The organism is Pseudomonas sp. LBUM920 (assembly GCF_003852315.1).
In the GTDB taxonomy this organism is placed as follows: domain Bacteria; phylum Pseudomonadota; class Gammaproteobacteria; order Pseudomonadales; family Pseudomonadaceae; genus Aquipseudomonas.
In genome coordinates this window covers 4,668,567-4,781,753 of sequence record NZ_CP027762.1, presented here as the reverse complement: position 1 = coordinate 4,781,753, position 113,187 = coordinate 4,668,567, and the positions used below count along the sequence as shown (strand labels likewise).

Genomic DNA, 113,187 nt, shown 5'->3' with positions numbered 1-113,187 from the left:
GTCGCTCATTTCCTTGACCTGCTGGTCATCCAGCCCTTGCAGCAATTGGATGGCTGACGGCGTGATTTCCCGCGCGACCTCGGCTATCGCCTGTTTGGCCTCGACAGTACGGGCCTGCAGTGCGGCGTCGGTGACCTGATTGTTGTCGACCATCTGTTGCAGGCGATCGAGCCAGTCCAGATAGCCCGGCAATTGGGTGGTGCAATGCCAGGCCAGGTGTTCCTTGAGTGTGTCGTTGAACCAGCTCTTCTGCCCGGCGTTCATGTCCAGGTAGTCGTTGAGGGTCCAGGGAATAATGACATCCAGATTGCGGTAGGCCAGGCCTACGCGATTGCAGCCGGCGAGCACCAGGCTGAGGGTCAGCAATACCACCAGAAATTTGAGCCGACGCAGCATGGGCGAGTCCTTGCGCAGAGGGGGTTAATGCATGTGAACCTGAGCGAGGTGCGACAGTTCAGCTCGTCAATAAAACGACCGCGCCGCCTTCAAGGTCAACAGGCCGTCGCATTGCGAATTGTGTCCGGAGTAGGCCGAGCAGTCGCCACCGCTGAGGCTGGAATCGCTGTAGATCAGGTCCAGGTCGATGCCTTTCCACGCACGCGAGAACTGCACCGACCAATCGCTGAAGCTGCTGATCGAGCCGCCTTCCACCGAAGCAGGAGTGCCCAGTTGATGGGTGGTGTACTTCATGCTGACGCCGATGCCGAAAGGCTGCGTGCCGCCGAGGTCGGCAAACAACGTGCTGTCCTGGCGATCAGGGTCGTTGCTGAAGGAGACGCCGAAGCGGTTTCCCAGCAGGTTCAGGCCGCCGTAGAACTCCTGGCTGTCCAGAGGGCTGAGCTTGGGATAGCTGTAGTGAATCAAGCCGACTTCATAGCCCAGCGTTTTGTCAAAGGGGCGTTTGAAACCCAGGTAAGAATCGACTTCAAGGTTATCGGCCGACGACAGCCCCATATTGGGTGAGAACTGGCCAACATATAGGCCGCTGTCATGGCTCAGGTCCAACCCGCCGTGAAATGAGCCGCTGCCTGGGGCGGTCGGCTTTACCAGGCCTTGGGCCATGCTACGGCTGGGCGTCGTGCCCAGTTTCAGGTCGAAATCGCCCAGTTCACGCTGGAAAACCTGCGCTTGCGCTAAAGGGGTTGCCGCAAGGGCAGCTATCAGAAAAAAGCAGGGCTTGAGCATGCTTCACTCCATGAAAAGCGAGGAGCAGTGACAGAGGAAATCGGGCAGATGCCCGTTCTAGACGTGTGCAAGCATACCGGCGAACGCCTGAAGGTGAGGCCCGTTCGTCGATTAACGCACTATAGAGTGATGCACAGAGGGTGTTTCGAGCTCTAGTCCTGGCGCCTTGAGGGCAAGACGCTTAGGGACTAGGTGCAACGCAGGCGGATGTTGCGCAAGTTTTACTTTTTGCCCAGGCTGATTTGCTTGGACGGGCCGAAAGTCTGGCCGCTGACGCCCTTGGCAATTTGCTGGATTTCGCCGCCGGACTTGAGGAACGCAGCAATCTGGCTGTTGATCGATTCGCTGGTTTCAACGGCTGGAGCTGGCTTTGCTTTGCTGTTGGATGCTTTTACGCGCATGGCGGCCACTAACCTGTAGAAAATTAACTTGGCCAGGCATCGTACAGGAAATACTTGACAATTGCTTGGCAAATATCCTCCGGGAATTGTTGGGTCAGGCGGTAATTGTCGAAGTTTGCCTGTGAAATAGGCGCCTAACTTACTGTTTTAATTCGAAACCACTTGAGGAGTCAGTACCTGACGGGCGGCAAAATTCAAGGATCTGATCTGACGAGTGGGGCAGTGCCACTGGAGCGCCACGCCAGCCCGCGATTTTTCAGGTGCGCGCGCGTGCCGGGCGCAACTCGGGTAGAATGCCGCCCACGTAACGAGGGTATTTGGAAATGGCTTTAGTCGGGCGCTACAACAGCTTGCAAGTGGTTAAACACACTAACTTTGGTTTGTACCTGGACGGTGCGCAAGATGGCGAAATCCTCTTGCCTAATCGGTATATCCCCAAAGATATTCCCAGTGAAGATGAAGACTGGCTTAACGTTTTCATTTACTTGGACAGTGACGACAAACTTATCGCAACGACTGAAAAGCCGAAAGTTCAAGTCGGCGAATTCGCCAGTTTGAAAGTCGTTGAAGTCAACAGCATCGGTGTATTCCTCGATTGGGGTTTGCCCAAGGATCTGTTGCTGCCGTATTCGGAAGAAAAACGTCAGCTGACCGCGGGCGAATACTGCGTGGTGCACGTCTACCTCGACAAGCACACCAAGCGCATCACCGCCACCGCGCGGCTGGATCGCTACTTGGACAAGACACCGGCCAACTACCAGGTGGGCCAGGAAGTCGACTTGCTGGTGGCCGAAGCCACGGACATGGGCTTCAAGGCAATCATCAACAACAAGCATTGGGGCCTGATCCACAAAAACGAAGTGTTCAAGTTCCTGCGCCCGGGCAAGGAAGAGAAAGGCTTTATCAAAGAGATTCGCGCCGATGGCAACATCAGCCTGAGCCTGCAGCCGGTTGGGCAAGAAGCGGCCTCCAGCCTGAACTCGAAGATTCTCGCCAAGTTGCGTGAAAACAACGGCACTCTGCCGGTCAGCGACAAAAGCGACCCGGCGGTGATCAGCAACTTGTTCGGTGTCAGCAAAGGCAACTTCAAAAAGGCCATTGGTGCGCTCTACAAGCAAGGTCAGATTGTGATTCACGCGGATCGCATTGAACTAAGCTGAGTGCGCTTTGTTCTTCTGTAGGAGCCGGCTCGCCGGCGACGAGGCCAGTGGTTTTCGTGGTGTCCTGTTGGATGCCATCGCTGGCAAGCCAGCTCCTGCAGAGGTCGCTTCAATGTCCAAGAAAACCCTGTTCGCTTACCTCGGCACCTTGCTTGCGTTTCTGGTGCTCGACGGCCTCTGGCTCGGCGTCCTCATGGGCCCGACCTACAAATCCCTGCTCGGCTCGCTGATGCTTGATCAGCCGCGGCTGTTCCCTGCCGTGGTGTTCTACCTGCTGTATGCCATCGGTTGTGTGGTGTTTGTGGTCCTGCCGAGCGGCAGTTGGCAGCGCGCAGCGCGGCTGGGAGCCCTGCTTGGCCTGGTGGCCTACGGCACGTATGACCTGAGCAATTGGGCGACGCTGCAGGGCTGGTCTGCTGGGTTGGCGCTCATGGACATGGCCTGGGGTACCGTCCTCACTGGCATTTGTTGCACGGTCGGGTACTTGTGTGCACATCGGGTGCAACGCTGATTGTGTACACGATTCATGTGCACCGTTGCTGAGCGGAGCCCCGTCCGCTAGCGCTTCCTAAATTCCTTTGGAGCACCGTTCCAGAGGGATTGTGTGCCATTGGCACGCATTCTGCTGAACACCTCGTATACAAACCCCGCCGCCTCCCGTATGCACACTGCTACGGCAGCGCAGGCCGGTATTTCGAGGAGCCAAGCGATGGCCGAACAATTGCCCAAAGGCTACAGCCCGCGCCTGTACAACCAGGACCTGGGCCCATTGCCGCAAAAGTGGACCTGGTACAACATCTTCGCCTTTTGGATGAGTGACGTGCACAGCGTCGGCGGCTACGTGTTCGCCGCCAGCCTGTTCGCGCTTGGGCTGGCCAGTTGGCAGGTGCTGATCGCCTTGCTCGCGGGTATTTGTATCGTGCAGTTGATTGCCAATCTTGTCGCCAGGCCGAGCCAGCAAGCGGCGGTGCCGTATCCGGTCATCTGCCGGCTGGCCTTTGGCGTGTTCGGAGCAAATATTCCGGCGGTGATTCGCGGCCTGATTGCCGTGGCCTGGTACGGGATTCAAACGTACCTGGCGTCGAGTGCCTTGATCATCGTGGTGCTGCGTTTTTTCCCACAGATGGCGGTATATGCAGAGCCGCATTTTGCAGGCCTGTCCTACTTGGGCTGGTTCGGTTTCCTTAGCTTATGGGTATTGCAAGCGGCCGTATTCTGGGCGGGCATGGAATCCATCCGGCGCTTTATCGACTGGGCGGGGCCGGTGGTCTACGCGGTGATGTTTGCCCTGGCCGGCTGGATTGTGTGGAAGGCCGGCTGGGTAAATATCAGCTTTACCCTGGCGGAAAAATCCCTCTCGGGCTGGCAGGCTTTTGGGCAGGTGATCGTGGCGACGGCGCTGGTGGTGTCCTACTTCTCGGGGCCAACGCTGAATTTCGGCGATTTCAGCCGCTACTGCCGCAGCATGCACGACGTGCGTCGCGGTAATTTCTGGGGGCTGCCGGTGAATTTCCTGGCGTTCTCGCTGGTCACCGTCGTTATTGTGTCGGGCACCTTGCCAGTGTTTGGTGAAATGCTGCATGACCCGATTGCCACCGTTTCGCGTATCGACAACAGCATGGCCGTGCTGCTCGGCGCCTTTGCCTTCGTGACCGCCACCATCGGCATCAATATCGTCGCCAACTTCGTGTCGCCTGCGTTTGATTTCGCCAACGTCGCGCCGAGCAAAATCAGCTGGCGCGCCGGTGGGATGATTGCAGCGGTGGCGTCGATCTTCATCACCCCGTGGAACCTGTTCAACAACCCACTGATGATTCACTACACGCTGGATATTCTCGCGGCGTTTATCGGGCCGTTGTTCGGCATCCTGTTGGTGGACTTCTACCTGATCAAAAAACAGAAGATCGATGTGGACGCCTTGTTCGATGACAGCCCAAACGGGCGCTATTACTTCGACGGCGGCGTGAACTGGACCGCGGTCAAAGCCTTGGTGCCTGCGACGCTGGCGGGCGTCGCGATCACCTTCACCCCGGCGTTGCAGGGCATGGCCAACTTCGCCTGGTTTACCGGGTGCTTGCTGGGTGGGCTGTTCTTCCTGGTGCTGGCGCGGCGAGAACAGGTTCGCGTACCGGCGCCGCTGGTGGCTGGCTGACCGCGGCAGTAGGGCGCAGCAGCAGCGCGCCGGCTACCAGCAGGCCCGCGCCGGCAATCACCAGGGCCGGTTGCAGGCCGCCACTCAGGTGGCTGCTCACCGAGGCCAGCAGCGGGCCGCTCAATTGACCGATGGCGAAGCTGGCGGTCAGCAGCCCGGTGCTGCGCTGATAGCCGTGGGGCGCGACCTCACGCAGGCGCTGCATCACCAGCATCATGCACGCCAGGAACGGTGTACCGCAGAGCAAAACACCCAGCGCCAGGCCCCAGCCGTTGCCCAGCAAGCAGGCAAACACGCCGGTCGCTTGCAGCCACAAGGTGGTCATCAGCCAGCGGCGGGTGGTGTGCGTGTTGTTGCGGCGCAAGCTCACGGCTACCACGCCAATGGCAGCCGCCAGACCAAAGCATGGCCAGAACAGATCCGCCTGCCAGGCGCCGTTGAATTGCGCGCTGGCCATCTGCGACAGAAAGGTGGCCGGAATGATGTAGCCCAGACCGTACAGAAAGTAGATCCAGCACAGGTGCGTGATGCTTTGATTGCTGCCTGCACGGGCAGTGTGTGGGGCGGCGGGCATCGGCTGAGGCAAGAATGGCAGGATTGCCAGCAGCATGACCAACGCCACCAGGCCATACACCAGCCACAGCGTGGCCGAGCTTTGTCCCAGCAGGTTAGAGCCCAAAGCCAGCAGACCGGTGAGCAAAATCCCCAGCCCCGGCCCTGCGAAAACCAAGGCTCCCAAGCGTGGACGGCCGGCGGCAATTGCCAGCGGTTGGCTCAAACTGGTGATCATCACCAACGCCCAGGCACTTGCGACACCCGTGCCGAAGCGCAGCAGCAGGTGCGGCCAAAACCCTTGCGCCCAGTACGAGGCCAGCGTCAGCAGTACGCACAACCACAACCCGCCGTACATCCGCCCCCGCACGTGGTGATGGCTGCGGGCGAAGATCGAATCCACCGCGCCAACGAAGTAACCCAAATAATTGGCGGCAGCGATCAGGCCTGCGCCGGTCAGGTCGATCTGCCCTTCGCTGAGCAGATGCGGCATCTGTGGCGTGAGGGCGAAGCGTCCAATGCCCATGGCCATCATCAGGGCGACAAAGCTGGCGAGTAAGCGAATCAGCGGTGACATGTTCTGGTTTCCTGCTAGCAAGCGAAGACCTTCAGGCTAAAGCGAATTGACTTTCTGTAAAAATGAATAATAGTGAGTAACTTGTTCAGTTTTGGAGAAAGGTATGGAGTTCAGTCAATTGCGGATTTTCCAGGCCGTGGCAGAAGAGGGCTCCATCACCCGCGCAGCCGAGCGCCTGCACCGTGTGCCGTCGAACCTGTCGACACGGCTCAAGCAGATGGAAGAGCAACTGGGGGTGGAATTGTTTGTGCGCGAGCGTCAACGCTTGCAGCTTTCTCCCGCCGGCAAGGTGCTGCTGGACTACAGCACTCGTCTGATTGCGTTGCACGATGAGGCCCACGGCGCCGTCCAGGGCGGGCAACCGGCCGGCGATTTTGTGTTGGGCAGCATGTACAGCACCGCCGCGATTCATTTGCCGAGGTTGTTGGCGCGCTATCACAAGGCTTATCCGATGGTGAACCTGCAGGTGCAGTCGGCGCCCAGCGGTGAACTGTTGGAAGGCTTGATCACTGGGCGACTGGATGCGGCATTGGTGGATGGCCCGCTGACCATCGCGACCTTGGACGGTGTGCCACTGTGCGAAGAGCGCCTGGTGTTGATCTGCGAGGCTGATCACCCGCCCGTGCGCGGGCCGCAGGATGTAGCGGGGCGCTCGGTGTTCACCTTTCGCCGCAGTTGCGCGTACCGCACGCGGCTGGAGACCTGGTTCTCCCACGAGCGCGTGGCCATGGGCCGGGCCATCGAGATTGAGTCCTATCAGGGCATGCTCGCCTGCGTGATCGCCGGTTCCGGTGTGGCATTAATGTCTGAATCCATGCTGGAGAGCCTGCCAGGCAAGGACAGCGTGTCCGTTCATCCCCTGACGGGGCCTTTTGCGACCGCAACGACCTGGCTGATGTGGCGAAAGGGTATGCTCGGCGCTAACCTCAATGCATGGATTGACCTGCAGCAGGAAGGCAAAGCCGAGTTATTGCAGGACACGCGCGCGATTGCTTGAACGATCCGTCAGGATTTGAATCAATTCAGTAATAGTTCGTTGTGGTTTCGTTCAAGCATTACGTAGGACTTAGGACTACTATCACTGTAGGAAAAGGCGACAAAACTCGCGCCGACCCGCATTACCCGCAAAGGGGGCAACCATGAAAGAGAAAATCCAAAACTGGCTCCATGACGTTGGCGTCGCGCTCGGACTGATCGAGCCTCCGTTGCAACCGGTGCCGATTCGCACGGATGACGAGCAGCGCCGGCCCCGTCGCAGATAAGCTCGGGTTCCAGCAGAATTCAACAGATGGGAGCGGGCTTGCTCGCGAAGGGGGTCTGTTAGTCAACGCACATGTTGGCTGACACACCGCCTTCGTCAGCAAGCCCGCTCCCATCGTTGTTTGTGGCAGGTAAAAAAAACGGGTGCGACATCCGACGTCGCACCCGCTGAAGAAACCGCTCTGATGCCGGTGCTGCCTTAAATTGCCCTAGCCGCCGCAGCCTGCGGGCGTCGCGACAACAAACTCACCCCAACAAAACTCACCAGCCCAACCGCCAGGCTGTAATAGATCGGCGTGTTCGCGTCCAAGCCATCCTTGAACATGAAGACCAATGCCGTCACAAAGCCCAGGGCCATGGATGCGATCGCCCCCGAGGTGGTTGCCCGCTTCCAGAAAATCGCTCCCATCAGTGGGATCAGCATGCCACCCACCAACAAGTTGTAGGCGAGGGTCAAGGCGCTGATCACATCGTTGACCACCAGGGCGATACCCAGCACGGCAATGCCCGTCAGCATCGTGAACAAGCGGTTGATGTTCAGGCTCGATTGTTTGCCACCGCGCAAACGCGGCAGCAGGTCTTCGGTCAATACGGTGGAGGCGGCGAGTAAGCCGGCGCTGGCGGTGGACATCATCGCGGCCAGTGCGGCGGCGATCACCAGCCCGCGAATGCCGTCCGGCAATGAAGCTTTGACGATAGCGGCGAAGGCATTGTTGACGTTGTCCAGATTCGGCAACAGCACATGAGCAGCCATGCCGATCAGCGCGCAGGCCAGGCCGTAAAGAATGCAGTAGAAGCCGGCGAAGGTGCCTGCGTACTGCGCGACCTTTTCGTCACGGGCAGTGAACACCCGTTGCCAGATGTCCTGACCGATCAGGATGCCGAAAAAGTAGATCATGAAGTAGGTGATGATCGTGTCCCAGCCGATTTCGGTGAAGCTGAAATTCGACGCCGGCAACTTGGCCACCAGTTGATCCCAGCCGCCGACGCGGTACAGGCAGATCGGCAGCAGGATAAACATCAGCCCGACGGTCTTGATCACGAACTGCACAATGTCGGTAAGCGTCAGCGACCACATGCCGCCGATGGTCGAATACACCACCACCACGCCACCGCCCAACAGCACCGAGACCCAGAACGGCAGGCCGAACAGCACTTGCAGCACGGTGCCGATGGCCAGGATCGAGGTCACGCCAATCATCAGCGCGTAGGCCAGCATGATCACCGCACTCGCTTGGCGGGCCATCGGGTTGTAGCGTTTTTCCAGGACCTGGGTGACGGTGAAGATCTTCAACTTCAGCAGTGGTTTGGCCAGGAACAGGTTCAACGCGATGATCCCGGCGCCCAGCGCAGCACACAGCCAGAAGCCGGAGATGCCGTGCACATAACCCAGGCGCACGGTGCCGACGGTGGATGCACCGCCCAATACCGTGGCGGCCATGGTGCCCATGTACAGCGACGGGCCCAGGTTGCGGCCGGCCACCAGGTAATCTTCGTGGGTCTTGGCGCGGCGCATGCCGTAATAGCCGAGCACGAGCATGCCGGCGGCGTAGATGAGTACGACGAATAAATCCAAAGCCATGACGGCGGGTCTCCGATTATTTTTTTAGGCTATTGAGGCGCTTTTTGTGGCGAGGGAATTTGCTCTCGTTGGGCTGCGAAGCGGCCCCTGGGGGCCATAAACAGCCGCCGGTTCCGGGAACAGGCGAAGCAAGCTCAGGTACACCACCGAGGCCAACCCCAGCGTCACCGGCAGGCTGATATCGATGCCGTCGGCCAGGTTGCCCAGCGGCCCGACAAACTGCCCCGGCAAATTGACGAAGCACAAACCCACCAGCGCACTCGGGATCCAGGCCCCGAGTCCGCGCCAGTTCCAGCCATGGCTGAACCAGTAGCGCCCGCCGGTTTCACCGCGAGTGAATACCTGCAAGTCGTCCGGGCAGTAGAAGCCGCGGCGCACAATCAGGCCGATGATCATCATCACCATCCAGGGCGTGGTGCAGGTGATGATCAGCACGGCGAAAGTCGACACGCTTTGCACCAGGTTGGCGGCGAAGCGTCCGATAAAGATGAAGGCAATCGACATCACGCCGATCAGCAGCGTGGCCTTGACCCGTGACAGCAGGCGCGGAAACACGCTGGACATGTCCAGGCCGGTGCCATACAGCGAGGTGGTGCCAGTGGACATGCCGCCGATTACCGCGATCAGGCACACCGGCAGGAAGAACCAGGTAGGCGCCACCGCCAGCAAACCGCCGACATAGTTATTGGTGGCGATGTAGTCCGGGGCCTTGATCGCCACGATAGTCGCCGTGGCCAGGCCAAACAGAAACGGAATCAACGTAGCGATCTGAGCCAGGACGACTGCCAGCATGATGCGCATTTTCGGCGTCTCACGCGGGATGTAGCGCGACCAGTCACCGAGGAATGCACCAAAGGAAATCGGATTGCTCATCGCCACCAGCGCAGCGCCGATGAAGGCCGCCCAAAAGCCGCTCTGGCCGAGGCCGACGGTGCCGGCGAAGTGGCTGTCGAAGGCGGGCGCAAACGCGAAGATGCCCAGCAGGAACAGCAGACTCGCCGCCCACACCGCAATGCGGTTGACCCACAGCATGAAGCGAAAGCCATAGATGCACACGGTGAGTACAAGCAAGGCGAACAGGCCGTAGGCCAGGCCCAGCGTCAGGTCGGTTTCCGGCAGGCCGATCAGCCGTTTCGCACCGCCGACCAACGCATCGCCTGAACTCCACACCGACAGTGAGAAGAAGGCAATCGCCGTCAGCAGCGACAGAAACGAGCCGACAATGCGCCCGTGCACACCAAAGTGCGCACCGGACGACACGGCATTGTTAGTGCCATTGATCGGCCCGAACAGGCCCATGGGCGCCAGGATCAGCGCCCCCACCAGCACGCCCAGCACAATCGCCCAGACGCCGGCCTGGAACGACAAGCCGAACAGCACCGGAAACGAACCCAGCACGGCGGTGGCAAAGGTATTGGCACCGCCGAAGATCAGTCGGAACAGATCCTTGGGCCCGGCAGTACGTTCGTGGTCCGGGATCTGTTCGACCCCGTTGGTTTCTATCGTTCGAATACTTTTATCGTTGTTTTTATTATTCATGATCAGCTCCGATCACATTGGCTAAGGGGGCGGCAGCCCTTCCGGCATAGCGGACAAATGTTCGTGACAGGCCAGCCACAGGCCTTGTTTTTGTTGTGTGCCAGACCCTTGCCGTTTGAAGACAATGGTCTCGCGCTCCTGGCTAAAAAATTGCTCCCCGTTCATGCGCAGCTCGGTGGCCACGTCATGAATAAAAATCGCCACGTCACCTTGCAGGCTGACAAACGCGTTGCTTGACGTGCAGGACAGCACCTCAAACCCCTCGTCCCGGCGCCAGCTGTCCCACAATGCCTGGTAGGCATCGCGGCTGAGCAGCGGCTGGGGGAGGGTGTAAAACACTAAGCTGGCATCGGCCGTGAACGCGCCGAAGTAGGCGGCGCGGTCATTGCGGGCGAAGGCCGAGACCAGTTCGGCCGCGGCGTGCAGCACCTCGCGCGTGCTCATCAGCGATGCGCCACGCCGGGCAGTACGCAGAGCATTTCGTACAGCAGGTTGGCGCCGAGCAGCGAGGTGTTGCCGGTGGTGTCGTAAGGCGGCGAAACTTCTACCAGATCGCAACCAATCAGGTCGAGGCCCTGGCAGCCACGGATGATCTCGATCGCCTGGATAGTGGTCAGCCCGCCGATTTCCGGCGTGCCGGTGCCTGGTGCCCAGGCCGGATCGATACCGTCGATGTCGAAGCTCAGGTACACCGGGCCGCCGCCGACTTTTTCACGCACTTCGGCCATCAGCGGCGCGAGGGAGTGGTGCCAGCATTCTTCAGCCTGAACCACGCGAAAGCCCTGTTTACGGCTCCAGTTGAAGTCTTCGGCGGTGTAGCCCTGGGCGCGCAGGCCGATCTGCACCACGCGGTCGCAATCGAGCAAGCCTTCTTCGACTGCGCGGCGGAAGGTGGTGCCGTGGGCGATTTTCTCGCCGAACATATGATCGTTGACGTCAGCGTGGGCATCGATGTGCACCAGCCCGACCTTGCCGTGTTTCTTGTGGATCGCCCGCAGGATCGGCAGGGTGATGGTGTGGTCGCCGCCCAGCGTCATCGGGATCACGTTGTGCTCGAGGATCTCATCGTAGGCTTGCTCGATGATGCGCACGGCGTCGAGCAGGTTGAAGGTGTTGATCGCCACGTCGCCGATGTCGGCAACCGACAGGGAGTCGAACGGTGCGGCGCCGGTGGCCATGTTGTAGGGGCGGATCATCACCGATTCGGCGCGGATTTCCCGCGGCCCGAAACGGGTGCCGGCGCGCAGCGAGGTGCCGATGTCCAGGGGCACGCCGACGAAGGCGGCATCCAGGCCTTTGGCCGTTTGCAGGTGGGGAAGTCGCATCATGGTGGCGATGCCGGCGAAGCGCGGCATTTCGTTGCCGCCCAGTGGTTGGTGAAAAATCTTGTCCACAGGAGTGCCTCATCGTTGTTGTGGTTATTAGGGGCCGATTCTGCGAAAAGCCCAGGGCGGGAAGAATCGGCAGGGGCAAATACTTAGTTCAGATTTTTCTAAACTAACGCCTGGGGTAAACTCGGCTCAAATGTGGGAGCGGGCTTGCTCGCCAATTCGGTGTGTCAGTCACGGCGGGTTCGATTGATCCACCGCCTTCGCGAGCAAGCCCGCTCCCACAGGTTTTATGTTCGCTTCTGGAGAATCCATGGCCCACGCCTTGCCCGACCTGAAACTCCTGCGCATCTTCGTCAGCGTCGTGCGCCACCAGGGGTTCGCCAACGCCCAGCACGAACTCAACCTGTCGACGTCGGCCATCAGCACTTATATGAGTCAGCTGGAGTCGGCGTTGGGTCTGGTGCTGTGCCATCGCGGGCGCGGCGGGTTCAGCCTGACCAGCAAGGGCGAGCTGTTCCATCAGGAAACCCTGCGCCTCTTGGGCGAATTGGAAGGCTTCGAGCAATACGCCGCAGCGCTCAAGGGCGAGTTGCGCGGCACATTGAAGCTGGGCGTGCTCGACTCCACCGTCAGCGACAAGGCGCTGCCGTTCGCTGAAGTGATTGGCGCCTACAGCCAGGAACACCCGGCCGTGCATTTGCACCTCTCGGTGATGAGCCCTTACGAATTGCAACTGGGTGTGCAGGACAATCGCCTGGATCTGGCCATTGGCGCCTTTTCCAACCGCATGAGCGGGCTGATCTGCATGCCGCTGTACCGCGAGCAACACTGGTTGTATTGCAGCACCCGCCATCCGTTGTTCAACGAACGGCGCATCCCCGAACAAGTGATCACCCAACAGCGCATGGTCGGGCGCGGCTACTGGAGCCAGGCCGAACTGGCGCGCCACGGCTTCAAACACAGCGCGGCAACGGTGGAAAGTATGGAAGCCCAGTTGATTCTGGTGCTGTCCGGCGCCTACATCGGCTACCTGCCCGAGCATTACGCCCAGGCCTGGGCCGACAAGGGCGACCTGCGCGTATTGCTGCCGGCGACCTTCGGCTATCAGGCACCATTTTCGATGATCATGCGCCGGGGCCGCAGCCGCGAGCCGTTGATCCAGACCTTCCGCGATTTACTCAAAGCCCAGCTCAACCAGGCCTGAAACCATGTCCCGACCCCAATGCTCCCGCTGCCTGCGGCCCATCACCCATTGCCTGTGCGCGCTGATCCCCAGCCTCGACAGCCGCACCCGCGTGTTGCTGCTGCAGCACCCGAGCGAGGTCAGCCACGCGCTCAATACTGCGCGGCTGGCGGCGTTGGGGTTGAACAATGCGCAATTGGTGGTGGGTGAGGTGTTTGAGGATTTGCCGACCTTATTGAACCCGCCCGGCTACCAGGCGCGGTTGTTGTTTCCCGCTGAGGATGCGCAGCCTTTGCAGGCCTACACATCGACTGACGAACCTATGTTGCTGGTGGTGCCTGACGGTACTTGGCGCAAGGCGCGCAAATTGTTGCACCTCAATCCATTACTGGCGGCGTTGCCTCGAGTCACCCTGGCCGAGGGTGCGGTGTCCCGCTACCGGCTGCGCAAGGCGCCAGGGCCGGGGGCGTTGTCGACGGTGGAGGCGATTGTGCAGGCCTTGCAGGTGCTGGAGGCGCCGGCGTCTTTTGATGCATTGCTCACACCGTTTGAGGCGCTTATTGAGGGACAGATCTCTGCGATGGGCGAAGAGGTGTTTCGTAAAAATCATGGCAACGGGCAGTTGGGGTAACAGCGTCACCGAGGCGTGGCCTTCGCAGGCAAGCCAGCTCCCACATTGATCTGCATTCGCCGCAGATTCTGCGCCGACCTCCGGCTACCTGCGGGCGCGGGCTTGCCCGCGATAGCGCCGTTGCAGGACACATCCTATTTACTTATTCCTATAAGCCATAAGCACCACACTTTGCGTGATATGGCCCGCCAGCCTTTCCCGGTATGATGTCCGCCCCCGCAGTCTGGATTGCGAATACGCCATGACCTTGCAGTACCCTACAATCGCCGATTGCGTCGGCAACACGCCCCTGGTCCGCTTGCAACGCATGGCGGGTGAAACCAGCAATACCCTGTTGCTCAAGCTCGAAGGAAACAACCCGGCCGGCTCCGTCAAGGACCGCCCGGCGCTGTCGATGATTGCCCGCGCCGAACTGCGCGGGCAGATCAAGCCCGGCGACACCCTGATCGAAGCCACCTCGGGTAACACCGGCATCGCCCTGGCCATGGCCGCGGCCATCAAGGGTTACAAGATGGTATTGATCATGCCCGACAACGGCAGCGCCGAACGCAAGGCGGCAATGACCGCCTATGGTGCCCAGCTGATCCTGGTGACCCAGGAAGAAGGCATGGAAGGTGCGCGTGACCTCGCCGAGCGCATGGCCGCCGAAGGCCGTGGCGTGGTACTCGACCAATTTGCCAACGGTGATAATCCGGAGGCGCACTACACCACCACCGGTCCGGAAATCTGGCGTCAGACCCAGGGCACCATCACCCATTTCGTCAGTTCGATGGGCACCACCGGCACCATCATGGGCAATTCGCGCTACCTCAAGGAGCAGAACCCGGCGATCCAGATCGTGGGTCTGCAACCGATGGAAGGCGCGGCCATCCCGGGCATTCGCCGTTGGCCCCAAGAATATCTGCCGAAGATCTACAACGCGACGCGTGTGGACCGCATCATCGATATGGCCCAGCGCGAAGCCGAAGACACCACCCGCCGTCTGGCGCGTGAAGAAGGCATTTTCTGCGGCGTGTCCTCCGGTGGCGCCGTGGCCGGTATGTTGCGTTTGTCCAGGGAAGTGGAAAACGCAGTGATCGTCGCGATCATCTGTGACCGAGGCGACCGTTACTTGTCGACCGGCATTTTCGACGAACCCAACTGATGGCCAAGCACGAGAGAGGCCTGCGCTTTCAACCGACGGGCGGCAGCCGAGCCCCGCAAATTCCGGTAGGCAAGAAGCAGCGTCTGACCATCGAGCGCCTGGCCAACGACGGTCGCGGCATTGTGTTCTTTGAAGGCCGCACCTGGTTTGTAAATGGCGCGCTGGCCGGCGAAGAGGTCGAAGCACGCGTATTGGGCGCCCACGGCAAAGTGGTCGAGGCGCGCACCGAACGCGTGTTCACGGCGAGCGAGCTGCGCCGTCCGGCACCGTGCGCACATTTTGGCCGCTGCGGCGGTTGCAGCGTGCAGCACTTGCCCCACGCCGAACAACTTGCCCTGAAACAGCGCATGCTCGCCGAACAACTGTCTCGCGTCGCCGGTGTCGAGCCGCAGGTGTGGGCCGCACCGTTGAGTGGCCCGGAATTCGGCTACCGCCGACGCGCCCGCGTGGCCGTACGCTGGGATGCCAAGGCGAAAAAGCTTGAAGTGGGTTTTCGCGCGGTGGCCAGCCAGGACATTGTCGCCATTGATGATTGCCCGGTGCTGGTACAAGCCTTGCAACCGATCATGCAGCGTTTGCCGAACATGCTGCGCCGCCTGAGCAAGCCGCAGGCGCTGGGGCATGTGGAGTTGTTCAGCGGCTCGTCGATTGCCGTGCTGCTGCGGCACATGGCGCCGTTGTCCGAGGCGGACCTGCTGATCCTGCAAGAATTCTGCACCTTCCATGACGCGCAGTTGTGGCTGCATGGCGAAGGCCAGCCGGAGCCGGTCGAGACGGATTCGGCGTTGGGTTATCGGTTGGAACAATGGGATTTGGAGCTGGCTTATCGGCCCGGGGATTTTGTGCAGGTCAACGCCGGCGTCAACGCCGCGATGGTCGCCCAGGCCCTGGAATGGCTGGCGCCACAACCCGACGAGCGGGTACTGGACTTGTTCTGCGGGCTCGGCAACTTCGCCTTGCCACTGGCCCGGCAGGTGCGTGAAGTGGTCGCGGTAGAAGGCGTGCAGACCATGGTGGACCGGGCGGCGCAGAATGCCGTCAGCAACAATTTGCATAATGTGCAGTTTTTTCAGGCCGATTTATCCCAGCCTTTGACTGACGCGGAGTGGGCCAAACAGGGCTTTTCTGCGGTACTCTTGGACCCACCCCGTGATGGAGCCCTGGAGGTTGTGCGCAAGCTCGCGACCCTTAAGGCCAAGCGTCTGGTGTATGTGTCCTGCAACCCGGCCACGCTGGCGCGGGACACGGTTGAGTTGGTCAAGCAAGGCTACCGGCTAAAACGTGCCGGGATCCTCGACATGTTTCCGCAAACCGCGCATGTCGAGGCCATGGCGTTATTTGAAGCGGGCTAGGATGCCCGTTTAATCCGACTGGCCTGCATTCTCCAGGGCCGTGACCTGCCAGGGAGTGTGTGTAAGCTTTATTCAGGTAAAGCAGGTCAGCGATGATTTTTGGCGCATTAAAGGTGCGTCGTAGGGAAGGTAAGCAAGATGGTACAGGTGAGAGCACACCAGCCGATCAACACCGACGGCAGTATCAATCTCGAGGCATGGCTGGATCATGCCGTCAGTGTCGACCCGGCACTGGACCGTGAAGCCTTGAAAGCAGCCTGCGAGTTCGCTCGTGAGTCTGAACAACAAGACAATGCGGCCAAAAACCTGTGGGCGGAGGGCACGTCAAGCTTTCGCACCGGGTTGGAAATCGCCGAGATCCTTGCCGATCTCAAGCTGGACCAGGATTCGCTGATCGCCGCCGTGCTCTATCGCGGCGTGCGCGAAGGGCACATTCCGTTGCCGACGGTCAGCCAGCGTTTCGGCGCGGTCGTGGCCAAACTGATCGACGGCGTGCTGCGCATGGCGGCTATCAGTGCCAGCCTCAGCCCGCGCCAGTCGATGGTGCTGGGCACCCAGGGCCAGGTCGAGAACCTGCGCAAAATGCTGGTGGCGATGGTCGACGACGTGCGCGTTGCGCTGATCAAGCTGGCTGAGCGCACCTGCGCGATCCGTGCGGTGAAGACCGCCGACGACGAAAAGCGCAACCGGGTAGCCCGCGAAGTCTTCGACATCTACGCGCCGCTGGCGCATCGCTTGGGCATCGGCCATATCAAGTGGGAGCTGGAGGACTTGTCCTTTCGCTACCTCGAGCCCGATCAATACAAACAGATTGCGACGCTGCTGCATGAGCGGCGGCTCGACCGTGAGCGCTTTATCACCGACGTGATGGGCCAGCTGCGCTCCGAGTTGCAGGCCACCGGCGTGGACGCCGACATCAGCGGCCGCGCCAAACACATCTATTCGATCTGGCGCAAAATGCAGCGCAAGGGCCTGGCCTTCAGCCAGATCTACGACGTACGCGCCGTGCGCGTGCTGGTGCCGGAAATGCGCGACTGCTACACCGCGCTGGGTATCGTCCACACCTTGTGGCGGCACATTCCCAAGGAGTTCGACGACTACATCGCCAACCCCAAGGAAAACGGCTATCGCTCCCTACACACTGCGGTAATCGGCCCCGAGGGCAAGGTGCTGGAGGTGCAGATCCGCACCCACGCCATGCACGAAGAGGCTGAACTTGGGGTGTGCGCGCACTGGCGCTACAAGGGCACCGACGTCAAAGCCGGGTCCAACCAGTACGAAGAGAAAATCTCCTGGCTTCGCCAAGTGCTTGAGTGGCACGAAGAACTCGGTGACATCGGCGGCCTTGCCGAACAGCTGCGGGTGGATATCGAGCCGGACCGCGTTTATATCTTCACCCCCGACGGCCACGCCATCGACTTGCCCAAGGGCGCCACGCCACTGGACTTTGCCTACCGCGTGCACACCGAAATCGGTCACAACTGCCGGGGCGCCAAGATCAACGGGCGCATCGTGCCGCTCAACTACAGCCTGCAGACTGGTGAACAGGTCGAGATCATCACCAGCAAGCACGGCACGCCGAGCCGCGACTGGCTGAACCCGAACCTGGGCTACATCACCACGTCGCGGGCACGGGCGAAGATTGTTCACTGGTTCAAATTGCAGGCGCGCGACCAGAACGTCGCGGCCGGTAAAACCTTGCTCGAACGCGAGCTGGCGCGCCTGGGCCTGCCGCAGGTGGACTTCGACAAGTTGGCCGAAAAAGCCAACATGAAGATCGCCGAGGACATGTTCGCAGCCCTTGGCGCCGGCGACTTGCGCCTGGCGCAATTGGTCAATCTGGCGCAGCAACTGGTCGAGCCGGAGCGCGGCAGCGAGCAGCTGGAGCTGATCCCTCGCAAAGCCACCGGCTACAAACCGGGCAAGCGCGGCGATATCCAGATTCAGGGCGTGGGCAACCTGATGACGCAAATGGCCGGCTGCTGCCAGCCGTTGCCGGGCGACGCGATTGTCGGCTACATCACCCAGGGCCGTGGCGTGAGCATTCACCGCCAGGATTGCGCCTCGGTGCTGCAACTGGGCGGGCGCGAGCCGGAGCGGATCATCCAGGTCAGCTGGGGCCCGGTGCCGGTGCTCACTTACCCGGTGGACATCATCATTCGCGCCTATGACCGTTCCGGCCTGCTGCGTGACGTGTCGCAAGTGCTGCTCAATGAGCGGATCAACGTGCTGGCGGTCTATACCCGCTCGAACAAAGAGGACAACACGGCGTTGATGTCCCTGACCATCGAGATTCCGGGGCTGGACGCGTTGGGTCGGTTGCTGGGGCGGATTTCTCAGTTGCCGAACATCATTGAAACGCGGCGTAATCGCACACCTTGATGCGGTCTGAAAATATCTGTGGACTGCTTTCTGTGGGAGCCGGGCTTGCCCGCGATGCAGGCGACTCGGTCTGTCTGATAGACCGAGTCGAGGCTATCGCAGGCAAGCCAGCTCCCACATTAGATATTCAGCGGTTCCAGACAATGGGCAGAGATTGACTGATGTATTCACTTGAAGACCTGCTGCACCTGATGAACCGCCTGCGCGACCCAAAGTACGGGTGCCCGTGGGACATCAAGCAAACCTACGCAACCATCGTCCCGCACACCCTCGAAGAGGCCTATGAAGTTGCCGACGCCATCGAGCGCGGCGACTTTGATCACCTGCAAGGTGAGCTGGGCGACCTGTTGTTTCAGGTGGTGTATTACAGCCAGCTGGCGCGGGAGGAGGGGCGTTTTGAGTTTGCCGGTGTGGTCGACAGCATCACCCGCAAGTTGATCCGCCGCCATCCTCACGTGTTTCCCACGGGTGATCTGTATGCGCCGCTGGATATTCCTCAGCTGAGCGAAGAGCAGGTCAAGGAGCGTTGGGAGCAGATCAAGGCTGAGGAGCGCGCGGAGAAGTCCGACGCGCCACAGCAGCTGTCCCTGCTCGATGACGTGCCCACGGCGTTGCCGTCGCTGTCGCGCGCTGCCAAATTGCAAAAGCGCGCCAGCCAGGTCGGCTTCGACTGGCCCGCCGCCTTGCCGGTGGTGGACAACGTGCGCGAAGAGCTGGATGAAGTGCTCGAAGCCATGGCCGATAACGACCCGGTGGCGATTGCCGATGAGGTCGGTGACCTGCTGTTTGCAGCGGTCAACCTGGCGCGGCACCTGAAGGTTGACCCGGAAGCTGCGTTGCGTGGCGCCAATGCCAAGTTCGAACGACGTTTCCGATTTATCGAGCAGGCATTGCGCGATACGCACCAATCCATAGAAGATTGCACCCTCGAAGCGTTGGACGCCCTGTGGGGTGAAGCCAAACGCCAGGAAAAGAATCTGTCCAGCTGCGGTTAAGCAGTTGCCTAAGTGAGTGAGCACCATGAGCCTTTCCCTTCGCGACCAGTTGCTTAAAGCAGGTCTGGTCAACCAAAAGCAGGCCAAGCAGGTCGGCAAAGAGAAACAGAAGCAGCAGCGCCTGGTCCACAAGGGCCAAGCCGAGGTGGATGACACCCAGGCACGCCTGGCCGCCGAGGCGCACGCCGAGAAGGTCAAGCGCGACCAGGAGCTTAACCGCCAGCAGCAGGAAAAAGCTGAGGCCAAGGCCCGCACGGCCCAGGTCAAACAATTGATCGAGACCTCGCGCCTGCCCAAGCTGACCACCGAGGACTACTACAACTTCGTGGATGACAAGAAGGTCAAGCGCCTGTCGGTCAACACGCTGATGCGCAACAAGCTGAGCAACGGCTCCCTGGCAATCGTGCACCATGGCGGCGGTTACGAGGTGATCCCGCGTGAGGCAGCGCTGAAGATTCAGGAGCGTGCGCCAGAGCGTATCGTGCAGCTCAATATCCTGACCGAAAGCCAGGTGCCGGATGAGGATGATCCTTACGCGGCCTACCAGATCCCGGATGATCTGATGTGGTAAGGCGTTGAAACACTCGGGCGTGCCAGGCGCGCCCAACGCCAAAGCCTATAAACACAAACCCCGCTCAAAAGGCGGGGTTTGTGTTTATAGGCACCCTGGCTGCGTGGGGCTGGGGAGCCTAGTGGATTTCAGTATTCAGGAGCTTTGTGCCTGGCGTTTCATCTCTAGAGATTCGAGCTCGTTTTTATAATTGTGGGCTTCGCTCTCGTTGTGGAACATGCCGACCAGTTGGTCTTGTTGATGGACATCCCAGATGTGAATCCCATGGCCCAGTGCTTCGTGAGACATGTGTGCATCGTCGCGTTCAGTTACTTTTACAGTCATCTGCTTGCTCCAATCTCTGGTTGATCTGCGGCAAGTCGTCGCAGGCCTCTTTTATATGTTTTGTTAGCTTGCTAAGTAAACCGATTTTGCACGCAACAATTCATTGCACAAACTGCAACTGTCCCGCAGGCCGCGTAATCCGCGACATTGCGTCGCAGGCGCCTGAGTTTTATGACAAAAGTTTCATGTTCCTCTTAGGCTTTAGTCTTGTAGTGCTTGCTCCAAAGCTAGCGCAGGCAAGCCAGCTCCCACATGGAAACGCATTCCAATGTGGGAGCTGGCTTGCCTGCGATAGCGGTAGAACGCCCAGCACACAAATTGCAGGCAAAAAAAAGCCCCGCATTCAGCGAGGCTTGTTTTTCAGCTCATCAGCCGATCAGCTCCCTTTGACAGCCTTGCCGTCAACGGTGCCGTCCAGCAGCATGATGTTGTATTCCTTACCGTCGGTTTCCACCTGACGCAGGGCAACCAGGATGCCGCCCCAGTCCTTGGCAAACCACATCTGGGTGATGCGCTTGCTCTGGGAGGGGTCGCGCACGCGCTCAACCTTGATCGCATCAATGGCGCCGGCCTTGGTCTGGACCTTTTCCGGGCCGATCACGCGGAAGTCATAGGTATCGACATCGGTGCCCTCGACCACGCGGTAGCTCATGCTTTTTTTGCCGGCGGCGACGTCGCGCTGCAGGGCAAGCTGATAAGTCGATTTGTCGAGCATGCCGCTTTCGAGCGTCACGTTGACCGGGTCCTTGTTTTCAAAACCGGTGACCTTGTTGGCCGCGTGGTCGAAATCCAGGTTGATCTTCTTCGCCTTGCCCAGGCCGCCGCGTTCGAAGCTGTAGCTCTTGGGTTGCAGCGCATCCTTGTCGAACAGGATCACGCTGGTTTCGGTGAGGCTGGCGATCATCATGGAAGCCTTGAAGTTCAAGGTCCAGGTGCCATTGTCATTCTTGGTCAGGCTGCGTTCGGCCGAACCACTCATGGGCAACTGTTTCCAGTCGGCGGTGTAGCTGGCGGAGAAAGGGTGAAGGTCTGCTGCTTGCACGGCAGGCAAGGCGAACAGCGCAAAAGCGAAGAGCAAGGCGCGACGCATAAAATCTCCTAGGTTCGAATCAAGTGGCCGCTGGCCGCAAGTAATTGGCCGTCCAATAATGCACCGTGATCGCCAAGAATCAACCGCCCCTCGGCAAACCAGCGAACAGCCAGCGGGTAAATCCTGTGTTCCTGGGTGTGAACCCGTTGCGCAAGTGTCTGCGCTGAATCTGCAGACTCTACCGGAACCACTGCCTGTACGACCAGAGGGCCGCCATCGAGTTCCTCGGTCACAAAGTGCACGCTGCAGCCGTGCTCGCTGTCGCCGGCCTCAAGTGCACGTTGATGCGTGTGCATGCCTTTGTACTTGGGGAGCAGGGAAGGGTGGATATTGAGCAGGCGCCCTTCGTAGTGCCGCACGAAATTGGCGCTCAGAATGCGCATGAAGCCGGCAAGAACCACGAGTCTGGGGTTAAAGGCGTCGATCAGTTCGATCAAGGCGCTGTCGAAGGCCTCGCGGCCGTCAAAGGCCTTGTGATCCAGGGAGCGGGTTTCAATGCCCGCATCCCTGGCGCGTTGCAGGCCGTAGGCGTCGCTGCGATTGGAGATCACCGCAGCGATGCGCACCGGACTGTCGCCGGTGCGCGTGCTGTCGATCAAGGCCTGCAAGTTACTGCCGGTGCCGGACAGCAGCACCACGACATCACAGGTCTGAGACATCAATGGGCCTTGAGGTTCTTCAGTTCAACCTGAGCTGCGCCTTCCGGGGCAGTCGCGATCTGGCCGATGATCCAAGGCTGCTCGCCCGCTTCACGCAGAACGTTCAGCGCTGTTTCAACATGCTCTTGAGCCACGCAGATGACCATGCCGACGCCGCAGTTCAGCACGCGGTGCATTTCGGTCTCGTTGACGTTGCCTTTCTCTTGCAGCCAGTCGAATACCGCAGGACGCTGCCAGCTGGCCACGTCGACGATCGCCTGGGCGCCTTTTGGCAGAACGCGCGGGATATTGTCCAGCAGGCCGCCGCCAGTGATGTGGGCCATGGCTTTGACAGCGCCGGTGTCCTTGATCAGCTTGAGCAGTGGTTTGACGTAGATGCGCGTCGGGGCCATCAGCAGGTCGGTCAGCGGCTTGCCATCGAGTTGAATGTTCTCGATGTCGGCACCGGACACTTCGATGATCTTGCGGATCAGCGAGTAGCCGTTGGAGTGCGGGCCCGAGGATGGCAGCGCGAGCAGGGCGTCACCGGCAGCGACTTTGGAACCGTCGATGATTTCAGATTTTTCGACAACGCCGACGCAGAAGCCGGCCAGGTCATAGTCTTCGCCTTCGTACATGCCTGGCATTTCAGCGGTTTCGCCGCCGACCAGGGAGCAACCCGACAGTTCGCAGCCCGCGCCAATGCCGGTCACGACCTGGGTCGCGGTCTCAACGTTGAGCTTGCCGGTGGCGTAGTAGTCGAGGAAGAACAGTGGCTCGGCCCCGCACACCACCAGGTCGTTGACGCACATGGCAACCAGGTCGATGCCGATGCTGTCGTGCTTGTTCAGGTTCAAGGCCAGGCGCAGCTTGGTGCCCACGCCGTCGGTGCCGGAGACCAGCACAGGCTGTTTGTAGCCGGCCGGGATTTCGCAGAGGGCGCCAAAACCGCCCAGGCCGCCCATGACTTCGGGGCGCGCAGTGCGCTTGGCGACGCTCTTGATGCGTTCGACCAATGCTTCACCGGCGTCGATGTCTACACCGGCGTCCTTGTAGCTCAGGGAGGGTTGCTTGCTCATGATCCAGGCCTTTAGGGGGGATTTCTGGGTAACGACCGAGCTGGCGAAGGCTTTCATGAAGAGGCCCAGCCGTTGACGGTCTGCGAAGGCGCGCGATTTTATCAGGCTTGAGGGGCAGCGGCCATCCTCGGGCCGACGGGCAGGGCCATAAAGGTTAAAAAGCGCGGTTAAAAAATTGCTAATCGTCTCTGCGATGGCGCGTATTAAGGTATAGCCTCTAACCCGCTATCGTTATGACAGTACGAAAACTTACCGCGACCCTGTGAATGTTTTACCGGCTGCTGTGGTCACAGCCTGGCAAGCCGGGTTCACGCGGTCTGTTCCAGCCGCTAAATTTGTCGTTCGGGAATCTTCCATGCGTCTGTGTAAATTCTTCTTTGTAGGCTGCTTGTCGTTGGTCAGCCTGGCGAGTCATGCCGAAACCCTCAATGGCCTGTATCAAGTACTTGAACCGGTCAGCAGCCAGTCGCCCCAAGAGCGCGACCAGGCCACCCAGCGTGCCGTGCAAACCCTGGTGATCCGTTTGACTGGCGACGCCAAAGCCGCCGAAGGCCCGGGCCTGGCGGCGATTCGCAAAGAACCGCAGCAAATCATCAGCCAGTATGGCTACGACGCTGGCCCACCAGAGAGCCTGCAAGTGGATTTCGACCCGGTGAGCACTGATCGCGCCCTGCGTGCAGCGGGCCTGTCGATCTGGGGCAGCAATCGGCCGTCGATTCTCGGCTGGTGGCTGAACGACTCCACCGAAGGCAGCAGCCTGGTGGGTGATGGTCAAGCCGTTGCCGGTGCCTTGCGCCGTGCGGCGCAACACCGGGGTTTGCCGTTACGCCTGCCGCTGGGTGATCTGGATGAGCAGGTCGTCGCCACCGCACCGAATCTGGAAAGCGCCGATGCCACGCCACTGCGTGCAGCCTCCGAGCGCTACGGTGCCGACGCGTTGCTCGCGGTGCGCGCCCGTCAGGAAGGCAACCAGTGGCAGGCCAAATGGCGCCTGTGGTTGGGCGACAAAACTGAGCAAGGCACCGCGCAGGGCGCCGACACCGCTGCCGTGGCCGACGCCGTATTGCTGGCTGTCAGCCAAAAGCTGGCGCCACGCTTTGCGGTCAAGCCCGGCGTGAGCAGTGAACAATTGCTCGAAGTGCAGGGCATGAATCTGGAGCGCTACGCTGCACTGGGCCATCTGCTCGAACCTTTTGGTGGTCAGCCGCAGTTGGTCGACGGCACTCGCATTGTGTACCGCGTCAACGGCAGTGCTGATCAATTGCGTACCCAGTTGAGCCTGGCCAAGTTGCAGGAAGTGCCTGCGGGCGAAGCTGCTGTTCAGCCGCCGGTGGCGGAGGGTGCGCAGGCGCCCGCAGCACCTGAACCTCAGGCGCAACTGCGTTTTCGGTGGTAACTGTTCTTCCTATATAGATAGAAGCAAATAATGGAGTGGTTTATGGCGGATACGCGTCGTTGGGTGTGGCTTGGCGGGATTGTCCTGCTGTGCGTTTTTGTGTTCTTGCTGCATTCGATCCTGACGCCGTTCCTGGTCGCGCTGCTGCTGGCTTACCTGTTCGATCCCGTGGTGGATCGCCTGGAGAAGGCCGGCCTGTCGCGCACCTTGGGGGTGGTGGCGGTGTTTGCCTTGTTCACGTTGATCATCACCGCGCTGGTATTGGTGCTGGTGCCGATGCTGGCCAAGCAACTGTTTCGCCTGTATGAACTGGCGCCGCAGATGCTTGACTGGCTGCAGCACACGGCAATGCCGTGGGCGCAGGCCAAGCTGGGGTTGGCGGACGGCTTCTGGAAGTTCGACAAGGTAAAGGCGGCGATCAGTGACCACATGGGCCAGACCACCGACATCGTCGGTGTCGTGCTCAGTCAGGCCACGGCGTCCAGTTTGGCGTTGATCGGTTGGTTGACCAACCTGGTGCTGATTCCGGTGGTGGCGTTCTACTTGCTGCGTGACTGGGACATCATGATGGCCAAGATCCGCAGCCTGCTGCCGCGCAACAACGAGGAGCGCATCGTCTCGCTGGCGGAGGAGTGCCATGAGGTGCTGGGCGCGTTCGTGCGTGGCCAGTTGCTGGTGATGCTCGCGCTGGGAATAATCTATGCCGCGGGGTTGATGGCGATCGGCCTGGAGCTGGGCCTGTTGATCGGCTTGATTGCCGGTCTGGCTGCCATCGTGCCGTATATGGGCTTTGTGATCGGGATTGGCGCGGCGCTGGTGGCGGGGTTGTTCCAGTTTGGCGGCGACCTGTACCCGATGCTCGGGATTGTTGCAGTGTTTATGGTCGGCCAAGCCCTTGAAGGGATGGTGTTGACGCCCTTGCTGGTGGGCGACCGGATCGGCCTGCACCCGGTGGCGGTGATCTTTGCGATCCTGGCAGGCGGTGAGCTGTTTGGCTTTACGGGCATCCTGCTGGCGCTGCCGGTGGCGGCGGTGATCATGGTGCTGGTGCGCCATGTGCATGATCTGTACAAGGATTCGGATGTGTACACCGGGGTCGAAGACCCCGATCTGTAACCGCTTCGTCACAGACCCGGCCCAGGCCGGGTTTGTTGTTTCTACGGGCGGGGTGTCAAACAATTTGCGCAAATCGCCCAAGTTAACGCAAACCTTTGATTTTGCTTGTGGTCTGCTGCATTGTGCGCCCGGCGTCACGGGTATAAACTTTGCAAACTTTACACAGAGGCCACTAACGGTTCGTTTGGAGCCGTTCAGTCAGCATGAAACCGATTCAGCTGCCCTTGGGTGTGCGTCTGCGTGACGACGCCACCTTTATCAATTACTACCCAGGCGCCAATGCCGCTGCACTCGGCTATGTCGAGCGGCTTTGCGAAGCCGACGCCGGGTGGACTGAAAGCCTGATCTATCTGTGGGGCAAGCACGGCGTGGGGCGTACCCACCTGTTGCAGGCAGCGTGCCTGCGCTTCGAGCAAATGGGCGAGCCGGCGGTTTACCTGCCGTTGGCGGAGTTGATGGACCGTGGTATCGGCATCTTCGATCACCTGGAGCAATACGAGCTGGTGTGCCTGGATGATCTGCAGGCGATCGCCGGCAAGGCGGATTGGGAAGAGGCGCTGTTCCACCTGTTTAATCGGCTGCGTGACAGTGGCCGGCGCCTGTTGATCGCCGCGTCTACCTCGCCGCGTGAACTGCCGGTGAAGCTGGCCGACCTCAAGTCGCGCCTGACCCTGGCACTGATCTTCCAGATGCGCCCATTGTCCGACGAGGACAAATTGCGCGCCCTGCAACTGCGCGCATCCCGTCGCGGCCTGCACCTGACCGACGAAGTCGGGCATTTTATTCTCACCCGCGGCACCCGCAGCATGAGCGCATTGTTCGATTTGCTCGAACAGCTCGATCAGGCCTCGCTGCAGGCTCAGCGCAAGCTGACCATACCCTTCCTCAAGGAAACCCTCGGCTGGTAGCCAGCCCTTGTATTGCGCGGCTTTCGGCAAATTTCAGGCGCCAGAAAACCTGCGTTTGGGCCGCTTTGGCCACGCAAAAGGCGTGTAATGGGTGTTAAGCGGTTAGATGTCATCGTTCAAACAAGAAGTCACATAGATCACGATTGAATTTGCAAATCGATGTGATAGTGGGCATAGTCTCGACTTCTTTACATACCAGCCACGGTCGTGCCCATGCTAAATCGCTTCGCACCCCTCGTGCCTCTCGCACTCGTTACCCTGTTGTTTGGTTGCGCCACCCACACTCAAAACGTGGCTGAGCAGCAAAAACCAGTACAACAGTCCCAGGCAAAATTCGTTGCAACGCAGTCTTCCACTGTTTACGAGGAAGAAGTTGCAACTGAAAAGGAACTCGCCGACTTCGCCGGCAGCAAGCCTTACCAGCTTCCAGTTCTGGCCGACAGCATTCTTGAACGCGGCATGTCCCTGATCGGTACCCGTTACCGTTTCGGCGGTACCTCTGAAGCCGGTTTCGACTGCAGCGGCTTCATCGGCTACCTGTTTCGTGAAGAAGCCGGCATGAACCTGCCTCGCTCGACCCGCGAAATGATCAACGTGGATGCACCGTTGGTCGCACGCAACAACCTCAAGCCCGGTGATCTGCTTTTCTTCAGTACGGCGGGCCGTGGTCGTGTCAGCCACGCCGGTATCTACTTGGGCGATAACCAGTTTATTCACTCCAGCAGCCGTCGCAGTGGCGGTGTCCGCGTCGACAACCTGGGTGACAGTTACTGGAGCAAAACCTTCATCGAAGCCAAGCGTGCACTCGCCATGGCCCCGACGACAGTTACCGCTAGCAAGTAAAGTTAAAGTGATACTTGAAGTTTGACGTGTAAGCGCTAGAATCCCTGGATATTGTTGTAATCCGTTCGCGCGAGCTTTGCTTGCGCGTTCTGGTTTTCAGCGTTCGGCAGCGAAAAGCCGCATCCAGACCAGGATTGTTCTGCCCATGTCGACCTCAGCCCGCCTCATTCTTCTTGTTTGCGCCGCGCTCCTCAGCGCCTGCGCAAGCCGTCCACCGCCGCCCGCTCCCGTAGTGGTCAAGCCTAAGCCGGTGTTCAATTACTCCACGCAAAATTTCTCGCCGGCCGCCGAAGACGTGCTCTTCCGTGCGCTGGGCCTGGTCGGCACGCCTTATCGCTGGGGCGGCAACACGCCGGACTCCGGGTTTGATTGCAGCGGCCTGATCGGGTTTGTCTACCGTGACGCTGCGGGCATCAGCCTGCCGCGCACCACCCGAGAATTGATCGTGATGCGTGCGCAGGACGTGAGCGAAAATAACCTGCAGACCGGCGACCTGATCTTCTTTGCCACTGGCGGCGGCTCCCAAGTAAGCCACGCGGGTATCTACGTGGGCGAAGGGCGATTCGTGCATGCACCGCAGACCGGCGGCACGGTGAAGCTGGATACGCTGTCCAAAGCCTATTGGCAAAATGCCTACCTGAGCGCCAAGCGCGTGTTGCCGGCGAATCTGGCGCGCAACCCGTAAGGCGAGTGCAGATCCCGATGTGGGAGCGGGCTTGCTCGCAAAGGCGGTGGGTCAGTCGATACGCCTGATGGCTGACACTCCGCTTGCGCGAGCAAGCCCGCTCCCCCATTGGTTTTGCGCTGTACCCGAACTCGGCTATTTGGCTGCCGACACCCGCCACACCTTATTCCCCACGTCATCGGCCACCAGCAAATCTCCCTGCTGATCAATCACCACGCCGACCGGTCGGCCCATGGCTTTCTCATCGCTGTTGAGAAACCCGGTCAGCACATCCACCGGCTGGCCCTTGGGTTGGCCGCCTTCGAACGGCACGAAGATCACCTTATAGCCACTGTGCGGTTTGCGGTTCCACGAACCGTGCTGGCCGATAAACGCGCCGTTGCTGAACTGCGCCGGCAGTTTGCTGCCCTCGGCGAAGGTCAGGCCCAATGACGCGGTGTGCGGCCCCACGGCATAGTCCGGAGCGATGGCCTTGGCGACCAAGTCCAGGTTCTGCGGCGTGACGCGCACATCCACGTGTTGCCCGTAGTAGCTGAATGGCCAGCCATAAAACGCGCCATCCTTGACCGACGTGATGTAGTCCGGCACCAGGTCGCTGCCGATCTCGTCGCGCTCGTTGACCGCCGTCCACAGCTTGCCGCTCTGCGGTTCCCACGCCATGCCGTTGGGGTTGCGCAGGCCGGAGGCGAAAATACGGTGCTGGCCTGTGGCACGGTCGACTTCCCAGATTGCCGCGCGGCCTTCCTCGGCTGCCAGACCGTTTTCGCCGACGTTGCTGTTGGAGCCGACACTCACGTACAGCTTGCTGCCGTCCTTGCTGGCCACCACGTTTTTCGTCCAGTGGTGGTTGATGCTGCCACCCGGCAGGTCGACCACCTTGGTGCCGGCGGCCTTGATCGCGGTTTCGCCCGGCTGATAAGGGAAGCGCAGCAGTTTGTCCGAGTCCGCCACGTACAGGTCGTTGCCGACCAGGGTCATGCCGAACGGCGAGTTGAGGTTCTCCAGGAACACGGTGCGGGTCTCGGCCACGCCATCGTGGTCGGCATCGCGCAGCAGGGTGATGCGGTTCGGGCTCGGCACGGCGGCACCGGCGCGCCCCATGACCTTCTCCATCACCCAGCCGCGAATACCCTTGGCGTCATCCGGCTTGGGCGGCGCGTTGGTTTCCGCCACCAGCACGTCGCCGTTGGGCAATACATACAGCCAGCGCGGGTGGTCCAGGCCTTCTGCAAACGCCGCGACCTGAGTGCCGGCGGCAGCTGTCGGCTTCGCGCCGTCTGGCCAGCCAATCGCCGGGGCGATGTTCACCGTGGGGATCAGGGTTTTGTTCGGCTCCGGCAGCTTGGGTGAAGGCCCGGTGCCGTCGGACACCTGCAGAGTGGAGCTTTCACCGCAGGCGGCGAGGGTGCCTGCGAGCATGATCAGTAAGGCAAGTCTGGTTTTATGCATGGTTTTCTCCTTGATACCTGTAAGGGTAGAGGCGTTTGCCGGTCCGATCGTTCAAGTGCAAGGCCGGCTTTAATTGACGCTCCACCCCCAACCCACTAACCTTCGCGGCTTGTTCCAGGTGCTCTGTGACCTGTGGGTCGACAGAGTGAAACAGGGAAGCCGGTGAGTGAGCGCACTTGTACACAGTGCTGCCGCGATTCCGGCGCTGCCCCCGCAACGGTAAATGAGTCAAGACGGTGCCTTTTGCCACTGTATCCGCGTGATATGGGAAGGCGCGCCGTCGGCCTGCTCGCTCGCTGAGCAAGCGCCACTCATGAGCCCGGAGACCGGCCTGGATCATCCAACAGCATCACGGTGGGCGATGCTTGGCTGTCTGTGTGTCTATTTTCCTGCCCGCCGTTTTTTGTCCAGCCCCAACGGAGAGCTGCCATGACCGATTCCCCCGACCGCGACGAACGCCACCTGGCGCGCATGCTGCGCAAAAAAGCCGTGATCGATGAACGCATCGCCAATTCCCCGAACGAATGCGGCTTGTTGCTGGTATTGACCGGCAACGGCAAAGGCAAAAGCAGCTCGGCGTTTGGCATGCTCGCCCGCGCCATGGGCCATGGCATGCAGTGCGGCGTGGTGCAGTTCATCAAGGGGCGCAACAGCACCGGCGAGGAGTTGTTCTTCCGTCGCTTCCCCGAGCAAGTGCGCTTTCACGTGATGGGCGAAGGCTTTACCTGGGAAACCCAGGACCGCCAGCGCGACATCGCCGCCGCCGAAGCCGCCTGGGCAGTTTCGCGCCAATTGCTGCAAGACCCGTCGATCGGCCTGGTCGTGCTGGATGAGCTGAACATCGCCCTCAAGCACGGCTACCTTGATCTGGACCAGGTACTCAGCGACCTGCAAGCCCGCCCGCCGATGCAGCACGTGGTGGTCACCGGCCGTGGCGCCAAGCCCGAGTTGATCGAAATGGGCGACACCGTCACCGAAATGGGCATGCTCAAGCACGCGTTCCAGGCCGGTATCAAGGCACAGAAGGGCGTCGAACTTTGAACCAGCCCCGTCATTGCCCGGCCGTACTGATCGCCGCACCGGCATCCGGCCAGGGCAAAACCACCGTCACCGCGGCGCTGGCGCGTTTGCACCGCAACCTGGGACGCAAGGTGCGCGTGTTCAAGTGCGGGCCGGACTTTCTCGACCCGATGATTCACGAGCGCGCCAGCGGTGCGCCGGTGTACCAGTTGGACATGTGGATGGTCGGCGAGCAGGAAAGTCGCCGTTTGCTGTGGGAAGCGGCGGGCGAAGCTGACCTGATCCTGATCGAAGGCGTGATGGGCCTGTTCGACGGCACGCCCTCCAGCGCCGACCTGGCGCGGCACTTTGGTGTGCCGGTGCTGGGCGTGATCGACGGCACCGCCATGGCCCAGACCTTCGGCGCGCTGGCCCTGGGCCTGGCGCGCTATCAGCCGGACCTGCCGTTCGCCGGTGTGCTGGCCAACCGCGTTGGCACCCTGCGCCATGCGCAATTGCTTGAAGGCAGCCTCACTGAAGGCCTGCGCTGGTACGGCGCGTTGTCGCGTGAAACCGGCATCGAGTTGCCCAGCCGCCACCTGGGCCTGGTGCAAGCCAGCGAATTGAATGACCTCGATATGCGCCTGGACGCCGCCGCCCATGCCCTGGGCAGCAGCTGCGAAGTCGCCGTGCCGCCACCGGTGACGTTCGCCGCGCCCGAAGTGATCGAGGCCGAGCCGCTGCTGGCGGGCGTGCGCATCGCCGTGGCCCGCGACGAAGCCTTTGCGTTTACCTACGGCGCCAGCCTCGACCTGCTGCGCGCGATGGGCGCCGAATTGCGCTTCTTCTCGCCGATTCACGATAGCCAATTGCCTGAGGCCGACAGCCTCTACCTGCCCGGTGGCTACCCGGAATTGCACCACCAGGCGCTGTCGGAAAACACCCCGATGCTTAACGCCATTCGCGCGCATCACGCGGCAGGCAAACCGTTGCTCGCCGAGTGCGGCGGCATGCTCTACCTGCTGGACTCGCTGACCGATGTCGACGGCACCCGTGCCGAATTGGTTGGCCTGCTGCAGGGCGACGCGGTGATGCAAAAGAAGCTGGCGGCGCTGGCTTTGCAAAGTGTCGAGTTGCCGGAAGGCGTGCTGCGCGGCCATACCTATCATCATTCGCTGACCAGCACCGAATGGGCGCCGATCGCCCGAGGCTTGAGCCCTAACGGCGGGCGTGGCGCCGAAGCGGTTTACAGGCAGGGGCGGATGACGGCTTCCTACGTGCACTTTTATTTCCCCTCCAATCCGGCGGCGGTGGCTGCATTGTTTGCGCCTGGCCCTGAGACCGCTATCGCGGGCAAGCCCGCTCCCACAACTGACCGAGTTGAAACTCAATCCAATGTGGGAGCGGGCTTGCTCGCGAAAAGGCCATGACGGACAACGCCTTCCCCCAAGCCGACCGCGACGCCGTCTACCGCGCTATCGCCGAACGCCGCGACATGCGCCACTTCACCGGCGGCAGCGTGGCCCCCGAGTTGCTGCAACGCCTGCTCCAGGCCGCACACCAGGCGCCCAGCGTCGGCTTGATGCAACCGTGGCGATTCATCCGAATCAGTGACCGCGCGCTGCGCGGCCAAATCCAACAGTTGGTGGAAGAAGAGCGCGTGCGCACCGCCGAGGCTCTGGGCCAGCGCTCCGACGACTTCATGAAGCTCAAGGTCGAAGGCATCCATGACTGCGCCGAAGTGCTGGTGGCCGCGCTGATGGATGATCGCGAGCGCCACATCTTTGGCCGGCGCACCTTGCCGGAAATGGACATGGCCTCGTTATCCTGTGCAATCCAGAACCTGTGGTTGGCCGCCCGCGTCGAAGGCCTTGGGATGGGCTGGGTTTCGTTGTTCGAACCCCAGGCCCTGGCCGACCTACTGCGGCTGCCGGCGGGTGCAAAGCCCTTGGCGGTGTTGTGCCTGGGCCCGGTGGCCGAGTTCTACCCGGCACCAATGTTGCAACTCGAAGGCTGGACCGAACCTCGGCCGCTGAGTGACATGGTGTATGAGAATGTGTGGGGAGTGAGTCAATGAGTGTGGCCTTGCTGTGTGTCGCTGCGGTGGCGCTGGATGCGCTGCTGGGCGAGCCCAGGCGCTGGCATCCGCTGGTGGCGTTCGGCAACTTTGCCGGGCGTATCGAGCAACGTTTCAACAGCGGCGGCCGCGGGTGGCGCAGCCATGGCGTGACCGCCTGGTTTATCGCGGTGGTGCCGCTGACGTTGCTGGCCACCGTGTTGTCGTGGGCGCCGTATATCGGCTGGGTGCTGGAGATTCTGGCGCTGTACATGGCGCTGGGCATGCGCAGCCTTGGCGAGCACGTGCTTCCAGTCGCCCAGGCGTTGCGCAGCGGTGACCTGGATGAAGCGCGTAAACGCGTGAGCTACCTCGTCAGCCGTCAGACCAGCGAACTGGACAGCACTGAAGTCGCGCGCGCTGCGACTGAATCGGTGCTCGAGAACGGCAGCGATGCGGTGTTCGCCGCGCTGTTCTGGTTTGTCGTGGCCGGCGTGCCCGGCGTGGTGCTTTATCGCCTGAGCAACACCCTTGATGCCATGTGGGGTTATCGCAACGAGCGCTTTGAGCGTTTCGGCTGGGCGGCGGCAAAAATCGACGATGTGCTCAACTACATTCCTGCGCGTCTGGTGGCGTTGACCTACGCGGTACTCGGCAAAACCCGCCTGGCGCTTAAATGCTGGCGCACCCAGGCGCCGACCTGGGACAGCCCCAACGCCGGGCCGGTGATGGCAGCCGGTGCGGGCGCTCTGGGTGTTGAATTGGGCGGGGCGGCGATTTATCACGGCGAGCTGCATCAGCGTGCGCAGTTGGGCGAAGGCCCAGCGGCCGATGCCGACGCCATCGAGCGTGGCTGGCAACTGGTGCAGCGCGGCGTATGGTTATGGCTGTTGATCCTGTGCGCGGGGGCGCAATTTTATGCTTGAGCACGGTGGCCGGCTGCGTAAGGCAGTGATTGAGTACGGGATTGCCGAGGCGGACTGGCTCGACCTGTCCAGCGGCCTGGCGCCCTGGCCGTGGCCGATTCCCGAGATTCCGTTGCGGGCCTGGGCGCGATTGCCGGAAACCGACGACGGCCTGGAAAAGGCCGCCAGCGAGTACTACGGCGCCGCCCACGTGTTGCCGGTGGCGGGTTCCCAGGCGGCGATTCAGTTGCTGCCGCGCTTGCGTCGCTCCGGCAAGGTCGGCGTGTTGTCGCCGTGTTATGCCGAACACGCCGAAGCCTGGCGCCGCGCCGGTTACGTGGTGCGTGAAGTGCAGGAGCAGGAAGTCGACTTTTTTCTCGACGGCCTCGACGTGCTGGTGGTGGTCAATCCGAATAACCCCACCGGCCTGAGTCTGCCGCCGCAGCGCCTGCTCGACTGGCACTCACGGCTGGCCCAGCGCGGCGGCTGGCTGGTGGTGGACGAAGCGTTCATGGACGTGACCCCGCAATTGAGCCTCGCCAGCCAGGCCCATCAAGTCGGCCTGATTGTGTTGCGCTCATTCGGCAAGTTCTTTGGCCTGGCCGGTGTGCGCCTGGGCTTTGTGCTGGCGGAACGCAAGCTGCTCAAGCTGTTGGCCGAACAGCTTGGCCCGTGGGCAGTCAGTGGGCCGACGCGGGTGCTTGGCCAGGTGTGCCTGCGCGATACGACCGGGCATGCCGAGCAGCGTCATCGCTGTATCGAAGCCGGCCAGCGCTTGTTCGCGCTGCTTGAGCGGCACGGCTTTGAGCCCCAGGGCGGCTGCGCGTTGTTCCAATGGCTGATCACCCCGCACGCCGAACGCCTGCACGAATTCATGGCCCAACGCGGCATCCTGCTGCGCCTGTTTGTCCACGACAGCAGCCTGCGCTTTGGTCTGCCCGACACTGAGGCCGATTGGTTGCGACTCGACGAGGCCCTGGCCGCTTACAAGGACGCCGCATGAGTACGTTGATGGTGCAAGGCACCACGTCTGACGCCGGTAAAAGCACGCTGGTGACCGCGCTGTGCCGTTGGTTGGTACGCCAAGGCATTGGCGTGGTGCCGTTCAAACCACAGAACATGGCACTCAACAGCGCCGTCACCGCTGAGGGCGGCGAAATCGGCCGCGCCCAGGCCGTGCAGGCCCAGGCCGCCAATCTGGCACCGCACACCGACATGAACCCGGTGCTGCTCAAGCCCAACAGTGACACCGGCTCCCAAGTGATTATCCATGGCCGTGCCGTGACCAGCATGAACGCCGTGGCCTATCACGACTACAAGGCCATCGCGATGCAGGCGGTGCTCGCCTCTCATGCACGGTTGAGCGAGGTCTACCCGGTGGTGATGGTGGAAGGCGCGGGCTCCCCGGCGGAGATTAATCTGCGCGCCAATGACATCGCCAATATGGGCTTCGCCGAGGCGGTGGACTGCCCGGTGTTGTTGATCGCCGATATCAATCGCGGCGGCGTGTTTGCGCATCTGGTCGGCACCCTCCAATTGCTGTCGCCGACCGAGCAGGCACGGGTCAAAGGCTTCATTATCAATCGCTTTCGCGGTGATATCGCGCTGTTGCAGCCGGGGCTCGATTGGCTCGAAGCGCGCACCGGCAAGCCGGTGGTGGGCGTGCTGCCCTACGTGATGGACCTGCACCTGGAAGCCGAAGACGGCATTGACCGGCGTCAGATCGACAAGGCCGCCCAGGTACTCAAGGTGGTGGTACCGGTGTTGCCGCGCATCAGCAACCACACGGATTTTGACCCGCTGCGTTTACATCCCCAGGTGGATTTACAGTTTATCGGCCCAGGCCAGGCCATTCCGGCTGCCGACCTGATTATCCTGCCGGGCTCCAAAAGCGTGCGCAGCGATCTGGCCTATTTGCGCGCCAACGGCTGGGACACTGCCATTGCGCGGCACTTGCGCTATGGCGGCAAGGTGCTGGGGATTTGCGGCGGCCTGCAGATGCTCGGCGAGCAGGTGCATGACCCGCTCGGCCTGGAAGGCTTGGCCGGTTCCAGCGAGGCTCTCGGGTTGCTGGCGTTCAGCACGACGCTGGAACAAGAGAAACAATTGCGCAATGTGCGCGGACGGTTGCTGCTGGAGGACGCCGAGGTCAGTGGTTATGAAATCCATGCCGGCGTGACCTCCGGAAGTGCCTTGTTGAACGCTGCCGTGCTGTTGGATGACGGCCGCCGTGACGGTGTCCTGAGTGAGGACGGTCAGATTCTTGGCACCTATCTGCACGGCGTGTTCGAAACCCCGGCGGCGTGCAGTGCGTTACTGCGTTGGGCCGGGCTGCAGGATGTGCAAGAGGTGGATTATCACGCCCTGCGCGAACGCGACATTGAGCGCCTCGCGGACTTGGTGGAGAACCATCTGGACACCGAACTGTTGCGCAAGCTATGCGGGATCTGACGGTGCACACCCAATCCCCCAGCAGGTGCCGGCTCGCCTGCGAGGGCGCCCGGCCAGCCAACCCCGGTTCAACTGTGGCACCGCTTCTTAAAGGTGGGAGCGGGCTGGCTCGCGAATGCGGTGCTTGGGTGACAAATCGGCGGGCTGACACACCGCGTTTGCGAGCAAGCCCGCTCCCACACGGGCCAGTGCCCGCCTCACACAGTCAGCCGGCCAACACAGGTGCCTTCCCATGTATCAACTGATCCTCGGCGGCGCCCGTTCCGGCAAGAGCCGCCTCGCCGAAAAGCTGGCGAGTGACTGTGGCTTGCATGTTCTCTATATCGCCACCAGCCAGCCGCTGGACGGCGAGATGAACGAGCGCGTCGCACTGCATCGCCAGCGCCGTCCCGATCACTGGGGGCTGATCGAAGAACCCATCGAGCTGGCGCGTGTATTGCGCGAAAGCGCCGCCGCCGACCGCTGCCTGCTGGTGGATTGCCTGACCCTGTGGCTCACCAATTTGTTGATGCTGGAGAACCCGGCACGCCTGGCGTTCGAGCGCGATCAACTGCTGCAAACCCTGGTCTCGCTGCCGGGTGAAATCATTTTTGTCAGCAACGAAACCGGAATGGGTGTCGTGCCGCTGGGCGAATTGACTCGCCGCTATGTGGATGAAGCCGGTTGGCTGCATCAAGCCTTGGCCGAGCGGTGTCAGCGTGTGGTCCTGACCGTCGCCGGCCTGCCCCTGACTTTGAAAGGTACTGCGTTATGACTGACTCCTGGTGGCTCAACCCCTGCAAGGCCGTCGACACTTCGGCGCATGAACACGCGCTGGCTCGTCAGCAGCAACTGACCAAGCCAGCCGGCTCGCTCGGCCAGCTCGAAGCCATAGCGGTGCAATTGGCCGGCTTGCAGGGGCAGGTCAAACCTGCGGTGGATCAGGTGTGGATCGCCATCTTTGCCGGTGACCACGGCGTGGTTGCAGAAGGCGTATCGGCATTTCCACAGGAAGTGACCGGCCAGATGTTGCACAACTTTGTCACCGGTGGCGCGGCCATCAGCGTATTGGCGCGGCAGTTGAATGCGCAGCTGGAAGTGGTCGACCTCGGGACCGTCACGCCGTCGTTGGATCTGCCGGGTGTGCGTCATTTGAATATCGGCGCCGGCACGGCCAATTTCGTCAACGGCCCGGCGATGACCGCAGCGCAAGGGCGACTTGCCCTGCACGCCGGGCGTGACAGTGCGCACCGTGCGTTGCAAAGCGGCGCGCAGCTGTTTATCGGCGGCGAGATGGGCATCGGCAATACCACCGCCGCCAGTGCCTTGGCGTGCGCGTTGCTCGATTGCCAGGTGAGCGACCTGACCGGCCCGGGCACCGGCTTGAACGCCCAGGGCGTCAGCCACAAAGTGGCGGTGATTGAACGCGCGCTGGCCTTGCATGCAGCGCAACGTGACGACGCGTTGAACACGTTGTTCAACCTGGGTGGTTTCGAAATTGCCGCGTTGGTGGGGGCTTATCTGGCCTGCGCCCAGGAAGGCATCGTGGTGCTGGTGGACGGGTTTATCTGCACGGTCGCGGCGCTGGTGGCTACACGCCTGAATCCGGCGAGCCGTGAGTGGTTGGTGTTCGGCCACCGCGGCGCTGAGCCCGGTCATCGTCATGTGCTGCACAGCCTTGACGCGCAACCGCTGCTGGAACTGGGCCTGCGCCTGGGTGAGGGCAGCGGTGCGGCGCTGGCGGTGCCGTTGTTGCGCCTGGCCTGCGCGCTGCACGGGCAGATGGCGACGTTCGCCGAAGCCGCCGTGGCAGACCGCCCGGCATGACCTTGCACCTGGACCTGCTGCGCCACGGCGAAACCGAACTGGGCGGCGGCCTGCGCGGCAGCCTGGACGACGCGCTCACCGCCAAAGGCTGGGAGCAGATGCGTGCCGCCGTGGCAGAGCAGGGGCCGTGGGACCGGTTGGTCAGTTCGCCGCTGCAACGCTGTGCGCTGTTCGCCCACGAGCTGGGCGCACGGCTGTGGGTGCCGGTGAGCTTGGAAAAGGATCTGCAGGAGCTGCACTTCGGCGCCTGGGAAGGGCAGAGCGCGGCGGCGCTGATGGAAACCGATGCCGAAGGCTTGGGCCGGTTCTGGGCCGATCCTTACAGCTTTACACCGCCTGAAGGCGAGCGCGTCAGCGACTTTTCGGCACGCGTTCTCGGCGCCGTCTCACGCTTGCATCAGGCATATGCCACACAGCGCGTGCTGTTGATCAGCCACGGTGGCGTGATGCGGCTGCTGCTGGCGCAGGCGCGCGGTTTGCCGCGTGAGCAGCTACTGAATGTCGAGGTCGGCCATGGTGGGCTGTTCAGCCTGCAGGTGACGGCCGATGGTGTGCTGAAGGAAGGAGTCTGAAGATGCTGGCGTTCTGGATCGCCCTGCAATTTCTCAGCAGCCTGCCGATTCGCCTGCCCGGCATGCCGCAGCCTCAGGAATTGGGGCGTTCGTTGCTGTTTTACCCGGTGGTGGGGTTGCTGTTCGGGCTGCTGTTGTGGGCCCTGAACACAGCCCTGATGGGCGCACCGTTATTGCTGCATGCTGCGCTGGTGCTGACCGCCTGGGTGTTGCTCAGTGGTGGCTTGCATCTGGACGGCCTGGCGGACAGCGCCGATGCCTGGCTTGGTGGCTTTGGCGACCGCGAGCGCACGCTGACCATCATGAAAGACCCGCGTAGCGGGCCGATTGCCGTGGTCACTCTGGGGCTGGTGTTGTTGCTCAAATTCACCGCACTGGTGGCCTTGATCGAGCAGCACAACGGCACGGCGCTGATTCTGGCGCCGCTGATCGGGCGTGCGTCGATGCTCGCGCTGTTCCTTACCACGCGTTACGTTCGTGCAGGCGGTTTGGGCCAGGCACTGTCGGATCATTTACCCAGGATCGTCGGCCAACAGGTGCTGATCCTCAGCGGTCTGGCCTGCGTCCTGATCGGCGGTTTCAGTGGCGGGATCGCTGTTTTACTCGCTGCGCTGTGCTTTATCGGGCTGCGTCAGTTGATGGTCAACCGGCTGGGTGGCACCACGGGTGACACGGCCGGCGCATTGTTGGAGTTGCTGGAAGTCGCGGTTTTGGTCGGCTTGGCGCTGTAACACTTTCTTGCATTTTCACAATCGCGGGTATATACACGCTCCATGCTTGCCTCCCAATGTTTATGCACCAACCTGCGACGTGCCGCCCGTGGCGTCAGCAGGCATTACGACGGCGCTCTCGACGGCTTCGGGATCAACGTTGCCCAGTATTCTTTGCTGTGTAACCTGCAGCGCCTCGATCAACCGAGCATTTCCAGCCTGGCCGAAGCCATGGGCCTGGACCGCAGTACCCTGGGGCGCAACCTGCGGGTATTGGAGGGCGAGGGCTTGGTGCAGTTGGTCGAGGGCGATGACCTGCGTAACCGCTTGGTGGTGTTGACCGTCGCCGGCGAAGAACGCCTGGCTGCCGCGTTGCCGGCTTGGGAGGCGGCGCAGCAGAAATTGATAGATCAGTTGGGCGCCGAAAAGCGCGAAACCTTGTTGGCCTTGCTGGACGAACTCGCCTGAGCGCGGGTTTGTTCGACTACAAGCGGGTATATACCCGCGAGCGGAGAATAAGAAATGACCTCGATGTGGCGCACCAGTGGCTGGGTTCTTGTGGGGAGTGCGCTGATCCTGGCGTTGTCGTTGGGCGTGCGGCACGGCTTTGGTCTGTTCCTGACGCCGATGAGCATGGAATTTGGCTGGGGCCGTGAGACCTTTGCCTTCGCCATCGCCCTGCAAAACCTGATCTGGGGCCTGGCACAGCCGTTTACCGGCGCCTTGGCCGACCGCTTCGGCGCGACCAAGGCGGTGTTTGTCGGTGGGGTGCTGTACGCCGTGGGGCTGGTGTTGATGGGCATGTCGGATTCGGCGTGGTCGCTGTCGCTCAGTGCGGGTTTGCTGATTGGGATTGGCCTGTCGGGCACTTCGTTCTCGGTGATTCTCGGTGTGGTCGGCCGCGCAGTGCCGCCGGAAAAACGCAGCATGGCCATGGGCATTGCCAGCGCCGCAGGTTCGTTCGGCCAGTTTGCGATGGTGCCGGGCACTTTGGGCCTGATCGGCTGGCTGGGCTGGTCGGCCGCCTTGTTGGCGTTGGGCCTGATGGTGGCGCTGATCCTGCCGTTGGTGGCGATGCTCAAGGACAAGCCGCTGCCGGCGATGGTCGGCCAGCAAACCCTGCGTGAAGCCCTGAAAGAGGCCTGCTCGCACTCCGGCTTCTGGCTGCTGGCCTTCGGCTTTTTTGTCTGCGGTTTCCAGGTGGTGTTTATCGGCGTGCACTTGCCGGCGTACCTGGTGGACCAGCATCTGCCGGCCACGGTGGGTACCACGGTGCTGGCGTTGATCGGCCTGTTTAACGTGTTTGGCACCTACACCGCTGGCTGGCTCGGCGGGCGCATGTCCAAGCCGCGGTTGCTCACCGCCCTGTACCTGTTGCGCGCGGTGGTGATTGTGCTGTTCCTGTGGGCGCCGGTGACCGAAATCACGGCTTACCTGTTCGGCATGGCCATGGGCTTTTTGTGGCTGTCCACCGTGCCGCTGACCAACGGCACTGTCGCGACGCTGTTCGGCGTGCGAAACCTCTCGATGCTCGGTGGGATTGTGTTTCTGTTCCACCAACTCGGTTCGTTCCTCGGGGGCTGGCTGGGCGGGGTGGTCTATGATCGAACCGGCAACTACGATTTGATCTGGCAGGTGGCGATTCTGTTGAGCCTGCTCGCTGCGGCCCTCAACTGGCCGGTGCGCGAGCGGCCGGTGGCGCGCTTGCAGGCGCAGATGGAGGCGGCATGAGTTTGACGGCAAGAGGGTTGGTGATCTCGGCAGGCCTGGTGCTGTTGCTGCTGGCCTGGTGGGGCTGGCAGCATGGCGGGCTGGCATTGATGCAACTGGGTATGTCGATCTGTTAAGTTCTGTGTCTGATCTGACTCAAGGACTTTCGACATGCTGATGCGCTGGCTCGCTGTACCCGTCCTGATGGCTGTAGGCAGTGTGGCCGTGGCCGCCAGCTGTCCGCCCTTGCTGGAGGGGCAATTGCCCAAGTTACGGGCCAAGGAATCCATCGATTTGTGCCAGCGCTTTGCCGGCAAACCCCTGGTCATCGTCAATACCGCGAGCTTTTGTGGTTTCGCGCCGCAATTCAAGGGCCTCGAAGCGTTGTATCAGCGCTACAAGAGCCAGGGTCTTGAAGTGATCGGCGTGCCGTCCGATGACTTCAAGCAGGAAGCCAAGACCGGTGAAGAGACCGCCAAAGTCTGCTACGTGAATTACGGCGTGACCTTCACGATGACCGAGCCGCAGACGGTCAAGGGGCCGGATGCGGTGCACCTGTTCAAGATTCTGGCGCAGCAGACCAGCGCGCCGAAGTGGAATTTCTATAAGTACGTGGTGGATCGCCAGGGTAAGGTGATTGCCAACTTTTCCAGTTTGACCAAGCCGGACAGCCCGGACCTGATCAAGGCGGTGGAGGCTGCACTGGCCTCGAAGCCCTGATCGCAGGTCATTAAAAAGCCCCGCCTCCTGTGCAGGAGAGCGGGGCTTTTTTATACGCGTTGGATCAGAACTTGTACGTCACGCCCAGGCCGAAGCCGTTGGCGCTGTTTTCGTACTTGGCGCTGTAGGACGAACCCAGCGCGTTGGCCTTGTTGACCTTGACTGGCTCTTCCTTCAGGTAGGAGTAAGCCACGTCGACGATCATGTTCGGCATTACTTCGTAGCCCAGGCCAACACTGAAAATGGTCCGGTCGCCGGTAGGGATGCGTGGCGAACGGTCAGTGTTGTTGGTTGGCGACTGGTCGAAAGTCAGGCCGGTACGCAGTACCACTTGTTTGGTGACTTGGTACGAAGTACCCAAGGCATAGGCCCAGGTGTCATGCCAGTTCTGTGGCTCGCTGATGGTACCCACGATCTGCGGAGCGGCAAGGCCGCCAGCTCGGGTAACGCCCTGGTTGTCGACAGTGATGTCTTTCAGGCGGCTCCAGCGAGTCCAGGTGGAACCGGCGTAGAGTTTCCAGGCATCGCTCAGGTCCTGTGTCACGGACAGGTCGTAAGACTCTGGCGTATCAATGCTCAACGACGCATCGTAGCGGCCGCTTGCCAGCAGTGGAGCCGTCGGGGTCGGTGCCGTGACTTCGGTGTGGCCATCAAGCTTGTAGCTGACTTTGGAGTGGTAAGTCAGGCCCACGCGCGTGGTATCGGTGGCTTGTACCAGCACGCCGACGTTGAAGCCAACAGCCGTATCGTCACCTTTGATTGTGACGTTGCTATTCGGGACGGCAGGGTTGGTCGACAGGGCCAGCTCCGATTCCAGCTTGCCGGAAATACGGTTGATGGTCGGGCCGAAACCGATGGAAACCCGGTCGTTGAAGGCGTAGCTGACGGTTGGCTGCAAGGTGATAACCGACACTTTGCTGTAGCTGCCGAACGAGCGACCCTGGAAGCCCCTCTCATAATCGGTCACCAGGCCGAAAGGTGCATAGACACCAACGCCGACGGCCCACTGATCATTGAGTTTGTTGGTGTAGAAACCAAACGGGACCGCCGTGAATGGCACCATGTCGCCTTTGTTGCTGCCGAAAGAACGGCCGCTGGCGTTTTTGATGTCAGTCGAGGCATCGATAGCGGCAACACCACCCGTAATCTGCTGGCCTTCGAGGCGAGCCATACCGGCAGGGTTACCGTAGACAGTGCTGGCGTTATCGGCAGAAGAAGAGCGGCCTGCGAAACCCGTACCCATTCCGGCGACGTCTTGTTCGTTCAGGGCAAAGCCGCTTGCGAACAGTTGGGAGGATGCCATGGCAACGGTGAGGCTAAGTGTGGTCTTGAGCATTACTTTTTTCATTATTAGAACTCCGTGGTGATCACCGCTGCGGAAAGTAACAATAAATTTAAGTTAGCGCTATAGGCTGTAATGTCGGAGATAGAGCGGTTTTGTAGGACAATCCGACCAGATTCGAAGGTTTTAGCCGAATCTTGCAAAACGCCTGATCAACATATGGCCTGATTCATGGGTAAAACACAGGTTTGCCAGGCTTGGGTGAAATCCCGCAGCCGACCTTGAGGGTGAAATATTTCTTTCCAGATACGCGCCATGGCCAGTACGTCACCCGGTGGCGGCAGGGCAGGACGATGCTGTTCTACCAGCAGCCAGGCGATGGCGGTGGCGTAGCGCAGGTTGACGGTCAGCTCAAGCTGGGGCGCGCTGAGGAAGGCATGTTGACTGGCCAGCCCACGTACCAGGCTGGCGCGCTCGGGGTCCTGGGCGAGGTAATCGTCCCACAGCGCGCGATGACGAGGTTCGGTGATGCTGTACAGGCCGTGGCCGCGCCGATCATGCAGGGCGGAGCCGAGTTCCGATTGGCTGGCGGCAATGCCCAGCAACAGGGATTCGGCTGTCGGGTTATGGCGGCCGAGGTAAATCAACGTCGGCCTGATCACATAACGACACAATTCGCTGGCGGCGATACCCATACGAGCCTCAGTCCATGAAAGTGGTCGACGAAGCCTGAGAGGGAGCTTGGCAGCAGTGAATCGGACCTCAGGCTCGTCGCAAGCGGATCATGCCGCTTAAGTTGAAGTGTAGTGTCATATTTGTGATGTAAAGGACTGTTTTTAAAACATCTTCTTCATTTAGTTATAACGTTTATACCTATTCGAACTTAGTGCAAGTACTCAAAAGCCGAATTTTGGGCAATAAAAAACCCTGCGTTTCAAGCAGGGTTTTTTGGGTTTCAGCGACTCGGGTCGATCAGGCAATCAATGCCTGACGGGTACGCTCGATCACGGCCTGCAGCGGCTCTGCGCTGGAGTATTGATCGGGGTACAGGCGTTCGCTGTGACGAGCGATGCCGTGTTCGTTGACCAGGGTGAAGCTGAAGCAGCCTTTGCGAGCGGCCATGATCAGGCAGTTCATTGGTGCAAAAGCGTTGGTGAGGGTGCGAATGGCATCCTGAGTGTGGATTTGAGCGGACATATTATTGGTGTTCCTACAAATGACACGGTTAAGAACCGTGCAACGTTAAAACGTTCCAGTAACGTTGATCACCATTGATCAAACGAAGAACCCGACTGGAACAAAGCAGCCAGTTTGAAGCGCTAATAAGTTAGGCGCGCTTGGGCTGGCAGGTAGGTACTTAGGAGGGCAGGCAACACAACAGGGGCAAAGGTTCTGGGCCCGGGGTGAAGATCCTGATCAATTTGCAGGCTGGTTCGGTCAGAGTATTGAAACTTCGCGACACCCTTTGCTTGTTCAAAGGCAGTGTCGTCGCAAGGAATACCTGGAAACCATCGAGGTGGTCGATCCCGTGTTGTTCAGGGGAGTTGTTCGACCAGAATTGACTTTCAGCTTGGTACTAACGCCGCGGATAGTAACGGATTGAAACACGGAAGGGAAGTGTGCTAGCCAAAAAACTTCATTCAACTGCCCAACAAACCGCGGTAGACCAGCACGGTAGCCGCCGCGGCCAGTGAGCAGCCGAGCCCGTAGGCCGCCAGGGTCAAGCGCCAGGACCGCCCGGTCTCGATCACGTTCATTACCTCGCGCATGTCGTTGATTCTGCCTTCACCCAACTCTATGCACAGCGTTACGGCAGTAAACGCGGCTGATACCAGGATGGCGATGGCAAACAGCGCACCGTCGGGGGAGGGCAGCGCGGCATTGACCGCCAATGAGGTTACACAGATGGCCAGCAGCAACACGGCGAATAAGAGGATTCCTTTCATCGAGCCTTAGGAGGTTGCGTGGGGGAGTCGGTCAGTGTGGCGAGCCGGCGCGGATTTGAAAAGTGCCTGGCTTGGCCTGTCGGTAACATTTTTCGGACGTGTCGAAGCAAAAAACCTCAGCCATATAACCAGTGGGTGGGTACTTGTGCACATTAGTTGCGGGGTATGTAACCAGTCTGTCTATGGCCTGGAAGCGCCGCCATTTGCCTGCAATGAAAATTTAAGTCAATGAAAAATATCGCTTTTTTTTATTGGTGAAAAAATCGTCAGTTTGACTGCGGCCCCCGTTCCATGGGCCTTTGCGCGCGTTAAAGGTGGGTTGTCCACTGAGTTATCCACAGCTTCTGTGGATTGTCCCAAGCGCTTGCTCTAGAACGGGCGTGCAGGGATTTTTCAGCTTTACCTGTAGGAAAAAAAGAGTAGAGTGGCGCGCCTTCCGTTCTGTCCCGCAGTGCTTTATGAAGTTTCGCTCAGTATCACCTTCTGTTACCGACACCCCTCAGACTGTTACCGCACCCAAGCGTTTCTCCTTGAAAGTTGCCTTGTGGCTGCTCGACAGCCCGCGCCTGGGGCACAGTACCAACGTCAAGCACTTCGCCGGGCGCTTGCTCAAGCAGCCGGCCCGTGAAGGTGTGGTTGCCGCGCAGAGTCGCCTGGGCCAGCTGATGTGCCGGGAGTGCGGCAATGCCCGCGACCGCCGCATCGGCCATGACCTGTTGCGCCTGGCCGCCCGTGCCGGCGACCGCCGCGCCCAGCGCGAACTGGGGCAGGTCGAAGACTGAGCTGTCCTCAAGCCCTAGGCTTGGTTAACCTTGCTCTTTTTCGGTGATGGCAGAAATGGCGATGGCTTTTGACTGGACCAGTATTGCCTTGGGCCTGGCTGGCGCTGCAGTGCCTTTATTGGCCGTGTGCTGGCAGATCCAACGGCGGCTGAGCGCGCGCATGACCGGCTGGGAACTGCTCGAAGAGCGCCTGGCCACCGCGCAACTGGCCCAGGAAGGGCTGGCCGCGCAACTCGACGCCAGCCGCGACGAGATCAGTGACTTGAGCCAGGCCAACGCCGCCAAACAAGCTGACCTGGCCGCCGTTCGCCGTGAAGTCGAGTTGCTCCAGATCGACCGCGATAACGCCCGCGACGCCGCCCACGCCTGGAACCTCGACCGCAGTGCCAAGGAAACCGAGCTGCGACGCCTCGATGCGCTGTCCTCGGCGTTGCGCGCCGAACTGCGCGAACAACAGGAAAGCCATCAACAACGCCTTGCTGACCTGCAAGGCTCGCGGGACGAGCTGCGTGCGCAGTTCGCCGAGCTTGCCGGCAAGATCTTCGATGAACGTGAGCAACGGTTTGCCGAAACCAGCCAGGAGCGCCTGGGCCAGTTGCTCGACCCGCTCAAGGAACGCATCCAGTCGTTTGAAAAGCGCGTGGAAGAAAGCTACCAGAATGAGGCGCGCGAGCGCTTCTCCCTGGCCAAGGAGCTTGAGCGCCTGCAGCAACTGAACCTGCGACTGTCAGACGAGGCCACCAACCTCACGCGCGCGCTCCAGGGCCAGAAAACCCAGGGCAACTGGGGCGAGCTGATTCTTGAGCGCGTGCTTGAACATGCCGGTCTGGAGAAGGGCCGCGAGTATCAGACCCAGGTCAGCCTCAAAGGCCCGGACGGCGAGCGCTTCCAGCCGGACGTATTGATCATGCTGCCCGGCGACAAGCAGGTGGTGGTCGACTCCAAGGTCAGCCTCACCGCCTATCAACAATACGTTGCAGCGGATGACGATGTGATCGGCCAGGCGGCGCTGAAACAGCACGTGCTGTCCTTGCGCAATCACGTAAAAGGCTTGGCCGGTAAGGATTACAAGCGCCTCGAAGGTCTGCACAGCCTGGATTTCGTGCTGTTGTTCGTGCCGATAGAAGCTGCGTTTTCCGCCGCGTTGCAGGCCGAGCCGAACCTGTTCCAGGAGGCGTTCGACCGCCATATCGTAATTGTCAGCCCCACCACCTTGTTGGCAACCCTGCGGGTGATCGACAGCCTGTGGAAGCAGGAACGCCAGAGCCAGAACGCGCGGGAAATTGCCGAGCGCGCCGGCTGGCTGTATGACAAGTTCGTACTGTTTATCCAGGACCTGGATGAAGTCGGCAACCGCCTGCAGCAGCTGGATAAGGCCTACAGCGCGGCGCGAAACAAGCTGACGGATGGCCGTGGAAATCTGGTCAGCCGAACCGAGCAGTTAAGGTTGCTGGGCGCGCGTGCGAGCAAAAGCCTGCCGGCGGACTTGCTCGAACGGGCGATGACCGACTCGGACGGCGTCGCACACTTACCGGAATAGCGCGCGGTCAATGTGGGAGCTGGCTTGCCTGCGATAGCTTTGGTGACTGATCCACTGCTATCGCAGGCAAGCCAGCTCCCACAGGGGGAATGAATTCGGTGATTCCTACAATGGCAAATGCCGACTGATCAATGCCCGCAACGCCGCAGGCTTCACCGGCTTGGCCAAATAATCCAGCCCTGCGGCATGCACCTCGGCCACCATTTCCGGGCGCCCATCGGCGCTGATCACCACCCCGGGAATCGGCTCCGCCAGTTGCGCGCGCAGCCAGCCCATCAACTCGGTGCCTGTCTCGCCGTGGTCCAGGTGGTAGTCCACCAGCGCCAGTTGCGGGCGCACGCCCTCGGCCAGCAAGAGTGCACATTGTGCCTGGTCGGTAGCGGTCCACACCTCGCAACCCCAGCGCGTGAGCAGGCTGCGCATGCCGATCAGGATGCTTTCTTCATTGTCCACACACAGCACCTGGGCACCGCTCAACGGCAGCCCGTTATCCTGCGTAGTCTTCACCTTGGGGCTGCTCTGGTTACGCGCCAACGGCACACGCACGCTGAACACGCTGCCTTTGCCCGGCCACGAACGCACGCTCAAACGATGGCCGAGCACTCGGCACAGGCCGTCGGCGATTGCCAGTCCCAGGCCCAGGCCTTTTTCAGCGCGGGTCTGGTGGCTGTCCAGGCGCTTGAACTCTTCGAAGATCACCTGTTGTTTATCCAGCGGGATGCCAGGGCCGCGATCCCACACTTCCAGGCACAGTTCGCCCTTGCGTCGGCGTACGCCAAGTAGCACCGGGCCGTCGGCATAGCGGAATGCGTTAGTAAGAAAGTTCTGCAGGATCCGCCGCAGTAACTTGATGTCACTGTCCACCCGCAGACCGCTGCCGCGCAGGCGAAAACGCAGGCCTTGCTCGTGGGCCAGTGCCTTGAATTCTGCTCCCAGGGTGTCGAACAACTCGTTAAGGACGAAGGGCTGTCGCTGTGGATTGATCTTGCCGTTTTCCAGGCGCGAGATATCCAGCAGGTCGCTGATCAGGTCTTCGGCGGAGCGCAGCGAGCTGTCCAGGTGCTGCACCAACTGGCGGGCTTCTGCAGACAGGCCGTCGTTCTGGTGGGAGAGGGCGGCGGAGAACAATCGTGCCGCGTTCAACGGTTGCATCAGGTCGTGGCTCACTGCCGCCAGAAAGCGCGTCTTCGATTGGCTGGCGGATTCGGCCACGCCTTTGGCGTCGGTGAGCGCCACATTCAGTTGCGACAGTTCGTGGGTGCGTTCGGTCACCCGTTGTTCCAGGCCCTCGTTGGCCTCGGTCAGGGCTTGTTCGGCTTCACGGAACGCGGTGATGTCGGTAAAGCTCATGACGAACCCGCCGCCGGGCATTGGGTTGCCGATCAGCTCGATCACGCGCCCATTCGGAAACAAGCGCTCGGACGTATGCGCACGGCCCTGGCGCATCCAGTGCAGGCGCCGCGCGACGTGCACTTCGGCTTCCCCTGGCCCGCACAGGCCGCGCTCGGCGTTGTAGCGAATGATGTCGGCAATCGGTCGGCCCACACTGATCAAACCGTCGGGGTAGTTGAACAGCTCCAGATAGCGCCGGTTCCAGGCCACCAGCTTCAGCGACTGGTCGACCACGCTGATGCCCTGGGTGATGTTTTCGATGGCGCCTTGCAGCAGCGCGCGGTTGAACTGCAGCACTTCGGAGGCTTCGTCGGCGATGCGTACGACGTCCTCCAGTTGCATTTCCCTCCCTTCAATTGCGGCTTTTACTACAGCGCGTGTCGAAGAGGCGCCGAGCACGCCCGCCAGCAGGCGTTCGGTATGGGCAATCCAATCGTTGTCGGCATTCTGGTTGGGGTTGAAGCCTTTGCCCTGGCGATAGGCGAAGCGGATAAAACTCTGCTGGGCACGTTCTTCACCGACAAAGCGCGCCGCCAGGCTGAGCAGGTCGCTGATCTGCACCGACAACATCGAGCGCGCGCTGGCGCGTTGGCTGATTTCCTGGCCGATAAAGCGTCCAGCCTGCCAATGCTCCGAGACCCGTGTGCGCGACAGCATCGAGACCCACACAAACAGCGTGAAGTTACCCGCCAGCGAGAACACGGTGCCCAAGGTCAGCGAGGTCACGGAGAAGCCAAACGGGTGTGAATGCATCCACGTCAGCCCGGGGAAAAGGCTCAGCGACCAGCCCAGACTTTTCGCCGTGACCGGTAGGACCAACGTGTAGAACCACAAAAACGTGCCCGCCGCCAACCCAGCGAACACGCCGCGCCGGTTCGCCTGCTTCCAGTACAGCGCGCCCAGCATCGCCGGGGCCAGCTGGGTGACGGCCGCGAAGGCGATCTGGCCGATGGTCGCCAGGCTCGCGGTGGAGCCGAGCAGCCGGTAACTCACGTAGGCCAGCAGCAGGATGATCACAATGCTGACCCGGCGCACCGAGAGCATCCAGTGGCGGAACACTTCGAACGGCCGCTCGGCACTGGAGCGTCGCAGCAGCCATGGCAGCAACATGTCGTTGGACACCATGGTCGACAGGGCGATGCTGGCCACGATCACCATGCCGGTCGCCGCCGACGCGCCGCCAATAAACGCCAGCACGGCAAGGGCCGGGTGCGCCTCGGCCATGGGCAGGCTGATCACGTAGGAGTCCGGCAATACCGAGCCGGGCAGCAGCATTTTGCCTCCAAGCGCGATGGGGATGACGAACAGCGCGGCGAGGATCAGGTAGGCCGGGAACACCCACTTGGCCAGGCGTAAATCCTGCGGGTCGATGTTTTCCACGACGGTGACGTGAAACTGCCGGGGCAGGCAAATAATCGCCATCATCGCCACGCCGGTTTGCACCACCATCGACGGCCAGTTGATGGTTTCTTTCCAGTATTCCTCAAGGCGCGGGGCCAGCATCGCTTGGCTGAACAGGTCGCCGAAACCGTCATACAAGCCGTAGGTCACAAACGCGCCGACAGCGAGAAAGGCGAACAGCTTGACCAAGGATTCAAAGGCAATCGCCAGCACCATGCCACGGTGGTGCTCGGTGGCGTCAAGGTTGCGCGTACCAAACACGATGGTGAACAGCGCCAGCACCAGCGACACGATAAGGGCCGTGTCCTGGGCGCGCGTGCCAGTGGTGTCGGGGCCGGAGCCGATCAACAGGTTCACGCCCAGCACGATACCTTTGAGCTGCAGGGCGATGTAGGGCAACACGCCGACCAGGCAGATCAGCGCCACTACCACCGCCAGCGACTGGGATTTGCCGTAGCGCGCGGCGATAAAGTCGGCGATGGAGGTGATGTTTTCCTGCTTGCTGATCAGAATCATCTTCTGCAGCACCCAGGGTGCCAACACAAGCAGCAGTACCGGTCCTAGATAGATCGGTAAAAATGCCCACAGCTGTTCGGCGGCCTGGCCTACCGCACCGAAGAAGGTCCAACTGGTGCAGTAGACGGCCAGCGACAGGCTGTACACCCAGGCGCGTACTTTCGGCGGCAACGGCGCATGGCGACGGTCACCGTAAAAGGCGATGGCAAACATAATGGCCATATAGGCCAGGGCAACGGCGGCGATCAGCCCGCTGGACAGCGTCATGGTAACTCCGAGCATAAGAACACCCAGGCATTCCAGGCCCGGTGGGACAGTCTCGCATGATGCTTGGGGTTAGTCAGTGTCGACCAAGGTCGTGTGCAGGATCTGGCTTATGTAGCTGCTGGCAAGTGTGGGAGCTGGCTTGCCTGCGATTCAGGCGCTGCGGTGTGACAGTTGCACCGTGGCGATGCTATCGCGGGCAAGCCCGGCTACCACCCAAGCCCGCGCCTACCGTTCGCGGGGCGGCAGGGTTTTCTGGCGCAGAATATAGACAGTCACGAGCACGGCACTGGTGAGCATAAAACCGCGTGCCCACGGCAGCGGCACCAGGTAGCAGGAGAAACCAATGCTCAGCCACATCAAGCCGAGTGCGTAGACCTTGCCCTTGAGCGGAATGCCATTGCCGTCCAGGTAGTCTTTGATCCACGGGCCCAGGCGCGGGTGTTCCACCAGCCAGTGGTAGAAACGCGGGGAGCTTCGAGCGAAGCAGGCGGCGGCGAGTAGCAGGAAGGGCGTGGTCGGCAGTACTGGAAGGAAGATGCCGATCACTCCCAGCGCCACGCTCAACCAGCCGATGGCCAGCAGTGCGTAACTCAGGAGTAGCGAGCGATTGCCCATGGGGGACACGGGCAAACGACTCAGTGGTGACGGGGCTTGAGGATCGCCGGTTTTTCGTCAGGGGCGTTGCACAACAGGTACAGGGCGGTCAGGGCTTCCGGGATCTGTACGATCATGTCGTCCATCAGGTTGGCGTCGGAAGCGATGTCGGAGAATTCCGGCTGGTCGTCGAACAGACCCGAACCGACCATGATCGGCAGCAGCATTTCGCTGACTTCTTCCTCGGCGGTTTCGAACCAGGCGGCTTCGCGCAGGAACACGCCTTCCATGAAACCGATGCACCAGCCGCGCAGGTCGGAGTCATCCGGGTCTTCGCCGAGGTCCAGCTCGCAAGGCAGCTCGAATTCCTCATCGGAAGCCAGTTGGCGACCGATGTGGGCCTTGAGGGCCAGCAGGGTGGATTCGATTTCTTCGCGTTGGGCGGCATCGGCGTAATGCGGCTCTTCAGCGAACAAGGCGTCGATCCACTCACGGTCCGGCACGATGTCGGAAGAGATCGACAGGGCGGTCAGGTAGCCGTGGGCGGCCACGTAGTCCAGCGCCTCGTCATGCAGCTCATCGGCGTCGAGGAAGGCTTGCAGGCGGGTTAGTTGCTCAGCGAAGGACATTACGGCATACCTTGGGAATAAACGATGCGCAATTCTAGGCTTTCTTGAGCCCCCAGGCCAGCTGCAAGGCATATTTGCCAGGTTTTAGATAGCAGTCGCTGTTCGTCAGTGGCGCCCTTTGCGGACCGACGCTCGGGTATACTGCCGCGTTTTGTGATGCCCCTGCAGGCCAAGCGCCAACCCGCGAAAACTTCGCTTACGGATTATTTCCCGTGAAGCCGGGGTTTTTCGGCCAGCCTGTACAGAGGGATTTCGGCACCATTTTGGAGTTTTACATGCTCGAGCAGGCTCAACGCGTCCTCAAGGACATCTTCGGCTACGACAGTTTTCGTGGCCGCCAGGGTGCGATCATTGAGCGCGTGGCCAGTGGCGGTGATGCCCTGGTGCTGATGCCTACCGGCGGCGGCAAGTCGTTGTGCTTCCAGGTGCCGGCGCTGTTGCGTAACGGCCTGGCCGTGGTGGTGTCGCCGCTGATCGCGTTGATGGACGACCAGGTCGCCACCCTTGAAGAGCTTGGTGTCGCCGCCGCCTCCTTGAACTCCACCCTCAGCGCCGAGCAGCAGCGCGACCTGGCCGCGCGCATCAAGCGCGGTGAAGTGAAGATGCTTTACCTGGCCCCTGAGCGTCTGGTACAGCCGCGCATGCTGGCGTTTTTGCAGAGCCTGGAAATCGCCCTGTTCGCCATCGATGAAGCCCACTGCGTATCGCAATGGGGCCACGATTTTCGTCGCGAATATTTGCAGCTGGGCCAATTGGCGGAATTGTTTCCCGACGTCCCGCGCATCGCGTTGACGGCCACTGCCGACAAACGCACCCGTGAAGAAATCGTCGAGCGCCTGCATTTGCAGAACGCCGAGCGCTTCCTGTCGAGTTTCGACCGGCCGAACATCTACTACCGCATCGTGCCCAAGGAGCAGCCGCGCAAGCAGTTGCTGGCGTTCCTGTCCGAGCGGCGCAGCGATGCGGGCATCGTTTATTGCCTGTCGCGCAAGAAGGTCGATGAAGTGGCCGCGTTCCTCTGCGAGCAAGGCTACCCGGCGCTGCCGTACCACGCGGGCCTGCCCAATGAAACGCGCTCTGCCCACCAGAAGCGCTTTCTCAACGAGGAAGGCCTGATCATGGTGGCGACCATCGCGTTCGGCATGGGTATCGACAAATCCAACGTGCGCTTTGTCGCGCACATGGACCTGCCCAAGTCCCTCGAGGCGTATTACCAGGAAACCGGTCGCGCCGGCCGTGATGGCCTGCCGGCGGATGCCTGGATGGTCTACGGCCTGCAAGACGTGGTGATGCTCAAGCAGATGCTGCAGAACTCCGAGGGCGACGAGCGTCACAAGCGACTGGAGCAGCACAAGCTCGACGCAATGCTGTCGCTGTGTGAAGAGACGCGCTGCCGCCGCCAAACGCTGCTGGCGTACTTCGACGAAGACATGCCCGAGCCGTGCGGCCACTGCGACAACTGCGTGGACGGCGTGCAGACCTGGGACGCCACCGAGCCGGCGCGCCAGGCGTTGTCAGCCATCTATCGCACCGGCCAGCGTTACGGCGTGGGCCATCTGGTGGATGTGTTGCTGGGCAAGGACAACGAAAAAGTGCGCAGCTTCGGCCACGAAAAACTCTCGGTCTATGGCGTCGGCAAAGCCCGCGCTGAAGGCGAGTGGCGCTCACTGTTCCGGCAGATGGTCGCCCGCGGCCTGGTGGACATCGACCTGGAAGGGTATGGCGGCCTGCGCCTGAACGACAGTTGCCGGCCATTGCTCAAGGGCGAAGTGAGCCTGGAGCTGCGTCGCGACCTCAAACCGCAGACCACGGCCAAGAGCAGCACCAGCCAGGCCAGCCAGTTGGTCCGTGGCGAAGAGCGCGAGCAATGGGAAGCCTTGCGCACCCTGCGACGCAAACTTGCGCAGGAACACAGCGTGCCGCCTTACGTTATTTTCCCCGACTCCACGTTGCTGGAGATGCTGCGCGAGCAGCCGACCACCATGGCCGAAATGGCCCGGGTCAGCGGCGTCGGCGCGCGCAAGCTGGAACGCTACGGGCAAGCCTTCCTCGAAGTGCTCGGCGGCCAGGCCGAGGCGCCGAAGGAAGTCGCCGATATTCGCCACGAATTGATCAGCCTGGCGCGTGCCGGCATGACCCCGATCCAGATTGCCGGCCAACTGCAATGTTCGGAAAAAAACGTCTATACCCTGCTGGCCGAATCCATCGGCAAGCAGCAGTTGTCGTTGGAGCAGGCCCTTGATTTGCCGGAAGATTTGCTCGGTGAAATCCAGGATGCATTCCTCGACGGAGAGGGCGAATTGCCACCGGTTGCGGAGATCGCGCCGCTGTTTACCGGCCGTGTGCCTGAAGGTGTTTTGTATTGCGTGCGGGCTGCTTTGCAGTCGGAATTCGAAATTTAGTGTGCCAATTGCGCCAATGTAACGAATCAGTACAGAGCGGCGCTTGCCTCCTGGCATGGCTCATGCTTAGCTGACTAATAATTAGCCACACTTTATTTTCAGTCTAAACCATGAGTTTTTTATGCCTTTAACCGATCAACACCGCTTTGGCATGCAGTTGGCGCAAATGTCCCGAGGTTGGCGCGCCGAACTGGACCGCCGCTTGGCGGGGCTGGGTTTGTCCCAGGCGCGTTGGCTGGTGCTGTTGCACCTGGCCCGTTTTGCGGAAGCGCCCACTCAGCGCGAGCTGGCTCAAAGTGTTGGCGTCGAAGGGCCGACGCTGGCCCGCCTGCTCGACAGCCTTGAAGGTCAGGGTCTGGTGCAACGCCAGGCGGTGCTGGAAGACCGTCGTGCCAAACGCATATTGCTGTGCGACACCGCCCGCCCGTTGATTGACCAGATTGAAACCATTGCCACCGCGTTGCGCCATGAGCTGTTTGTGGGCGTGGATGAAGAGGATCTGCGCGTGTGCATGCGTGTGCATGGGCACATCCTGGCGAATCTGGAAAAGTCCTGATCTGGGATTCGCCAGTGATCAAAAAGTGGGAGCTGGCTTGCCAGCTTCCACTTTTTTTTGTGCCTAGAACGTCTGGCCGAGGTTCAGGTACACCGCCTGCTGATTGTCATCATTGAACCCGTAGCTGAAATTCAGCGGCCCCAGCGGGGTATCGAACCCCAGGAAAATACTCGCAGCGTTGATGTAACCGCTGTCGAATTGATTGTCGTTGTTCCACGCCCGGCCGCGTTCCACCGAGGCCCCCAGGTACAGCGGGAAATCCAGCGGCAGGTACGAGCGCGGCGTCAGGCGGCGGTAGTACACCGCGCGCATCAGAGCGATGTTCTGCCCCGAGATCGCATCTTCGCGAAAGCCCGACAATTGCCGCGCGCCGCCCAGCAGGAAGCTGGACACCACCACGTCGGATTTATCCAGAGTGCGCCCGTAACGGCCGCCCAGTATGAGCGTGTCCGGGCCGCGGCTCATGGCCTTGTCCAGTTTGAACTCCCATTGTCGATAGCGCTGGTCCGAGCCTAACCCGGGCTCGAATTCGCGGAACGCCAGGCCGATGTCTTCGCCGGTGTGTGGGAAGTACACGTTATCGAGCGAGTCGAACGAGTACTTCAGTTCATAGAAGCCCTCGCTGAAGCTCACGCTCGGCAGGTCGCGGTCGCCGATGCGCACGTCCGCCTTGCCCCAGGCTTCGCCGACGCCGAAGCGGATTTCGCCGCTGTTGCCGATCTGGCGACCGACGTTCAAGCCAAAGCCATAACGCTCCAGGCGGTATTCGGAGATGGGATCGTTGTCCAGAATCAGTTCAACGTTCTGCGCCTGGGCACTGATATAGGGCGCGACGAAGTAGCGTGAACCGACATCCAGTGGCTGGTAGAACTCGCTGTACAGCTCTTGGCGATCACCGATCTGCACCCGCGTCAGCCATTCGGCGCCGAGGCGATTGATGCCATTCATGCGGTAGCTGGCGCCGAGGTTGAAGGCGCTGTCGCCGCGCATGTCATCCGACAGGTTCAGGCCCAGGCGCAAGTAGTCGGTGCCGCTGCGTTTGCCGCGAGCACTGATCACCAGGGTATTGTCCTGGCCCTTTTTCACCACGCGGTATTGCACCTGCTCGAAGTAGTCCAGGCCGTACAGGGTGCCCATGTCGGTTTGCAGACGGCCCAGGTTCAACGGCTCGCCCAGGTTTTGGCGGATGTAATAGCGGATCACGTCATCGCTGACCTTCGAGTCGTTCTCCACCTTGATGGCGGTGATCACGGGCGTGCGCTCGCCGGGCGTGCGGGCCGCGATCAGTTGCGGGTCGACAGGCTCAGCGGGGCGCAGGTGTGCCAGGCGTATATCAAGCGCGCGGGTGGCGCGGTAGCCGGCGTCGATCATGTCCTTGGCGCGGCCGAAGTCCGTCACGCCGTAGGCCGCCAGCGGCGGTTGGATCAGCACATCCTTGGGGTGCAGCGCCTTGAGTTGCTCTTCAGAGTTGCGCCGGGTCATCAGGGTGATCGACTGGTTGAGCACATCGACGACAGTGGCAAGTTGCTTGCGCGAACGCAGCGGGGTGCCGATGTCGACCACGATGGCAATGTCGACGCCCATCTCGCGTGCCACGTCCAGCGGGATGTTGTCGGTCATGCCGCCGTCCACCAGCAGCCGGCCGTCGATTTCCACCGGGGCGAACACCGCCGGGATCGACATGCTCGCGCGGATCACCTGGGGCAAGTGGCCCTTGTTGAACACGACTTTTTCGCCGGTGGTGATGTCGGTGGCCACCGCGCGGAACGGGATCGGCAGCTTGTCGAAGTTACGCGTGTTGCTGCTGTGGGCGAACATGCTTTCCAGCAGCAGTGCCAGGTTCTGACCCTGAATCACTCCGAGTGGCAGGCCGAGGCTGCCGTCGTCACGGAAACTGAGCTTCTGTTTGACCAAAAAGTCGCGGTCGTCCTGTTTGCGTCGAAACGGCACGTCTTCGCGCGGCGGTGCGTCGGACAGCGCTTGTTGCCAGTCGATATTCAGCGCGAGCTTTTCCAGCTCATCAATCTTGTAGCCCGAGGCGTAAAGCCCGCCAATCACCGCGCCCATGCTGGTGCCGGCAATCGCATCGATCTGGATCCCTTGCTCCTCCAGGGCCTTGAGTACACCGATATGCGCCAGGCCACGCGCGGCGCCGCCGGACAGCACGAGGCCGATTTTGGGGCGGGGTGTTTCAACGGCGTCGGCGAGCAATGGAAGCAAACACAGAAACAGGCAAGACAACAGGCGGCGCATCATGAATCTCGAGGCTGGGCAATAAAGGCCGGTATTATAGCCACCCGATTCACCCAGCCCGTTATGCCAGGAACCTCTCAAATTATGTCGCTGAGCAAACCCGAGATCGTCATCACCTATTGCACCCAGTGCCAGTGGCTGTTGCGCGCCGCGTGGCTGGCCCAGGAATTGTTGAGTACGTTTGCCGATGACCTGGGCCGTGTGGCGCTGGAGCCGGCCACCGGCGGCGCGTTTCGCATCACCTGCGATGGCGTGCAGATCTGGGAGCGCAAGGCCGACGGCGGCTTCCCCGAAGCCAAGGTGCTCAAGCAGCGCGTGCGTGACCAGATCGACCCACAGCGGGATCTGGGCCACAACGACCGCACAGCCTGAACATCAGGCCGTCGCCGCAGGCGCCTTGGCTTGGCTGGTGCTGCCCATCAGCCCGGAAAGCACGATGGCGACGATGATCAGCGCGCCGCCCAGCAGCATGCGCAGGGTCGGGGTTTCGGCAAACAGCACCCAGGCCGCGGTGATGCCGTAGACCGGCTCCATGGCAAACACTACCGAGGCGGTGCGCGCTTTGATCACCGCCAGGCTGGCGACAAACAGGCTGTGGGCCAGGCCGGTACAGAACACCCCGAGCAGCCCGATCCATAACCAGTCAATTGCCCGCACATCCGCCAGCCCGGGTGCCGCCACCGGCAGCAGACAAGCCGCGACCACCACGTTCTGACACAGCGCCGCCTGCACCGCGGGGATGCGCCCGGAACTGGCGCGGTTGTTCAGCGACAGCAGCGAAAACAGCAGGCCTGAGGCAATGCCCCAGAGCAGGCCGCCGGTGGCTGCGCTGGCAAGGTTGAAGTCCGGCGTCACCAGGATCAGGCCGACACTGACCAGTACCACCAGCAGCACTTCATTGGCGCGAATGCGCTCGCGGAAGATCAGCCCTTCGAGAATCACGGTAAACGCCGGGAACGCGGTAAACCCAAGCGTGGCGACGGCGACGCCGGCGACTTTGACCGCGATGAAGAAGGTTACCCAATGCGCCGCGAGCAGCACGCCGCTGATCAGCAGGCGGCGCCAGTCGCGCATCTGAAGTGTTTTCCAGGTGGTGTTGCTGGCGAATCGCGCAAACACGGCGAGCGCCACCACGGCGAAGGCCGCCCGGCCAAAGACGATGATGGCGGGCGAGGCCGCCGCCAGCTTGCCGAATACGCCGGTGAGGCCAAACATCAGTGCGCCGATATGCAGGGCGCCGAGGGCTGAGCGGGGAGTCATTGCGATCCTTGAACCAACGGGGTGACAGAATCGCAGTCTAGAGGTTGGAGGTGTGGGCGTCTGTCGTCCGGCTCGCGTTTTTTGTCGCAAGACTATGATGAGCGCCGCAATGCGCCCGGTGACGCGCCAAATTCGCGCAACATCGCGGCGGCAAACGCACTTTGCGAGCTGTAGCCGACGCGCTCGGCAATGTCGCCGATGGGCAGCGGCGTGTTGCGCAACAGGTTCAAGGCCATCTGCAGGCGGCGCCCGCGGATGTAGTCCATCGGCGTCTGCCCGCACTCGGCGATAAAGCGCGCGTGCAGGCGCGCGACCGACAGGCCGGCAATGCGCGCAAGGTCCGCGACCTGCAATGGGTGCGCAACGTGTCGCTCGATATGCGCATCAAACGCCGCATACGGCAGGCGTCGTCCCGGCATCGGTTGGGCCAGCGGGTGATTGAGGCTGGCCAATAACAGCACCGCGCCTTGCTGCACGATCAGCGGGTCATCCACCGGGCTGTGCGCCAGCCATTGCACCAGTTGGCTTTGCCGCGAATCCAGAGTCAGGCGTGCCGATTGGTCGAGCAGGCGGCGGCTGGCATCGGCATGCTCGCCCAGCGATTGCACGACCCAATGTTCGGTGGGCACATCCAGCACCAGGCAGCGGCTGCCATCGCGGCTGCCGCAGGCGTGGTGGGCGGAGAAGGGCAGCACCATCACGCTGTTTTCGTTCACCTGGCTGCCCCGGCCATCGACTTCCAGGTCCAGGTGCCCGGACAGGCCAAACACCAACTGCGCATGGTCATGGCTGTGGGCAAGCGGCTCTTCGAGGTAGTGGCGCAGCGTGAGCGTCGGTCTCATCGCAGTCTCCTGAGGGTGCAGGGCGCCAGTCTACAACGCTTCGCGGGCGCCAGGCGCTGTCATCAGACTGACGCACCGCTGTCATGGGCTATTAACCACCAGGGCGCAAGCTCGCGAAAACACCGTCGAGGGATGCCCATGACCCGTGCCGAATTCGCCAAACCCGGTCGTAAACAACGGGTTCGTACCTTGTGGATTTCCGACGTGCACCTGGGCACGCGGGACTGCCAGGCCGAACACTTGTCGCGGTTTCTCAAGGGTTACCACGCCGACAAGGTGTACCTGGTTGGCGACATCATTGATGGCTGGAAAATGCGCGGCGGCATGTATTGGCCCCAGGCCCATACCAACGTGATCCGCCGCCTGCTGACCATGGCCAAGCGCGGCACCGAGGTGATCTATGTCACCGGCAACCATGACGAGTTCCTGCGGCGCTATTCCAAGCTGATCCTGGGCAATATCCAACTGGTCGACGAAGCGGTGCACGTCACCGCCGATGGCCGGCACTTGCTGGTGATCCACGGCGACCAGTTTGATGTGATCACCCGGTACCACCGCTGGCTGGCGTTTCTCGGCGACTCGGCCTACGAATTCACCCTCACGCTGAACCGCTGGCTCAATCACTGGCGGGCGCGGTATGGCTACGGCTACTGGTCGCTGTCGGCGTACCTCAAGCACAAGGTCAAAACGGCAGTGAGCTTTATCAGCGACTTTGAGGAGGCGATCGCCCACGAAGTGACCAAGCGCGAGTTGCATGGCGTGGTCTGCGGGCATATTCACCACGCGGAAATCCGCAAGGTGGGCGAGGTGGATTACCTCAACTGCGGGGATTGGGTGGAGTCGTGCACGGCGTTGATCGAGCACTGGGACGGGCATATCGAGTTGTATCGGTTGGCGGATGCGCAGGCGAAGCAAGCGCAGATCAAAGCCGAGATGGTTGCGGGCTAAAAACCAACACCATTCAAATGTGGGCGCGGGCTGGCCCGCGAATGCGCAGTGTCAGTCAATCTATTGGGTGACTGTCACACTGCATTCGCGAGCACGCCCGCTCCCCCATTTATTCCCCGTTTCTTCAGTGGGAAACGTCGGCGATGGCCTCGGCCAGCAGGGTCAAACGCGTCGCGTCGATGCCCGCCACGTTGGCTCGTCCCGAACTGACCATGTACACGCTGTGCTTCTCGCGCAGTTGCTTGACCTGTTCGGCACTCAAGCCGGTGTAGGAAAACATCCCGCGCTGCGCACCGATATGCGCATAGCGTTCGGCCAGCCCGTGGGGCGCCAGCGCCTCTACCAGGCCTGAACGCAACTGCGCGATCCGTGAACGCATGGCTTCGACTTCGTCGCTCCAGCGCTTTTTCAGCTCGGCATCCCCAAGGATGGTCGCCACCACGGCGGCGCCATGGTCCGGCGGCGTCGACCACAGATTACGCGCGGTGTTTGCCAGCTGGCTGCGCACATCCGTGAGCTTTTCAGCATCCGCCGCGCACACGATCAACGCGCCGACACGGTCGCGGTACAGGCCAAAGTTTTTCGAGCAAGAGCTGGTGATCAGCACTTCCGGCAGCTCTGCGGCAAACAGTCGCACGGCCCAGGCGTCTTGCTCCAGACCGTCGCCGAAGCCTTGATAGGCGAAGTCGATCAGCGGCAGCAATTGGCGCTCGCGCACAATCTTCAGCACCTGGCGCCAGTCGTCCTGGGACAGGTCAAAACCGGTCGGGTTGTGGCAGCACGCGTGCAGCAACACCACGTCGCCCTCGGGCACCGTGGCGAGTGTGGCCAACATCGCGGCCACATCCAGGCGGTTGTCGGCGCCCACGTAGGGGTAGTGACTGACCTTGAGCCCGGCCTTGGCGAAGATGGTTTCGTGGATCGGCCAGGTCGGGTCGCTCAGCCACACGCCGCGCCCCGGCAGGTTATGGGCGATAAAGTCCGCGCTCAGGCGCAGGGCGCCGGTGCCGCCTGGGGTTTGCGTTGCACCGGCACGGCGGTCGCGGATCAAGGCCGAGTCGGCGCCGAGCACCAGTTCGCTGATCAGCGCACCGAATGCCGCATCGCCGTGGCCGCCGATGTAGGTCTTGGTGGTCTGGGTGTCTACCAGGCGCTGTTCGGCGAGTTTTACCGAATGCGGGATCGGCGTGAGGCCCTGGTCGTCTTTATAGACGCCGACGCCCAGGTCGAACTTGTTCGGGTTGCTGTCCTGGGCATACAGGTCCATCAGCCCGAGGATCGGGTCGCCGGGCACGCGGCCAATGGCATCGAAATGCATTACTTGCGGCCCTCGGCGTCCTTGGCCACTTCGTCAGTGCGCGCGGCCATGATGAAGTCGTTGCGGTGCAAGCCTTTGATCGAGTGGCTCCACCAGGTCACGGTGACTTTGCCCCACTCGGTGAGCAGGCCTGGGTGGTGGCCTTCGGCTTCAGAGATTTCACCCACGGCATTGGTAAAGGCCAGGGCAAATTTGAAGTTCTTGAACAGAAAAACCTTTTCCAGCTGCATCACGCCGTCGCGTACTTCAATGTTCCAGTCGGGAATCTGCTTGATCAGTACCGGCAACTCTTCATCGCTGACTTGCGGGGCGTCGGCACGGCAGGCTTCGCAGTGGGCTTGGTTCAAGGTGGTCATGGGAAGTGTCCTGAATTCGAGTGTTTGAAAAACGGTCGTCAGTGGCGTCACCCTAAAGCAACGCGCGGCCAGGGAACAGACTCACCTGGCCTCAAAACATAAGGTTCAAGCCGCTTTGGGTTTGGGCGGAAATTTCGGCGCGTGCAGACCCAACTGCATACCGCGCTCGACCATGCCCATGATGTCTTCCTGCGCTACTTCGAACAGGCGCTTGAGCTCAGGCAGGACGAAATACAGCGGTTGCAGGATGTCGATCCGATACGGCGTGCGCATCGCTTCGAGCGGGTCGAAGGCTTGGTGCTCGGGCTCATCCGACAGGCAATACACGCTTTCCTTGGGCGACGACAGAATGCCGCCACCGTAGATGCGCCGGCCTTGTGGGGTGTCCACCAGGCCGAACTCAATGGTCATCCAGTACAGGCGCGCCAGGTACACGCGCTGTTCCTTGGTCGCGGTTAGGCCGAGCTTGCCGTAGGTGTGGGTGAATTCGGCGAACCAGGGGTTGGTCAGCAGCGGGCAGTGGCCGAAGATCTCGTGGAAAATATCCGGCTCTTGCAGGTAGTCCAGTTCTTCGCGGGTACGAATAAAGGTCGCCACCGGAAACTGCTTGCTGGCGAGTAATTCGAAGAAGGTCTGGAAGGGGATCAGCGCCGGCACGCGGGCGACTTGCCAGCCGGTGGTCTCGGCCAGCACCTGGTTGATTTCACCCAGTTGCGGAATGCGGTCCAACGGCAGGCCGAGCTTGTCGATGCCGTCCAGGTATTCCTGGCAGGCGCGACCCTCGATCACTTTCAACTGGCGCGTGATCAGGGTGTTCCACACCGCGTGTTCTTCCGGCGGGTAGTGGATAAAACCTTGCGCATCGGGCTCGCGGGCCACGTAGTGCGTTTGCTTCATACGGCTCTCCTGCTAGGCATTCGTTCTTGTTATGTCCTGCGATGAGCCTATTGATAACCCGCAAGGCGCCGGATTCCATCGGGCTGCGGCCTAATGCTGTAGGAATTGTTACCGGTTTTTGTAAAGTATTCGTTACGATGGCCGGACTCATCGTTGTATTGGGCTGTGAAATGCTCATGGACTGTCACATAATCTTGACGACTATCTGCGCCCAGCGGCAAAAAGACGCGGCGCCTTCCCACCTTTCGGGCTTTTTCATGCGTATTAAAGTGCACTGCCAAAACCGTATCGGCATCCTGCGGGACATCCTCAACCTGTTGGTGGAGTACGGCGTCAACGTCGCCAAGGGCGAGGTCGGTGGCGAACATGGCAATGCGATTTACCTGTTTTGCCCCAACCTGGTGAACATGCAGTTCCAGGCGCTGCGCCCGCAATTTGAAGCCATTGCCGGGGTGTTTGGTGTCAAGCGGGTAGGGCTGATGCCCAGCGAACGTCGGCATATGGAGCTCAATGCGCTGCTTGGCGCCCTGGAGTTTCCGGTGCTGTCGATCGACATGGGCGGCTCCATCGTTGCCGCCAACCGCGCGGCGGCGCAGTTGCTCGGAGTGCGCGTGGACGAGGTCCCGGGAATTCCACTGTCGCGCTATGCCGAGGACTTCGACCTGCCGGAACTGGTGCGGGCGAGTAAGTCGCGGATCAATGGCTTGCGGGTCAAGGTCAAGGGCGACGTATTCCTGGCGGACATCGCGCCGCTGCAATCCTCCGAACACGATGACAGCGAAGCCATGGCGGGTGCCGTGCTGACCCTGCACCGCGCCGACCGCGTCGGTGAGCGCATCTACAACGTGCGCAAGCAGGAACTGCGTGGTTTCGACAGCATCTTCCAGAGCTCCAGGGTCATGGCGGCCGTGGTGCGCGAGGCGCGGCGCATGGCGCCTTTGGATGCGCCTCTATTAATAGAAGGCGAAACCGGCACCGGCAAAGAGCTGTTGGCCCGCGCTTGTCACCTGGCCAGCCCGCGTGGGCAGTCGCCATTGATGGCGCTCAATTGCGCAGGCTTGCCGGAGTCAATGGCCGAGACCGAGCTGTTTGGCTACGGGCCTGGTGCGTTTGAAGGCGCGCGGGCCGAAGGCAAGCTGGGTCTGTTGGAGCTGACGGCAGGCGGTACGTTGTTTCTGGATGGCGTCGGTGAAATGAGCGCACGTCTGCAGGTGAAATTGCTGCGTTTTCTGCAGGACGGATGCTTTCGCCGCGTGGGCAGTGATGAAGAGGTCTACCTGGATGTGCGGGTAATCTGTGCGACGCAGGTGGACTTGTCTGAGCTTTGCGCCCGCGGCGAATTCCGCCAGGACCTTTATCACCGCCTCAATGTGCTGTCGCTGCATATCCCGCCGTTGCGCGAATGCCTGGATGGGTTGGCGCCGTTGGTTGAGCATTTCCTCGATCAAGCCAGCCGGCAGATCGGTTGCCCGCTGCCCAAGCTGGCACCGGCTGCGATGGACCGGCTCAGCCACTATCACTGGCCGGGCAATGTGCGCCAGCTGGAAAACGTGCTGTTTCAGGCGGTGTCGTTGTGCGAAGGCGGGACGGTCAAGGCAGAGCATATTCGCTTGCCGGATTATGGGGTGCGTCAGCCGCTTGGCGATTTCTCGTTGGAGGGAGGGTTGGAGCAGATCGTCGGCCGGTTCGAGAAGGCGGTGCTGGAAGCCTTATATGCCGAGCATTCCAGCAGCCGGCAGCTGGGCAAGCGCTTGGGCGTGTCGCACACCACCATCGCCAATAAGCTGCGTGATTATGAAATCCTCAAGGCCGATAAATAACTGGCGGTCTACACACGATTAAAACTGTGGGAGCGGGCTTGCTCGCGAATGCGACGTGTCAGTCACTACATGTGCAGACTGATACACCGCATTCGCGAGCAAGCCCGCTCCCACATTTGTTATTTGTCATCTTCAAGACCTGTGCTTGCCGCAGGCGGCAGTAGTCCGCCGTTTTTTCGACTCTCGTCCAGCCACCTAATCTCCATGCCTGCGCGCAAACCCCCGTCCCGCCTGGACTTTTCCTCGTTTTTAAAAGTTGGTTCGCAAATTGCTTAAGCCTCATCAGTACAGCGGTGGGCGGCAAGCGTCCGTCAGAAAGAGGATAGAGCGTGGACAAGTACCTTTATGTGGCAATGACCGGCGCCAGCCAGAATGCACTGGCGCAGAAGGCCCATGCCAACAATCTGGCGAACATCTCCACCAACGGTTTTCAGCGTGACCTGGAGCAGGCGCGTTCGATGCCGGTGTTTGGTGACAGCTTTCCGGCGCGCGCGTTTGCAATGACCGAGCGGCCAGCCACCGACTTCTCCCCGGGCGCCATGATCGAAACCGGTCGTGACCTCGACGTGGCGGTCAGCGGCGACGGTTGGATGGCCGTGCAAACCCCCGATGGCAGTGAAGCCTACGTGCGCAGCGCCAGCATGAATGTGGATGCGCTGGGCGTGCTGCGGGCCGGCAACGGTATGCCGATCATGGGCAACGGTGGCCCGATTGCGGTGCCGCCGCAGCAGAAAATCGAAGTGGGTGCCGACGGCACCATCAGCATCCGCGCCATGGGCGAAGGCCCGCGGGTAATGGCTGAAGTGGACCGCATCAAGTTGGTCCAGCCGGACCTCAAGAACATGACCAAGGGCCTCGACGGCACCATCCACACCAAGGATGGCCAGCCGGCCCAGGCGAATGCCAACGTCACGCTGACGTCGGGCTTCCTGCAGGCAAGCAACGTCAACGCCGTTGAAGAAATGACCGCGGTGCTGTCGCTTTCCAAGCAGTTCGAGCTGCACATCAAGATGATGAACAGCGCCAAGGAAGACGACCAGGCCATGACCCGCGTTCTGGCGATGAGCTGATTGCCGCGTTATTGACCGACTACTAATTTTGCAGCGCAGCGCCAACAAACAGGCGCACGAAGGAGAACAGCATGCTTCCGGCTCTATGGGTTGCCAAAACAGGTTTGTCCGCCCAGGACACCAACCTGACCACCATTTCCAACAACCTGGCGAACGTGTCGACCACGGGCTTCAAACGTGACCGCGCCGAGTTCCAGGACTTGCTCTATCAGATCAAGAAGCAGCCGGGCGCCCAATCGACCCAGGACAGCGAATTGCCGTCGGGCCTGCAACTGGGTACCGGTGTGCAGATCGTTGGCACGCAGAAGAACTTCAGCGCCGGTAACCTGCAGCAAACCGGTCAGCCGTTGGACATGGCCATCAACGGGCGCGGCTTCTTCCAGATCCTGCAACCGGATGGCACCACGTCCTACACCCGTGACGGCACGTTCCACCTCGACTCCAATGGCCAGATCGTCACGGCCAACGGTTTCGCCCTGGAGCCGGCTGTTGTGGTTCCCGCCGATGCCAAGACCTTTACCGTCGGCAACGATGGCACCGTGTCGATCACCGTGGCCGGCAACCCGGCTTCGCAAGTGATCGGCAACCTGCAAACCGCCGACTTCATCAACCCGGCCGGCCTGCAAGCGATGGGTAACAACCTGTTCCTGGAAACCGCCTCCAGCGGCGCGCCGCAAATCGGCACCCCTGGCCTGAACGGTTTTGGCACCACGCTGCAAAGCACCCTGGAAACCTCCAACGTGAGCACGGTTGAGGAGATGGTCAACATGATCACCACCCAGCGCGCCTACGAGATGAACTCCAAGGTGATTTCCACCGCCGACCAGATGCTTTCGTTCGTAACGCAGAATCTGTAATCAAGTCTATGGGGCGCCATCGACGGCGCCTGCAACACCGTGAGGTAAGGGTCATGAATCGCTATGTTTCTGTTCTGGCATTGAGTGGGATCGCCGTGCTCGCGGGCTGTGTCGCCCCGACGCCAAAACCCAATGACCCGTACTACGCGCCGGTGTTGCCACGCACGCCGTTGCCGGCGGCGGCCAACAATGGCTCGATCTACCAGGCCGGTTTCGAACAGAACCTGTACAGCGACCGCAAGGCGTTCCGTGTGGGTGACATCATCACCATCACCCTGAACGAGAAAACCCAGGCCAGCAAAAATGCCAACTCGCAGATCGGCAAGACCAGCAAGACCAGCATTGGCCTGACGTCGCTGTTCGGTGGCGTGCCCAACACCAATAACCCGCTGGGCAGCGGTGACCTGAGCCTGGACGCCGGCTACAGCGGCGACCGCGCCACGAACGGCAAAAGTGCGGCGGGGCAGGGCAACAGCCTGACCGGTTCGATCACCGTGACCGTCGCCGATGTACTGCCCAACGGCATCATCGCCGTACGCGGTGAAAAGTGGATGACCCTCAACACCGGCGACGAGCTGGTGCGCATTGCGGGCATGGTTCGCGCCGATGATATTTCCACCGACAACACCGTGCCGTCGACGCGGATTGCAGATGCGCGCATTACCTACTCGGGTACAGGTTCGTTTGCTGATGCGAGTCAGCCAGGCTGGTTCGACCGTTTCTTCCTTAGCCCGCTGTTCCCTTTCTAGGTGGCCACTTTGAAACTCAAACAGCTGATGGCTGCCGCGTTGTTGCTGGCCTTGAGCACAGGGGCCTTGGCTGAGCGGTTGAAAGACATCGCCAGTATTTCCGGCGTGCGCTCCAACCAACTGATCGGGTACGGCCTGGTGGTGGGGCTTAACGGCACGGGTGACCAGACCACCCAAACCCCGTTCACCCTGCAGACGTTCAACAACATGCTCTCGCAGTTCGGTATCAAGGTGCCGCCGGGTTCGGGCAACGTGCAACTGAAAAACGTCGCGGCCGTGTCCATCAGTGCCGATTTGCCGGCGTTCTCCAAGCCGGGTCAGGTGGTGGACATCACCGTCTCGTCCATCGGTAACTCCAAAAGCCTGCGCGGCGGCACGTTGCTGATGACGCCGCTCAAGGGTATCGACGGCAACGTCTACGCCATCGCCCAGGGCAACCTGGTGGTCGGTGGTTTTGACGCCGAGGGCCGTGACGGTTCGAAGATCACCGTTAACGTGCCATCGGCCGGGCGTATCCCGGGCGGCGCCATGGTGGAACGCACCGTACCCAGCGGCTTCAACCAGGGCAACAGCCTGACCTTGAACCTCAACCGTTCGGACTTCACCACCGCCAAGCGCGTGGTCGACAAGATCAACGACATGCTCGGCCCTGGCGTGGCCCAGGCCATTGACGGCGGCTCTATCCGCGTCACAGCGCCACTGGACCCAAGCCAGCGTGTCGATTACCTGTCGATCCTGGAAAACCTCGAGGTCGATCCAGGCCAGGCGGTGGCCAAGGTCATCATCAATTCGCGTACCGGCACGATCGTGATCGGTCAGAACGTCAAGGTATCGCCGGCGGCCGTGACCCACGGCAGCCTGACCGTGACCATCACCGAAGACCCGATCGTCAGTCAGCCTGGGCCTTTGTCCAACGGCCAGACGGCGGTAGTGCCGCGTTCGCGGGTGAATGCTCAGCAAGAAGCCAAGCCGATGTTCAAGTTCGGCCCCGGCACCACGCTGGACGAGATTGTCCGCGCGGTGAACCAGGTGGGCGCAGCCCCAGGCGACTTGATGGCGATCCTCGAAGCGCTGAAACAGGCCGGCGCCTTGCAAGCCGACCTGATAGTGATCTGAGCCATGGTCATGGATATGCGCAAGAGCGGGATCAGCAGCACGGCGGATTCGGGGTCTTACTCCGACCTGAATCGGCTTAACCAGCTCAAGGTCGGCGCCGACAAGAACAGCGAAGGCAACATGCGCAAAGTCGCGCAGGAGTTCGAGTCGCTGTTCCTCAGCGAAATGCTCAAGTCCATGCGTTCGGCCACGGAAGCGCTGGGCAAGGACAACCCGCTGAATACGCCGGCGGCCAAGCAATACCAGGAAATGTACGACCAGCAGTTGGCGGTTTCGATGTCTCGCGAAGGCGGTGGTATTGGCCTGGCCGACGTGCTGATGCGCCAGATGCAGAAGAACAAACCGGTGGACGCCCAGGCGGCCACGTTGCAGGGCCCGGAGGCGGCGCAAGCGCCAGCGAAGAAGGTCGATGTGCCGACTGAAATCGCCGCAGGCACCCAAGCCGAAGGGCCGTTGGGCCGCTCCAACGGCCAGCGTCCGCTGTGGGCTTATCGCGTGGCCGTGCCTGAAGGCGCGAGCGCGCACGCCAATGACATGGAGCTGATGAACCAGCGCCGTATCGCCTTGCCGAGCAAGCTGACTGACCGTCTGTTGGCCGGCATCGTGCCGAACGCGCCGGTCGCCATCGATGCCAAGAGCGCGCCGCTGCGTAACAGCGCCGCCGCCGACAACGTGGTCAACAGCACCGCGCGCAGCATTGCCGTACCGAGCGGGCGCATGCAGGTGTATGGCCGCGCCATCGCCCAGCCACCGCTGGCGCCGGCGAAGAAAGCCTTCAGCTCGCAGGATGAATTTGTCGCCACCATGCTGCCGATGGCCAAGGCGGCCGCCGCGCGCATCGGTGTCGACCCCAAGTACCTGGTGGCCCAGGCCGCGCTGGAAACCGGTTGGGGCAAATCGGTCATGCGCGCCGAGGACGGCAGCAGCAGTCACAACCTGTTCGGCATCAAGGCCGGGCAGAGTTGGCAGGGCGGCCAGGCGCGTGCAATTACCAGCGAGTTTCGTGATGGGTCGATGGTCAAGGAAACGGCGCAATTCCGTTCCTACAACTCCTATCAGGACAGCTTCCACGACCTCGTGACATTGCTGCAAAGCAATGATCGCTATAAAGAAGTTGTGAAATCAGCCGACAACCCGGAACAGTTTGTGCGCGAGTTGCAAAAAGCCGGATATGCAACCGACCCGGACTACGCCAGCAAGATTTCGCAGATCGCCAAAACGATGAACAGTTACCAGGATTACGCTGCCGCGGGCGCATCCACTCATTTATAAGGTCTGAATCATGAGTTTGCTCAATATCGGGATGTCGGGGCTCAACGCCGCTCAAGGATCGTTGTCGGTCCTGAGTAACAACATTGCCAACGTCAACACCCCGGGATACTCGCGTCAGCAGACCACCCAGAACGCCAGCGCCAACAATCAGTACGGCGGCGTGTACATCGGCAGCGGCACGACCCTGGCGGATGTGCGCCGCATCTATAACGATTTCTTGGGCGCCGCTTACCAGAGCAGCACGGCCCTCAACAGCGACGCCACCGCCTACGCGGGCCAGGCGGCTGCGATTGACAAGACCCTGTCTGACAAGTCCACCGGCATGTCGGCGGTGCTCAGCGCGTTTTTCGCGTCCCTGCAAACCGCGGCAGCGACCCCGAGCGACGTGTCCGCGCGCCAACTGCTGGTGACCAGCGCCCAGACCCTGAGCAACCGCTTCAACGCGATCTCGACTCAGCTGACCCAGCAAAAAGAAAGCATCAACAGTCAACTGAGCACCATGAGTGATCAGGTCAATAAGCTGACGTCGTCGATTGCGTCGCTGAACACGCAAATCGCAACTGCCCAGGGCTCGTCGACCAGTGCGCCGGCCAACCTGCTGGATGCGCGTAACGAGGCGGTGCGTTCGCTCAACGAGCTGATCGGCGTAACGGCCACCGAGAAGAACGGCCAGTTCAGCATCACCACCGGCACCGGCCAGTCGCTGGTAGAAGGCGGTGTGGCCAACACGATTTCGGCCGTGCCGAGCAAAACCGACAACAGCCAGTACACCATTCAGCTCAACATGGGCGACACGCCGATGGACATCGGCAACGTGGTGTCCGGCGGCAGCATCGGCGGCCTGTTGCGCTATCGCAGTGATGCGCTGATACCGGCCATCAACGACCTGGGCCGCATTGCCATTGCCACCGCTGACAGCGTCAACAGCCAGTTGGGCCAGGGCCTGGACCTGAACAGCGATTTTGGTTCGTCGTTGTTCAGCGACATCAACAGCGCCGCGGCCATTGCCCAGCGTAGCCAGGCAGCCTCGGGCAACAGCGCAGGCTCGGGCAACCTGAATGTGACGATTGCCGACAGCAGCAAGCTCTCGACCTTCGACTACAAAGTCACCTTCACCAGCGGCAACCAGTACAACGTGGTGCGCTCCGACGGCAAAGCCATGGGCTCGTTCGACACCACCACCACGCCGCCGCCCGTGATCGACGGCTTCACGTTGGCGCTCGATGGCAAGGGGCCGATGGCTGCCGGTGACAGCTTCAAGGTCAGCCCGACGGCCACCGGGGCCAGCAACATCAGCGTTGACCTCAAGGACCCGAACAAGCTCGCGTTCGCGGCGCCACTGGCCGGCAATGCCAGCACTACCAACACCGGCACCGGCACGTTCACGCCGCCGACATTGACGCTGCCGATCGATATCAACGGTGGCGCTGCCAGCGCGCAATTGCGCACCGGGATCGAAAACTCGATGCCGGTGAAGATGGTGTTTGGCAAGCCTGCGGCAGACGGCACCCAGTCCTACACAGTGAGCGATGCCCAGGGCAACCCGATCGGCACCGGCAGCATCATTCCGGGCCAGGGCAACAAGGTCTCTATCAGTGTGCCGATGCGTGATGCCAGCGGTACGTTGATTCCAGGCAAGAGCTTCAGTTTCGACACCACCGTGGCGGGCACGCCCGCCAACGGCGACAGCACGACCTTTTCGTTCAACAGTGGCGCCACCTCCGATGGCCGCAACGCTCAGCAATTGCTGGGTTTGCAGACCAAGGCGACGGTCGGTGCGGTGGATGGCAATGCGGGCGTGAGCCTGGTCAGCGCCAACAGCCGGCTAGTGTCCCAAGTCGGTTCCAAGGCCGCCCAGGCCAACACCGACAGCACCGCCACCGGCGCTTTGCTGGCCGCGAACAAAGCGGCCAGCAACTCCGTGTCCCAGGTCAACCTGGACGAGGAGGCGGGCGACATGATCAAGTTCCAGCAGTACTACACCGCGTCGTCGCAGATCATCAAGGCCGCGCAAGAAACCTTCAGCACACTGATCAACGCCCTTTAAAGGAGTCTGGAACGATGCGTATCTCTACACAGCAGTATTTCGACACCAGCTCCGCCAAATATCAGGATAACTATTCGGGTGTGGTGAAGGCTCAGGACCAGGCCAGCTCCGGTGTGCGTGTGCAGACCGCTGCGGATGATCCGGTAGCCGCCGCGCAACTGCTGATGCTGCAACAGCAAAAAGACATGCTGGGCCAGTACAACGGCAACATCACCAGCCTGCAAAACTCGCTGACCAACGAGGAAAGCGTGTTGGCGAGCATCAACACGGCCATGCAAACCGCCAGCGGCCTGGCGTTGCAGGCGGGTAACCTCAAGCTCAGCAACGACGACCGCAAGGCCATCGCCGCTCAGGTTGGCGCGCTCGAAGACCAGGTATTGGGCCTGCTCAACACCAAGGATTCCAGCGGCAACTATATGTTTTCCGGGGCCAAGACCGACACGCCGCCCTACAGCCGTAACAACGATGGCACCTACACCTACCAGGGTGATGAGACGCCGCTGAGCCTGCAAGTGTCGAGCAACTTGACGATTGCGGCGGGCGATACCGGCAAGACGCTGCTGGAAAGCTCCGGCAACACCGGGCGCACTCAGGCGACGATTTTGCCGCCGGCGGTCAACGACGGCAAAGTCGCAATTTCGGCGGGTCTGGTCACCTCGGGCACCGCTTACACGAAGAATTTTGCCGACGGCCAGCCGTACAAGCTGACCTTCTCCAGCAGTACCCAATACAGCGTGACCGACAAGGACGGCAACGACGTTACGTCCGAGATCACCGGTAACGGCACATTTGATTCCACCAAGGAAGGCGCGTCCAGCGTCAACCTGCGCGGGGTCAAGTTCGACATCAGCCTGAACCTTGGGTCTGACGTGGCCTCGGGCGCACCGTCTGATGCGCTGGTGGCGGGCAAGGCCTTTACGCTGGAAAGCAAGCCGGACACGTTCAGCAGTTCGCGCACAGCCAGTAATCCGTCTACGGCGCAGTTGACCGGTGGCCGGGTCACGGACCAGGCAGCCTACGCCAGCACCTTTCCGAACTCGGGCGCGGTGATCAAGTTCACCAGCGGCAATGACTACGAGGTGTACGCCCAGCCGTACTCGGCGAACAGCAAGTCGATTGCCACGGGCACCATGGCCACTGGCGCGACGTCGATCACGGCTGCCGGGGTGACCTTCGATGTGAGCGGCGCGCCGGGGGCGGGTGATCAGTTTTCCGTGAGTGCCACCAGCAACAAGAACATGAACGCCCTGGACACGCTGGGCCAACTGCGCAAGGCGCTGGAAACTCCGGCCGATGGCGACCCGGTGGCTATGAACAAGCTCAAGGACGTGATCAATACCTCCATCGGTAACCTGGCCAACGCTTCGGCGCAGATTGACCAGGTGCGTGGCTCGATTGGTGCGCGCCAGAACGCGCTGGATATCCAGAGCCAGGAAAACACCAGTTTGGGGCTGGCCAACACCTCCACCATGTCATCGCTGGCGAACGTCGACATGGGCCAGGCGGCCATTGATCTGACATTGCAGCAGACCATGCTGCAGGCTTCGCAGCTGGCGTTTGTGAAGATCTCCCAGTTGAGCCTGTTCAGCCGCATGTAACCGGCGAGCCTACAAGCGGCCCACCCTGGCAGCAGGGTGGGCCGTTGTCGTTTCTGGGGGCGGGAATGTTGCAGGGTTTTGCATAAAGCGCACAAAATTGAGTGACCTGTGAGTCATAAAGCGCATCTTCACTGTATCGTGTGAAAAGGATAAGTCGTCGCAGGGTCTTTGCGCGGGGGCTTTCAGCGATATTTTTACGGGGTTATCCCCTTTATTGTCAGCGCTCCCGGCGTAGCCCGAGGGGTGTTATCCAGCTATTTAGTATTGGGAAGCCACAATGATTGGCATAAAAAGCATCGCCAGTTACGTGCCGGCAGACGGGGTTGATAACTACGCCCAGGGCGCCAAATTCGCCAAGGATGAGGATTTCATCATTGGCAAGATCGGTTCGGCGTTCCTGCCGCGCAAGGATGCTGCGCAGGAAACCTCCGACCTGTGCGTCGAGGCGGTCAACGCCTTGTTTGCCAACAACCCTGATTTGAAGCGCGAGTCCATCGACGCGCTGATCGTCGTGACCCAGAACGGCGATGAGGAAGGCTTGCCCCACACGGCCGCCATCGTCCAGGACAAGCTGGGCCTGCCGACCCACGTGGCGGCGTTTGATATCTCGCTGGGTTGCTCGGGCTATGTCTACGGCATCTACGCGATGAAAGGCTTCATGGAAGCCACCGGCCTGAAAAACGGCCTGCTGATCACCGCCGACCCGTATTCGAAGATCGTTGATCCGGAAGACCGCAACACCACCATGCTCTTCGGCGATGCCGCCACTGCCACCTGGATGGGCGAAGATGCGCCGTGGTTGCTCGGCAAGTCGAAGTTCGGCACCGACGGTTCCGGTGCGCTGCACCTTAAGGTCAGCGACGGCGTGTTTTTCATGAATGGCCGCCAGGTGTTCAACTTCGCCCTGCTCAAAGTGCCGGCGCATTTGCACGAGCTGCTCAACGAGTCTGAGCTTAAGGCTGACGAGATTGATGCGTTCTGCATTCACCAGGGCAGTGCGGCGATTGTCGACGCCGTGGCGCGACGGTTTGAAGACGCACCGGTGGAGAAATTCATCAAGGACATGGTCGAGACTGGCAATACCGTGTCTTCCAGCATTCCACTGCTGCTTGAAAAGCACATGATGGACGGCGACTGGAAGCGTGTTGCGATCAGTGGCTTTGGTGTCGGTTTGTCGTGGGGTTCGGCGATTCTCTATCGTCCGTGACCTGCTGATAGCGCTGCACACAAAAACGCCCAGGCTTGAAAAAGCCTGGGCGTTTTTTATTTGGCGCCAGAAAACCCAGCAAATGCGAGGCTTTGGGCTATCGTAAATGCTTGAATTACAAAGGGTGGCCCGTTGCTAGTAAAAAAAATCAAAAAAGTCCTCAAGAGACCTGCATTCACGACGATAACTATTACGAAGGTTCTCTAGGCCACACCCGGCGGTTGCCAGGGCCGGAAGCCGCAGTACACCACCCACGAGGATTTCGTCATGGCTTTAACAGTAAACACCAACCTTGCTTCGTTGAACGTTCAGAACAACCTGAACAAGGCTTCTGGCGCCCTGCAAACTTCCATGCAGCGTCTGTCCTCCGGCCTGCGTATCAACAGCGCCAAAGACGATGCGGCCGGCCTGCAAATCTCCAACCGTCTGACCAGCCAGATCAACGGCCTGGGCGTTGCAATCAAGAACGCCAACGACGGCAGCTCGATTGCTCAGACCGCTGAAGGCGCCATGCAGCAGTCCACCAACATCCTGCAAAGCATGCGTACCCTGGCTCTGCAATCCGCCAACGGCTCGCCAAGCGCTGACGACCGTAAGTCGAACCAGGCTCAATACGCAGCACTGACTGCTGAATTGACCCGTATCGCTACCACCACTACTTTCGGTGGCAAGAACCTGCTGGACGGTTCTTTCGGTACCACTTCGTTCCAGGTCGGCGCCAACGCTAACCAGACCATCGACATGAGCATCGGTAACGTTGCAGCCAACAACATTGGTTCGCAGCAGCTGAAATCCCAAGGCGTTGCTCCAAGCGCAACAGGCGTTGCCGGCGGCGCACTCACCGTTACCGGTGGCGGCCAGTCCAAGAACCTGACCATCGCTGCCGGTGCTTCGGCCGGGCAGATCGCTGCGCAAATGAACGGCGCTGTAGGCGGCCTGGCTGCTACTGCCAGCACTGTTGCCCAGTTCACCGTTGACTCCGCTGCCATCGCTGCTGCAACCCCTGCCAGCGCCAACTTCACCTTGCAAGTCGGTAGCGGTGCTGCGGTTCAGTTCACTGGCGTGGTCAAAGCTTCTGACCTGGCTGACCAACTGAAGTCCAACGCTGCCAAACTGGGCATCACCGTTAACTACGATTCGACCACTCAAGCGCTGTCGGTCAAGTCCGATACCGGTGAGAACCTGACCTTCAACGCTGGCGACGCCGGTGCTATCGCAGGCGTCAAGGTTGCCACCCTGGATGGTACCGGTACTGCCGGCACTGCCGTTGCTCTGGCTAACACCGCTATCATCGCAACCGGCGCAGTTTCCCTGAACTCCTCCAGCAGCTACTCGCTGAGCGGCGCTGGCGTGACGGGTCTGTTCGCAGCTACCGGTACTGCTGCCAACTCCACCAAAACCACCGTCAACAACACTGACATCACCACTGCTGCCAACGCACAGAACTCGATCGACGTGATCACTCAGGCGATCTCCGACATCGACTCCCAGCGTGCCGGCCTCGGTGCTGTACAAAACCGTTTCGACAACACCGTTGCCAACCTGCAGAGCATCTCCGACAACTCCAGCGCCGCTCGCGGTCAGATCCAGGACGTTGACTACGCTGCAGAAACTGCTCAGCTGACCAAGCAACAAACCCTGCAACAGGCTTCCACTGCGATCCTGTCCCAGGCCAACCAACTGCCATCCGCTGTACTGAAGCTGCTTCAGTAATAGCCATCGGTAGATGACTGACGGAAGGGCGCGTTTACGTGCCCTTTTGTCTTTTGCGTGATGAGGAGATTGGACATGGACATGAGCGTCAAGTTGAACCTGTCTTATCCAGCAGCGGCGCCGCAGAGCGCGCCTGCCCCTGTGACAGCCGACCCGCAGCAAACCAAGGTAGACCCCACGGTTGCCACGGGCGAGCCCAGGCAAGACTCGAAATCCTCCGACCTTGAACAGGCGGTAACGGATATTCGCAAATTCGTCCAGGCTGCCCAGCGCAACCTGGATTTTTCCATTGATGACTCCACCCATCAGGTGGTGGTCAAGGTCATTGCGACCGACAGTGGCGAGGTCATTCGTCAAATCCCTTCGGAAACGGCATTGAAACTCGCACAAAGCCTTCACGACGCCAGCAGTGTGTTGTTTGACGCCAAAGTCTGAGCTGGCATGAATTTTGTTGCTGTAGCTGCTTTAGGCGTCGTCCGTCAATAAAGCGCCAGCCCCGGATCAGGAGAAGAATCATGGGTGATATATCAGTTAGCGGCCCCGTTACGGGCATTGATACCCAGCAGATCGTGACGGCATTGGTGAACGCGGAACAGGCGCCGAAGCAGTCGCAGATCAACAAGCAGACGCAAACGTCGACTGCCCAGCTGTCCTCGATCGGCAAGATTCAAGCCGCGCTGGATGCCTTCCGTGGTGCCATGGACAACATGACCAAGGACGCCAGTATCGGCGGCCTGACCGCGACGACGTCGGATGCCAACGTGTCTACCGTTACCCTGGGTGCCGGTGCCTCCGCGGGCAGCTACCAGCTGATAGTCAACCAGTTGGCGACCGCCTCGAAGGTTGCTACCCAGAATTATCCAACCGGCGCGAAAACCGTCGTCAATACCGGCACCACCGCGACGACCCTGGAAATTTCCCAGTCAGGTCAGAGTTACGGGGTCAGTGTTCCGCCAGGCGCGACGCTGCAGCAAGTGCGTGACTCGATCAACGCGCAATACAGCAGTGCTGGCCTGAGTGCCAACATTCTGACTGACGCCACCGGTTCTCGCCTGGTGATGACGTCGACCAATACCGGCGCCGGCACGGACATTACCCTGGGGGGTAACTCCGGCCTGGAAGCGGGTTCGTCGGTTGTGGGTGAACCACCGCAAAACGCTAAATACACCATTGACGGCACGGCTCAGGAATCCAAGAGTAATACCCTGACCGAGGCGATCAGTGGTGTGAGCATCAAGTTGACGGCGGTGTCGCCTCTGCCGGCCGGGATCACTGGGGCGCTCCCTGACGGCATGACGCGCGTGGCCTCGACCATTACGGTCACCCGCAGCAACGACACCCTCAAAAGCTCGGTAAAGGGTTTTGTCGACACCTACAACGCCTTGATGACTGCGATGAACACCGAAACTGCAGTGACTAACAACGCGGACGGTTCCACCACGCGCGCTGCGCTGACAGGTGATGCCACCATGCGCTCCCTGCAGACGGCTTTGCGTAGCGAGTTGAACGCGTTGACGGGCACGGGCACTTTGAAGTCTCTGGCCCAATTCGGAGTGAACACTGACTCGGGCACCGGCAAGTTGAGTATTGACGACAAGGTGTTCGGTGCGGCCATCTTGACCAACCCTACCGACATCGGCGGTATTTTCAACGGTGACAATGGCCTGTTGGCGCGCATGAAAACCGCGACCGACAGCTACGCGCTGAGCAACACCGGCGTGCTCGCCACGCGTTCGTCGACGCTGTCGGCCAACATCAAGGACCTGCAGAACCAGCAGGACACCCTGACCGCGCGCATGGCCGCGCTGAAAACCAGCCTGACCGCCAAATACACGACGATGAACAACCTGGTGGCCCAGCTCACCAGCCAGCGTTCCAGTGTCATGAGCACGCTCAACGCGCTGAACAAGTCGTCCTCGGACAGCTGATCCCGATGAAGCCGCCCGGTGGTGAATACCGCCACCGGGTGCCGCCTTCGACCGACTTGCGGGTTAAAGTTTTTTGCGACCCAGTCGACATATTAGTCAGAGCCCATCCAATTTAGCTGTTGCCTGTCACGAGGTAGAAACATGAATCCCATGAGAGCCCTTCGCCAATACCAGAAGGTCAATTCCCATGCCCAGATCTCCGAAGCCAGCCCGCACCGTCTGGTGCAGATGCTGATGGAAGGCGCGTTGGACCGCATGGCTCAGGCCAAGGGCGCCATGGCTCGTGGTGATATCGCGCAGAAAGGCCTGTTGCTGGGCAAGGCGATCGACATTCTGATCGGTTTGCGTGACGGCCTGAACCCGGAAAAAACCGATGATCCGGCCGCGTTGCAGCAATTGGATAACCTGTATGCCTACATGACCACACGCTTGCTGGAAGCAAACAGCAAAAGCGATGTCGCCATGATCGACGAAGTAGCCGGCCTGATGATTACGCTCAAGGAAGGCTGGGACGGTATTGCAACACTGTAGGCCTTTGGCCTGAGGATGATGTCATGAGCCACGCCCTGCAACGGATTGACGAGACCCGCGAAGCCCTGGTTGACGCATTGGCCCACCGTAACTGGGACGCTATCGGCGAACTGGACATGGGGTGTCGTGCGGTGATCGATGAGGCGCTTAATAATGCGCCGGTGGACGAGGGTGCCCTGCGGGAAAAGCTGGAAAGCTTGCTGGCGGTGTATCAGCAGTTGCTTGAAGTGACGACTGGCGAACGCCAGGCGATTTTCGAAGAGATGTCGCAGATCAACCGAGCGGAAAGCGCGTCAAAGGTTTACCATCTGTTCGGCTGAATGGGCTCAGTTAATCCGAACGGCGCGTCATATATTTGACTGTGCCAGCATTTTTGACTTAACTAGTGCTGTTTTCAGATTTCAGACGTCTAGTAGGGTAAGAAATCTTACAAACGTCTAGATTGCCCTCACTCTGGGGCAGAGCGTTTTACTAGGGAAGTTGCTATTGCATGTGGCGTGAAACCAAAATTCTGCTGATTGATGACGATAGCGTCCGCCGCCGCGATTTAGCGGTAATTTTGAATTTTCTTGGTGAAGAAAATTTGCCCTGCGGTAGCCATGACTGGCAGCAGGCGGTCAACTCTTTGTCGTCGAGCCGTGAAGTCATCTGTGTGTTGATCGGGACGGTAAACGCTCCTGGCGCAGTTCTGGGCTTGTTAAAGACACTGTCAACCTGGGATGAGTTCCTTCCGGTGTTGCTGATGGGCGATATTTCTTCCGTGGACCTTCCGGAAGACCAGCGCCGCCGCGTGCTCTCCACCCTGGAAATGCCGCCCAGCTACAGCAAATTGCTCGATTCCCTGCACCGTGCCCAGGTCTACCGCGAGATGTATGACCAGGCCCGCGAGCGCGGTCGTCATCGCGAACCCAACCTGTTTCGCAGCCTTGTCGGCACCAGCCGTGCGATCCAGCACGTGCGCCAGATGATGCAGCAAGTGGCCGATACCGACGCCAGCGTATTGATCCTCGGCGAGTCCGGTACCGGCAAGGAAGTGGTCGCACGCAACCTGCACTATCACTCCAAACGCCGCGACGGGCCTTTCGTGCCCGTCAACTGCGGGGCGATCCCGGCAGAATTGCTCGAAAGCGAACTGTTCGGCCACGAGAAGGGCGCCTTTACCGGGGCGATCACCAGCCGGGCCGGGCGTTTCGAGCTGGCCAATGGTGGCACCCTGTTTCTTGACGAAATCGGCGACATGCCGCTGCCGATGCAGGTCAAGCTGTTGCGCGTGTTGCAGGAACGCACCTTCGAGCGCGTGGGCAGCAACAAGACCCAGAGCGTCGACGTGCGCATTATCGCGGCCACGCACAAAAACCTCGAAAGCATGATCGAGGTCGGCAGCTTCCGCGAAGACTTGTACTACCGCCTCAACGTATTCCCTATCGAGATGGCTCCGCTGCGCGAGCGCGTGGAAGACATCCCGCTGCTGATGAACGAACTGATTTCGCGCATGGAGCACGAAAAGCGCGGCTCGATTCGCTTCAACTCCGCCGCGATCATGTCCCTGTGTCGTCACGGCTGGCCGGGCAACGTCCGCGAGCTGGCCAACCTGGTCGAGCGCATGGCCATCATGCACCCGTACGGGGTGATTGGCGTGGTCGAGCTGCCGAAGAAATTCCGCTACGTCGACGACGAAGACGAGCAGTTGGTCGACAGCCTGCGCAGCGACCTGGAAGAGCGCGTGGCCATCAACGGCCATACGCCGGACTTCGGTTCCACCGCCATGCTGCCGCCCGAAGGCCTGGACTTGAAAGACTACCTCGGTAGCCTCGAACAAGGCCTGATCCAGCAGGCGCTGGACGATGCCAATGGCATTGTCGCGCGCGCCGCCGAGCGCCTGCGCATCCGTCGCACCACCCTGGTAGAGAAAATGCGCAAGTACGGCATGAGCCGTCGCGAAGGTGATGAACAGGCGGATGATTGACGCCTGTTTTTTAACTGACTGATATATAAGTCTATTTTTTTCGGCACGGGTATTGCTACAGCCCTCGCAACGTTCCGTTTAACTGACGGTCAGCCAGCGAGAGAGCATGATGCCCCACGCCGCCAAACTTTCTTCAGCCCCTGCTATTCCTGGGCTGGTTCCGTGTGCAGAGCCGTTGACCCGGCAGGGTCTTGAACAGGCGTTCTCGCAATTCAACCAGATGTCGAGCCAGCTGACCGACTCCTACAGTCTGCTGGAGGCGCGGGTTTCCGAGCTTAAAGGCGAACTGGCAGTGGTCAGCGCCCAGCGCATGCAAGAGCTCGCCGAGAAAGAGCGTCTGGCCAACCGCCTACAAAACCTCCTCGACCTGTTGCCCGGCGGCGTAATCGTCATCGATGAAATGGGCCGTGTCCGCGAAGCCAACCCGGCCGCGCGTGACTTGCTGGGCGAGCCGCTGGAAGGCGAGTTGTGGCGCCACGTGATTACACGCTGCTTTGCGCCACGCGAAGACGACGGCCATGAAATTTCCCTCAAGGATGGCCGGCGCCTGTCCATCGCCACCCGTTCCCTGGACGCCGAGCCCGGCCAACTGGTGCTGCTCAACGACCTGACTGAAACCCGTCACTTGCAAGACCAGTTGGCGCGCCATGAGCGTTTGTCGTCGCTGGGGCGGATGGTCGCTTCTTTGGCGCATCAAATCCGCACGCCATTGTCGGCAGCGTTGATCTACGCCAGTCATTTGACTGATGAGCAACTGCCAGCCGCCACCCACCAGCGATTTGCCGGGCGCCTCAAGGAGCGCCTGCATGAATTGGAACATCAGGTGCGCGACATGCTGGTGTTTGCCCGCGGCGAATTGCCGCTGACCGACCGCGTCACGCCATCGGCGCTGATGCAGTCGCTGCAAGCGGCAGCCGCCACGCATATCCAGGACGTCAATGTGCGCTGGCAGTGCGACAGCCACTTGGGCGAGTTGCTGTGCAACCGCGACACGCTGGTCGGCGCCTTGCTCAACCTGATCGAAAACGCCACCCAGGCCAGCGGCCCGGGTGCGCGGCTCAAAGTGCACCTCTACACCCGCGACCAAACCCTGCGCCTGTGCATCAGTGACAGCGGCAGCGGCATCGACCCGGTCGTGCTGCAACGCCTGGGCGAACCCTTTTTTACCACCAAGACCAACGGGACGGGCCTGGGCCTGACCGTGGTCAAGGCAGTGGCGCGTGCACATCAGGGAGAATTGCAACTGCACTCCCGGTTGGGGCGTGGCACCTGTGCATTGATGACCTTGCCGCTGTTTTCCAGCGCGGCAAGCGCGGAGTAAAAGGACTATGGCTATCAAGGTTTTATTGGTCGAAGACGACCGCGCCCTGCGTGAAGCATTGGCTGACACGCTGCTGTTGGCGGGCCATGACTACCGCGCGGTCGGTTCTGCCGAGGATGCCTTGGAGGCCGTTGAACAAGAGTCCTTCAGTCTGGTGGTCAGTGACGTGAACATGCCCGGCATGGACGGCCACCAGTTGCTTGGCCTGTTGCGCGCACGTCAGCCGCAACTGCCGGTGCTGCTGATGACGGCGCATGGCGCCGTCGAGCGGGCGGTGGACGCCATGCGCCAAGGGGCGGCGGATTACTTGGTCAAACCCTTCGAGCCCAAGGCGCTGATCGAGCTGGTCGCCCGGCATGCGCTGGGCGTGGTGTCGAATGCCGAGGGTGAAGGCCCGATTGCCTTCGAGCCGGCCAGCGCGCAGTTGCTGGAACTGGCAGCCCGGGTGGCGCGCAGCGATTCGACCGTGTTGATTTCCGGCGAGTCCGGCACCGGTAAGGAAGTGCTGGCGCGTTACATTCACCAGCAGTCGGGCCGCGCCAAACAACCGTTTATTGCGATCAACTGCGCGGCGATTCCCGACAACATGCTCGAAGCCACGCTGTTCGGCCATGAAAAGGGCTCGTTCACCGGCGCTATCGCGGCGCAGGCCGGCAAGTTCGAACAGGCCGACGGTGGCACCATCCTGCTCGACGAAATTTCGGAGATGCCGCTGGGCCTGCAAGCCAAGCTGCTGCGGGTGCTGCAGGAGCGCGAAGTCGAGCGCGTCGGCGCACGCAAGCCCATCCAGCTGGACATCCGCGTGGTCGCCACCACCAACCGCGACCTCGCGGGTGAAGTGGCGGCAGGGCGCTTTCGTGAAGACTTGTTCTACCGGCTCTCGGTGTTCCCGCTGGCCTGGCGCCCGTTGCGTGAGCGCCCGGCGGACATCATTCCGCTGGCCGAGCGCTTGCTGAACAACCACGTCAAAAAAATGAAGCATGCCCAGGCGCGGCTGTCGGCTGAAGCCCAGGCCTGCCTGATCGGCTATCCATGGCCAGGCAATGTGCGGGAGCTGGACAATGCCATCCAGCGCGCGCTGATTTTGCAGCAGGGCGGGTTGATTCAGCCGCAGGACTTCTGCCTGGCCATGGGCAGTGGCGCGGCGCCGTTGCCGAGCCTGGCGCCGGCACCGGTGGTCGTGGCCGAAGCCGAGTCTGGCGGTGCCTTGGGCGACGACCTGCGTCGCCGCGAATTCCAGATGATTATCGACACCCTGCGTGCCGAACGCGGCCGCCGCAAGGAAGCTGCCGAGCGCCTGGGCATCAGCCCGCGCACCTTGCGCTACAAGCTGGCGCAGATGCGCGACGCGGGGATGGATGTCGAAGCCTACCTGTTCGCGACCTGACAAATCGCTGTGTTAGAAATACTCAGGCTGACAGGGTTTGTCGCCTTTTCTTACGAATAGCCACGGAGCTGGCACCCTTGTTGCTACCACCCCTAGTAACCGCTGCGTAGTGTCAAAAAATTGCGGGTCGTCGGAGAGAGAAGGTCATGAGCCAGGGTATTGAGTTCAATCGGTTGATGTTGGATATGCGCTCCATGCAAATGGATGCCATGGCTCAACCGAAATCCGTCGCGCCAGCGCCGGAATTGGGCCAAAGCAGTTTTGCCGACATGCTCGGTCAGGCAATCAACAAAGTCAGTGATACCCAGCAAGCCTCGAATCAGTTGGCTACCGCCTTCGAGATCGGCAAAAGCGGCGTGGACCTCACCGATGTGATGGTCGCTTCGCAAAAGGCCAGCGTTTCCTTTCAGGCCTTGACCCAAGTGCGTAACAAGTTGGTTCAGGCTTATCAAGACATCATGCAGATGCCGGTTTAAGGACGAGATTTAAGTCATGGCAGAAGCAGTCGTGGACAACGTACCCGCCAAGGCAGACGGCAAGCCGCCGCTGTTTGGCCTGTCGTTCCTGGAAAACCTTTCCGAAATGACCATGTTGCGTCAGGTGGGCCTGATGGTCGGCCTGGCTGCCAGCGTGGCGATTGGTTTTGCCGTGGTGCTGTGGTCGCAGCAACCTGATTACCGCCCGTTGTACGGCAGCCTGGCCGGGATGGATTCCAAGCAGATCATGGAAACCCTGGCCGCCGCCGACATCGCCTACACCGTGGAGCCCAATTCCGGGGCCTTGCTGGTCAAGGCCGATGACGTGGCGCGTGCGCGCATGAAGCTGGCGGCCGCCGGCGTTACGCCGTCCGACAGCAATATCGGTTTTGAAATTCTCGACAAGGACCAGGGCCTGGGCACCAGCCAGTTCATGGAAGCCACGCGCTACCGTCGTGGCCTGGAAGGCGAACTGGCACGCACTATCTCAAGCTTGAATAACGTCAAGGGCGCCCGCGTGCACCTGGCGATTCCGAAAAGCTCGGTGTTCGTGCGCGACGAGCGCAAGCCAAGCGCCTCGGTATTGGTCGAGCTGTTTTCCGGCCGCTCCCTGGAGCCTGGCCAGGTCCTGGCGATCATCAACCTGGTGGCCACCAGCGTTCCTGAGTTGAGCAAGTCGCAAATCACCGTGGTAGACCAGAAGGGCAACCTGCTGTCCGACCAGGCCGAGAACTCCGCGCTGACCCAGGCCGGCAAGCAGTTCGACTACAGCCGCCGCATGGAAAGCATGCTCACTCAGCGTGTGCATAACATTCTGCAGCCGGTGCTGGGCAACGACCGCTATAAAGCTGAGGTGTCTGCCGACGTGGACTTCAGCGCCGTCGAGTCGACCTCCGAGCAGTTCAACCCGGACCAGCCGGCGCTGCGCAGCGAGCAATCGACCAGCGAACAACGCACCGCCAGCAATGGCCCGCAAGGTGTGCCGGGTGCCCTGAGCAACCAGCCACCGGCCCCGGCCACGGCGCCGCAAACCACCGGTGGCGCGGCCGCGACGGCGGCTGCGATTCAGCCTGGTCAGCCACTGTTGGACGCCAACGGCCAGCAGATCATGGACCCGGCCACCGGCCAGCCGATGCTCGCGCCGTACCCGGCGGACAAGCGTAACCAGTCCACCAAGAACTTCGAACTCGACCGTTCCATCAGCCACACCAAGCAGCAGCAGGGCAAAATCAATCGCCTGTCGGTGTCGGTGGTGGTCGATGATCAGGTCAAGGTCAATGCCGCAGACGGCGCCGTCACCCGTGCGCCATGGAGCGCCGACGAATTGGCGCGCTTCACCCGCCTGGTGCAGGACGCTGTCGGTTTCGACGCCAGCCGTGGCGACAGCGTCAGCGTGATCAACATGCCGTTCTCCGCCGAGCGCGGCGAAGTGATCGCCGATCCGGCGTTCTACACGCAGCCGTGGTTCTGGGACATCGTCAAGCAAGTGCTGGGTGTGTTGTTCATCCTGGTGCTGGTGTTCGGCGTGCTGCGCCCGGTGCTCAACAACATCACCGGCCATGGCAAGAAGCAGCTGGCATTGGCTGGCAGTGACGTCGAGCTGGGTGGCATGGGCGGCCTGGACGGCGAACTGGCCAACGACCGCGTCAGCCTTGGCGGCCCGCAAAGCATCCTGTTGCCAAGCCCGAGCGAAGGCTATGACGCTCAGTTGAACGCAATCAAGAGTCTGGTAGCAGAAGACCCGGGCCGTGTGGCTCAGGTCGTGAAAGAGTGGATTAACGCAGATGAATGATCGAGCCGCTGTTGCCAAGCTCACCAAAGTCGACAAAGCCGCCGTGTTGCTGCTGTCTTTGGGTGAGACCGACGCCGCACAAGTGCTGCGCCACATGGGCCCCAAAGAGGTTCAGCGCGTAGGCGTGGCCATGGCGCAAATGCGCAATGTGCACCGTGAGCAAGTCGAGCAGGTGATGAGCGAGTTCGTCGAGATCGTCGGCGACCAGACCAGCCTGGGCGTCGGCTCCGACAGCTACATTCGCAAGATGCTCACCTCGGCCCTGGGCGAAGACAAGGCCAACGGCCTGATCGACCGCATCCTGCTGGGCGGCAACACCAGTGGCCTGGACAGCCTCAAATGGATGGAGCCGCGCGCCGTTGCCGACGTGATCCGCTACGAGCACCCACAGATCCAGGCCATCGTCGTCGCCTACCTGGACCCGGATCAGGCCGGTGAAGTACTCGGCCACTTCGACCATAAGGTGCGTTTGGACATCATCCTGCGCGTGTCGTCGCTGAACACGGTGCAGCCGGCGGCATTGAAAGAACTCAACACCATCCTCGAGAAGCAGTTCTCGGGCAACTCGAATGCCTCGCGTACCACCTTGGGTGGCATCAAGCGCGCGGCCGATATCATGAACTTCCTCGACAGCTCGGTCGAAGGCCAGTTGATGGACTCGATCCGCGAGATCGACGACACCCTGTCCGGCCAGATCGAAGACCTCATGTTCGTGTTCAACAACCTCTCCGATGTCGACGACCGTGGCATCCAGGCGTTGCTGCGCGAGGTGTCTTCCGACGTGCTGGTGCTGGCCCTCAAGGGGTCGGACGAAAACGTCAAAGAGAAGATCTTCAAGAACATGTCCAAGCGCGCCTCCGAGCTGTTGCGTGACGACCTGGAAGCCAAGGGCCCGGTGCGTGTCAGCGACGTGGAAACCGCCCAGAAGGAAATCCTCACCATTGCCCGCCGTATGGCCGAAGCCGGAGAAATCGTTCTCGGCGGGAAGGGCGGCGAAGAAATGATCTAAGGCGCTGCCCATGTCGAACAAAGATGAGACGCCCAGCGATCTGATTCGCGCACGGGATGTCGGCGGGTTCGACATCTGGTCGTTGCCCAGTTTCGACCCGCATGTGCCGGAACCTGAGCCAGAGCCGGTGATTGAAACACCGGCCGAAATGGAAGAAGTGCCGCTGGATGAAGTCCAGCCACTGACCCTCGAAGAATTGGAAGCCATCCGCCAGGAGGCCTACAACGAGGGCTTCGCGGCGGGTGAAAAAGATGGTTTTCGCAGCACCACCCTCAAGGTTCGCCAAGAGGCCGAGGAGGCGCTGAGCGTCAAACTGGCCAGCCTGGAGCGCTTGATGGGCAACCTGTTCAACCCGATCGCCGAACAGGATTCGCAGCTGGAAAAATCCATGGTCGGGCTGGTCGAGCACATCGCGCGCCAAGTGATCCAGCGCGAACTGGTGCTTGATTCCAGCCACATCGAAAGCGTGATGCGCGAAGCCCTCAAGCTGCTGCCATTGGGCGTCGGCAATGTGCGGCTGTACATCAACCCGCAGGATTTCGAACAGGTCAAAGCCCTGCGCGAGCGCCATGAAGAAACCTGGCGCATTGTCGAGGACGCGGCGCTGCTGCCCGGTGGTTGCCGCGTCGAAACCGAGCACAGCCGCATCGATGCCACGGTGGAAACCCGCATCAGCCAGATCATGGCGAAAATGTTCGATCAATTGCATGAACAGTCCCTGCACCCGGCCGAGCCTGATATGAGCGTGGACCTGGACGCCGCCGATGCGCCTTGAACGCACCAGCTTCGCCAAGCGCCTGAGCGGCTACACCGAAGCCACCGAACTGCCCGGCCAGCCGATCCTCGAAGGGCGCCTGCTGCGCATGGTCGGCCTGACCCTTGAAGCCGAAGGCCTGCGTGCCGCCATGGGCAGCCGCTGCCTGGTGATCAACGACGACAGCTACCACCCGGTGCAGGTCGAAGCCGAAGTGATGGGCTTTTCCGGCAGCAAGATTTTCCTGATGCCGGTCGGCAGCCTGGCGGGCATCGCCCCCGGCGCCCGCGTGGTGCCACTGGCCGATACCGGCCGCCTGCCGATGGGCATGAGCATGCTCGGCCGCGTGCTGGACGGCGCCGGTCGCGCGTTGGACGGCAAAGGCGGCATGAAGGCCGAAGACTGGGTGCCGATGGATGGCCCAACCATCAACCCGCTCAACCGCAACCCGATCAGCGTGCCGCTGGACGTGGGCATTCGCAGCATCAACGGTTTATTGACGGTCGGCCGCGGCCAGCGTCTGGGCCTGTTTGCCGGTACCGGCGTGGGTAAGTCGGTGTTGCTCGGCATGATGACGCGCTTTACCGAGGCCGACATTATCGTGGTCGGGTTGATCGGCGAGCGGGGCCGTGAAGTCAAGGAATTCATCGAGCACAGCCTCGGTGAAGAAGGCCTCAAGCGTTCCGTCGTCGTCGCCTCGCCAGCGGACGATGCGCCGCTGATGCGTTTGCGCGCGGCCATGTATTGCACACGCATTGCCGAATATTTTCGCGACAAGGGCAAGAATGTCCTGTTGCTGATGGACTCGCTCACGCGTTTCGCCCAGGCCCAGCGGGAAATCGCCCTGGCCATCGGCGAACCGCCGGCCACCAAAGGCTACCCGCCGTCAGTGTTCGCCAAGCTGCCCAAGCTGGTTGAACGCGCCGGTAATGCCGAGGCCGGCGGCGGTTCGATCACGGCGTTCTACACCGTGTTGTCCGAAGGCGATGACCAGCAAGACCCGATTGCCGACTCGGCGCGCGGCGTGCTCGACGGCCACATCGTGCTGTCGCGGCGTTTGGCCGAAGAAGGGCACTACCCGGCCATCGATATCGAAGCGTCGATCAGCCGGGTGATGCCGGCGGTGGTCACGCCGGAGCACATGGCCCGCGCGCAGCACTTCAAGCAACTGTGGTCGCGCTATCAGCAAAGCCGCGACTTGATCAGCGTTGGCGCCTACGTGGCCGGCGGTGATCGCGAAACCGACCTGGCGATTGCCCTGCAACCGCAGCTGGTGACCTACCTGCGCCAGGGCCTCAACGACAAGATCAGCATGGGCGAAAGCGAAGCGCATCTGGGCTCGATCTTTGCCCCGGCGCCAGGCGGTTAAGCCATGGCCAGCACCCGTTCCTCGCGCCTGGCCCCAGTGGTGGACATGGCGGAGAAGGCCGAAAAAACCGCGGCGCAACGCCTGGGCTACTTTCAGGGGCAGGTGCGCCTGGCGGAAAGCAAACTCGGCGACCTGGAGCGCTTTCGCAGCGAATACCAGCAGCAATGGATCGAGCGCGGCAGCAAGGGCGTTTCCGGCCAATGGCTGATGGGTTACCAGGGCTTTCTCAACCAGCTGGAAACCGCCGTAGGCCAACAGCGCCAGAGCCTGGCCTGGCACCAGAACAACCTCGATAAAGCCCGCGAGGCGTGGCAGGCGGCGTTTGCCCGGGTCGAAGGTTTGCGCAAACTGGTGCAGCGATACATCGATGAAGCACGGGCGATTGAAGACAAGCGCGAGCAAAAGCTGCTCGACGAGCTGTCACAGCGACTACCGCGCCAATCACAGTACTAACGGCCACCACCGGCCTGTTGTGGGCGCCGGGCTTGCCCGCGATGCAGGCACCCAGGTGGATCAGGCACCCCGCAGTGATGCTCTCGCAGGCAAGCCAGCCCCCACATTTGATTTGCTGTGTTGCCCATACCCCGTTCACCTGCTAAACCTTGTTGCACATTGCCAATGACAAGGAAGCAGTCGCATGTCAGTCGTGTCAGAAGTGTCCCTGGATGGGAAAAAATTGACGATTACCGTCAAAGGGCGATTCGATTTCGGTAGCCACCAGGCCTTTCGTGATGCCTACGAGCGGTTCTACAAGGTGCCCGAGGTCTACGTGGTGGACCTCAAAGACACCACCTACATGGACAGCTCGGCCCTGGGCATGTTGCTGCTGTTGCGTGACCATGCCGGTGGCGACAATGCCGAAGTTCAGGTGATCAACAGCAACTCCGATGTGCGCAAGATCCTCGCCATTTCCAACTTTGACAAACTGTTCGATCTCAGTTGAGCAGCCTGGCCCCGGTCCTTGAACCGCTGACCATCCTGATCGCCGAAGACAGCGCTGCCGATTTGCTGTTGCTGTCGACCATCATTCGGCGTCAGGGGCATCAAGTACTCACCGCCACCAACGGCGCGCAAGCGGTCGAGCTGTTTACCCGCGAGCGTCCGCAACTGGTGTTGATGGACGCGTTGATGCCGGTGATGGACGGCTTTGAAGCCGCGCGGCGCATCAAGCAGCTTGCCGGTGAGGCGCTGGTTCCGATCATCTTCCTGACCTCGCTGCGCGAAAGCGAGGCGCTGGCCCAGTGCCTGGACGCGGGCGGCGATGACTTCCTGCCCAAGCCCTACAACCAGTTGATCCTGGCGGCGAAAATCAACGCCATGGACCGCCTGCGCCGGCTGCAGGCCACGGTCTTGCAGCAGCGTGACCAGATCGCCAGGCACCACGACTACCTGCTGCACGAGCAGCGCGCGGCCAAGGCGGTGTTCGATAAGGTGGCGCATTCGGGCTGCATCAATGCGGCGCCGAACATTCGTTACCTGCAATCGCCCTACGCCCTGTTCAATGGCGACCTGCTGCTGGCGGCGTACACACCCTCCGGCGACATGCATGTTTTGCTCGGCGACTTCACCGGCCATGGCCTGCCGGCCGCCGTGGGGGCCATGCCCCTGGCGGAAGTGTTCTACGGCATGACCGCCAAGGGTTACGGCCTGGCGCAGACCCTGCGCGAGATGAACGCCAAGCTCAAACGCATCCTGCCGGTGGACATGTTCTGCTGCGCCACGCTGCTGTGCCTGAGCGCCCAGCGGCGCGTGGTGGAGGTGTGGAACGGCGGGATGCCCGAGGGCTATGTGCATGAAGTCGCCACGGGCAAGCGCACGCCGCTGGTGTCGCGGCACCTGCCACTGGGTGTGTTGTCGGCTCAGGCGTTCGATGACGGCACCGAGGTCTGGCCCATGGCGCTGGGCGACCGAGTGTTTTTGCTCTCCGACGGCGTGCTCGACACGGCTGACGCCAATGACCAGCTGTTTGGCGCCGAGCGCTTGCAGCAGGTGTTCGCGGCCAACCGCGAGCCCGACCGGCTATTCGAAGACATCGAGCGGGCGCTGGCGGCGTTTCGCGGCCAGGCGCGCGATGACGTCAGTATGGTGGAAATCACCTTGCAGGCTGGCCAGCCGTTGCGCGCGGCCGAGCCCGTCTACGCCGACAGCGGGCAGTCGTGCCCGCTGGATTGGTCGGTGAGTTTCGAATTCCGTGCGCAGACCCTCAAAAGCTACAACCCGCTGCCGTATCTGCTGCAGTTGCTGCTGGAGATTCATGGTCTGCGCGGGCAGAGCGGGGCGCTTTACAGTGTGATGGCCGAGTTGTATTCGAACGCGCTGGAGCATGGTGTGCTGGAGTTGGATTCGCGCCTCAAGCGGGATGCCCAGGGTTTCGCCGACTATTACCGCCAGCGCAATGAGCGGCTGGGGCAGTTGAACAGCGGTTACGTGCGGGTGCATGTGCAGGTGGTGCCGACCGCCACGGGCGGCAAAATGACGCTGCGCATTGAGGACAGCGGTCCGGGGTTTGACGTGGAACAGGTGCTGGCGCGGCCGATGGATGTTGACCGTCTGTCTGGCCGCGGCTTGAGCCTGGTGCGCCAGTTGAGCAGCGATGTACGCTGGTCCGATGGCGGGCGCAGTGTGTGCGTGGAGTTTTGCTGGGGGGCTCTGGCATAATCCGCCGATTCTTGATCAAGGAGCGAACAAGTGGCTGAGATTCATCTGGACCCCGATGTGTTGTCGGGTTTGCAGGAAGTGATGGAAGGCGAGTACCCGAAACTGCTGGATACCTTCCTTGACGATTCGCAGAAGCGTGTCGAAGCGTTGCGCAAGGCTCGCGACGATGCCAAGGCGCTGGGACGGATCGCGCATAGCTTCAAGGGCAGCAGCGGTAACCTGGGGGCGGTGCGGTTGGCAGAACTTTGCCGCCGGCTCGAAGACGGCTCTGCGCAACTGACACGCGTGGACCTGGATGAACTGGTAGACGAAATCGACCAGGAGTTCGCGCTGGTTCGGCCTTTGTACGAACACGAGCGTCAGCGTTTTCAGCTGTGATTGAGGGTTCGAGGTAAACCTGGCCCAACTCTTGCTCTACCTCTGGTTACTGCATCCCCGATCCCAGTGCAGTGGAGACCCTTACCTATGCCAGTCGCCCCCAATTCGCTTCTTCAGGCTGCCGCTGCGGCCAAGCCTCAAGCGCCGGCTGCCACCCCCTCGGTAGCGGCTGCGGACCCACGAGGCAAGGGCCCTGGCTTCGCGCAAGTGTTTGCAAACCAAAGCCCGAAACCGACGCTCAAGAGCGACGATGCCCCGGCCAAAGTCACGCGTGACAAGCCCTCGGACACCCCATCCAGGCCGGCTGCAGGCAACGATAAGCCTGCCGCCAGCAAGCCGGCCGTTGCCGATAGCGGCAATCCCTTGCCTGCCAAGCCGCCGGCCAAATCCGACGACAGCGCCAGCAATGAAGACGACAAAACCGCCGACCCGGCGGTGGCGCAGCAGCCTCCGGTTGATCCCGTGGTTGACCCGGCAGTGGTTGCCGCGGTCACACCGGTCCCCGTGCCGGTGCCGGTGCCGGTGGAAACGCCGGCACCTGTAGCCGCCAAGGACGACAAGGCCCAGCCAGTCGTCACGCCCGCTGTGGCAGCCACCGATGACGCCAAACAGCCGGCTTTCGACCCGGAGGCGGATCCGCTGGACGCGATGCCTGCCGTGCGCCTGGCGATGGAGCAGGGCGGTCACGTCTCGGCCAGTAGCCAGACGCCGCAGAAAACCGCACCGACCACCACGCAGGATCAGCCGACCGCTGCGCAGAGCTTTGCTGCGGGCCTGGCGACTATGGTCGATCAGCAAGCCACCAAGGACAGCACCGACCAGGGCGGCGACAAAGCCTTCAGCGGGCTGATCGAAGGTGGCCTCAAGGATTTGAAAGACGCCAGCAGCGACACCCGCGTGGATGATTTCGCCAACCGCCTCGCTGCACTGACCCAGGCCGCCACGCCGAAAACCGCGAATGCCTTGCCACCGGTTGCGAATGCGCCGCTGGCCATGCACCAGAGCGGCTGGACCGAGGAGGTGGTTAACCGCGTGATGTACCTGTCCAGTGCCAACCTCAAGTCGGCAGAAATTCAATTGCAGCCGGCAGAGTTGGGGCGCCTGGACATCAAGGTCAACATGACCGCGGACCAGCAGGCCCAAGTCACGTTCATGAGCGGTCACGCCGTGGTGCGTGAAGCACTGGAAAGCCAGTCCGGCCGTCTGCGCGAGATGTTTGCCCAGCAAGGCATGGGGCAGGTCGACGTCAACGTCTCGGATCAGTCGCGTGGGTGGCAGGGACAGGGCCAGGATCAACAGCAGCAGAACCAGGCGCGCGGCGTGAGTGGCAGCGGCGGGCGGGGTGATGGCGGGGATGCCGGTGATCACGCTGAGGTGGCGGCAGCGGTCGCGCCAGTGACCCAGACAGTGATCGGCTCCAGCGCCGTTGATTACTACGCCTGACCCCTGTTGGAACCCGACTAATGTGGGAGCTGGCTTGCCTGCGATGGTGGTGTATCAGTCACACAGATGTGAGCTGAGCCACCGCCATCGCAGGCAAGCCAGCTCCCACATTTGATATGGGGTGTTCGCGCTTACCGGGTTAGCTGACAACTCTGGCATAACACTTGCTCTTGCCTTTCCGTAGATCTATGAATCCCAGAATAGTGACGGATTATTGGCATGGCGAAGAGCGACGACGCAGCAACTCCCCCCGCAGGCAAAGGCAAGCTCAAGCTGATCCTGCTGATCGTGCTGGGCCTGCTCCTGGCCATCGGCGCCTCGATTGGCGGCACCTGGTTCATCATGCACAGCAGTGCAAGCAAGCCGGCACCCGCCGCCGAAACCGCCAGTAACGTCAAGCAACCGGCAATCTTCGAACCGATGCTGCCGGCCTTTGTTGCCAACTTCAATCAGAACGGCCGTCAACGCTACCTGCAGGTGAGCATCACCTTGCTGGCGCGTAACCAGGCGGACCTGGATGCGCTCAAAGTGCACATGCCGGTGATCCGCAACAACCTGGTGATGCTGTTCTCCGGGCAGAGCTTCGACAGCCTGGCGACCCCGGTCGGCCAGGAAATGCTGCGCCAGAAGGTCACTGCCAGCGTGCAGGAAGTGGCCCAGAAAGAGCTCGGCAAAGTCGTGGTCGAGCAGGCGCTCTTCACTAACTTCGTATTGCAGTAGGATCACGACATGGCCGTGCAAGACCTGCTGTCCCAGGATGAAATCGATGCGCTGTTGCATGGCGTTGACGATGGTCTGGTACAGACCGAAATGGCTGCCGAACCCGGCAGCGTCAAAAGTTATGACCTCACCAGCCAGGATCGCATCGTCCGTGGACGCATGCCGACGCTGGAAATGATCAACGAACGTTTCGCCCGCTACACCCGTATCAGCATGTTCAACATGCTGCGCCGTTCGGCGGACGTGGCGGTGGGCGGCGTGCAGGTGATGAAGTTCGGCGAGTACGTGCACTCGCTGTACGTGCCCACCAGCCTCAACCTGGTCAAGATCAAGCCGTTGCGCGGCACCGCGTTGTTCATCCTCGACGCCAAGCTGGTGTTCAAGCTGGTGGACAACTTCTTCGGCGGCGACGGCCGTCACGCCAAGATCGAAGGCCGTGAATTCACCCCGACCGAATTGCGTGTAGTGCGCATGGTGCTCGAGCAAGCCTTCATCGACTTGAAGGAAGCCTGGCAGGCGATCATGGAAGTCAACTTCGAGTACATCAACTCGGAAGTGAACCCGGCCATGGCCAACATCGTCGGCCCCAGCGAAGCCATTGTGGTCTCCACCTTCCACATCGAACTCGATGGCGGCGGCGGCGACCTGCACGTGACCATGCCGTACTCGATGATCGAGCCGGTGCGCGAAATGCTCGATGCCGGTTTCCAGTCCGACCTGGACGACCAGGACGAGCGTTGGGTCAAGGCCCTGCGCGAAGACCTGCTCGACGTCGACGTACCTCTGAGCGCCACTGTGGCCCGTCGCCAGCTACGTCTGCGGGATATTTTGCACATGCAGCCGGGGGACGTGATTCCCGTGGAATTGCCGGAAGAACTGATCATGCGTGCCAACGGCGTGCCGTCGTTCAAGGTCAAGCTGGGTTCGCACAAAGGCAACCTGGCGTTGCAAGTGATCGAACCGATCAACCGCCGCTGATCAACAATTATTTTTGCTTCGCCGAGGACATGTAATGGCTACCGAACACGAAAACACTTCCGCCGAAGACCAGGCCCTGGCTGACGAGTGGGCTGCAGCGCTGGAAGAAACCGGCGATGTCGGCCAGGACGATATCGACGCGCTGCTGGCCGCCGACGCTGCCACCGCGCCGGCCGGCAAGCGCCTGCCAATGGAAGAATTCGGCAGCGTGCCGAAGAACAACGACCCGGTGACCCTCGACGGTCCGAACCTGGATGTGATCCTCGACATCCCGGTGTCGATTTCCATGGAAGTGGGCAGCACCGAAATCAACATCCGCAACCTGTTGCAGCTCAACCAGGGTTCAGTGATCGAACTTGACCGCCTGGCCGGTGAGCCGCTGGACGTGCTGGTCAACGGCACCCTGATCGCCCACGGCGAAGTGGTGGTGGTCAACGAGAAGTTCGGCATCCGCCTGACGGACGTGATCAGCCCAAGCGAACGCATCAAGAAGTTGCGCTGATATGAAGTATTCGATGGCGGGACTGTTTCTGGCGCTGCCATTGAGCGCCCTGGCGGCTGAGCCGGTTGCTCAAGCGGCGGCTGCGGCCCCCGTGGTCAGCAGCGGCATCGGCGGGCAATTGACCCAGTTGGTGCTGGGCCTGTTGCTGGTGGTCGGTCTGATTTTCGTGCTGGCCTGGTTGATGCGCCGCGTGCAGCGTATCGGCCCGGGCAATGGCCAGGTCATCGAGATGATCGGCTCGCGCGCCCTCGGCCCGCGTGATCGTCTGGTGCTGGTGCAAGTCGGCGAAGAGCAGATTCTGCTCGGCATCACGCCTGGCCGTATCACCCCGTTGCATGTGCTCAAGTCGCCGGTGGAAGTGGCCAAGACCGAGGCCGCCACGCCAGAATTCGCCCAGCGCCTGATGGAGTTGCTGGGCAAGGATCAGAAGGATAAGAAGTAATGCGCGTTTTATTGACGCTCATGCTGTTGCTGGCCGCGCCACTGGCGTTTGCGGCCGACCCGTTGTCGATCCCGGCAATCACGCTGGGCACCAACGCCGCCGGCGCTCAGGAATACTCGGTCAGCCTGCAGATCCTGCTGATCATGACTGCGCTGAGTTTTATCCCGGCGTTTGTCATGCTGATGACCAGCTTTACGCGGATCATCATCGTCTTTTCGATTTTGCGTCAGGCCCTGGGCCTGCAGCAGACGCCGTCGAACCAGATCCTCACCGGCATGGCCTTGTTTTTGACGCTGTTCATCATGGCGCCGGTGTTCGACAAGGTGAACCAGCAAGCCCTGCAACCCTATCTGGCGGAAAAACTCAGCGCCCAGGATGCGATCGACAAGGCCCAGGGCCCGATCAAGGACTTCATGCTGTCGCAAACCCGCTCCAGCGACCTTGAGCTGTTCATGCGCTTGTCCAAGCGCACCGACATCGCCACGCCGGATCAGGCGCCGCTGACCATCCTGGTGCCGGCGTTTGTCACTTCCGAGCTCAAGACCGCGTTCCAGATTGGCTTCATGATCTTCATCCCGTTCCTGATCATCGACCTGGTGGTGGCGAGCGTGCTGATGGCCATGGGCATGATGATGCTCTCGCCACTGATTATTTCGTTGCCATTCAAGATCATGCTGTTTGTGCTGGTGGACGGCTGGGCGCTGATTATCGGCACGCTGGCCAGCAGTTTCGGCGGAGTGTAGCGCCATGACCCCAGAAGTAGCGGTCGACCTGTTCCGTGAAGCGCTGTGGCTGACCACCATGATGGTCGCCGTGCTGGTGGTGCCGAGCCTGTTGGTCGGCCTGCTGGTGGCGATGTTCCAGGCCGCGACCCAGATCAACGAACAAACCTTGAGCTTCCTCCCGCGGTTGCTGGTGATGCTGATCACCTTGATCGTCGCCGGCCCGTGGCTGGTGCAAACCTTCATGGAATACATCCTGCAGCTGTACGGCAGTATTCCGCAGTTGATCGGCTGACCGCATGCAATCTGTGCTGGCACTGACCGACACCCAGATCAGCACCTGGGTGGCGTCTTTCATCTTGCCGATGTTCCGCGTCACGGCGGTGCTGATGACCATGCCGGTGTTCGGCACCACCCTGGTTCCGCGGCGTATCCGCCTGTATTTCGCCTTTGCCATTACCGTCGTGATCGTGCCCGGCCTGCCGCCGATGCCGCCGGTGAATGCCCTCGATCTCAGTGCGTTGTTGCTGATTGCCGAGCAGATATTGATTGGCGCGCTGCTGGGCTTTTCGCTGACATTGTTCTTCCAGGCGTTTGTGATCGCCGGGCAAATCATCTCGATCCAGATGGGCATGGGCTTTGCGTCCATGGTCGACCCCACCAACGGCGTGTCGGTGGCGGTAATCGGGCAATTCCTGACCATGCTGGTGACCTTGCTGTTCCTGGCGATGAACGGCCACCTGGTGGTGTTTGAGGTCATGACCGAAAGCTTCACCACTTTGCCGGTGGGCTCGGGGTTGGTGGTCAGTCACTTCTGGGAACTGGTGGGGCGCCTGAGCTGGGTGTTGGGCGCGTCGCTGTTGCTGGTGTTGCCGGCGATCACCGCGCTGTTGGTGGTCAACATCGCGTTCGGCGTAATGACGCGCGCGGCGCCGCAACTGAACATTTTCTCGATTGGTTTCCCGCTGACCCTGGTGCTGGGTATGGGGATTTTCTGGATCGGCATGGCCGACATTCTCAATCAGTATCAACCGCTGGCGACCGACGCCCTGCAGTTCTTACGTGATCTGGCACGGGCACGTTGAGCCATGGCCGAGAGCGAGAGTGGTCAGGACAAAACAGAAGACCCCACGGAGAAACGCAAAAAGGACTCCAGGGAAAAGGGTGAGATTGCGCGCTCCAAAGAGCTCAATACCCTTGCAGTGATGCTGGCGGGCTCCGGTGGCCTGCTGATTTACGGCGGCGGGCTGGCGCTGGACATGATGGAGCTGATGAAGCTCAACTTCTCCTTGCCGCGTGAAGTGCTGCTCAGCCCCGGCGCCATGGGCCAGTACCTGCTGCACTCGGGCAAGATCGCGATTCTGGCGGTGCAGCCGGTGCTCATCACCTTGTTGCTGGCGGCGTTGATCGGGCCGGTGTCCCTCGGTGGCTGGCTGTTTGCTGCCGGCAGCATGGCGCCCAAGTTCAGCCGCATGAACCCCGGGCCTGGGCTCAAGCGCATGTTTTCCACCAAGGCGCTGGTGGAACTGCTCAAGGCGTTGGCCAAATTCATCCTGATTCTGTTTGTGGCGCTGACGGTGTTGTCGTCCGACATCGACGACTTGCTGCGCATCGCCCATGAGCCGCTGGAGTCGGCGATCATCCACAGCGTGCAGGTGGTGGGCTGGAGCGCGCTGTGGATGGCCTGCGGGCTGATCATCATTGCGGCGGTGGATGCGCCGATCCAGCTGTGGGAAAGCCACAAGAAACTGCTGATGACCAAGCAGGAAGTGCGCGACGAGCACAAGGACCAGGAAGGTCGCCCTGAGGTCAAGCAGCGCATTCGCCAGCTGCAGCGCGAAATGTCCCAACGCAAGATGATGGCCGCGGTGCCGGATGCCGATGTCGTCATCACCAACCCGACTCACTACGCCGTAGCCCTCAAGTACGACCCGGAGAAAGGCGGCGCGCCGATGCTGTTGGCCAAGGGCAGCGACTTTACGGCGCTGAAAATCCGCGAAATTGCCGTGGCCAACGACATCCTGTTGCTGGAGTCGCCGGAATTGGCGCGGTCGATCTTCTACTCCACCGACCTCGACCAGGAAATTCCGGCGGGCTTGTACCTGGCCGTGGCGCAGGTGTTGGCCTATGTCTATCAGATCCGCCAATACCGCGCGGGCAAGGGCAAGCGGCCTGACCCGCTCAAGGATCTGCCGATCCCGCCGGATTTGCGCCGCGATTCCTGATTCTGAATGGTTAGCGAGCGGCTTCTTGTGGCGAGCGGGCTTGCCCCGCGCTGGGCTGCGCAGCCGCCCCAATAGGCCACCGCATTCCCTCGGACCCACCGCAGCATCCGGTTTCAGGGCCGCTTCGCAGCCCCACGCGGGGCAAACCCGCTCGCTACAAAAACGTCTGCTCGCCACGATACGTTCGCCATCGGCTACCACTCGTCGTTAACCCCGTCTACCTGTCAACTCTGACAGTAGCCAGCGCCGCCTGCTCGCGGTTCCATGGCAGCACACTGCACACAGGTCGTTGTAGAGATGCAGGGGGAGCGGTAATGGAAGCGGTAACGGGCACGATCAAATCCTATAGCCGGAAAACCGGGGAAGGCTTGATTGCACTGGATGGCGGCGATGAGCCGGTGCACGTGGATCTCAAGAGTTCGTGCGGGGTTTGGTTGAGAAAGGGCCTGCGGGTGCAATTTGCGAGGATCCATCGGCCCAAGGGCGTCTTCGCGGCGCATATCAAGATTATCTAGCGACCCGTGCGGGTCATGGAACCCGATCCAAGGAGAGCGGCAATGGCAACAGGCACAGTGAAGTGGTTTAACGCGGAGAAGGGGTTTGGTTTCATTACTCAGGATGGGGGCGGGTCTGACGTGTTCGTTCACTTTTCGGCCATCGTCAGTGAAGGGTTCAAGACGCTTGAAGAAGGTAAAAAAGTAAAGTTCGACGTCGCTCAGGGGGCGAAAGGGCCGCAGGCTGAGCACGTTGAAATCCTTTAGGCACAGGTTTTGGGTGCTGATGCTGTCGGCGAGGGTGAAGAATACGGTGGGGGAGCGGTGTACGAAGACTAGAAAGCGAGTCTCCTAGGGACAACCTCAAAACCGTCTCGGAAATTCCCTCGATAGCTGCAGATGTACACAGATCCAAATGTGGGAGCGGGCTTGCTCGCGAAAGCGGTGTGTCATTCAGCAATGTTCAAGCTGAACCACCGCCTTCGCGAGCAAGCCCGCTCCCACATTTCTGAATCGATTGACACCCGGTAGGCGCGGTCGCTTGTTCGGTCATCTGAGCCTCAAAGCAAAAGTTGGAAGGCTTCTTGCAATACCGCCTTCAGGACGCGCTTCAGCGTCAAAACTTTGCTTCAAGGAACACGAGGAATACCGGTGGTAGATCGCTCTCAAATGCTCAACACGGCCCGTGGCACCCTGACTGATCTGTCGCGGGGCAACCTGGGTGTGCCGTTGTTGTTGCTGGTGATGCTGGCAATGATGATGTTGCCGATGCCGCCGTTCCTGCTCGACGTGTTTTTCACCTTCAACATTGCCCTGTCCGTCGTCGTGCTGCTGGTCTGCGTGTACGCCCTGCGGCCGCTGGATTTCGCGGTATTCCCCACCATCCTGCTGATTGCGACCCTGCTGCGCCTGGCGCTGAACGTGGCGTCCACGCGGGTGGTGATGCTCCACGGCCAGGACGGCCATGCCGCCGCCGGTAAGGTGATCCAGGCGTTCGGTGAAGTGGTGATCGGCGGTAACTACGTGGTCGGTATCGTGGTGTTCGCGATCCTGATGATCATCAACTTCGTGGTGGTGACCAAGGGTGCCGGGCGGATTTCCGAGGTGAGCGCGCGCTTTACCCTCGACGCGATGCCCGGCAAACAAATGGCGATCGACGCCGACCTCAACGCCGGCCTGATCGACCAGGGCCAGGCCAAGGCCCGTCGTCTGGAAGTGGCGCAGGAAGCCGAGTTCTACGGTTCCATGGACGGCGCGAGCAAATTCGTGCGCGGTGACGCCATCGCCGGCCTGTTGATTCTGTTCATCAACCTGATCGGCGGCATGGCCGTCGGTATCTTCCAGCACGGCATGACCTTCGGCGATGCGGGCAAGGTGTACGCCTTGCTGACCATCGGTGACGGTTTAGTGGCGCAATTGCCATCACTGTTGTTATCCACAGCCGCCGCGATCATGGTGACCCGTGCTTCGGGCTCCGAAGACATGGGCAAACAGATCAGCCGCCAGATGTTTGCCTCGCCCAAGGCGCTGGCCGTGGCCGCCGGCATCATGGCGATCATGGGTATCGTGCCGGGCATGCCGCATATCTCGTTCCTGAGCATGGCGGCCATGGCCGCTGGCGGCGCGTACCTGTTCTGGCGCAAGCAAAACCTGGTCAAGGTGCAGGCCCAGCAGGAAATCGCCCGTCAGCAGGACCTGCTGCCGTCGCCGGCCCGCGCCCAGGAAACCAAGGAGCTGGGCTGGGATGACGTGACCCCGATCGACATGATCGGCCTGGAAGTCGGCTACCGCCTGATTCCGCTGGTGGACCGCAACCAGGGCGGCCAATTGCTGGCGCGGATCAAGGGCGTGCGCAAGAAGCTGTCGCAGGACCTGGGCTTCCTGATGCCCACCGTACACATCCGCGACAACCTCGACCTGGCGCCCAGCGCTTACCGCCTGACCCTGATGGGCGTGATCCTCGCCGAAGCAGAGATTTACCCCGACCGCGAACTGGCGATCAACCCCGGCCAGGTGTTCGGCACGCTCAACGGCATCACCGCCAAAGATCCGGCTTTTGGCCTGGAAGCGGTGTGGATCGAAGTCAGCCAGCGCAGCCAGGCGCAATCGCTGGGTTACACCGTGGTAGACGCCAGCACGGTGGTCGCCACGCACCTCAATCAGATTCTGTACAAGCACTCCCACGAGTTGATCGGCCACGAGGAAGTCCAGCAATTGATGGGTTTGCTGGCCAAAGCCTCGCCAAAGCTGGCCGAAGAACTGGTGCCGGGCGTGCTCTCGCTGTCGCAATTGCTCAAGGTGTTGCAGGCCTTGCTCGCTGAACAGGTGCCGGTACGCGACATTCGCAGCATCGCCGAGGCCATCGCGAACAACGCCTCCAAGAGTCAAGATACCGCCGCGTTGGTGGCGGCGGTGCGGGTCGGATTGTCCCGTGCAATCGTGCAAAGCATTGTAGGGATTGAGTCTGAGCTGCCTGTGATCACCTTGGAGCCAAGGTTGGAACAAATATTGCTCAATAGTATTCAGAAGGCAGGACAAGGCCAGGAAGAGGGCGTTCTGCTGGAGCCAAGCATGGCGGAAAAACTGCAGCGTTCATTGATTGAAGCCGCGCAGCGCCAGGAAATGGCGGGTCACCCGGTGATTCTGCTGGTGGCGGGCCCGGTCCGCGCGATGTTGTCGCGGTTTGGACGTCTGGCAGTGCCGAATTTGCACGTTTTGGCTTATCAGGAAATTCCTGACAACAAGCAAGTGACTATTGTCGCGACAGTAGGGCCCAACGGCTGAGGTAGTGGGTTATGCAAGTTAAGCGTTTTTTCGCCGCCGATATGCGTCAGGCCATGAAACTGGTACGTGATGAGCTGGGCGCCGATGCCGCGATTATCGGAAACCGTCGTATTGCCGGCGGTGTCGAGCTGACGGCTGCCCTGGATTACACCCCCTCGGCGCTGGCGCCGCGTGTGCCGAACATGGAGCTCGAAGACGAGCTGCGCAAGACGGCCTCGCGGATTGTCTCGGCCCAGGCTGAATTGAGCATGCGTGGCGACAGCGATGCCAGCACCAACCGCCAGTTGTTCGCCGGCCTGCCGCTGACCGCTGCCGAGCCGCTGGTTGAACCGACCTTCAAAGAACCGCCACGTCCTGCAGCGCCGGCCCCGGCTGCCGCAGTCGACCAGCGCGTGTTCGACTCGATGCGCTTTGAACTCAACGGCCTGCGTGAGCTGCTCGAAGTGCAGCTGGGCTCGCTGGCGTGGAACCAGTTGCAAGGCAGCAAGCCGCAACAAGCCAACCTGTGGCGTCGCCTGCAACGCATTGGTCTGTCTGGCCCGTTGTCCCGCGACCTGCTGGCGCTGACCGCCGAAGTTGAAGAACCACGCCAGGCCTGGCGCATGTTGCTGGCGCACCTGGCACGCATGATCGTCACCCCGGAAATCGAACCCCTGGAAGAGGGCGGTGTGATTGCCATGGTCGGCCCGGCCGGCATGGGCAAGACCACCACCCTGGCCAAGCTGGCAGCGCGTTATGTGCTCAAGTACGGCGCGCAGAATATCGCGCTGGTGAGCATGGACAGCTACCGCATTGGCGCCCAGGAGCAGCTCAAGACCCTGGGCCGCATCCTCAATGTGACAGTGACCCACGTTGACCCGGGCCAGTCGCTGGCCAATGCCCTCGATCCGCTGCTGCGCAAGCGCGTGGTGCTGATCGACACCGCCGGCCTGCAAGCCAGTGACCCGGCGCTGCGCATGCAGCTCGAAAGCCTGGCCGGGCGCGGCATCAAGTCAAAAAATTACCTGGTGCTTGCAACCACCAGCCAGAAACAGGTTCTTACCGCTGCATATCACAGCTACAAGCGTTGCGGCCTGGCCGGTTGCATCCTCACCAAGCTCGATGAAACCGCGAGCCTGGGTGAAGTGCTGAGCCTGGCCATCAGTCATGAATTACCGGTCGCCTACCTGACCGACGGGCCGCGGATCCCGGATGATCTCCATCTGCCGCGCCGTCATCAGTTGGTCAGCCGTGCTGTCAGCGTGCAAATGCAAGAAGAGCCTAGCGAGGAAGCGATGGCCGATATGTTCGCCGACCTTTACCACAACCCCGCCAAACGGGTCGGTTAAGGCCAGGATGAACACCATGAAATGTATCTACATCGATGGTCTGCAAGCGATTCACGCGGCCAAGCCATGTAGCCTGCGTCTAAGCAAGACAAGGTAAAGAAATAAAATGGGCAGCATGCATCCCGTACAGGTGATCGCGGTGACCGGCGGCAAAGGTGGCGTCGGGAAAACTAACGTGTCAGTGAATTTGTCCCTGGCCCTGGCAGAGCTTGGCCGTCGCGTCATGCTGCTGGATGCTGACCTGGGCCTGGCGAACGTCGACGTTCTGCTGGGGCTGACACCCAAACACACCCTTGCCGATGTGATCGAGGGCCGCTGCGAGCTGCGCGATGTGCTGCTGCAAGGCCCCGGTGGCATTCGCATCGTGCCGGCCGCCTCGGGCACCCAGAGCATGGTGCACCTGAGCCCGGCGCAGCACGCCGGCCTGATCCAGGCGTTCAGCGATATCGGCGATAACCTCGACGTGCTGGTGATCGACACCGCCGCCGGCATCGGCGAGTCCGTGGTCAGCTTCGTGCGCGCCGCCCAGGAAGTGCTGCTGGTGGTCTGCGACGAACCCACCTCGATCACCGACGCCTATGCGCTGATCAAACTGCTTAACCGTGACTACGGCATGAACCGCTTCCGCGTGCTGGCCAACATGGCCCAAAGCCCGCAGGAAGGGCGCAACCTGTTCGCCAAGTTGACCAAGGTCACGGATCGCTTCCTGGATGTCGCCTTACAATATGTAGGCGCAGTTCCCTATGACGAGTGTGTACGCAAGGCTGTGCAAAAGCAGCGTGCGGTCTACGAAGCGTTCCCTCGTTCGAAGTGCGCACTGGCGTTCAAGGCTATTGCCCAGAAGGTCGATACTTGGCCGTTGCCCGCCAACCCTCGGGGGCATCTGGAGTTTTTCGTCGAGCGATTGGTGCATCAGACGAGCGCAGGACCGGTGCTATGACATCCAGCGGCTACAACCTTTACAAAAAGTCGGCACGTGACAGCCAGGGCGAATTGATCGAGCGCTATGCGCCCCTGGTCAAGCGCATTGCCTATCACTTGCTGGCACGCCTGCCGGCCAGCGTGCAGGTCGAAGACCTGATCCAGGCCGGCATGATCGGTCTGCTCGAAGTGTCGACCAAATACGACGCGAGCAAAGGCGCGAGTTTCGAGACGTATGCGGGTATCCGTATCCGTGGCGCGATGCTCGATGAAGTGCGTAAAGGGGATTGGGCGCCGCGTTCGGTACACCGCAATACGCGCATGGTCAGTGACGCAATTCGCGCAATTGAAGCAAAAACCGGTCGTGACGCTAAAGATCATGAAGTTGCGGCCGAACTCCAATTGAGTCTCGACGATTACTACGGGATTTTGAACGATACCTTGGGCAGCCGCCTGTTCAGTTTCGACGACCTGTTGCAGGACGGCGAACACGAAGGGCTGCACGAGGACGGCGCGAGTGCTCATCTCGAACCGTCACGCGACCTGGAGGACGAACGTTTCCAGGGTGCGCTGGCGGAAGCGATTGCCAATTTGCCGGAGCGTGAGCGACTGGTGTTGGCGCTGTACTACGACGAAGAGCTGAACCTCAAGGAAATCGGTGAGGTCCTGGGGGTCAGCGAATCGCGTGTCAGCCAGTTGCACAGCCAGTGCGCAGCCCGCTTGCGGGGGCGATTGGGAGAGTGGCGCGCGCGCTGACAGGCAGTGTGGGGACACTGCAGACGCTACCGCGAAGGCTTCATGCCTTCGCGGGTTCGTACCGTGGTGCCCTGGGCAGTCCTTTTTGTGTAGCGCCTGTTGATTGAAATGGCGCGTCCAGGTGCTGGGCGCGTTTAAGACTGCTTGGAGGTCGAATTGGACAAGAACATGAAAATCCTCATCGTTGATGACTTCTCAACGATGCGGCGGATCATAAAAAACCTGTTGCGTGACCTTGGGTTCACCAACACGGTCGAGGCGGATGACGGCATTACGGCGATTCCGATCCTCAACAGCGGGAGCATCGACTTTCTGGTAACCGACTGGAACATGCCGGGCATGACCGGTATCGACTTGCTGCGTCACGTGCGCGCCGATGAAAAACTGCGCAGCCTGCCTGTGTTGATGGTGACCGCCGAAGCCAAGCGTGAGCAGATCATCGAAGCCGCCCAAGCCGGGGTAAACGGCTACGTGGTCAAGCCATTCACTGCACTGGCCTTGAAAGAGAAGATCGAAAAAATCTTCGAACGCATCGGTCATTGATGCTGCCACGGGGGAGCTATGGAGCATAAAGAAACGTCACAGGGCGACTTTGAGTCGACCCTGAAAAAGCATGCTCACCAGTTGGTCGAAAGCCTTGAAAAAGGCCAGTTCGGCGACGCGGTGCAGTTAATCCATGAGCTTAACCAGACCCGTGACCGCGGCCTGTACCAGGAAGTGGGCAAGCTCACACGCGAGCTGCACAGTGCGATCGTCAATTTTCAGATTGACCCGCACATGCCCCAGGCCGAAGAAATTTCGCAAATCACCGATGCCACCGAACGCCTGTCCTATGTGGTCAGGCTGACTGAGGCGGCGGCCAACCGCACCATGGACCTGGTGGAAAACGCCACGCCGCTGGTCAATGGCATGGCCACCGAAGCTCAGGCGCTCAGCGTTGACTGGGGCCGCTTCATGCGTCGTGAAGTGGGGGCTGAAGAGTTTCGTGAGTTGGCGCGTCGGGTTGACGCTTTTCTGTCACGCAGCGAGCAGGAAAACCGCACGGTTTCCAGCAACCTCAATGACATTCTGCTGGCCCAGGATTACCAGGACCTCACCGGTCAGGTGATCAAGCGCGTGACCCAATTGGTCACCGAAGTGGAAAGCAACCTGCTCAAACTGGTGCTCATGGCCGGCCAGGTAGACCGTTTTGCCGGCATCGAACATGACCGCGAAGCGATCCTCTCGGAAAAAGATCCACAAAAACATCTCGCCAAGGGTGAAGGTCCGCAGATTCATGCCGATAAACGTGAAGACGTTATGTCAGGTCAGGATGACGTAGATGACCTGTTATCCAGTTTAGGCTTCTAAGGAGCACCCACATGAGCTTCGGCGCCGATGAAGAAATCCTTCAGGATTTCCTTGTAGAGGCCGGCGAAATTTTAGAGCAACTGTCCGAGCAACTGGTCGAGCTGGAAAGCCGACCGGATGATGCGAACCTGCTCAATGCAATTTTTCGCGGTTTTCACACTGTAAAAGGGGGCGCCGGCTTCCTCCAGCTCCATGAGCTGGTGGAGTGCTGTCACATCGCCGAGAACGTGTTCGACATCCTGCGCAAGGGTGAGCGGCACGTCGACTCGGAACTGATGGACGTGATTCTCGAAGCACTGGATGCGGTCAACGGCATGTTCAGCGAAGTGCGCGAACGTGCACCGATCACTGCGGCCACGCCGGAACTGCTGGCGGCCCTGGCACGCCTGGCAGAACCGGCCACGTCGGCGGCACCTGTGGCAGCGGCGCCTGAGCCGGCTGTCGAGGCTGAGCCGGATGTGACCGACAGCGAGTTCGAGCAGTTGCTCAACTCCCTCAGTGCGGTGAAGGCCGAAGCTGAAGCACCGCAAGCGCCCATTGCGCCTGCGGCGCCGACCAGCGAAGACATTACCGACGCCGAGTTCGAGTCCCTGCTTGACCAGTTGCATGGCAAGGGCCAGTTTGCCGCCGACGCCGTGGCACCTGCCGCTGCGCCGCAGGCACCAGCGGCGTCTGCCAACACCGACATTACCGACGACGAATTCGAAGCGTTGCTCGACCAGTTGCATGGCAAGGGCACCTTTGCGGCCGAAGCCTTGCCGGAAGTCGCGGCCACCGCCGCCGCACCTGCTGCCACGGCAGCACCGGCTGGCGACGGGCTGATCTCCGATCACGAATTCGAAGCCTTGCTGGATGAATTGCACGGCAAAGGCAAGTTCACCGAAGTGGCCCCGGCCGCCGCGGCGACTGCCACCCCGGTAGCCGCGAAACCTGCCCCAGCCAAAGCCGCCGCACCGGCCGCCGCCAAACCCGCTCCGGCCCCCGCAGCCGCCCCGGCGCCTGCACGGGCTGCCGCGGCGCCAGTGGCCGAGAAGCCTGCCAGTGAAGCCGAAACCACCGTACGGGTTGATACCGCACGCCTGGACGACATCATGAACATGGTCGGCGAACTGGTGCTGGTGCGTAACCGTCTGGTGCGCCTGGGCCTGAACAGCGGCGATGAAGCCATGCAAAAGGCCGTGTCGAACCTCGACGTGGTCACCGCTGACTTGCAGACCGCCGTGATGAAAACGCGGATGCAGCCGATCAAGAAAGTCTTCGGCCGCTTCCCACGCCTGGTTCGCGACCTGGCTCGTCAGCTCAAGAAAGAAATCAACCTGGAACTGGTGGGTGAAGAAACCGACCTCGACAAAAACCTGGTCGAGGCCCTGGCCGACCCGCTGGTCCACTTGGTGCGCAACGCCGTCGACCACGGCGTCGAAACGCCGGAAGAGCGCGAAGCCGCGGGCAAGTCCCGCAATGGCAAGGTGATTCTGGCGGCCGAGCAAGAAGGCGACCATATCCTGCTGTCGATCACCGATGACGGCAAAGGCATGGACCCGACGATTCTGCGCAATATCGCGGTCAAGCGTGGCGTGATGGACAAGGACGCCGCCGACCGCCTGACCGACACCGAGTGCTACAACCTGATCTTCGCCCCGGGCTTCTCGACCAAGACCGAGATTTCCGACGTGTCCGGCCGTGGCGTGGGCATGGACGTGGTGAAGACCAAGATCAGCCAGCTCAATGGTTCGATCAATATCTACTCGACCAAGGGCCAAGGCTCGAAGATCGTCATCAAGGTGCCGTTGACCCTGGCGATCATGCCAACCCTGATGGTGATGCTGGGCAACCAGGCGTTCGCCTTCCCGCTGGTCAACGTCAACGAGATCTTCCACCTCGACCTGTCGCGCACCAACGTGGTGGACGGCCAGGAAGTGGTGATCGTGCGCGACAAGGCATTGCCCCTGTTCTACCTCAAGCGCTGGCTGGTGGCTTCGGCCAAGCATGAAGAGCAGCGCGAAGGCCATGTGGTGATCTTGTCCGTGGGCACCCAGCGCATCGGCTTTGTTGTCGATCAACTGGTTGGCCAGGAAGAAGTGGTCATCAAGCCTTTGGGCAAAATGCTGCAGGGAACCCCGGGCATGTCGGGTGCGACCATCACCGGTGACGGTCGGATCGCGCTGATTCTCGATGTTCCGAGCATGCTCAAGCGTTACGCCGCACGGCGTATTTGATTCTGGTGGGGCAGGGCGGTAATGCCCGCCCCGCCTAACGGAGTGTTTATGGCAGTCAAGGTCCTGGTGGTGGACGATTCGGGTTTCTTCCGCCGCCGCGTCTCGGAAATTCTTTCCGCCGATCCAACGATTCAGGTGGTCGGCACGGCCACCAACGGCAAAGAAGCGATTGATCAAGCCATTGCGTTGAAGCCGGACGTGATCACCATGGACTACGAGATGCCGATGATGGATGGCATCACGGCTGTTCGGCACATCATGCAGCGCTGCCCGACTCCGGTGTTGATGTTCTCCTCGCTGACGCACGAAGGCGCCCGGGTCACCCTGGATGCGCTGGACGCGGGTGCCGTGGACTTCCTGCCGAAGAATTTCGAAGACATCTCGCGCAACCCCGAGAAGGTCAAGCAGATGCTGTGCGAGAAGGTGCACAGCATTTCGCGCAGTAACCGTCGCAGCTTGTTCAGTGCGCCGGCGCCGGCGCCGGTGGCAGCGCCTGCTGCGCCGACGTCGTCATTCGCGCGCCCGGCCCCTGCGCCCGTGGCACGCCCTGCGGCGCCGCCGGTGCGCGCCGCTGCACCGAGCGCGCATTCGCCTGCGCCCAAGCGCAAAGCCTACAAGCTTGTCGCTATCGGCACCTCTACCGGCGGCCCGGTGGCCTTGCAGCGGGTCTTGACCCAACTGCCGGCCAACTTCCCTGCGCCGATCGTGCTGATCCAGCACATGCCCGCGGCTTTTACCAAAGCGTTCGCCGAGCGCCTGGACAAGCTGTGCCGCATCAGCGTCAAGGAAGCCGAGGATGGCGACATCCTGCGTCCTGGCCTGGCGCTGCTGGCCCCGGGTGGCAAGCAGATGATGGTCGATGGCCGTGGCGCGATCAAAATCCTGCCGGGGGACGAGCGCCTCAACTACAAGCCGTGCGTGGACATCACCTTCGGCTCGGCGGCCAAGTCCTACGGCGACAAAGTTCTGGCGGTGGTGCTCACCGGCATGGGCGCCGACGGCCGTGAAGGCGCACGCCTGCTCAAGCAGGGCGGCAGCGCCATTTGGGCCCAGGACGAAGCCAGTTGCGTGATTTATGGCATGCCCATGGCCATCGTCAAGGCTGACCTGGCCGACGCCGTTTACAGCCTGGACGACATCGGCAAGCATCTGGTGGAGGCCTGCCTCTGATGGATGTCTTGAGCCTGATTGGCATCACCATGGCGTTTGTCGCGATTATCGGCGGCAACTACCTTGAAGGCGGCCACCTTGGCGCCTTGGCCAACGGCCCGGCGGCACTGATCGTGATCGGCGGCACCGTGGGCGCCGCGTTGCTGCAGTCGCCCCTGAGTTCGTTCAAGCGCGCCATGCAGATTCTGGTGTGGATCATTTTCCCGCCACGCGTCGACCTGCCAGGCGGTATCGACCGCGTGGTCAACTGGAGCCTCACCGCGCGCAAGGAAGGCCTGCTGGGCCTGGAAGGCGTGGCCGATGCCGAGCCCGACAGCTACGCGCGCAAAGGCCTGCAATTGCTGGTGGACGGCGCCGAACCGGAGGCGATCCGCAGCATCCTCGAGGTGGATTTCTACACCCAGGAAAGCCGCGACATCAACGCCGCCAAAGTCTTTGAAAGCATGGGCGGCTACGCGCCGACCATCGGCATCATCGGTGCGGTGATGGGTTTGATCCACGTGATGGGCAACCTGGCCGACCCGTCGCAGCTGGGCAGCGGCATTGCCGTGGCGTTTGTCGCCACCATCTACGGCGTGGCGAGTGCCAACCTGGTGTTGCTGCCGGTGGCGAGCAAGCTCAAGTCGATTGCCATGCGCCAGTCGCGTTACCGCGAAATGTTGTTGGAAGGCATCTTGTCGATTGCCGAGGGTGAGAACCCGCGCTCCATCGAATTGAAGCTTCAGGGCTTCATGGATTGATGGGCATGCTTTGTGTAGGAGGGAGTTTGTGAGCCGTCGCCGCCGCGAGCCTGAAGAGCACGTCAACCATGAACGCTGGCTGGTGTCCTACGCCGACTTCATTACCTTGCTGTTCGCGTTTTTCGTGGTGATGTACTCCATCTCCTCGATCAACGAAGGCAAGTACAAAGTCATTTCCCAGGCGCTGATCGGCGTGTTCAACGACGCCGACCGTGCCCTCAAGCCGATCCCCATTGGCGAAGAGCGGCCCAAGACCGTGACCCCGGCCAAGCCGCTGGTCAATGACAGCGACGAAACCGCCGCCGGCATCGGTGGCACCAGTGACCCGCTCAAAAGCATTGCCGACGACATCAGCGCTGCGTTTGGCGACCTGATCAAATCCAACCAGATGACCGTGCGCGGCAACGAGTTGTGGGTGGAAATCGAATTGAACTCCAGCCTGCTGTTCGCCAGCGCCGATGCGATGCCGAGCGACCAGGCCTTCACCATCATCGACAAGGTGGCGGCGATCCTCAAACCGTTTGAAAACCCGATCCACGTGGAAGGCTTTACCGACAATTTCCCGATTGCCACCGCGCAGTACCCGACCAACTGGGAACTGTCCTCGGCGCGCGCCGCGAGCATCGTGCGCATGCTCGCGATGCAGGGCGTGAACCCTGGCCGGCTGGCGTCGGTGGGCTACGGTGAATTCCAGCCGGTGGCCAATAACGCCACTGCCGAAGGCCGCGCGCGCAACCGTCGTGTGGTGCTGGTGGTGTCGCGCAACCTGGATGTACGCCGCAGCCTGACCGGCACCGGCACAGCCAATGCAACACCGGATGCGGCACTGAAGCGGGCTGGCACACAAACTGCACCGCCAACCGTTAAGCCGTCGGTTCGTCAGAGCGCCGTCAATTCTCCGTCACCGGCTCAATAACTTATGCAATGTCTCGGTCGCGCCATCGCCTGCCGGGAGGAACCAACCGAATGAGAGTCTGGGCAGTTGCCAATCAAAAGGGTGGAGTCGGCAAGACCACCACCTCCATCGCCTTAGCCGGCTTGTTGGCCGAGGCGGGCAAGCGTGTGGTCGTGGTCGACCTCGACCCGCATGGCTCGATGACCAGCTATTTCGGCTACGACCCGGATGCGCTGGAACACAGTTGCTACGACCTGTTCCTGCACAAAGGCAGCGTGCCCGCCGACTTGCCGGGGCAATTGCTGCTGCCCACCAGTAACGAAAGCATTTCCCTGCTGCCGTCCAGCACTGCGCTGGCGACCCTGGAGCGGCAGTCGCCGGGGCAGAGCGGTTTGGGCCTGGTGATCGCCAAGACCCTGGCGCAGCTGTGGCAAGACTTCGACTACGCGATCATCGACAGCCCACCGTTGCTGGGCGTGCTGATGGTTAACGCCTTGGCGGCCAGCCAGCAGTTGGTGATCCCGGTGCAGACCGAGCACCTGGCGGTCAAAGGCCTGGAGCGCATGGTCAGCACGCTGGCGATGATTAACCGTTCGCGCAAGCAGGCGCTGCCGTTCAGCATCGTGCCGACGTTGTTCGACCGTCGTACCCAGGCGTCCCTTGGCACCTTGCGGGTCTTGCGCGATGCCTACCCGGACACCATCTGGAATGGCTACATCCCGGTCGACACGCGCCTGCGCGACGCCAGCCGCGCGGGCCTGACGCCTTCGCAGTTCGATGGCAAAAGCCGTGGCGTGCTGGCGTACCGCGCGTTGCTCAAGCATTTGCTGTCGCAACAGCTTGTGGCGCAGGTGGCGTGATGAACCGTCCCGTTGAACTTAAGACCCGGCCGCAACTGGCGCTGGAATCCTACCTGGATGCCTTGCTGCAGGACGCGACCGCGGAGCAACTGCCGGAACCGATTCTGCTGCTTGAACCGGTGGTAGAAGCCGAAAGCACGCTGGATGAGTTCCAGTTGGCAGTGCTCGAAGAACAAGCCCGCGATGCGCACCTGGTGCCTGTGGTTGAGCCGATAGAGCCGATTGCGCCAGCGGTGGTGGCGCCCATGGTGGTCGAGCCGGTGGTGGAAGTCCATCTGCCGCCGAGCATCACCCCGCCGCCAGTCACCGGAGATGGCCGCCCGGCGTGGGCCTCCGAGCCGTTCGAATGCCTGTTGTTCGATGTCGCCGGGTTGACCCTGGCGGTGCCGCTGGTGTGCCTGGGCTCGATCTATTCGCTGGAAGGCCAGGAGCTGACGCCGCTGTTCGGGCAACCGGAGTGGTTTCTCGGCATCCTGCCAAGCCAGGCCGGCAACCTCAAGGTGCTGGACACCGCGCGCTGGGTAATGCCCGACCGCTACCGCGATGATTTTCGCCAGGGTTTGCAGTATGTGATTTCTGTTCAGGGCTACGAGTGGGGGCTGGCGGTGCATCAAGTCAGCCGCTCGTTGCGCCTGGACCCCAATGAAATCAAATGGCGCAGCCACCGGGGTCAACGGCCGTGGTTGGCCGGCACCGTGATTGAACACATGTGCGCGTTGCTCGACGTCGCCGAGCTGGCTGAGTTGATCGCCAGCGGCGCGGTAAAAGCGATGCCGCAGAACAAACGCAGTTGATTGAACAATAAGGCCCGCATGCAAGTGCGGTCAGCGAAGTACATACGCCGTGAAAACGGTATTTGAAGGGGTCCGAGGAATGAACAAGTCAGCATCCGCACAAGGTTTGGTCGATGATCCAATCCTGCAATGGGTAACCTTCAAACTGGACAACGAGTCCTACGGCATCAACGTGATGCGCGTGCAGGAAGTGT

General features: G+C 61.1%; 112 protein-coding genes and 1 riboswitch (2 of these 113 running past the window's edge). Of the genes, 86 read left to right on the top strand and 26 right to left on the bottom strand.

Annotated features, from left to right (window positions below; translation table 11 throughout):
- The 3 genes from C4J83_RS22095 to C4J83_RS22085 form a co-directional block, all read right to left on the bottom strand.
- Positions 1–396, bottom strand: partial view of a DUF6279 family lipoprotein gene (locus C4J83_RS22095; RefSeq protein WP_119742214.1) — the 5' portion only. The gene continues 471 nt to the left of window position 1, outside the view; only the first 396 of its 867 coding nucleotides appear in the window; its start codon is at positions 394–396; its stop codon lies off the left edge, out of view.
- Positions 397–462: 66 nt separating this feature from the next.
- Complete coding sequence (locus C4J83_RS22090; RefSeq protein WP_106576390.1) at positions 463–1,185, bottom strand: TorF family putative porin; 723 nt, start codon at positions 1,183–1,185, stop codon at positions 463–465.
- 221 nt (positions 1,186–1,406) lie between these two features.
- Entirely contained in the window at positions 1,407–1,586 is a 180-nt protein-coding gene (locus C4J83_RS22085; RefSeq protein WP_003193095.1) for a PFL_1563 family small protein, read from the bottom strand.
- 323 nt (positions 1,587–1,909) lie between these two features.
- Here C4J83_RS22085 and C4J83_RS22080 point away from each other — a divergent pair, with 323 nt between their 5' ends.
- From C4J83_RS22080 to C4J83_RS22070, 3 genes are all read left to right on the top strand, one after another.
- Complete coding sequence (locus tag C4J83_RS22080; protein WP_017134857.1) at positions 1,910–2,746, top strand: CvfB family protein; 837 nt, start codon at positions 1,910–1,912, stop codon at positions 2,744–2,746.
- Positions 2,747–2,858: 112 nt separating this feature from the next.
- Positions 2,859–3,257, top strand: a complete 399-nt coding sequence (locus C4J83_RS22075; RefSeq protein ID WP_119742218.1) for a DUF2177 family protein — start codon at positions 2,859–2,861, stop codon at positions 3,255–3,257.
- Positions 3,258–3,455: 198 nt separating this feature from the next.
- A complete protein-coding gene (locus C4J83_RS22070; protein ID WP_124418199.1) occupies positions 3,456–4,898 on the top strand; it encodes an NCS1 family nucleobase:cation symporter-1 in 1,443 nt (480 codons plus the stop codon).
- Here the strand turns inward: C4J83_RS22070 and C4J83_RS22065 are convergent.
- Entirely contained in the window at positions 4,810–6,027 is a 1,218-nt protein-coding gene (locus C4J83_RS22065; RefSeq protein WP_124418198.1) for a YbfB/YjiJ family MFS transporter, read from the bottom strand. The genes C4J83_RS22070 and C4J83_RS22065 overlap by 89 nt on opposite strands.
- Positions 6,028–6,130: 103 nt before the next feature.
- Between C4J83_RS22065 and ptrR the strand changes: the two genes are divergently transcribed.
- Positions 6,131–7,024 (top strand): putrescine utilization regulator PtrR, encoded by an 894-nt coding sequence (ptrR, locus tag C4J83_RS22060; protein WP_119742222.1) that lies wholly within the window; start codon positions 6,131–6,133, stop codon positions 7,022–7,024.
- A gap of 142 nt (positions 7,025–7,166) precedes the next feature.
- Complete coding sequence (locus C4J83_RS30945; protein WP_256347311.1) at positions 7,167–7,289, top strand: PA1414 family protein; 123 nt, start codon at positions 7,167–7,169, stop codon at positions 7,287–7,289.
- A gap of 197 nt (positions 7,290–7,486) precedes the next feature.
- Here C4J83_RS30945 and C4J83_RS22055 read toward each other — a convergent pair whose 3' ends face one another.
- From C4J83_RS22055 to speB, 4 genes are read right to left on the bottom strand one after another with little or no spacing between them, the layout of a single operon-like run.
- Entirely contained in the window at positions 7,487–8,869 is a 1,383-nt protein-coding gene (locus C4J83_RS22055; protein WP_106576395.1) for a sodium:solute symporter family protein, read from the bottom strand.
- Positions 8,870–8,893: 24 nt separating this feature from the next.
- On the bottom strand, positions 8,894–10,408 hold the full coding sequence (locus C4J83_RS22050) for a purine-cytosine permease family protein (protein ID WP_124418197.1): 1,515 nt from the start codon (positions 10,406–10,408) through the stop codon (positions 8,894–8,896).
- Positions 10,409–10,429: 21 nt separating this feature from the next.
- Positions 10,430–10,852, bottom strand: coding sequence for a YybH family protein (locus tag C4J83_RS22045; protein ID WP_124418196.1), 423 nt, complete (start codon positions 10,850–10,852; stop codon positions 10,430–10,432).
- Positions 10,852–11,802, bottom strand: a complete 951-nt coding sequence (gene speB / locus C4J83_RS22040) for an agmatinase (protein ID WP_106576398.1) — start codon at positions 11,800–11,802, stop codon at positions 10,852–10,854. Before speB ends, C4J83_RS22045 begins: the two co-directional genes overlap by 1 nt.
- Positions 11,803–12,049: 247 nt before the next feature.
- Here speB and C4J83_RS22035 point away from each other — a divergent pair, with 247 nt between their 5' ends.
- From C4J83_RS22035 to C4J83_RS22005, 7 genes are all read left to right on the top strand, one after another.
- Positions 12,050–12,943: a LysR family transcriptional regulator gene (locus C4J83_RS22035; RefSeq protein ID WP_124418195.1), complete on the top strand. Its 894-nt coding sequence runs from the start codon at positions 12,050–12,052 to the stop codon at positions 12,941–12,943.
- A gap of 4 nt (positions 12,944–12,947) precedes the next feature.
- Positions 12,948–13,553: a tRNA-uridine aminocarboxypropyltransferase gene (locus C4J83_RS22030; RefSeq protein ID WP_119742230.1), complete on the top strand. Its 606-nt coding sequence runs from the start codon at positions 12,948–12,950 to the stop codon at positions 13,551–13,553.
- 241 nt (positions 13,554–13,794) lie between these two features.
- Positions 13,795–14,697, top strand: coding sequence for a cysteine synthase CysM (gene cysM / locus C4J83_RS22025; protein ID WP_106576400.1), 903 nt, complete (start codon positions 13,795–13,797; stop codon positions 14,695–14,697).
- Positions 14,697–16,049 carry a 23S rRNA (uracil(1939)-C(5))-methyltransferase RlmD gene (gene rlmD / locus C4J83_RS22020; RefSeq protein WP_124418194.1) on the top strand — a complete coding sequence of 451 codons (1,353 nt, stop codon included), beginning with the start codon at positions 14,697–14,699 and terminating at the stop codon, positions 16,047–16,049. Before cysM ends, rlmD begins: the two co-directional genes overlap by 1 nt.
- A 138-nt stretch (positions 16,050–16,187) precedes the next feature.
- The gene (gene relA, locus C4J83_RS22015) at positions 16,188–18,431 is read left to right on the top strand and encodes a GTP diphosphokinase (RefSeq protein WP_124418193.1); all 2,244 of its coding nucleotides are present in this window, start codon (positions 16,188–16,190) and stop codon (positions 18,429–18,431) included.
- A 161-nt stretch (positions 18,432–18,592) separates the two neighbouring features.
- Positions 18,593–19,426 carry a nucleoside triphosphate pyrophosphohydrolase gene (gene mazG, locus C4J83_RS22010; RefSeq protein ID WP_106576402.1) on the top strand — a complete coding sequence of 278 codons (834 nt, stop codon included), beginning with the start codon at positions 18,593–18,595 and terminating at the stop codon, positions 19,424–19,426.
- Between the two features lie 25 nt (positions 19,427–19,451).
- Positions 19,452–19,997, top strand: coding sequence for a DUF2058 domain-containing protein (locus tag C4J83_RS22005; RefSeq protein ID WP_014719402.1), 546 nt, complete (start codon positions 19,452–19,454; stop codon positions 19,995–19,997).
- Positions 19,998–20,132: 135 nt separating this feature from the next.
- On the opposite strand, the gene C4J83_RS22000 is transcribed toward C4J83_RS22005, so the two are convergent.
- The 4 genes from C4J83_RS22000 to purM form a co-directional block, all read right to left on the bottom strand.
- Positions 20,133–20,321 carry a hypothetical protein gene (locus C4J83_RS22000; RefSeq protein ID WP_119742236.1) on the bottom strand — a complete coding sequence of 63 codons (189 nt, stop codon included), beginning with the start codon at positions 20,319–20,321 and terminating at the stop codon, positions 20,133–20,135.
- Positions 20,322–20,697: 376 nt separating this feature from the next.
- Positions 20,698–21,411, bottom strand: a complete 714-nt coding sequence (locus C4J83_RS21995; protein ID WP_106576404.1) for a DUF3108 domain-containing protein — start codon at positions 21,409–21,411, stop codon at positions 20,698–20,700.
- Between the two features lie 8 nt (positions 21,412–21,419).
- Entirely contained in the window at positions 21,420–22,070 is a 651-nt protein-coding gene (purN, locus tag C4J83_RS21990; RefSeq protein WP_124418192.1) for a phosphoribosylglycinamide formyltransferase, read from the bottom strand.
- Positions 22,070–23,128 (bottom strand): phosphoribosylformylglycinamidine cyclo-ligase, encoded by a 1,059-nt coding sequence (gene purM, locus C4J83_RS21985; RefSeq protein WP_124418191.1) that lies wholly within the window; start codon positions 23,126–23,128, stop codon positions 22,070–22,072. Before purM ends, purN begins: the two co-directional genes overlap by 1 nt.
- Before the next feature lie 355 nt (positions 23,129–23,483).
- Between purM and C4J83_RS21980 the strand changes: the two genes are divergently transcribed.
- The 5 genes from C4J83_RS21980 (at position 23,484) to C4J83_RS21960 (ending at position 28,076) form a co-directional block, all read left to right on the top strand.
- Positions 23,484–24,524, top strand: coding sequence for a DUF2066 domain-containing protein (locus tag C4J83_RS21980; RefSeq protein WP_124418190.1), 1,041 nt, complete (start codon positions 23,484–23,486; stop codon positions 24,522–24,524).
- 42 nt (positions 24,525–24,566) lie between these two features.
- On the top strand, positions 24,567–25,640 hold the full coding sequence (locus C4J83_RS21975) for an AI-2E family transporter (protein WP_106576407.1): 1,074 nt from the start codon (positions 24,567–24,569) through the stop codon (positions 25,638–25,640).
- A 203-nt stretch (positions 25,641–25,843) separates the two neighbouring features.
- Positions 25,844–26,548: a DnaA regulatory inactivator Hda gene (hda, locus tag C4J83_RS21970; RefSeq protein ID WP_017134884.1), complete on the top strand. Its 705-nt coding sequence runs from the start codon at positions 25,844–25,846 to the stop codon at positions 26,546–26,548.
- Between the two features lie 213 nt (positions 26,549–26,761).
- Positions 26,762–27,391 (top strand): C40 family peptidase, encoded by a 630-nt coding sequence (locus C4J83_RS21965; RefSeq protein WP_124418189.1) that lies wholly within the window; start codon positions 26,762–26,764, stop codon positions 27,389–27,391.
- A 145-nt stretch (positions 27,392–27,536) separates the two neighbouring features.
- A complete protein-coding gene (locus C4J83_RS21960) occupies positions 27,537–28,076 on the top strand; it encodes a C40 family peptidase (protein WP_106576409.1) in 540 nt (179 codons plus the stop codon).
- 135 nt (positions 28,077–28,211) lie between these two features.
- On the opposite strand, the gene C4J83_RS21955 is transcribed toward C4J83_RS21960, so the two are convergent.
- Positions 28,212–29,525 (bottom strand): PQQ-dependent sugar dehydrogenase, encoded by a 1,314-nt coding sequence (locus C4J83_RS21955; RefSeq protein ID WP_106576410.1) that lies wholly within the window; start codon positions 29,523–29,525, stop codon positions 28,212–28,214.
- A gap of 99 nt (positions 29,526–29,624) precedes the next feature.
- Positions 29,625–29,874, top strand: a riboswitch (cobalamin riboswitch).
- An 80-nt stretch (positions 29,875–29,954) separates the two neighbouring features.
- Here C4J83_RS21955 and cobO point away from each other — a divergent pair.
- The 13 genes from cobO (at position 29,955) to C4J83_RS21890 (ending at position 41,454) form a co-directional block, all read left to right on the top strand.
- Positions 29,955–30,566, top strand: a complete 612-nt coding sequence (gene cobO, locus C4J83_RS21950) for a cob(I)yrinic acid a,c-diamide adenosyltransferase (RefSeq protein ID WP_106576411.1) — start codon at positions 29,955–29,957, stop codon at positions 30,564–30,566.
- Positions 30,563–31,954 (top strand): cobyrinic acid a,c-diamide synthase CobB, encoded by a 1,392-nt coding sequence (locus tag C4J83_RS21945; RefSeq protein ID WP_124418188.1) that lies wholly within the window; start codon positions 30,563–30,565, stop codon positions 31,952–31,954. Before cobO ends, C4J83_RS21945 begins: the two co-directional genes overlap by 4 nt.
- Entirely contained in the window at positions 31,951–32,601 is a 651-nt protein-coding gene (gene bluB, locus C4J83_RS21940; RefSeq protein ID WP_124418187.1) for a 5,6-dimethylbenzimidazole synthase, read from the top strand. Before C4J83_RS21945 ends, bluB begins: the two co-directional genes overlap by 4 nt.
- A complete protein-coding gene (gene cbiB, locus C4J83_RS21935) occupies positions 32,598–33,506 on the top strand; it encodes an adenosylcobinamide-phosphate synthase CbiB (RefSeq protein WP_124418186.1) in 909 nt (302 codons plus the stop codon). Before bluB ends, cbiB begins: the two co-directional genes overlap by 4 nt.
- Positions 33,499–34,488 carry a threonine-phosphate decarboxylase CobD gene (gene cobD, locus C4J83_RS21930; RefSeq protein WP_124418185.1) on the top strand — a complete coding sequence of 330 codons (990 nt, stop codon included), beginning with the start codon at positions 33,499–33,501 and terminating at the stop codon, positions 34,486–34,488. The genes cbiB and cobD overlap by 8 nt, the downstream gene beginning before the upstream one ends.
- Positions 34,485–35,936 carry a cobyric acid synthase gene (locus C4J83_RS21925; protein WP_124418184.1) on the top strand — a complete coding sequence of 484 codons (1,452 nt, stop codon included), beginning with the start codon at positions 34,485–34,487 and terminating at the stop codon, positions 35,934–35,936. Before cobD ends, C4J83_RS21925 begins: the two co-directional genes overlap by 4 nt.
- A gap of 232 nt (positions 35,937–36,168) precedes the next feature.
- Positions 36,169–36,690, top strand: a complete 522-nt coding sequence (cobU, locus tag C4J83_RS21920; protein ID WP_124418183.1) for a bifunctional adenosylcobinamide kinase/adenosylcobinamide-phosphate guanylyltransferase — start codon at positions 36,169–36,171, stop codon at positions 36,688–36,690.
- Entirely contained in the window at positions 36,687–37,742 is a 1,056-nt protein-coding gene (cobT, locus tag C4J83_RS21915; protein WP_124418182.1) for a nicotinate-nucleotide--dimethylbenzimidazole phosphoribosyltransferase, read from the top strand. Before cobU ends, cobT begins: the two co-directional genes overlap by 4 nt.
- On the top strand, positions 37,739–38,314 hold the full coding sequence (gene cobC / locus C4J83_RS21910) for an alpha-ribazole phosphatase family protein (RefSeq protein ID WP_124418181.1): 576 nt from the start codon (positions 37,739–37,741) through the stop codon (positions 38,312–38,314). Before cobT ends, cobC begins: the two co-directional genes overlap by 4 nt.
- Before the next feature lie 2 nt (positions 38,315–38,316).
- Positions 38,317–39,045, top strand: a complete 729-nt coding sequence (locus C4J83_RS21905; protein WP_124418180.1) for an adenosylcobinamide-GDP ribazoletransferase — start codon at positions 38,317–38,319, stop codon at positions 39,043–39,045.
- Between the two features lie 42 nt (positions 39,046–39,087).
- A complete protein-coding gene (locus tag C4J83_RS21900; protein ID WP_106576421.1) occupies positions 39,088–39,492 on the top strand; it encodes a MarR family winged helix-turn-helix transcriptional regulator in 405 nt (134 codons plus the stop codon).
- A gap of 54 nt (positions 39,493–39,546) precedes the next feature.
- Entirely contained in the window at positions 39,547–40,755 is a 1,209-nt protein-coding gene (locus tag C4J83_RS21895; RefSeq protein WP_124418179.1) for an MFS transporter, read from the top strand.
- Between the two features lie 150 nt (positions 40,756–40,905).
- On the top strand, positions 40,906–41,454 hold the full coding sequence (locus C4J83_RS21890) for a glutathione peroxidase (RefSeq protein WP_106576423.1): 549 nt from the start codon (positions 40,906–40,908) through the stop codon (positions 41,452–41,454).
- 64 nt (positions 41,455–41,518) lie between these two features.
- Here C4J83_RS21890 and C4J83_RS21885 read toward each other — a convergent pair whose 3' ends face one another.
- The 4 genes from C4J83_RS21885 to C4J83_RS21865 all read right to left on the bottom strand — a co-directional run bounded on the left by C4J83_RS21885 (position 41,519) and on the right by C4J83_RS21865 (position 44,682).
- Entirely contained in the window at positions 41,519–42,802 is a 1,284-nt protein-coding gene (locus C4J83_RS21885) for an OmpP1/FadL family transporter (RefSeq protein WP_106576424.1), read from the bottom strand.
- Between the two features lie 146 nt (positions 42,803–42,948).
- On the bottom strand, positions 42,949–43,431 hold the full coding sequence (locus tag C4J83_RS21880; RefSeq protein WP_106576425.1) for a hypothetical protein: 483 nt from the start codon (positions 43,429–43,431) through the stop codon (positions 42,949–42,951).
- A gap of 277 nt (positions 43,432–43,708) precedes the next feature.
- Positions 43,709–43,933 carry a hypothetical protein gene (locus C4J83_RS21875; RefSeq protein WP_106576426.1) on the bottom strand — a complete coding sequence of 75 codons (225 nt, stop codon included), beginning with the start codon at positions 43,931–43,933 and terminating at the stop codon, positions 43,709–43,711.
- A 443-nt stretch (positions 43,934–44,376) separates the two neighbouring features.
- Positions 44,377–44,682: a hypothetical protein gene (locus tag C4J83_RS21865; RefSeq protein ID WP_119742262.1), complete on the bottom strand. Its 306-nt coding sequence runs from the start codon at positions 44,680–44,682 to the stop codon at positions 44,377–44,379.
- Positions 44,683–45,140: 458 nt separating this feature from the next.
- On the opposite strand from C4J83_RS21865, the gene C4J83_RS21860 reads away from it, so the two are divergent.
- Positions 45,141–45,464: an SEL1-like repeat protein gene (locus C4J83_RS21860; protein WP_043293316.1), complete on the top strand. Its 324-nt coding sequence runs from the start codon at positions 45,141–45,143 to the stop codon at positions 45,462–45,464.
- Positions 45,465–45,639: 175 nt separating this feature from the next.
- Positions 45,640–47,004 carry a DNA recombination protein RmuC gene (locus C4J83_RS21855; RefSeq protein ID WP_177416176.1) on the top strand — a complete coding sequence of 455 codons (1,365 nt, stop codon included), beginning with the start codon at positions 45,640–45,642 and terminating at the stop codon, positions 47,002–47,004.
- 105 nt (positions 47,005–47,109) lie between these two features.
- On the opposite strand, the gene C4J83_RS21850 is transcribed toward C4J83_RS21855, so the two are convergent.
- The 3 genes from C4J83_RS21850 to C4J83_RS21840 form a co-directional block, all read right to left on the bottom strand.
- Complete coding sequence (locus C4J83_RS21850) at positions 47,110–50,580, bottom strand: hybrid sensor histidine kinase/response regulator (protein WP_124418177.1); 3,471 nt, start codon at positions 50,578–50,580, stop codon at positions 47,110–47,112.
- Positions 50,581–50,805: 225 nt separating this feature from the next.
- Positions 50,806–51,195 carry a YbaN family protein gene (locus tag C4J83_RS21845; RefSeq protein WP_124418176.1) on the bottom strand — a complete coding sequence of 130 codons (390 nt, stop codon included), beginning with the start codon at positions 51,193–51,195 and terminating at the stop codon, positions 50,806–50,808.
- A gap of 20 nt (positions 51,196–51,215) precedes the next feature.
- Positions 51,216–51,803: a UPF0149 family protein gene (locus C4J83_RS21840; protein WP_106576431.1), complete on the bottom strand. Its 588-nt coding sequence runs from the start codon at positions 51,801–51,803 to the stop codon at positions 51,216–51,218.
- 275 nt (positions 51,804–52,078) lie between these two features.
- On the opposite strand from C4J83_RS21840, the gene recQ reads away from it, so the two are divergent.
- Together recQ and C4J83_RS21830 are read left to right on the top strand one after the other, a co-directional pair.
- The gene (gene recQ, locus C4J83_RS21835; RefSeq protein WP_124418175.1) at positions 52,079–54,205 is read left to right on the top strand and encodes a DNA helicase RecQ; all 2,127 of its coding nucleotides are present in this window, start codon (positions 52,079–52,081) and stop codon (positions 54,203–54,205) included.
- A gap of 121 nt (positions 54,206–54,326) precedes the next feature.
- Positions 54,327–54,761 carry a MarR family transcriptional regulator gene (locus tag C4J83_RS21830; protein WP_106576432.1) on the top strand — a complete coding sequence of 145 codons (435 nt, stop codon included), beginning with the start codon at positions 54,327–54,329 and terminating at the stop codon, positions 54,759–54,761.
- Between the two features lie 63 nt (positions 54,762–54,824).
- Here C4J83_RS21830 and C4J83_RS21825 read toward each other — a convergent pair whose 3' ends face one another.
- A complete protein-coding gene (locus tag C4J83_RS21825; RefSeq protein ID WP_119742272.1) occupies positions 54,825–57,014 on the bottom strand; it encodes a patatin-like phospholipase family protein in 2,190 nt (729 codons plus the stop codon).
- Between the two features lie 84 nt (positions 57,015–57,098).
- On the opposite strand from C4J83_RS21825, the gene C4J83_RS21820 reads away from it, so the two are divergent.
- Positions 57,099–57,386 carry an Rdx family protein gene (locus C4J83_RS21820; protein WP_106576434.1) on the top strand — a complete coding sequence of 96 codons (288 nt, stop codon included), beginning with the start codon at positions 57,099–57,101 and terminating at the stop codon, positions 57,384–57,386.
- Positions 57,387–57,389: 3 nt separating this feature from the next.
- Here the strand turns inward: C4J83_RS21820 and C4J83_RS21815 are convergent, their stop codons facing one another.
- Both C4J83_RS21815 and C4J83_RS21810 read right to left on the bottom strand, forming a co-directional pair.
- A complete protein-coding gene (locus C4J83_RS21815) occupies positions 57,390–58,274 on the bottom strand; it encodes a DMT family transporter (RefSeq protein ID WP_119742274.1) in 885 nt (294 codons plus the stop codon).
- 92 nt (positions 58,275–58,366) lie between these two features.
- Positions 58,367–59,116: an AraC family transcriptional regulator gene (locus tag C4J83_RS21810; RefSeq protein ID WP_124418174.1), complete on the bottom strand. Its 750-nt coding sequence runs from the start codon at positions 59,114–59,116 to the stop codon at positions 58,367–58,369.
- A gap of 138 nt (positions 59,117–59,254) precedes the next feature.
- Between C4J83_RS21810 and C4J83_RS21805 the strand changes: the two genes are divergently transcribed.
- On the top strand, positions 59,255–60,064 hold the full coding sequence (locus tag C4J83_RS21805) for a UDP-2,3-diacylglucosamine diphosphatase (protein ID WP_124418173.1): 810 nt from the start codon (positions 59,255–59,257) through the stop codon (positions 60,062–60,064).
- Positions 60,065–60,188: 124 nt separating this feature from the next.
- Here the strand turns inward: C4J83_RS21805 and C4J83_RS21800 are convergent, their stop codons facing one another.
- The 3 genes from C4J83_RS21800 to phhA all read right to left on the bottom strand — a co-directional run bounded on the left by C4J83_RS21800 (position 60,189) and on the right by phhA (position 62,635).
- Positions 60,189–61,382: an amino acid aminotransferase gene (locus tag C4J83_RS21800; protein ID WP_124418172.1), complete on the bottom strand. Its 1,194-nt coding sequence runs from the start codon at positions 61,380–61,382 to the stop codon at positions 60,189–60,191.
- Positions 61,382–61,738 carry a 4a-hydroxytetrahydrobiopterin dehydratase gene (locus C4J83_RS21795; RefSeq protein ID WP_106576439.1) on the bottom strand — a complete coding sequence of 119 codons (357 nt, stop codon included), beginning with the start codon at positions 61,736–61,738 and terminating at the stop codon, positions 61,382–61,384. Before C4J83_RS21795 ends, C4J83_RS21800 begins: the two co-directional genes overlap by 1 nt.
- A gap of 105 nt (positions 61,739–61,843) precedes the next feature.
- Positions 61,844–62,635 (bottom strand): phenylalanine 4-monooxygenase, encoded by a 792-nt coding sequence (gene phhA / locus C4J83_RS21790; RefSeq protein WP_124418171.1) that lies wholly within the window; start codon positions 62,633–62,635, stop codon positions 61,844–61,846.
- A gap of 257 nt (positions 62,636–62,892) precedes the next feature.
- On the opposite strand from phhA, the gene C4J83_RS21785 reads away from it, so the two are divergent.
- The 50 genes from C4J83_RS21785 to C4J83_RS21540 form a co-directional block, all read left to right on the top strand.
- Entirely contained in the window at positions 62,893–64,455 is a 1,563-nt protein-coding gene (locus C4J83_RS21785; RefSeq protein WP_106576441.1) for a sigma-54-dependent transcriptional regulator, read from the top strand.
- Positions 64,456–64,784: 329 nt separating this feature from the next.
- Positions 64,785–65,525 (top strand): flagellar basal body rod protein FlgF, encoded by a 741-nt coding sequence (locus C4J83_RS21780; RefSeq protein WP_106576442.1) that lies wholly within the window; start codon positions 64,785–64,787, stop codon positions 65,523–65,525.
- 71 nt (positions 65,526–65,596) lie between these two features.
- Positions 65,597–66,382 (top strand): flagellar basal-body rod protein FlgG, encoded by a 786-nt coding sequence (flgG, locus tag C4J83_RS21775; RefSeq protein WP_005790105.1) that lies wholly within the window; start codon positions 65,597–65,599, stop codon positions 66,380–66,382.
- A 53-nt stretch (positions 66,383–66,435) separates the two neighbouring features.
- Positions 66,436–67,131 carry a flagellar basal body L-ring protein FlgH gene (gene flgH / locus C4J83_RS21770; protein ID WP_003214607.1) on the top strand — a complete coding sequence of 232 codons (696 nt, stop codon included), beginning with the start codon at positions 66,436–66,438 and terminating at the stop codon, positions 67,129–67,131.
- Between the two features lie 27 nt (positions 67,132–67,158).
- Positions 67,159–68,247, top strand: coding sequence for a flagellar basal body P-ring protein FlgI (locus C4J83_RS21765; protein WP_106576713.1), 1,089 nt, complete (start codon positions 67,159–67,161; stop codon positions 68,245–68,247).
- Positions 68,248–68,250: 3 nt separating this feature from the next.
- A complete protein-coding gene (flgJ, locus tag C4J83_RS21760; protein WP_124418170.1) occupies positions 68,251–69,519 on the top strand; it encodes a flagellar assembly peptidoglycan hydrolase FlgJ in 1,269 nt (422 codons plus the stop codon).
- A gap of 10 nt (positions 69,520–69,529) precedes the next feature.
- A complete protein-coding gene (gene flgK, locus C4J83_RS21755) occupies positions 69,530–71,566 on the top strand; it encodes a flagellar hook-associated protein FlgK (RefSeq protein ID WP_106576444.1) in 2,037 nt (678 codons plus the stop codon).
- Between the two features lie 14 nt (positions 71,567–71,580).
- Complete coding sequence (locus tag C4J83_RS21750; protein ID WP_119742289.1) at positions 71,581–73,164, top strand: flagellar hook-associated protein 3; 1,584 nt, start codon at positions 71,581–71,583, stop codon at positions 73,162–73,164.
- A gap of 277 nt (positions 73,165–73,441) precedes the next feature.
- The gene (locus C4J83_RS21745) at positions 73,442–74,371 is read left to right on the top strand and encodes a ketoacyl-ACP synthase III (protein WP_124418169.1); all 930 of its coding nucleotides are present in this window, start codon (positions 73,442–73,444) and stop codon (positions 74,369–74,371) included.
- A gap of 267 nt (positions 74,372–74,638) precedes the next feature.
- Positions 74,639–76,084, top strand: a complete 1,446-nt coding sequence (locus tag C4J83_RS21740) for a flagellin N-terminal helical domain-containing protein (RefSeq protein ID WP_119742291.1) — start codon at positions 74,639–74,641, stop codon at positions 76,082–76,084.
- A 75-nt stretch (positions 76,085–76,159) separates the two neighbouring features.
- Positions 76,160–76,519 carry a flagellar protein FlaG gene (locus tag C4J83_RS21735; protein ID WP_124418168.1) on the top strand — a complete coding sequence of 120 codons (360 nt, stop codon included), beginning with the start codon at positions 76,160–76,162 and terminating at the stop codon, positions 76,517–76,519.
- An 80-nt stretch (positions 76,520–76,599) separates the two neighbouring features.
- Complete coding sequence (fliD, locus tag C4J83_RS21730) at positions 76,600–78,012, top strand: flagellar filament capping protein FliD (RefSeq protein ID WP_106576449.1); 1,413 nt, start codon at positions 76,600–76,602, stop codon at positions 78,010–78,012.
- Positions 78,013–78,153: 141 nt separating this feature from the next.
- Positions 78,154–78,543 carry a flagellar export chaperone FliS gene (fliS, locus tag C4J83_RS21725; RefSeq protein ID WP_106576450.1) on the top strand — a complete coding sequence of 130 codons (390 nt, stop codon included), beginning with the start codon at positions 78,154–78,156 and terminating at the stop codon, positions 78,541–78,543.
- A gap of 23 nt (positions 78,544–78,566) precedes the next feature.
- Positions 78,567–78,863, top strand: coding sequence for a flagellar protein FliT (gene fliT / locus C4J83_RS21720; protein ID WP_106576451.1), 297 nt, complete (start codon positions 78,567–78,569; stop codon positions 78,861–78,863).
- A gap of 170 nt (positions 78,864–79,033) precedes the next feature.
- On the top strand, positions 79,034–80,509 hold the full coding sequence (locus tag C4J83_RS21715) for a sigma-54 dependent transcriptional regulator (RefSeq protein ID WP_124418167.1): 1,476 nt from the start codon (positions 79,034–79,036) through the stop codon (positions 80,507–80,509).
- Between the two features lie 109 nt (positions 80,510–80,618).
- The gene (locus C4J83_RS21710; protein WP_124418908.1) at positions 80,619–81,830 is read left to right on the top strand and encodes a sensor histidine kinase; all 1,212 of its coding nucleotides are present in this window, start codon (positions 80,619–80,621) and stop codon (positions 81,828–81,830) included.
- A gap of 7 nt (positions 81,831–81,837) precedes the next feature.
- Entirely contained in the window at positions 81,838–83,217 is a 1,380-nt protein-coding gene (locus C4J83_RS21705) for a sigma-54-dependent transcriptional regulator (RefSeq protein WP_106576453.1), read from the top strand.
- 146 nt (positions 83,218–83,363) lie between these two features.
- Positions 83,364–83,693: a flagellar hook-basal body complex protein FliE gene (gene fliE, locus C4J83_RS21700; protein WP_016972029.1), complete on the top strand. Its 330-nt coding sequence runs from the start codon at positions 83,364–83,366 to the stop codon at positions 83,691–83,693.
- A 16-nt stretch (positions 83,694–83,709) separates the two neighbouring features.
- Positions 83,710–85,485, top strand: a complete 1,776-nt coding sequence (gene fliF, locus C4J83_RS21695; RefSeq protein ID WP_106576454.1) for a flagellar basal-body MS-ring/collar protein FliF — start codon at positions 83,710–83,712, stop codon at positions 85,483–85,485.
- Complete coding sequence (fliG, locus tag C4J83_RS21690) at positions 85,478–86,494, top strand: flagellar motor switch protein FliG (protein WP_106576455.1); 1,017 nt, start codon at positions 85,478–85,480, stop codon at positions 86,492–86,494. Before fliF ends, fliG begins: the two co-directional genes overlap by 8 nt.
- Before the next feature lie 10 nt (positions 86,495–86,504).
- A complete protein-coding gene (gene fliH / locus C4J83_RS21685) occupies positions 86,505–87,269 on the top strand; it encodes a flagellar assembly protein FliH (RefSeq protein WP_124418166.1) in 765 nt (254 codons plus the stop codon).
- Complete coding sequence (gene fliI, locus C4J83_RS21680) at positions 87,259–88,617, top strand: flagellar protein export ATPase FliI (protein WP_106576457.1); 1,359 nt, start codon at positions 87,259–87,261, stop codon at positions 88,615–88,617. The genes fliH and fliI overlap by 11 nt, the downstream gene beginning before the upstream one ends.
- Before the next feature lie 3 nt (positions 88,618–88,620).
- On the top strand, positions 88,621–89,070 hold the full coding sequence (gene fliJ / locus C4J83_RS21675; protein WP_119742297.1) for a flagellar export protein FliJ: 450 nt from the start codon (positions 88,621–88,623) through the stop codon (positions 89,068–89,070).
- 184 nt (positions 89,071–89,254) lie between these two features.
- The gene (locus C4J83_RS21670) at positions 89,255–89,560 is read left to right on the top strand and encodes an STAS domain-containing protein (protein ID WP_106576459.1); all 306 of its coding nucleotides are present in this window, start codon (positions 89,255–89,257) and stop codon (positions 89,558–89,560) included.
- Positions 89,557–91,275 carry an ATP-binding SpoIIE family protein phosphatase gene (locus C4J83_RS21665; protein WP_124418165.1) on the top strand — a complete coding sequence of 573 codons (1,719 nt, stop codon included), beginning with the start codon at positions 89,557–89,559 and terminating at the stop codon, positions 91,273–91,275. The genes C4J83_RS21670 and C4J83_RS21665 overlap by 4 nt, the downstream gene beginning before the upstream one ends.
- A gap of 30 nt (positions 91,276–91,305) precedes the next feature.
- Positions 91,306–91,653, top strand: coding sequence for an Hpt domain-containing protein (locus tag C4J83_RS21660; RefSeq protein WP_106576461.1), 348 nt, complete (start codon positions 91,306–91,308; stop codon positions 91,651–91,653).
- Between the two features lie 87 nt (positions 91,654–91,740).
- A complete protein-coding gene (locus tag C4J83_RS21655; protein WP_124418164.1) occupies positions 91,741–93,096 on the top strand; it encodes a flagellar hook-length control protein FliK in 1,356 nt (451 codons plus the stop codon).
- Between the two features lie 219 nt (positions 93,097–93,315).
- Positions 93,316–93,816, top strand: coding sequence for a flagellar basal body-associated protein FliL (gene fliL / locus C4J83_RS21650; protein WP_106576463.1), 501 nt, complete (start codon positions 93,316–93,318; stop codon positions 93,814–93,816).
- A gap of 9 nt (positions 93,817–93,825) precedes the next feature.
- Positions 93,826–94,794: a flagellar motor switch protein FliM gene (gene fliM, locus C4J83_RS21645; protein WP_010166091.1), complete on the top strand. Its 969-nt coding sequence runs from the start codon at positions 93,826–93,828 to the stop codon at positions 94,792–94,794.
- Positions 94,795–94,828: 34 nt separating this feature from the next.
- Positions 94,829–95,296, top strand: a complete 468-nt coding sequence (gene fliN, locus C4J83_RS21640) for a flagellar motor switch protein FliN (RefSeq protein ID WP_057700902.1) — start codon at positions 94,829–94,831, stop codon at positions 95,294–95,296.
- A gap of 1 nt (position 95,297) precedes the next feature.
- A complete protein-coding gene (gene fliO / locus C4J83_RS21635) occupies positions 95,298–95,738 on the top strand; it encodes a flagellar biosynthetic protein FliO (RefSeq protein ID WP_106576464.1) in 441 nt (146 codons plus the stop codon).
- On the top strand, positions 95,738–96,481 hold the full coding sequence (gene fliP / locus C4J83_RS21630) for a flagellar type III secretion system pore protein FliP (protein WP_106576465.1): 744 nt from the start codon (positions 95,738–95,740) through the stop codon (positions 96,479–96,481). The genes fliO and fliP overlap by 1 nt, the downstream gene beginning before the upstream one ends.
- Positions 96,482–96,485: 4 nt before the next feature.
- The gene (gene fliQ / locus C4J83_RS21625) at positions 96,486–96,755 is read left to right on the top strand and encodes a flagellar biosynthesis protein FliQ (protein ID WP_003214552.1); all 270 of its coding nucleotides are present in this window, start codon (positions 96,486–96,488) and stop codon (positions 96,753–96,755) included.
- 4 nt (positions 96,756–96,759) lie between these two features.
- Entirely contained in the window at positions 96,760–97,545 is a 786-nt protein-coding gene (gene fliR, locus C4J83_RS21620) for a flagellar biosynthetic protein FliR (protein WP_064453451.1), read from the top strand.
- Positions 97,546–97,548: 3 nt separating this feature from the next.
- Entirely contained in the window at positions 97,549–98,685 is a 1,137-nt protein-coding gene (gene flhB / locus C4J83_RS21615; RefSeq protein WP_106576466.1) for a flagellar biosynthesis protein FlhB, read from the top strand.
- A gap of 314 nt (positions 98,686–98,999) precedes the next feature.
- Positions 99,000–99,200 carry a S1 domain-containing protein gene (locus C4J83_RS21610; protein ID WP_124418163.1) on the top strand — a complete coding sequence of 67 codons (201 nt, stop codon included), beginning with the start codon at positions 99,000–99,002 and terminating at the stop codon, positions 99,198–99,200.
- Between the two features lie 42 nt (positions 99,201–99,242).
- Entirely contained in the window at positions 99,243–99,446 is a 204-nt protein-coding gene (locus C4J83_RS21605) for a cold-shock protein (RefSeq protein ID WP_124418162.1), read from the top strand.
- Positions 99,447–99,848: 402 nt separating this feature from the next.
- Positions 99,849–101,963, top strand: coding sequence for a flagellar biosynthesis protein FlhA (gene flhA, locus C4J83_RS21600; RefSeq protein ID WP_124418907.1), 2,115 nt, complete (start codon positions 99,849–99,851; stop codon positions 101,961–101,963).
- Between the two features lie 11 nt (positions 101,964–101,974).
- A complete protein-coding gene (gene flhF, locus C4J83_RS21595) occupies positions 101,975–103,291 on the top strand; it encodes a flagellar biosynthesis GTPase FlhF (RefSeq protein WP_106576470.1) in 1,317 nt (438 codons plus the stop codon).
- A gap of 106 nt (positions 103,292–103,397) precedes the next feature.
- Positions 103,398–104,231 carry a flagellar synthesis regulator FleN gene (gene fleN, locus C4J83_RS21590; protein ID WP_003192912.1) on the top strand — a complete coding sequence of 278 codons (834 nt, stop codon included), beginning with the start codon at positions 103,398–103,400 and terminating at the stop codon, positions 104,229–104,231.
- Positions 104,228–104,968, top strand: coding sequence for an RNA polymerase sigma factor FliA (gene fliA / locus C4J83_RS21585; protein ID WP_016973417.1), 741 nt, complete (start codon positions 104,228–104,230; stop codon positions 104,966–104,968). The genes fleN and fliA overlap by 4 nt, the downstream gene beginning before the upstream one ends.
- 168 nt (positions 104,969–105,136) lie before the next feature.
- The gene (locus C4J83_RS21580; protein ID WP_005790040.1) at positions 105,137–105,511 is read left to right on the top strand and encodes a chemotaxis response regulator CheY; all 375 of its coding nucleotides are present in this window, start codon (positions 105,137–105,139) and stop codon (positions 105,509–105,511) included.
- An 18-nt stretch (positions 105,512–105,529) separates the two neighbouring features.
- Complete coding sequence (locus C4J83_RS21575; RefSeq protein ID WP_106576471.1) at positions 105,530–106,318, top strand: protein phosphatase CheZ; 789 nt, start codon at positions 105,530–105,532, stop codon at positions 106,316–106,318.
- 11 nt (positions 106,319–106,329) lie between these two features.
- Positions 106,330–108,534, top strand: a complete 2,205-nt coding sequence (locus C4J83_RS21570; protein ID WP_124418161.1) for a chemotaxis protein CheA — start codon at positions 106,330–106,332, stop codon at positions 108,532–108,534.
- 48 nt (positions 108,535–108,582) lie between these two features.
- Complete coding sequence (locus tag C4J83_RS21565; RefSeq protein WP_106576473.1) at positions 108,583–109,704, top strand: protein-glutamate methylesterase/protein-glutamine glutaminase; 1,122 nt, start codon at positions 108,583–108,585, stop codon at positions 109,702–109,704.
- Positions 109,704–110,444: a flagellar motor protein gene (locus C4J83_RS21560; RefSeq protein ID WP_005790033.1), complete on the top strand. Its 741-nt coding sequence runs from the start codon at positions 109,704–109,706 to the stop codon at positions 110,442–110,444. The genes C4J83_RS21565 and C4J83_RS21560 overlap by 1 nt, the downstream gene beginning before the upstream one ends.
- A 28-nt stretch (positions 110,445–110,472) precedes the next feature.
- Entirely contained in the window at positions 110,473–111,360 is an 888-nt protein-coding gene (gene motD, locus C4J83_RS21555; protein WP_106576474.1) for a flagellar motor protein MotD, read from the top strand.
- A gap of 50 nt (positions 111,361–111,410) precedes the next feature.
- Positions 111,411–112,199: a ParA family protein gene (locus C4J83_RS21550; RefSeq protein WP_014719332.1), complete on the top strand. Its 789-nt coding sequence runs from the start codon at positions 111,411–111,413 to the stop codon at positions 112,197–112,199.
- Entirely contained in the window at positions 112,199–112,993 is a 795-nt protein-coding gene (locus tag C4J83_RS21545) for a CheW domain-containing protein (RefSeq protein ID WP_124418160.1), read from the top strand. The genes C4J83_RS21550 and C4J83_RS21545 overlap by 1 nt, the downstream gene beginning before the upstream one ends.
- Positions 112,994–113,072: 79 nt before the next feature.
- Positions 113,073–113,187: the beginning of a chemotaxis protein CheW gene (locus tag C4J83_RS21540; RefSeq protein ID WP_106576477.1), read on the top strand. It continues 371 nt past the right edge of the window; the window shows 115 of its 486 coding nt (coding positions 1–115); the start codon lies at positions 113,073–113,075; its stop codon lies beyond the right edge, outside the window.

Bases quoted from the DNA above. Each gene is read 5' to 3' on its own strand.
- C4J83_RS22090 (WP_106576390.1), bottom strand. From the start codon at position 1,185: ATGCTCAAGCCCTGCTTTTTTCTGATAGCTGCCCTTGCGGCAACCCCT.
- C4J83_RS22085 (WP_003193095.1), bottom strand. From the start codon at position 1,586: ATGCGCGTAAAAGCATCCAACAGCAAAGCAAAGCCAGCTCCAGCCGTT.
- C4J83_RS22080 (WP_017134857.1), top strand. From the start codon at position 1,910: ATGGCTTTAGTCGGGCGCTACAACAGCTTGCAAGTGGTTAAACACACT.
- C4J83_RS22075 (WP_119742218.1), top strand. From the start codon at position 2,859: ATGTCCAAGAAAACCCTGTTCGCTTACCTCGGCACCTTGCTTGCGTTT.
- C4J83_RS22070 (WP_124418199.1), top strand. From the start codon at position 3,456: ATGGCCGAACAATTGCCCAAAGGCTACAGCCCGCGCCTGTACAACCAG.
- C4J83_RS22065 (WP_124418198.1), bottom strand. From the start codon at position 6,027: ATGTCACCGCTGATTCGCTTACTCGCCAGCTTTGTCGCCCTGATGATG.
- ptrR (WP_119742222.1), top strand. From the start codon at position 6,131: ATGGAGTTCAGTCAATTGCGGATTTTCCAGGCCGTGGCAGAAGAGGGC.
- C4J83_RS30945 (WP_256347311.1), top strand. From the start codon at position 7,167: ATGAAAGAGAAAATCCAAAACTGGCTCCATGACGTTGGCGTCGCGCTC.
- C4J83_RS22055 (WP_106576395.1), bottom strand. From the start codon at position 8,869: ATGGCTTTGGATTTATTCGTCGTACTCATCTACGCCGCCGGCATGCTC.
- C4J83_RS22050 (WP_124418197.1), bottom strand. From the start codon at position 10,408: ATGAATAATAAAAACAACGATAAAAGTATTCGAACGATAGAAACCAAC.
- C4J83_RS22045 (WP_124418196.1), bottom strand. From the start codon at position 10,852: ATGAGCACGCGCGAGGTGCTGCACGCCGCGGCCGAACTGGTCTCGGCC.
- C4J83_RS22035 (WP_124418195.1), top strand. From the start codon at position 12,050: ATGGCCCACGCCTTGCCCGACCTGAAACTCCTGCGCATCTTCGTCAGC.
- C4J83_RS22030 (WP_119742230.1), top strand. From the start codon at position 12,948: ATGTCCCGACCCCAATGCTCCCGCTGCCTGCGGCCCATCACCCATTGC.
- cysM (WP_106576400.1), top strand. From the start codon at position 13,795: ATGACCTTGCAGTACCCTACAATCGCCGATTGCGTCGGCAACACGCCC.
- rlmD (WP_124418194.1), top strand. From the start codon at position 14,697: ATGGCCAAGCACGAGAGAGGCCTGCGCTTTCAACCGACGGGCGGCAGC.
- relA (WP_124418193.1), top strand. From the start codon at position 16,188: ATGGTACAGGTGAGAGCACACCAGCCGATCAACACCGACGGCAGTATC.
- mazG (WP_106576402.1), top strand. From the start codon at position 18,593: ATGTATTCACTTGAAGACCTGCTGCACCTGATGAACCGCCTGCGCGAC.
- C4J83_RS22005 (WP_014719402.1), top strand. From the start codon at position 19,452: ATGAGCCTTTCCCTTCGCGACCAGTTGCTTAAAGCAGGTCTGGTCAAC.
- C4J83_RS22000 (WP_119742236.1), bottom strand. From the start codon at position 20,321: ATGACTGTAAAAGTAACTGAACGCGACGATGCACACATGTCTCACGAA.
- C4J83_RS21995 (WP_106576404.1), bottom strand. From the start codon at position 21,411: ATGCGTCGCGCCTTGCTCTTCGCTTTTGCGCTGTTCGCCTTGCCTGCC.
- purN (WP_124418192.1), bottom strand. From the start codon at position 22,070: ATGTCTCAGACCTGTGATGTCGTGGTGCTGCTGTCCGGCACCGGCAGT.
- purM (WP_124418191.1), bottom strand. From the start codon at position 23,128: ATGAGCAAGCAACCCTCCCTGAGCTACAAGGACGCCGGTGTAGACATC.
- C4J83_RS21980 (WP_124418190.1), top strand. From the start codon at position 23,484: ATGCGTCTGTGTAAATTCTTCTTTGTAGGCTGCTTGTCGTTGGTCAGC.
- C4J83_RS21975 (WP_106576407.1), top strand. From the start codon at position 24,567: ATGGCGGATACGCGTCGTTGGGTGTGGCTTGGCGGGATTGTCCTGCTG.
- hda (WP_017134884.1), top strand. From the start codon at position 25,844: ATGAAACCGATTCAGCTGCCCTTGGGTGTGCGTCTGCGTGACGACGCC.
- C4J83_RS21965 (WP_124418189.1), top strand. From the start codon at position 26,762: ATGCTAAATCGCTTCGCACCCCTCGTGCCTCTCGCACTCGTTACCCTG.
- C4J83_RS21960 (WP_106576409.1), top strand. From the start codon at position 27,537: ATGTCGACCTCAGCCCGCCTCATTCTTCTTGTTTGCGCCGCGCTCCTC.
- C4J83_RS21955 (WP_106576410.1), bottom strand. From the start codon at position 29,525: ATGCATAAAACCAGACTTGCCTTACTGATCATGCTCGCAGGCACCCTC.
- cobO (WP_106576411.1), top strand. From the start codon at position 29,955: ATGACCGATTCCCCCGACCGCGACGAACGCCACCTGGCGCGCATGCTG.
- bluB (WP_124418187.1), top strand. From the start codon at position 31,951: ATGACGGACAACGCCTTCCCCCAAGCCGACCGCGACGCCGTCTACCGC.
- cbiB (WP_124418186.1), top strand. From the start codon at position 32,598: ATGAGTGTGGCCTTGCTGTGTGTCGCTGCGGTGGCGCTGGATGCGCTG.
- cobD (WP_124418185.1), top strand. From the start codon at position 33,499: ATGCTTGAGCACGGTGGCCGGCTGCGTAAGGCAGTGATTGAGTACGGG.
- C4J83_RS21925 (WP_124418184.1), top strand. From the start codon at position 34,485: ATGAGTACGTTGATGGTGCAAGGCACCACGTCTGACGCCGGTAAAAGC.
- cobU (WP_124418183.1), top strand. From the start codon at position 36,169: ATGTATCAACTGATCCTCGGCGGCGCCCGTTCCGGCAAGAGCCGCCTC.
- cobT (WP_124418182.1), top strand. From the start codon at position 36,687: ATGACTGACTCCTGGTGGCTCAACCCCTGCAAGGCCGTCGACACTTCG.
- cobC (WP_124418181.1), top strand. From the start codon at position 37,739: ATGACCTTGCACCTGGACCTGCTGCGCCACGGCGAAACCGAACTGGGC.
- C4J83_RS21905 (WP_124418180.1), top strand. From the start codon at position 38,317: ATGCTGGCGTTCTGGATCGCCCTGCAATTTCTCAGCAGCCTGCCGATT.
- C4J83_RS21900 (WP_106576421.1), top strand. From the start codon at position 39,088: ATGCTTGCCTCCCAATGTTTATGCACCAACCTGCGACGTGCCGCCCGT.
- C4J83_RS21895 (WP_124418179.1), top strand. From the start codon at position 39,547: ATGACCTCGATGTGGCGCACCAGTGGCTGGGTTCTTGTGGGGAGTGCG.
- C4J83_RS21890 (WP_106576423.1), top strand. From the start codon at position 40,906: ATGCTGATGCGCTGGCTCGCTGTACCCGTCCTGATGGCTGTAGGCAGT.
- C4J83_RS21885 (WP_106576424.1), bottom strand. From the start codon at position 42,802: ATGAAAAAAGTAATGCTCAAGACCACACTTAGCCTCACCGTTGCCATG.
- C4J83_RS21880 (WP_106576425.1), bottom strand. From the start codon at position 43,431: ATGGGTATCGCCGCCAGCGAATTGTGTCGTTATGTGATCAGGCCGACG.
- C4J83_RS21875 (WP_106576426.1), bottom strand. From the start codon at position 43,933: ATGTCCGCTCAAATCCACACTCAGGATGCCATTCGCACCCTCACCAAC.
- C4J83_RS21865 (WP_119742262.1), bottom strand. From the start codon at position 44,682: ATGAAAGGAATCCTCTTATTCGCCGTGTTGCTGCTGGCCATCTGTGTA.
- C4J83_RS21860 (WP_043293316.1), top strand. From the start codon at position 45,141: ATGAAGTTTCGCTCAGTATCACCTTCTGTTACCGACACCCCTCAGACT.
- C4J83_RS21850 (WP_124418177.1), bottom strand. From the start codon at position 50,580: ATGACGCTGTCCAGCGGGCTGATCGCCGCCGTTGCCCTGGCCTATATG.
- C4J83_RS21845 (WP_124418176.1), bottom strand. From the start codon at position 51,195: ATGGGCAATCGCTCGCTACTCCTGAGTTACGCACTGCTGGCCATCGGC.
- C4J83_RS21840 (WP_106576431.1), bottom strand. From the start codon at position 51,803: ATGTCCTTCGCTGAGCAACTAACCCGCCTGCAAGCCTTCCTCGACGCC.
- recQ (WP_124418175.1), top strand. From the start codon at position 52,079: ATGCTCGAGCAGGCTCAACGCGTCCTCAAGGACATCTTCGGCTACGAC.
- C4J83_RS21830 (WP_106576432.1), top strand. From the start codon at position 54,327: ATGCCTTTAACCGATCAACACCGCTTTGGCATGCAGTTGGCGCAAATG.
- C4J83_RS21825 (WP_119742272.1), bottom strand. From the start codon at position 57,014: ATGCGCCGCCTGTTGTCTTGCCTGTTTCTGTGTTTGCTTCCATTGCTC.
- C4J83_RS21820 (WP_106576434.1), top strand. From the start codon at position 57,099: ATGTCGCTGAGCAAACCCGAGATCGTCATCACCTATTGCACCCAGTGC.
- C4J83_RS21815 (WP_119742274.1), bottom strand. From the start codon at position 58,274: ATGACTCCCCGCTCAGCCCTCGGCGCCCTGCATATCGGCGCACTGATG.
- C4J83_RS21810 (WP_124418174.1), bottom strand. From the start codon at position 59,116: ATGAGACCGACGCTCACGCTGCGCCACTACCTCGAAGAGCCGCTTGCC.
- C4J83_RS21805 (WP_124418173.1), top strand. From the start codon at position 59,255: ATGACCCGTGCCGAATTCGCCAAACCCGGTCGTAAACAACGGGTTCGT.
- C4J83_RS21800 (WP_124418172.1), bottom strand. From the start codon at position 61,382: ATGCATTTCGATGCCATTGGCCGCGTGCCCGGCGACCCGATCCTCGGG.
- C4J83_RS21795 (WP_106576439.1), bottom strand. From the start codon at position 61,738: ATGACCACCTTGAACCAAGCCCACTGCGAAGCCTGCCGTGCCGACGCC.
- phhA (WP_124418171.1), bottom strand. From the start codon at position 62,635: ATGAAGCAAACGCACTACGTGGCCCGCGAGCCCGATGCGCAAGGTTTT.
- C4J83_RS21785 (WP_106576441.1), top strand. From the start codon at position 62,893: ATGCGTATTAAAGTGCACTGCCAAAACCGTATCGGCATCCTGCGGGAC.
- flgG (WP_005790105.1), top strand. From the start codon at position 65,597: ATGCTTCCGGCTCTATGGGTTGCCAAAACAGGTTTGTCCGCCCAGGAC.
- flgH (WP_003214607.1), top strand. From the start codon at position 66,436: ATGAATCGCTATGTTTCTGTTCTGGCATTGAGTGGGATCGCCGTGCTC.
- C4J83_RS21765 (WP_106576713.1), top strand. From the start codon at position 67,159: ATGGCTGCCGCGTTGTTGCTGGCCTTGAGCACAGGGGCCTTGGCTGAG.
- flgJ (WP_124418170.1), top strand. From the start codon at position 68,251: ATGGTCATGGATATGCGCAAGAGCGGGATCAGCAGCACGGCGGATTCG.
- flgK (WP_106576444.1), top strand. From the start codon at position 69,530: ATGAGTTTGCTCAATATCGGGATGTCGGGGCTCAACGCCGCTCAAGGA.
- C4J83_RS21750 (WP_119742289.1), top strand. From the start codon at position 71,581: ATGCGTATCTCTACACAGCAGTATTTCGACACCAGCTCCGCCAAATAT.
- C4J83_RS21745 (WP_124418169.1), top strand. From the start codon at position 73,442: ATGATTGGCATAAAAAGCATCGCCAGTTACGTGCCGGCAGACGGGGTT.
- C4J83_RS21740 (WP_119742291.1), top strand. From the start codon at position 74,639: ATGGCTTTAACAGTAAACACCAACCTTGCTTCGTTGAACGTTCAGAAC.
- C4J83_RS21735 (WP_124418168.1), top strand. From the start codon at position 76,160: ATGGACATGAGCGTCAAGTTGAACCTGTCTTATCCAGCAGCGGCGCCG.
- fliD (WP_106576449.1), top strand. From the start codon at position 76,600: ATGGGTGATATATCAGTTAGCGGCCCCGTTACGGGCATTGATACCCAG.
- fliS (WP_106576450.1), top strand. From the start codon at position 78,154: ATGAATCCCATGAGAGCCCTTCGCCAATACCAGAAGGTCAATTCCCAT.
- fliT (WP_106576451.1), top strand. From the start codon at position 78,567: ATGAGCCACGCCCTGCAACGGATTGACGAGACCCGCGAAGCCCTGGTT.
- C4J83_RS21715 (WP_124418167.1), top strand. From the start codon at position 79,034: ATGTGGCGTGAAACCAAAATTCTGCTGATTGATGACGATAGCGTCCGC.
- C4J83_RS21710 (WP_124418908.1), top strand. From the start codon at position 80,619: ATGCCCCACGCCGCCAAACTTTCTTCAGCCCCTGCTATTCCTGGGCTG.
- C4J83_RS21705 (WP_106576453.1), top strand. From the start codon at position 81,838: ATGGCTATCAAGGTTTTATTGGTCGAAGACGACCGCGCCCTGCGTGAA.
- fliE (WP_016972029.1), top strand. From the start codon at position 83,364: ATGAGCCAGGGTATTGAGTTCAATCGGTTGATGTTGGATATGCGCTCC.
- fliF (WP_106576454.1), top strand. From the start codon at position 83,710: ATGGCAGAAGCAGTCGTGGACAACGTACCCGCCAAGGCAGACGGCAAG.
- fliG (WP_106576455.1), top strand. From the start codon at position 85,478: ATGAATGATCGAGCCGCTGTTGCCAAGCTCACCAAAGTCGACAAAGCC.
- fliH (WP_124418166.1), top strand. From the start codon at position 86,505: ATGTCGAACAAAGATGAGACGCCCAGCGATCTGATTCGCGCACGGGAT.
- fliI (WP_106576457.1), top strand. From the start codon at position 87,259: ATGCGCCTTGAACGCACCAGCTTCGCCAAGCGCCTGAGCGGCTACACC.
- fliJ (WP_119742297.1), top strand. From the start codon at position 88,621: ATGGCCAGCACCCGTTCCTCGCGCCTGGCCCCAGTGGTGGACATGGCG.
- C4J83_RS21670 (WP_106576459.1), top strand. From the start codon at position 89,255: ATGTCAGTCGTGTCAGAAGTGTCCCTGGATGGGAAAAAATTGACGATT.
- C4J83_RS21655 (WP_124418164.1), top strand. From the start codon at position 91,741: ATGCCAGTCGCCCCCAATTCGCTTCTTCAGGCTGCCGCTGCGGCCAAG.
- fliL (WP_106576463.1), top strand. From the start codon at position 93,316: ATGGCGAAGAGCGACGACGCAGCAACTCCCCCCGCAGGCAAAGGCAAG.
- fliM (WP_010166091.1), top strand. From the start codon at position 93,826: ATGGCCGTGCAAGACCTGCTGTCCCAGGATGAAATCGATGCGCTGTTG.
- fliN (WP_057700902.1), top strand. From the start codon at position 94,829: ATGGCTACCGAACACGAAAACACTTCCGCCGAAGACCAGGCCCTGGCT.
- fliO (WP_106576464.1), top strand. From the start codon at position 95,298: ATGAAGTATTCGATGGCGGGACTGTTTCTGGCGCTGCCATTGAGCGCC.
- fliP (WP_106576465.1), top strand. From the start codon at position 95,738: ATGCGCGTTTTATTGACGCTCATGCTGTTGCTGGCCGCGCCACTGGCG.
- fliQ (WP_003214552.1), top strand. From the start codon at position 96,486: ATGACCCCAGAAGTAGCGGTCGACCTGTTCCGTGAAGCGCTGTGGCTG.
- fliR (WP_064453451.1), top strand. From the start codon at position 96,760: ATGCAATCTGTGCTGGCACTGACCGACACCCAGATCAGCACCTGGGTG.
- flhB (WP_106576466.1), top strand. From the start codon at position 97,549: ATGGCCGAGAGCGAGAGTGGTCAGGACAAAACAGAAGACCCCACGGAG.
- C4J83_RS21610 (WP_124418163.1), top strand. From the start codon at position 99,000: ATGGAAGCGGTAACGGGCACGATCAAATCCTATAGCCGGAAAACCGGG.
- C4J83_RS21605 (WP_124418162.1), top strand. From the start codon at position 99,243: ATGGCAACAGGCACAGTGAAGTGGTTTAACGCGGAGAAGGGGTTTGGT.
- flhA (WP_124418907.1), top strand. From the start codon at position 99,849: ATGCTCAACACGGCCCGTGGCACCCTGACTGATCTGTCGCGGGGCAAC.
- flhF (WP_106576470.1), top strand. From the start codon at position 101,975: ATGCAAGTTAAGCGTTTTTTCGCCGCCGATATGCGTCAGGCCATGAAA.
- fleN (WP_003192912.1), top strand. From the start codon at position 103,398: ATGGGCAGCATGCATCCCGTACAGGTGATCGCGGTGACCGGCGGCAAA.
- fliA (WP_016973417.1), top strand. From the start codon at position 104,228: ATGACATCCAGCGGCTACAACCTTTACAAAAAGTCGGCACGTGACAGC.
- C4J83_RS21580 (WP_005790040.1), top strand. From the start codon at position 105,137: ATGAAAATCCTCATCGTTGATGACTTCTCAACGATGCGGCGGATCATA.
- C4J83_RS21575 (WP_106576471.1), top strand. From the start codon at position 105,530: ATGGAGCATAAAGAAACGTCACAGGGCGACTTTGAGTCGACCCTGAAA.
- C4J83_RS21570 (WP_124418161.1), top strand. From the start codon at position 106,330: ATGAGCTTCGGCGCCGATGAAGAAATCCTTCAGGATTTCCTTGTAGAG.
- C4J83_RS21565 (WP_106576473.1), top strand. From the start codon at position 108,583: ATGGCAGTCAAGGTCCTGGTGGTGGACGATTCGGGTTTCTTCCGCCGC.
- C4J83_RS21560 (WP_005790033.1), top strand. From the start codon at position 109,704: ATGGATGTCTTGAGCCTGATTGGCATCACCATGGCGTTTGTCGCGATT.
- C4J83_RS21550 (WP_014719332.1), top strand. From the start codon at position 111,411: ATGAGAGTCTGGGCAGTTGCCAATCAAAAGGGTGGAGTCGGCAAGACC.
- C4J83_RS21545 (WP_124418160.1), top strand. From the start codon at position 112,199: ATGAACCGTCCCGTTGAACTTAAGACCCGGCCGCAACTGGCGCTGGAA.